This window comes from Pseudozobellia thermophila (genome assembly GCF_900141855.1).
GTDB classification, from domain to species: Bacteria; Bacteroidota; Bacteroidia; order Flavobacteriales; family Flavobacteriaceae; genus Pseudozobellia; species Pseudozobellia thermophila.
Map to the genome: position 1 here is coordinate 230,687 of NZ_FQYU01000001.1, position 115,343 is coordinate 346,029.

Below are 115,343 nucleotides of genomic sequence, written 5' to 3' on the forward strand. Positions count from 1 at the left end.
TAGGCCTCCCCGGAAAGGCTTCCTTAAAATAATACATATGCTCGTAGAACACTACCGGACCGAGCTGTTTTTGGGCGAGTGTCTTTTGGTTGACACCGAGTTCGATCAAATAGGCCATTCGCGTATGGCTCATATAATTAAGGTATGCCGAATTGGCCAAGTGCCTATTGGCATCCAAATCGCTCCAACGAATTTCAAATTCTTTAAAGTACATGAAAAATTATTTTATTATGCGTGCATAAGAAAGACAAAAATACCATAAGTTTGACGTAACAACCATGGGCGTGTTAAAAAAGTTTCCCGATGGGGACCGTTTTTGCCAATTTATCAATGGGCCCCCTTCAAAATAGGCAACTTTTATCAAGTGGCCCTTATCCGATGCGGATTATTGGCCACAGTTCAACGTACCGTAATTGGTAATGAGCAAAATACGCTGTAGTTTTATCAACAAGTCAAGTAAACGTGAAACGAATTTCATTATGTCAAACAAACCCTCTTTTATAAGCGACCTATCACTGCCCGCCATTGCGGCCCCCATGTTCTTGATATCCGGACCTAAACTGGTCATCGAATGCTGCAAAAACGGCATTGTGGGTACATTTCCCGCCTTAAACCAGCGTACGAGCGAAGGTTTTGAGGAATGGCTGATAGAAATCAAATCCGCCCTCGAAGCCTTTGAAAGGGAAACCGGTAAAAAACCCGCTCCTTTCGGTGTCAACCTTATCGTGCACCAAACCAACCCCAGGCTAGAGGCCGATATCAAACTCTGTATCAAACACAAGGTGCCGATTGTCATCACCTCCCTCGGTGCCGTATCAATGGTGGTCGATGCCATTCACAGTTACGGAGGGCTTGTCTTTCACGACATCATCAAAAAGAGGCATGCCGAAAAAGCCCAAGAAGCTGGTGTGGACGGCCTTATTTTGGTGGCGGCGGGAGCCGGTGGCCATGCCGGAACCCTCAACCCCATGGCCTTGGTCGCCGAAATCAAGAAATTTTTTGACAAGACCCTTATTCTCAGCGGATGTATAAGTACCGGACGCGATATCGCGTCGGCCCTGCAAATGGGAGCCGACCTGGCCTATATGGGAACCCGGTTTATAAATACCGAAGAGAGCCAGGCCCCCGAGGAATATCGGGAAATGATCATCGAGGCCGGTGCCACCGATGTGGTCTATACGGCAAGCATATCGGGCGTACATGCCAACTTCCTCGCCGCCAGCTTAAAAGCTGCAGGACTTACCGAAGAAGACCTGAAAAAAGATACCAAGATCGATTTTGGAAAAGAATTGAATACCGAGGCCAAGGCTTGGAAAACCATATGGTCGGCGGGCCAAGGTTCAACATCGATCGAAAACTCGCTTCCCGTAAACCAACTTGTGGCCAACCTGAAGACCGAGTTCAAGGAGGCTGTCGAACAGCAGGCTAAACTATTGGAAACCTACCCCAAATAATGGGCGTAAGGTTGTTCGACGTAGAATGCACTTGATCTTCCAAAACAAAAAAATCGTCCGATGCCCCTAGTTTCATCCGATTATCACCCGCCCCTCCATTTTCGGCACGGCCATATTTCTACCATTTATTCCGGATTGGTAAGAAAGGTCAGCGATGTCGTCCAAAGGCGCGAGCGGATCGAATTACCCGATGGCGATTTTATCGATCTCGATTGGAGTTTTTCCCGGACACCTACGCGAAAGGCTGCCATACTGTTGCACGGTTTGGAAGGCAATGGGCAACGCCCCTACATTACCGGTAGCGCCAAGTCTTTTAACGAAAACAACATCGATGCATGCGCCGTTAATTTTAGGGGATGCAGCGGAACGACCAATCGCCTTTTCCGTTCGTACCATTCGGGCGCGACCGACGACCTCGACGAAGTGGTAGCACACCTACTCCGTCTTGAAAAATATGACGAAATCTATATCAACGGGGTCAGTTTGGGCGGCAACCTGGCCCTCAAATATGCCGGTGAAGACCGTCAAGTACCCAAGGAGGTAAAGGCCGTTATCGGCGTATCGGTTCCCTGCGACCTGCACAGTTCGTTGAAAGAACTCTTAAAGCCAAAGAATTTTGCCTATGCCGCCCGGTTCAAGAAGCATCTCGTGGGCAAGCTCCTTTTGAAGCTCCCCTTGTTTCCCGATAGGATATCGATGCGGGATATCAAGAACATCAAAAATTTGAAGGACTTCGATGACATTTATACCAGCCGGGCCCACGGCTTCAAGGACGCCCTTGATTATTACGAAAAATGCAGCTGCCTTCAATTCCTTCCCAACATACAAATACCCACTCTGATCATCAATGCCACCAATGATTCATTTCTAGGCCCGGAGTGCTACCCTTTTACCGAAGCCGACAAAAACAACCGGCTTTTTTTGGAAACCCCAAGGTATGGTGGCCACGTGGGATTTTTTGATCATGGCAACGTATATTACAACGAAAAAAGAACAATAAAGTTTTTGGAAGATGCGCTTTAAATAGGGGTAATTCTTATATTAGTACCCATAAATTTTGTTACCATGAAAAAATTATTTGTTGTGCTTGCTTTGGGCGGATTAATGGTCGGCTGCGGAGAAAAAAAGAAAGAAGAAAAGAAGGGTTTTGAAATGAACAGAACCAAAACCGAAGAGAAAGCTGTGGAGGCGAAATCGGAAGGTGTGCCCGTCGATATGGACAATGAAGGTGTCGGCCCCTTTAAGGACATTACCTTCGACGGTGAAATAGACGCCGAGTTGGCCGCTGCCGGCGAAGCCAAATTCAATACCATCTGTACCGCTTGCCATATGGCAGAGCAAAGGATGATCGGGCCTGCCTTAAAAGGCGTTTATGAAAGAAGAAACCCGGCCTGGGTAATGAACATGATCATAAATCCCGACAAAATGCTTAAGGAAGATCCCATTGCCAAGGCATTGATGAAGGAATACAACAACGCTATCATGTTAAACCAAAATCTTTCCGAAGAAGAAACCCGTGCAGTTGCGGAGTATCTAAGAACGTTATAGTTTCTAAAAATTACAAAAAAGCCGGCCTTCGTTTGAAGGCCGGCTTTTTTTTGTCGCCTTGCCCCAAAACAAAATACGACCACCATAAAAGCGTATGGCCTATCGAAAATTTAGCAATTTTAACAAAACTTTATCAATCAAAACAGAGGTTTCTTCGTCTATAGTACCAAATACCCTATTCATCAATTAAATCAAATCGGTCATGAAAGACGACACAATCTACCTCAACGACAAAAATTTATCCCGCCTATTGCGCAGGCAACGCAAGGATATTTCCTTAAAATATTGGCTGGGCTGGGCCGGTGGGTATGCATCCACCAAAAAGGAGGAAAACGAGGACAAATAAACCCACGTGGCCGGCAAGGCAATGCCCTGACGTGGTGTTAATCTTCGATCTTATCGACCACTACCTTGTAAGTAGGATCTTCAAGAACGTTTACATCGATAATTTCCTCTGCGTTCTTTAAAAGTTTTATACAGTCCCTGCTCAAGTGCCGAAGATGTATCTTTTTGCCTACTTTGGCGTAACGTTCGGTAATCTTGTTCAAAGCCTCGATACCCGACATATCGGCCACGCGGCTTTCCTTAAAGTCGATGATTACCTCGTCGGGGTCGTTCAAAACATCGAATTTTTCGGCGAAAAGGGTTGTTGAGCCGAAAAAGAGAGGGCCATAGATCTCGTAGTGTTTCACCCCATTTTCGTCTACATACTTTCTCGCCCGGATACGTTTGGCATTTTCCCAGGAATAGGCCAAGGCGGAGATAATAACGCCTAACAGAACGGCTACGGCCAAATTGTGGGTAATGGCGGTTATCAAGGTAACCAGTACCATAACCACGACATCCGATTTGGGCATTTTACCAAAAGTTTTGAAACTGGCCCACTCGAAAGTTCCTATGGCCACCATAAACATCAGACCGACCAAGGCCGCCATGGGCAACTGCTCGATAAGGCTCGAACCGAACATGATAAACACCAACAACATCACGGCCGCGGTTATACCCGAAAGTCGGGCCCTTGCCCCCGACGAAGTATTGATCAAACTTTGACCTATCATGGCGCAGCCTCCCATACCCGACAGGAAGCCCGAGAAAATATTGGCCGTACCTTGGGCCACGCACTCCCGGTTGCCCCTACCCCGGGTCTCGGTAATCTCATCGATGATGTTCAGGGTCAAAAGACTTTCGATCAGCCCTACCCCGGCAACAATGGCCGCATAGGGAAAAATAATCTTAAAGGTCTCGAAGGTCAAGGGAATCTGCGGAATGGACAAGGGCGGAAAGCCCCCCTTAATACTTTGCCCTTCGACCATGGTATCGGCAACGGTCTTGGTATCTATTCCAAAGCCGATCACAATGGCCGAAACTACCACGATCGCCAACAGCGAAGAGGGGACGGCCTTGGTCAGCTTGGGAAAACCCCAGATGATCAGCATGGTCAACAAGGTAAGTCCGAGCATGATAAACATGGACGAACCGCCAAGAAGTTGATCCGTACCCTTCTCATAAAAATTCGGGAACTGTGCCATAAAAATAATAATGGCCAGTCCGTTGACAAAGCCGAACATGACAGGATGGGGCACCAGCCGGATAAACTTACCCAAGCGCAACACCCCTGCCAAAATTTGCAATACCCCGGCAATGATTACCGTGGCAAACACATAATGGAGGATCGTATCGGGTTCGATTCCGGGAAAATTGCGCTTCAACTCCAAGATCAGACCGATAAAAATGACCGCTACGGCCCCTGTTGCACCCGAAATCATGCCTGGCCTACCCCCTAAGATTGAAGTGATTAAACACAGAATAAATGCGGCGTAAAGTCCCGTTAGCGGAGAAAAACCTGGAATCAAGGCAAAGGCGATCGCCTCGGGCACCAAGGCAAGGGCAACCGTTAAGCCCGAAAGAATTTCCGTCTTATAGTCTACCTTCTGCTTAAAATCGAATAGATTGAGATATTTCTTCATGGTCGGTTTTTGAGCCGGCAAAAATAGCCCAAATTACCCTATTAGCCTAGCCATGAAGGTTAAATACGTATTTATTAAGGCGGTTTTGGCGAATTACCATGGCCTGCTGCCCAATAGTCTTTGGCCCAATTCGCTAAGTTCTGCCCTTTTATACTTGGTTTGTTCCCAGTTTCTCGGATCCCCCGGAAAGGCGTAGCCTTGTGGGGCAATACGGTTTTTCCAAGACTTGACCCGCCAATTGCGCAGCCCTTCATTGTCTTCCTCTGCCGGCATCATCGAAATGTACTGGGCTATCCTCACCTTGTCCTTTGATCGGTTCGGTCGTATGCCATGGGGTTGGGTGCTATTGAAAATGAGAAGGTCTCCGGCTTCCATGCCCACCTTTACGATCTTATCTTCGAGTCCGGAAATATCGGGGTGAAACCGATTTCGGTCGAAGGGCTGGCCCTGTTTCCAGGTATCGTAGTTTCTGTACAACCAAGGTATGCATTGAAACCCGCCCATATTCCCGTCGACCTGGTCGTTCAGGGCCAACACCCCTTGTACATTTTGGGGCCGGGACTCCGGGTCGTAGTCCCAATGAATGAATCCCTTTTTGTCGCTTCCGGGAGGCAAGGGAAAATTGAGGTTGGCCCGATCGATGGTCACCCAAAGCTTATCGGTGCCCCATACATCGACAAAGGCATCGTAGACCCTTTGTGTTTGCCTGTTGTCCCAAAGCAATTGATGGTTATAGACCTCGACCATACCCGTTCCGGTAAGTTCCTTCATTTTCATCTCGGCCCGTGGCGGAGCATACCACGTTTTGGGGTCATCGGGGTCTTTCTCATCGAATTCCCAAAGAAAATCCGCCGTCTTTTGGGCCTGTTTCCTTGAGATGGCATTTTTAATAACAATGTAGCCGTTGTGCCTCCAAAAATCCCAATCCGCCTCACTTAAGACCCTCAAGGGTTCCCCGTTCGAACGGTCGTTCAAGTCCTTTGCGCCCCTAGCGGGCGTAGATGGGTTTCCGGATATGTCCTTATGCGCCGTATCGACCATATCGCCTTTTGTATTCTCCATGATAAAAGGAATCTTGATTATTAAACCTTCACGTAAAACTATCGCGCCCACGTCGCCTATTCTACCTTAATATTGACCTTTATTTGAACAATATTGATATATTCATACAAATTTTGTAATTATAAGTGTAATTTTGTTAAAAACAACATCGGCCCTTCACCTCCAAAACAAACCCATGGTCGGGGTCAAAGCCCATGAAAGTTCAGCTCGAAACCATTAGCCCTGAAACCAAGAGTCCGTTCCGGCTTCTGCACGACCCCAAGCTGAACCATTTGTTTTATTGGCACTTTCATCCGGAATACGAGCTGGTGTACATCGAGGGGGCCAGTGCCACGCGCCATGTAGGAAACCATATCTCTACCTATACCGATAGCGACCTTGTCTTGATCGGATCGAACATTCCCCATCTCAACTTCGACTATCGGGTCGGCACTTCGTACCGTCAGGAAGTACTGCACATAAAACCCTCGTTTAAAGACGGTTTTGTGGGCCCACTTCCAGAATTAAGGAACATTGACCGGCTTATGGACCTGGCTAAGTACGGAATAGCCTTTACGGGCCGTACCAAAACGGAGGTCGGGGCCCTTATGAAGCAACTGCACCTTCTGCCCCCCTTCGATTTTTTTATGGAAGTAATACGCATATTAAAGACCTTATCGGGCAGTCGCGATTTTGAGCTCTTGCACAAAACCCCTTTCATCAACTCGTACAGCACCAAGGAGCAACGGCGCATTCGCGAAATCTACGCCTTGATAGACGCCCGTTACCATGAAAAAATTTCGGTCGACGAGGTGGCCTCCCTTTGCAATTTGAGCAAAGCCGCCTTTTGCAGGTATTTTAAGAAGGCCACAAACAGTACTTTTATAAATTTTCTCAACCAATACCGCATCAGCCAGGCCAAAAGGTTGCTCCTGAAAGGCAAGAACGTAAGCGAAACCTGCTTTGAATGTGGGTTTGAAAGCCTTTCATATTTTAATCGTACGTTTAAAAAGGTAACCGGCGAGAACCCATCCGATTTTAAAAAAAGGCTTTTTGGAAGGTACTGATATCTTTTTAGGGCATTAATAGTATCGCAACCGTTCATTTGGAGCATATATCGGGTTTAACTTATGGGAATAAACCTAAACCACATCAAATATGTTCTCGATAAGCCTTGCCACCATACTAAAAATCACTTTTGCCGGACTTGCCATCTACGCCTACATTATCCTGATTACGCGAATGGCAGGAAAAAGAACCTTTGCAAAAATGGGCAGCTTCGATTTTGCCATAACCATTGCCATGGGATCCATTTTGGCCGATGCCGTCAACAAACCGTCCGGCAGTTTTATGCCCGCCTTAATATCTTTGGGCCTGTTGGCCTTGCTACAGGTGGTATTTGCCAAGCTAAGGACAAAATCAAGCGTTTTTGAACATACGGTAACCAACACCCCCGTGCTTTTGATGAGAGACGGTCAGATCTACGAAGAGAACCTAAAAAAATGCTTGGTCACCAAATCCGATTTAATGGCCAAGTTACGTGAAGCCAACGTACTGCAGTTTTCAGAGGTCAAAGCCGTCGTCTTCGAGACCACGGGAGACATCTCGGTATTGCATGGCCGGGAAGCCCTTACAATCGACAAAGCCCTATTGGACGGTGTAGAAGACTAGCCCGTTCATCTTATGACAAAACAAAACCGCTCCTGCTCTAACGAACAGAAGCGGCCTCTAACTAAATAACCAACCAAAAAAAATCGTATTATATTTTTCTACTCCGCTCTACCTTCATGGTAGGGTTGGAAGTCTTTTCCCTTTTTTTGCCCGTCGAGCCGTCGTTTGATTTTAGATACTGTTGGTATCCCCTTCCGCGAAATTTGTAAACCGTTCCGCTTGCCGGATGGTACAACTCGATGGTACTGTCATTAATAACGTACAATTCGAAATAATCATTGCTCGATGAATGGTAAGCCAGTGTTAAAGTTTTGAGCATTTCATCGTATTGAACGTCATACACCCGATAATCGCCTTCAAAATCCCATTGTATTTGGGAAACGGGGGTTCCTGGCGCATCAATGGACGAACGGAAATACCCGGGCTGGAATTGAAGAAAGTTTTCGCTATCAAAATAGTTCAAGGCTCCCACCTCGCTTGTATAGACCTTTTCCCATACCACGTACTCCTGAAGAAAGTAATGGATGTTGTCGTAAAACACGTAATCAAAGTCGAAGCTGTTCAGCCGATAGCCGTTCAGGTAGTATGAGGTATCGGTAAGGCTGTCGTACAACTCTATTGTATTGCTGTTCACGGTAAAAACATCAAGCACGTAACGCCCATAGTAATCGTGGTCTACTTCGAGGGTTCCGCGCCCAGTATAATAGTAGCCTACATCGATACCCAGCCCGTCACCCGTCTTTCCGATACCTACAATATTGTTATTGGCAAAAAGGGTTCCGTTGACGAACGACACGGTAAAGGCCCGTTGCAAAAAGGGCACCTCGCCCGAGCCTTTCGTCGCATTGATATCGACATACCAGAGGTCGTAGGACCGCAAGACCTCTTCGGTACTGAAGGCAGGCTCTTCAATCAACTCATCCTCTAAAATTACCTCTGTATAACAAGAGGACATTAAGATTCCCGTAAGTGCTAAAGTGAGTAGTTTTGCTTTCATAGTATCCGTATTAAATTCCCCCTGTTAAAAACAAGCACCGTGCCAATATTGTTAATGTTTTGATAATCAACACTTAAGGTTTCGGTTTTTAATTTGTTTAGTTTTGCTGTGGAATTATAAAGACCTACAAAAACTGTAGATAGTATGGACAACCCTTTAAAATTTGCGGTTCTGGGAGGTGGCAGTTGGGCCACGGCCATTGTAAAGATGCTTTGTAACAACCAAGGGAAAGTGGGCTGGTACATGCGCAACAGCGATGCCATCGGATTCATTAAAATACAGCGGCACAATCCGAATTACCTGACCTCCGTTACCTTCGACACCTCAAAACTGGAACTGACCGACGATATAAACGAGGTGGTTTCTCGGGCCGATATATTGATCTTTGCCATTCCCTCGGCCTTCCTTTACGGCGAATTGCAAAAACTAACGGTTCCTATCAAGGACAAAACCATTTTTTCGGCCATCAAGGGAATCGTGCCGGAGACGGGACTTATTGTAGGCGAACATTTTCACCAAGAGTACGGCATCCCTTTTAAGAACATTGGGGTAATAACGGGGCCCTGCCACGCCGAAGAAGTGGCCTTGGAGCGTTTGTCGTACCTCACTATAGCCTGTGAAGATACCAAGAAGGCCAAATTTGTGGCCAAAAACCTAAGCAGCAGCTATATCAAGACCAAAGTTACCAAAGACATCATCGGGGCCGAGTATGCGGCGATGCTCAAGAACATTTATGCCATTGCGGCCGGTATTGCACACGGTCTGGGCTACGGCGACAATTTTCAAAGCGTGCTTATGAGCAATGCCATTCGCGAAATGAAGCGCTTTACCAAGCGCATTCACAACATCGACCGAAATATCAACAATTCGGCCTACTTGGGCGATCTACTGGTGACGGGCTACTCCACTTTTAGCCGTAACCGGATGTTCGGCAATATGATCGGCAAAGGGTATACCGTTAAAAGTGCACAGATGGAAATGAACATGGTAGCGGAAGGCTATTATGCCGCCAAAAGCGCCTACGAAATCAAATCAAAATTCGATAAAAAGGTAAAAACGCCCATTATCAATGCCGTGTACAAGGTGCTGTACGAGGGCAAAAACGCCAAGAAGGTATTTTCGGAGCTGACCGACAAGCTCGATTAGCGCGGACTACGACCCGACGCCATCGACGGCTTTTATAAAACACGTGTATACCTTTGCCCCTTTTTGACCGGACTACCTACTTTATCGAGAAAGGGGATCAACTTAAAGGGCAAGCCGCTTTTTACACGGCGTTGTTACCTTCTGTCCAACGAAAAGTCGGAATGCTCTTTCAGTTCGGCCTTGAGGGTAGCGCGCCAAGCGTCAATTTGGGCATCGTCGACCTTATAGATAGCCTTAAATTCCTCTAGAACAGGCTCCATCAAGCTTCGTACACTGTCAATATTGAAATACAGCCTACCCGTCCTACGGATGAAGAAATCCATTGGGTTAAGTACCATTTCGAACTCGACACCAAAGTGCAACTCGGCCTTGGCCATACGCACATACTTATCGGTATCTTTTAACGAAGCGTATTTTTCAAGTATTATTTCGGTCTGCTTACCGTAATTGGTAACCAAGAACCAGGCGTCGTATTCGTCAAAACCATCCCCCTTGATCCTATCGTATACTTTGTCGATATACCTCTCAACATGTTTGAACTTCTTAAAGTCTACATTACCGCAAAGGGCGATCTTTTCGGTAAAGCACTCCTTCAACTTGGTATCGTGTTCCTCTTCCATTTTTTTGGCGATTCGGTCGACGACGCGTTCGGCCATTTTCCGGTATCCGGTAAGTTTGCCCCCCGCTATACTGACTAGTCCGGTATCCGAGGTAAAGATCTCATCTTTTCGCGACAGTTCGGAGGCCGATTTTCCTTCCTCATGGATCAAAGGCCGAAGGCCCGCCCAGGAGGAAACGATGTCTTCCATCTCCAAATTGATTTTCGGGAACATGTTGTTTACCGCGGAAATCAAGTAAATGGCGTCCGCCAAATCGGTTCGCACATGGTCTTTGTCTTTGTCAAAATTGGTATCCGTAGTACCGATGTAGGTCACCTTTCCCCTGGGAATGGCGAACATCATGCGCCCGTCGGGTATATCGAAATACACCGATTGCTTGACCGGAAGCTTTTCTTTCGGAAACACCAGGTGGACCCCTTTGGTCAAATGCAGCTGTTTGCCCTTTTTAGAGTTGTTCTTGCTCCGCAGTTCGTCTACCCAAGGTCCTGCGGCACTAATAACGTATTTGGATTTGATGTCGAAATGTTCTCCGCTGGGCAGGTCTTTTACCTTAACGCCCGCCACGCGTCCATTGGTATAAATGAAGTCCTCTACCGCCGCGTAGTTCAAGGCATGGGCCCCAAAAAGCAGGCTGGTCTTGATGTTTTCGATCGTAAGGCGTGCATCGTCGGTACGGTATTCGGCGTAATACCCTGCCCCCTTCAGTATTTTCTTGGGCAGTAGGGGCTCCAATTTCAAAGCCTCCTTCTTCTCCAGCATTTGACGTTTGTCGTCGCCCGAGACCTGGGCCAGGATATCGTACACCTTAAGACCGATCGATGTAAGCCATTTGCCATAGGAACCGTTCTCGATCAAGGGCAGCAACATCTTCTCGGGTATGACCAAGTGCGGGGCCAACTTGTGAACGATGGCCCGTTCCGAGCCTACTTCCTTGACCAACCAAAAATCGAATTGCTTCAAATAGCGCAAGCCGCCGTGGATCAGCTTGGTCGATTTGCTACTGGTGCCCGAGGCAAAATCGCCCTTTTCGACCAAGGCCACCTTTAATCCGCGCGAAGCGGCGTCGAGGGCAATGCCCCCACCGGTAATACCTCCACCTATGACGACCAGGTCGAAGGAGTCTGACGAAAGTTTTTTGAGGGTCTTTGACCTATCTAGATTTGAGAATCTTATATTTTCCATACGGTTTTTAAAATGCCTATTGTTCTTCCCACCCTTTGGTGCGTTCAACGGCCTTTTTCCATTTTTTGTAAAGGCGTTTTCGTTTTACCCGGTCAAATTTCGGTTTAAAAATTCGATTCATGGGCCTATTTTCATCAACATCTTCCTGTTTCCACAATCCGATCTGGATACCGGCCAAGAAAGCGGCCCCCATGGCCGTTGACTCAATGACCTCGGGCCTATGGACCTCCGAGTCCAATATATCGGCCTGAAATTGCATCAAGTGGTTGTTGGCGCAGGCCCCGCCATCTACCCGAAGGTTTTTTAGCTGAATGCCCGAATCGTCTTCCATGGCCTTTAGAATGTCCTTGGTCTGGTAGGCCAAGGATTCCAAGGTCGCCTTTGCCAAATGGGCCTTTCCGGTATCGCGGGTAAGTCCGAAAATAGCCCCTCTTGCATACATATCCCAATAGGGGGCGCCCAAACCGGCAAATGCGGGAACCACATAAACTGGGTTTTCGCCTTCAACGGAATCTGCCAAGGCCTCGGTTTCCTTGGCCTCTTCGATCAATTCAAGACCATCCCTAAGCCATTGAATGGCCGCACCGGCAATAAAAATACTGCCCTCCAGGGCATAGTTCACCTTTCCGTCCAGCCCATAGGCAATCGTGGTCAATAGTCCGTTTTTTGAAAATTGCGGTCGTTCGCCCGTATTCATCAACATAAAGCATCCGGTACCGTAGGTGTTTTTGGCGGTGCCCTTTTTAAAACAGGCCTGGCCGAACAGGGCCGCCTGCTGGTCGCCCGCTATGCCCGCAATGGGAATTTGGCTTCCGTCCAGCTCATAATCCCCGAAATGAAAGGCCGACGGCCTTACCTCGGGCAACATCGACTTGGGTATGCCCAAGGCCTCTAGCAAGGTATCGTCCCATTTTAAATTGACAATATCGTAGACCATGGTCCGGGAGGCATTGGTGTAATCGGTCAGATGATTTTTTTTGCCGGTCATATTCCATACCAACCAAGTGTCTACGGTGCCCATCAAAAGTTCCCCTTTTTCGGCCTTTTCCCTTGCCCCTTTGACATGGTCCAAGATCCATTTGACCTTGGTGCCCGAAAAATACGAATCGATTACCAGACCGGTCGTTGTCTTTACGTGTTCGGTGAGGCCTGTTTTTTTTAGGTGCTCGCATATTTCGGCCGTACGCTTATCTTGCCAAACGATGGCGTTATATACGGGTTTTCCGGTCGTTTTGTCCCAAACGATCGTGGTCTCCCTTTGGTTGGTAATGCCAATGCCCACAATATCGGAAGCAGCGACGTTTTCTTTCCGGACCAACTCATGGAAGACCTCCAATTGCGATTCGAGAATTTCCATCGGATCGTGCTCTACCCAGCCCGAGTGCGGAAAAATCTGTTTGAACTCTTTCTGGACCATGCCCTTTATCCGGCCGGCTTCGTCGACCAGCAATGCCCGGGAACTGGTCGTACCTTGGTCAAGGGAAACTATGTATTTCATAAGATTTTAGAATTATTGGGTTAAAGGCCCGACAATCGACCCATACATCTCCTTAAGGAAACAAGGCGGTACAAGAAATGTTTTGGATGTCATCAATTTAGCCCATTGATAAATATAGAATTTAATGGGCCCATTTCAAAACGGCAAGGGACTTGGAGGAAGCCTGCGGGCCAAATAACTTCCAAGGGAGGAGGCGGTAGCCGGCATGTCGCCCCCTAGTTATCCACATTGCCCTTATCAAAACCATATTCCCGTTCTACCCTACAAATGCGCACCTTATACGATTCGTACCAGTCTTCCTGTCCTTTTTTCTGTGCAAAAAGATGATCGGCATTGGCCTTCCATTGGGCAATGGCCCCCAGGTTTTTCCAATAACTTACGGTGATACCCACCTCTTCGCGGGCGCTCTCCATACCTAGAAAGCCCGGTTGCTCCTTGGCCAAATCGGCCATACGTACGGCCATTTCGGCGTAGCCTTGGTCACCGGAGGTGCGCTTGGAGGTAAAGATGACGGCGTAATAGGGCTCGGGTCCGAACATAGCTTCACTTCAAGATTAAAAATTAGTGCTCATCGACTCATGCAAATCGCTTACCGTATATACTCCTTTTCAACAAAATAATCGACCAGGGCCTCTTTCATCAATACGGCCTGTTCACCGGCCTTTAAGGGGGGCAGTTCTTCCTTTACCTTGTAATGGGGCCATCCCTCTTCGTCGAAATAATCGAATTCATAATAGCCATAGGGTTCCAATAACCTGCAAATGGCGATATGCATCAGGTTCAGCTTCTCGTCTTTCTTATACTTTCTATGGTATTGGCCCAATTCCTGGACCCCGACCAGATATATAATGGCATCGAGTTCCAACGGGTCGCCATCCGAAAATTGGGCAGAGAGTTTTTCGACCAACACATCCCATCTTTCCTTTAACTTTATATCTCTTGACATAGTATTTTACCGGGTGGTGATTAATCCATAATAATATGGACATCGTTTATAGCACCCAAAGGTACAAATCAAAATACTACTTTTGTGAAAATACGACCGCTATGGGCTTTCTTGATATTATTTTGGGATTATTGTTATTGTACGGCCTCTATAAAGGGATACGGAACGGACTTTTTATAGAACTGGCCTCGATAATAGCCCTTGTCGCCGGTATTTACGGTGCCATTCATTTTTCGTACTATGCCGGCGATTATCTTTCCCAGAACATGAACTGGGAAGAGCGCTATATCAATACCGCCGCCTTTGTGATTACCTTTATAGCCATAGTTATCGCAGTACATTTTGCCGCCAAACTACTGACCAAGGTAGCCAGTATGGCCATGTTGGGCCTGTTAAATAGAATTGCCGGAGGTATTTTCGGGGTGGTCAAGGTTGCGGTAATTCTGGGGGCACTTTTGATTTTCTTTGAACGGGTGAACCAATCTACCGGTCTGGTAGAAAAGGACAGGATGGAGGATTCGGTTCTGTACGAACCCATCAAGAAAATCGGCGAGTTTGTCTTTTCGAAGGTCTTAAGGCCCCACAACGACGCAGACGACAAAAATCGGCAACATGAGGGGAAAATCGTGGTCGAAGCGATCAAGCCCGACCGGTCGGGCAAACTGGGCAATCTTCGTTACAAGGCAATCGATACGCATGTCTTACTCCGACTATAATAAGCTGCCTTAAACAGTTGTACGTTTTGACCTACAACAACTTAGACCCTATGTGCATTTCATCGAAAAGAAAAAATAATTTACCGTGGCAAAGGGTTATTTTTAGATATTCGCTTATCGATTAATTCCCCAATCGTTTTTACCAGAACACGAGAAGCCCCATTTCTCAATCCTACTTTTCGAGAACACACCTACTTACAAATAGAACACTATATGAAAATGATAAGGGAATTCCTTGTCCTTGTGTCGTTTGTATGTACCATGGCCTCTTGTTCCAAAGAGTCAACGGGCACAGCAAATGTCGCCGAGGCCGAGAATGTGCACGAAATTGAGAACGAATTATTGGATGTCGTGAACCAACACCGGCTTTCCATAGGCCAAAATAGTTTAACCTTCAGTTCCGTGGCCTATGAGTACGCCAACCAACACACTGATTACATGTTGGCCCGAGGCTCCATCAACCATGACAATTTTAGCAAAAGGGCCTCAAACATTTCGGCCAAGGAAGATGCAAAGTATGTGGCGGAAAATGTGGCCAAAGACTACAGCTCGGCCACTGAGGCCTTTAACGGTTGGCTCAAGAGCAGCAACCACAGAAAAACGATGGAAGACGATTTTACCCATACCGCCGTTAGCGTAAAGGAAAGCAACGACGGAACCCTCTACTTTACCCAGATATTTTTCAGATAGAAGCGTTTTAAAAGTCACATATCGATTAAAGCGCCTATCAAGTGCCATACTTTTTATAACTTTGGTTTGCATAGCGGCATAAGCACCTACCCCGGCAACCATGCCCTATGCACGTATAGTTTAACCAAAGTAAAATTTCACTATGGCCATCAAAGCTCCTTTCAACCTCAATAAGTGGATCGATGAAAACCGCCACCTACTCAAGCCCCCCGTTGGCAACAAAAACCTATACAAAGAATCGGGGGATTACATTGTAATGATAGTGGCCGGGCCCAATGCGAGAAAAGACTACCACTACAACGAGACCGAAGAACTCTTTTATCAATTGGAAGGCCATATAGAGGTACACATCCAGGAAGACGGCAAAAAAAAGACCATGAAGCTAGGGCCCGGCGACATGTACCTGCATCCTGCAAAGATACCGCACTCCCCGGTTCGCCATGAAAACAGTATCGGCCTCGTTATCGAGCGCAAAAGGGCCGACTTGGATATAAAGGACGGACTATTGTGGTTCTGCGACAACTGCAACCACAAACTTTACGAAGCCTATTTCAAGCTCAATGACATCGAAAAGGATTTTTTGGGGCATTTCGAGCATTTTTACGGTTCGGAAGAGCTTCGTACCTGTGACAACTGCGGAACCGTTATGCCGCTGGACAAGCGCTTTGTGGCTGACAATTAGTTCAAATTCGGTTTTGATTGAGAAATTGACGATCTTTGGTAGTATCGGAGCCCAATCAAACTTGCTTCGTTCGTCCCCAATTCGTAATTTATGACGAGGTTCCAACTTTTTAAATACCTGTCAGTGCTTCTAATTGGAGCCTTGATTTCGTTTTTTATCTTTTACACCATCAATGCCCGATATTTGTCGGAAAACCGTACCACGGTCGAAAACATGGTGGCCAAATCGCTCCTTAAGATCAACGATGAATTGAACAAGATATCCTTGGTCATCGAATCTATGGGCTTCTTTTTTGAAAACCACGAAGAAGTATCCCAAGAACTTTTTGAACGATTTACCGACCCCTATCTAAAACAACTCAAGAGCATCGAGGGCCTAAGATGGGCACCAAGGGTCGACGAATATAGCCAAAAGGCCAGCGGTGACGATCTGGCGATTACCCAAATCGATTCTTCGGGCCACTTCGTTCCGGCGAAAATCACAAAAATCCATTACCCAATTTCCCTTTCCAACCCATTGGGCCCCTTTAAAGCCCTTATAGGCTTCGACAGCTACTCCGAACAGACAAGGAAAGAAGCGATCGACAGAGCAACAAAGACCCGTAAAATCGTCTTCAGCGCACCTATAAAACTAGTATCGGAAGACGAAGAGGTATTCGGGTTTCTGGCCATCAAAGCGGTATCGGAGCCCAAATCGGACAGCATAAAAGGCATTGTGGCCGGTATTTACCGAATGGACAGGTTCATCAATAAGACCTTAAAACAGGAACTTCCATTTTTGAATATCGGAATAATCGATTCCGCCGCCAACACATACCCCCTGATTTCAGGTCCGGAAGCGAATAGCCAAAAAAAGGAAACCGACATTGTCAAAAAAATAAAGGCGGCGAACAGAACCTGGCTGGTTCGCTTTACGCCCAATTCCGAATACACCGATTTCCCCCATGTAATCGAGTCGTACATCGTTCTGTTCCTCGGCCTGTTGACCACGGTACTTCTCGTGTACGTGATAAAGAAAAACGATGAATACAACGATCGCCTTGAGGCGCGGGTCTTACTTCGCACCAAAGAGCTGGAAGCCTCCAACAAAATGAAGGAAAACCTTTTGCGCGAAATTCACCATAGGGTAAAAAACAACCTGCAGATCACATCGAGCCTTATGAACATGCAGAAGCGCAAGCTGGTCAGCAAGGAGGCCATCACCGCACTCTCCGACAGTCAGGCCCGAATATCGGCCATCGCATTGACCCATCAGAAGATTTACCAAGACAAAGACTCCAAGGCCGTAAACCTGAACGATTACCTCATCGATTTGATGGAACATCAAAAGAAAATATCGGCTTCCTTTACCTATAAGATCAATTGCCCCTATATATCGATAGACCTCGACCGTGCCGTGCCCCTGGCCCTGATCATTTCCGAACTGGTCACCAACGCCGTAAAGCACGCCTATCCGGACACAACAAAATACAACGAACTATTGATAGACGTGTCGCGCCTAAGTGGCGAAAATGTGCTTCTATCCATACGCGATAACGGTAAAGGACTACCTGAAGATTTCGACCTCGACCAAGCCGAAGGAATCGGTTTTGAGATCATTAAAGCCCTTTGTAGGCAGATTTCGGCGAAACTTACCTACGAATCGAACGATTACGGCACCCAGTTCGACCTGGTTTTCCGCAACAAACCACAAACGTAGGCGGGGCCATGCCCAACAAGCGTGCTTTTTAACTATATTCGAAAATGATAAAAGCCATCTTAATCGGCCTAGTGGCCCTCTTGCACCTTTACTTTATGTGGTTCGAAATGTTCGCCTGGACAACCAAGGGAAGGAAAATTTTCAAAAAATTCCCACCTGAGGTGTTCGAACCGACCAAGCCCATGGCGGCCAACCAAGGGCTTTACAACGGCTTCTTGGCGGCGGGCCTAATCTGGACCTACTTCATCACCGATCCCGTATGGAAAACCAACATTGCGATATTCTTTTTGGCCTGCGTAAGTGTTGCCGGTATCTATGGAGCGCTTACGGCCGACAAGAAAATACTTTTCGTACAGGCATTTCCGGCCCTTATCGCCTTGGTTTTCGTCCTTTTTTGATCGGAGGCCCCATGGTTTGGACAAGCGGGGCAAAAATTCCCCGTTGGAATACAAAATTTCATTCCTTTTTCTTCCGTTAAAAAAGTATATTTGACATATATATAACAATAATTGTCGTAAAAGTTATAAAATGTCGAAAATAGCCCAAACATTCGGTATCGCAGAAGTACTTGAAACCCTTCATATAAAAGAAATTAACGACGGCACTTCCACCGGTAGCCACTGGACGGGCAACGGTGAAGAGCTGAACTCCTACTCCCCAGTTGACGGGGCTTTGATCGCAAAGGTAAAGACCACCTCGAAGTCCGATTATGGGAACGCCATCGCTACCGCCCAAAAAGCGTTCAGGCAATGGCGACTTGTACCCGCCCCCCGGCGCGGGGAAATCGTTCGGCAATTCGGCGAAAAACTGCGCGAATTAAAACAACCCTTAGGCAAGTTGGTTTCCTATGAAATGGGCAAGAGCTATCAAGAAGGCCTGGGCGAGGTACAGGAGATGATAGACATTTGCGATTTCGCCGTCGGACTCTCCCGTCAACTCCACGGACTTACCATGCACTCCGAAAGACCGGGGCACCGTATGTACGAACAATATCATCCGCTTGGCGTGGTCGGCATCATATCGGCTTTCAACTTTCCGGTCGCGGTTTGGGCATGGAATACGGCCCTGGCCTGGGTTTGTGGCGATGTCTGTATATGGAAACCTTCCGAAAAAACACCCCTATGCGGTATCGCCTGCCAAAAGATCATTGCCGATATACTAAAGAAAAACGGGCTGCCCGAGGGCATTTCATGTTTAATAAACGGCGATTACAGAGTTGGTGAAATGATGACCAAAGACAATCGGGTACCCCTGGTTTCGGCAACGGGTTCGATAAGAATGGGCAAGATTGTGGCCCAGGCCGTAGCGGCCCGCCTGGGCAAATCGCTTCTTGAGCTTGGGGGAAACAACGCCATAATCGTTACTCCCGACGCCGATATCAAGATGACCGTGATCGGCTCTGTTTTCGGGGCGGTCGGTACGGCAGGACAACGTTGTACCTCGACCCGAAGGCTCATTATACACGAATCGGTCTATGAAAAGGTCAAAAAGGCCATCGTCGACGCCTATGGCCAACTCCGGATCGGCAACCCCCTGAACGAGAACAACCATGTAGGCCCCCTAATCGATAAAGACGCGGTGGACAAATATCGGGAAGCCCTGAAAAAGGTAGTCGCCGAAGGCGGCCGGCTTCTTGTGGAGGGAGGTGTTCTGGACGGTGAGGGCTACGAAAGCGGTTGCTATGTGCAACCGGCCATTGCCGAGGCCCGACCCGATTTTGAGATCGTACAACAAGAAACCTTTGCACCGATACTCTACCTGTTGAAATATTCGGGGGATGTGGAAAACGCCATCGATATACAGAACAACGTGGCCCAAGGACTCTCTTCGGCCATTATGACCAATAATCTACGCGAAGCGGAACGCTTTCTGTCGGTAGCCGGAAGCGATTGTGGTATTGCCAATGTGAACATAGGAACTTCGGGTGCCGAGATCGGTGGTGCATTTGGGGGCGAAAAAGAGACCGGTGGAGGTCGGGAGAGTGGCTCGGACGCTTGGAAGATATACATGCGAAGGCAAACCAACACCATAAACTATACCACCGAACTGCCCTTGGCACAGGGTATAAAGTTCGACCTATAACAAGAAAAACCCGCCTACTCGTTTCCTTGCCCTTCCCCCGAACAGACAAGAAAAAAACACGACGGGTTTTTTAAGCTAAACTAACTCAAACAACTATACTGTATTTTAAATACAGAAAAGAAACCTTAATCTATAATTTGTTTCCTTTATTTCTATGATCAACACTTTCGGTCTGGGGCATCCTCCAACTTCCACGAAGTAGCTCTTGCAGACCAAGAACCACCACCATACAGACCAAAGTCGCCAACTTTATAATCTCGGATTTCATCTTCCCACAGGTTCTAAATTCGGAATAAATATAGTCTAGGAAGAGGCTCAAAACTATAACTTTTGTATAGATGGTACCTATTTATGTATCAATATGCCCAAAAATGCACTAAGTGTCATTTTTATATCGTAAAACCCTCCCCCTTTTTAAAAACACCAAGGGCCTACCCGTGTCGGCCAGGCCAGACCGGCATCGGATTTACGAGTTCAAATCGCCGGGACAACTCTAAGATTGTAGTACATACCTGACTGTATATGAGCAATTAATCAACGGTTTTTAACACATTTTTTAGCTTTTTTTAATACATTGTGGTCTAAACACTAAACATTTACCACCTATGACTAAAACAATGACAAACCTTTTGGGAATTGTCATTACCATTTTGGCGGGCATTTATTTCTATATCACTTGCTGCAGTAGTTGCGGTATCGGGGTAGCCGAAGAACCCGCCAAACTGGTAATGGTCCAACCCGAGGAACCCGAAATCACTTCGTATCCTTTTTCCGTTGGCGATGGGACCTTTTCCTATGAGACCGAGGACAATTTTAATTTTAACACCTCGTCTTCCGAGTTTTTAAAACCCCTTTCGCCCCAGGTACAGGAAGGCATAGTTTCGGAGTTAAAGGGCTATTTGACCGAAAATGCCAACAAGGTGGTAAACATCACCGGATATTACAAAGAAGGGGAAACCAACAATACCGCCTTCCCCAACTTGGGCCTTGCCAGGGCCAATGCCGTTAAAAACCACTTTGTGGCACACGAAATCCCATCATCGCAGATCAATATCATCGGGGAGGCAAAGAACGAAATGGTACCCGACAACGAGGTATTGATGGGGCCCGTTGCCTTTCAGCTGCAAGAGGTCGCCGCCAATGCGGAAGAGGAGCTAAAAGCCTTGTACGACAAAATTAAGGCCGACCCCCTAATTCTCTATTTCGATACCGCCGAAGCCTCGATCAACCTATCGGCCGCGCAACGACAAAAGGTAGCCGAAATTGCGAGGTACTTGGACAAGGTGCCCGATGCCCAAGCCGAAATCATCGGCTATACGGATAGCGAAGGCAAGGCCAGTACCAATTTGCGATTGGGCCAGGAAAGAGCCGATTTTGCCAAGGCCTACTTGGTGCAAAACGGTATTTCAGCCGATAGGATAGGCACCGATTCGAAAGGGAAACAAGACCCAATTGCCAGCAATGCCACCGAAGAAGGAAGGGCCAAGAACCGCCGAACGGTAATCTCGATCAAGTAAATAATAACCATTAAATATAGAGTAAGATGAATTTTGAAAATATGAACATCTGGTGTTGGTTGATTCCACTACTTGTGGGCCTACTGTGTGCCCTTTTTGGCTACCTATTGGGCAAGGGCAGTGCCAAAACGATCGACAATACTGCCGAGCTAAAGCTTTGTCAGGACAAAAACGCCAAATTACAGGCCGATCTTGACGCCTGCACCCAAGAACTAAGTGCAGTGCCCCCGCCCCAATCCAGCGTCAGCTCCTCTTTGGGGGCCATTGAAACCGCCGTTCCTACGGTATTGCCTTTCGATGCCGCCGCGGCAAAGGCCGTATTCGGAAAAAACATCAAGCAAGACGACCTGAAGGTCATCGAGGGCATCGGCCCAAAGATCGAGGGACTCTTCAAAGGCGCCGGAATTAGTACATGGAAAGCCCTGTCGGAAACCTCAGTGGCAAGTTGCAAGGAGGTCTTGGCCACCGGTGGCGACCGCTACAAGGTTCATGACCCGGCATCATGGCCCATGCAGGCCAAAATGTGTTATGAGGGCAAATGGGCCGAACTGGCCAAATGGCAGGACGAGCACGACCACGGCAGACTTTAACACTCCTCCATACAAAAAGCAAGGCCCCGGCTCCTACAGGAACCGGGGCTTTATGTTGGGAAATAAAACCTTGGTCTTAGATCATTCCGTTGGCCTCTACCCATTTAAAACGGTATTGGTCTTCCGGAAATTTCATCCGTTCGGAAATGCGTTCCAAGCGCGCGGGCAGTTTTACCAGATAATCGCGGGCTTTTTCGGCTTCCTCGCTCAGGCTTCTCAGGTTCTCCACATCCCAATACGCATTGAGCTTGCGCAGAATATCGATATAATCCTGTGCCGTATAGACCCCGAGCCTTTGGGCGCAGTTCGAAAAATTCTCGAAGGCCGCACCGATAACCCCTCCGGATTCCCTTAAAAAATGCGCCGGCATAACGATTTTCTTTTTCATCATATCGGCAAAGGCCAAAATCATTCCCGAAGGGTCTTCCCCGAGAATGGTCTTTACAAACTCCCTATACGCCAGATGATGCCGCATTTCGTCGCCGGCGATGATGGTACACATCTTGCCCAAAAGGGCGTTTCCCTTCTTCTTGGCCATAAGGCCTACCCGTTTGTGCGATATATTGGTGGCCAGTTCTTGAAACGAGGTATATACAAAATTCTTGTAGGGATCTCTATCGGTACCGATATCGAAACCGTCGGATATCAGGTGTTGTGTCGTGATCTCTATCTCACGCATGTTCACCCGACCGGAAAGATATAGGTATTTGTTGAGCACGTCGCCATGACGGTTTTCCTCGGCCGTCCAGGCCCTTACCCATTTGGCCCATCCGTTTCTTTTGTTCTCCCCGTGCTGGTCGATTCCCTCAACGTCCATCAACCAAGACTCATAGGTAGGCAAGGCTTCTTCCGTAATCGTATCGGCTACCATGGTCACCCAAAAGTCGTAACCCAATTCTTTCGATTCTCCCCTAAGTTCCTTTACCTCTTCCAAAAAGTTGTCCTTTTCCGAATCGGGCAAAAAATCACTGGGCTGCCATATATCCTCAACCGGAAGCAAAAAGGAATCCATAAATCCTTCTACCTGCGGCTCAATGGCCTTCATTACTTCCAATCTAATATTTTTTTCAGGCATGATTATATTTTTTACAAAGTTCGTTAATAAAATACTGAATTTGAAGAATTAACAAGGCTATTTTTAATTTCTTCCTTGCTCATCGGGGTAAAGATCCGTTACGGGATCGCTTTGCCATACCTGTTTGGTATCGACATCCAGCATGGACAAAGGTCCTTTGAACGCGGCACCGGTATCGACGTTCCACACATTGGCCGCCGACCTTGGTAGCGCAACCCCGACCTTTGTTATGGGCGTGTGCCCGATAAAGATTTCCTTGTAGTGGGTCAAACGCTTGGGGTAATGGACATCATTGGGAGCCAAGACGGGATTCAATGAACAGGCCAGTTCCCATAGGGTCCGGTCCCAATAGAAAGTCTGCTCAAAATACTCGTGATCTACCCCTTTAAGGTTCGTAAAACCTGCATGTAAAAATAACCTATTTTCGCTATCGAGGTAATAATTTTCCAAACTTTCCAAAAAACGGATGTGCTCCGAAATGGTCTTTTCGTCCGCCCGATCATAGGAAGCCTTTGTCGCCGTGCCCCCATGTTGGAGCCATAAGGGGTTGTGTTTGCGATGAAGCAGCCATTCCAAGCACAGTGCATCGTGGTTTCCCCTAATAAAAACACAATCATGGGTCTTCTTCAATTGAATTAGAAAGTCGACCGTTTCGACGGCCTGGCTCCATCCGTCGACGTAGTCCCCCAAAAAAATAAGCCTGTCCCGGGTTGTGACCCCTGCCCTGTCCAATAATTGCTGCAGACCTTTCAACCCCGAATGTATATCTCCTATGGCAAGTGTTCTCATTTGGCAAAAATCGCAATTATAGCGATTATGGCAAGGATAAACAGCACCAAAAAGAATATTTTCCAGAATGAGTACGGGCGGATTCCGCTTAACTGCCCCGTTTGACCATTGATATAAAACCGGTATTCCTTTCCGTTGTAGCGGTACGAACTAATGTATACGGGCAAAAGGACATGCTTGAAGGTCTCATTCGACAGTTCGATATCCACTTGGTGGATGCGTTGTGTATCTCCCCCTATATCGCGTTTGATCCAAGTGTTTGCGATTTCCTTGGCTTTTTGAAACGACCATTGGTGCCCCTCTTTTAAGGAAACGGTATACTTTTCGGTCACAAAGCCCGAAAGGTACTTAGAATTGAAGGGCGCCAGTGCCTTCATGTCCCAAAATGCAATTTTTTTCGGAATTTCCCTTCGCTTCCTTTCGGAGGCATTGATAAGGATATCGTCGATAAAGCCTTTGACCGAACCTGCGGCATACGACCATCGGGTCTTTCGGACCTGCTGGGTCCGGGTTCCGTTTTTGGTCCGTACCCTTCTGGTTTCGTAGTAATAGTCGCCCCTTTGGCCTTGGTAGCGCGCGAATAAATCGGCATCGAAGGTCCAATAGGGCAGGTAGAGTCCGTGCAGGCCTTCCGGGTCAAGTGCGGCCCGTTTTAGATTGTCCGGGGCGAACCAAAGGCCGTTTACCCACTTTTTGAAAATGCCCTTGGCCTTGGCGGCATCGATTTGAAACGGCACAATAGCGCCGGGCAGGATCCATCCTTCCTTTTCTACGTCCTCCCTAATCAGGGGTTCGCCGCAATATACGCAGTTGAGCGATTTAAAATTTTCCTCGACGTGTTGGTTGGCCCCACAGTTCTTGCAGTGCAAAAGTTCAATGGTATCGGTATGGGCATTTTCACCGACGGTCTTTAGATAATGTCGTAGTTCAAGTTCCTCGAAACTACTCTTGGCCTGTTCGATAAATTCTTCATAGCCACAATATTCGCATTTGAGTTGCTGCGAACCGGGCTTGTATTTTAACTCTGCCCCACAATTGGCACAGGCTTTCTTTTGTTCCGACTTTTGGGGTTTTTCCATAGACCGAAGGGGCCGCTTTCAATTCAAAGGTTAATGATTAAGGTGACGGGGCATTTTATTATGCCGTTGGCAAGGGCGGTGGGGTATTTCTGCCCAAAAACGGCTTTAGTTCATCGACATCCTTTAGGGCCGCCCAGTTATCCATGCCCTGTTTCCACACCAAGGAATCCTTATTGATGGTACGACTTGCAAAAAGCTCCTTTAACCTATCGATGGAAACCGGCCCGTTCTGTTGTCCGTTCAGCGCATAATAGTATAGAACCGGCGATGGCATCGGCGGAGGTACGGCCCCTTGGGGCGAATGGCCCGCCATGTTGGGCTGGGTGTTTTGCGGGTTCATCATACCGCCCATTTGTTGGGCCAGCACAAAGCCCATGCCCATACCCATACCCGCACCCGCGGTACCGCCTTCGTTCTTGGCCGCGGCCTCCATGGCCTTGGCCGCCTTGAACTGCGAAAGCTTGGCCATATCCAATTTGTCCAAGCGGCTGTATTCAAAGATTTCCTTTTTCAGCTCTTCGGGCATCGATACGTTTTCGATATAGAATTTTTCCAATTCTATGCCCACCCTGGCAAATTCGGGTTTCATAACTTCCTGACAGGTGTCGGAAAGCTCCGTGGTATTGGCCGCATAGAGTTCTATCGGCAGATTGGCCTCGCCCACCGTATCGGTAAAACGGGTAACGATCAAACTCTTTAGGTGTTCGTTGATCTCGTAATTGGTAAAATTGCCGTCGGTACCCACTACATCGATCACAAACTTTCCGGCATCCTCGATCCGGAAGCTATACGTACCATAGGCCCGGATCTCGACCAGGCCAAAGCGCTCATCACTTAGCATGAACGGGTTTTTCGTACCCCATTTCTCGTCAGTGAACAATCGGGTGTTCACAAAGTATACCTCCGCTTTAAACGGACTGTCAAAACCGTACTTCCATCCCTTTAGGGTAGTCAGAATAGGCAGGTTTTTGGTATTTAAGGTGTAAGTACCCGGACCAAACACATCGGCCAATTGGCCCTCATTGACGAAAACGGCCTTTTGCCCCTCGCGGACCACCAATTGGGCATTGTTCTTTATTTCGTTTTGATAACGCTCGAATCGGTAGACTATGGTATCGTTGGTGGCATCCAACCACTCGATGATATCGATGAACTCGTGGCTCAACTTCTTTTTTATTTCATTGAATATATCCATGCTGCAAGACTTTACTTTTTTTTAAAAAGGTAGGCATTTCTAGAAAGCCAACAAAGTACCCCGTGATTTTAGCGCTCTTTCCATCAAGACCGGCGAGCCGCCATTTGTTCTTCCCAAGTATTCGGGTGCCATTTTAAAACCGAACTAGCCGTCGGCATATAGCGTTTTTTACTTTGGCCCAGAATCCAATAAAAATATCAAATCGCGACCATTAATTGTGATTTTTTATTTCAACCGCAATTATATCCGTTAAAATTTTCCCAATTCGTAATATTTTAACTACGTTTACCCCTGTTAATTGATTCAACCAACAACGTAAACTTAGACTCTGTCAGTATGAAAAACAAACATCAACCAACACTTCTTGGGGTTCAATTCTTATTGAATAACCTAAGGTGGTCTTTGGCCGTTTTGCTTTGCATTTTTGGTCTGCAAACCACAAAGGCGAAAACCACCGCAGCTTTCCAACAATCAACAATTTCCGGAACCGTATTCGACGATACCGGCCAACCCCTGCCCGGGGCAAGCATCATTCTCAAGGGAACTACTTTGGGGACAACTTCCGATTTCGACGGCAATTTTGAACTGTCGCTAAGGGACAACAGCACGATCTTGGTAATTTCCTATATCGGCTTTAAGACGCAGGAAGTGGACGTCGCGGGCCAAACCTCTGTTCAAATCACCATGGTAACCGATGCCGCGTCTCTTGACGAAATCGTTGTAGTTGGTTACAGTAGCCAGAAAAAAGGGACGCTTACGGGCTCGATCAGTACCATGAAGGGCGAAGACATCGCCCAAGTTCCCGCCGGCAACATTACACAATCTCTGGCCGGCCGAATGGCGGGGGTAAGCATGCGGCCCAATGGCGGTACACCCGGTGATGACGACCCCGACATACACGTCAGGGGAATCGTGACCACGGGCAACAACAAGCCCCTGGTAGTAATCGACGGTATCAGAAGGGACAATATCGGGCAAATCGACCCCAATTCGATAGAGACCATTACCGTTTTAAAGGACGCCGCGGCCGTGGCCCCTTTCGGTATCGGGGGTGCCAACGGTGTAATCCTCATCACCACCAAAAAAGGGAAATCGGGAAAACCCGTAGTCAGCCTAAGCACCTCGTACGCCTTTCAAAAACCCACCTATCTTCCCGATATGCTGAACGCACAGGATTATATGGCCCTGCAAAACGAAGGGTACTACAACCTAAACCCGGATGGCACGACACCTCCGAACGACCCTGACCTGATCGCCAATTACCCGAGCCTGCACCAACAGGACCCCTATAGGTATCCCGATGCCGATTTTGTGGAACTGTTCCAAAAAAATTCGGGTATACAAATAACCAATGCCGAAATAAGCGGGGGAACCGAAAACCTTCAATATCATGCAGGCCTAGGTTATTTTGACCAAGGCGGTATTTTCGAGCCCTTGGGTTACAAGAGGTACAACTACAACCTGAACCTCGATGTCAATCTCAGTGCAAACACCAAAGTCGGGATGTCTTTGTACGGGTCGATCGAAAATACCGATGGAATCGATGCCAACGAAAACCCTACCCATTTAATGCGCAGTTTTTACAAGTTCGTACCGACGCAGTCCTTAATCTACCCCGGAGGGGACAAGTGGGGGGAATCTTCGGCCAACACCCCCGTGGGCGTGCTCGAGTCGGACGGATACCGTAAGGATGAGGACAATACCCTGCTCAGCTCGGTATACCTCGAACAACAGCTTCCCTTTATTGAAGGGCTAAGCGTAAAGGGAGTGTTCAGCTTCGACAATTCACAGGAAAACGACAAGCTCTGGCACGTTCCCTTTATCTATCACAACATCGACCTTTCACAACAGCCCTATACGTTTACCGAAGCCATTTCAAAACAAGAAGGGAACGGCGAACCCTATACTTGGTTGCAGCTGAACAATGCACGGGAAAAAAAGTTCACCTACCAAGGGTACATCAATTACAACAGGGCTTTTGGAGACCATAATGTTTCGGCCCTCTTCGTGGCCGAGGCCAGGGAAACAAAAAGCGATTGGTTCAATACGCGAAGAAACAACTTTGCCATTGAAATCGACGAACTTAGCCTGGGCAGTTCGGACAAACTCGATTATAACAATGCGGGATCATCGAGTACGGCCTCCGAACTCGGCTATGTATACCGTGTGGGCTACACCTATAAAGACAAGTATATCGTTGAAGCCTCGGGTAGGTACGACGGCCATTATTCCTTCGCCCCGGGAGAACGCTGGGGGTATTTCCCGGCATTTTCGGCCGCATGGCGTATATCGGAAGAAAATTTTATGAAGAACGTATCAAAGGTGAACAACCTTAAACTGAGGGGTTCGTGGGGTAAATCGGGCAACCTGCCATACATAAACGGCAACCTGGCCGCATTCCAATATTTAGCGGGCTATGACCTTCGGGGCAATGCCTACGCCTATGGCAACGGGGTTTTGGTACAGGGCTCAAGTATTACGAGCGAGCCCAACCCGAACATTACCTGGGAGATTTCGACAAAACTTGACCTAGGTTTCGACCTTACCATGTACAACGGCCTTTTGAACGTGGAATTCGATTATTTTCACGAAGATCGAACCGGCATGCTCTTGACACCCCAGGTAACCTTGCCCGTCGAATACGGCTTGGCCTTATCACAGGAGAACAAGGGGGAAATGAACAACGACGGTTTTGAACTTAGCATCGGAACCCAAAAAGTATGGGATAGCGGCCTGCAGCTTTCCATCAATGCCAACATGAGCTACGCCGAGAACAATATGATAGAGGTATTTCAGAGCGATGCGGAACGCGACAACCCCAACCGGACCAGGGTAGGAAGACCTTTCGGCACCCCCTACGGATACAAGTCGTTAGGCCTTTTTACCACGGCAGAAGACATCAATAACGACGGAATAATCAATAGTACCGACGGTTACAATATCGAACAGTTCGGAGAACTTCATCCCGGTGATGTAAAGTATGCCGACCTAAGCGGCCCGGATGGGGTGCCCGACGGCAAAATCGATTCGAACGACCAAACGGTAATCGGAAAGCCCGTCTATCCCTCTACCACCTATGGGCTAAATACCGCGGTGAGCTATAAGGGCTTCGACCTGTCTTTGTTTTTTCAGGGCACCGCCAATTCCGATATCAATATCCAAACTTTTCTGACCTCCCCGTTCGCCAATAACGGAAGTAATACTTCCTACGAGTACTTTAACAACAGGTGGACGCCGGAGAACCAGAATGCCAAATACCCAAGGGCAACCCCGTCTCCCTATGCGAACAACACCCAAGCCTCAGATTTTTGGATGGTAGATACCAGTTACCTCCGTCTAAAAACGGCATCCCTGGGCTATACCCTGCCCGATAGCGTAAGCGAGAAATTAAATGTTTCTTCCATTGGTTTTACCCTTACCGGGCAAAACCTGTTGACCTTCAGCAAGCTTGATTTCATCGATCCCGAACTAGGATACGATGATCGTGAAAATTCCTATCCGATAATGAAGTCCTTATCATTTGGAATGAATGTTTCCTTCTAATCAGAAAAAAAATACTATGAAATCCACAATAACTAAATTCTACCGTACAGCCATAGGCATCGTTCCGATACTGCTATTCCTTTCATGTAGCACGGAAGATTTTTTGGAAAATGAGAACAAATCGAAACTCACCGACCAGACCCAGTGGCAATCCGAGGGCAATGCCGATATTTTCGTCAACGACGTCTACAGCGAAATACCGAGGATCTGCACGTTGGCCGAACAACTCGATTACTATACCGATGACTATAACATAAGCCATTATTATACCGCGTCTAACTGGAGGCAGGGCATATGCCAAGCCCCGGCAACGAGTACTACCGGTGTATGGGGAGGAACACACGGACCTACCAACGGCTATTCTTGGGAAACCTTCTTCCAAAAAGTTAGAAAGTGCAACACCGGTATTAAGGAACTCGAGGCCAACAAGGACAATTTTTCGGAGGAATATTACAACCAACGGATAGACGAACTGCGATTTCTGAGGGCTTATTTCTACAGCGAATTTTTTATGCATGTAGGAGGGTTGCCCATTCTGACCGAACCCTTGGACAGGAACACGATGACGGAAGAAGAATTGCTCACCCCCAGGGCCACGTTCGAGGAGACCTTCAATTTTATTACCGGTGAACTGGGAAGCATTGTAGATAACGGACACCTAGAGATCAAGTACAATTCCGGCGACCCCGATGCCGGCAGGGCCACCTTGGGGGCCGCCCTTGCATTAAAGGGTTGGATCGAGCTTTTTGCTGCGAGTCCCCTGTTCAATAGTGGCTCCCCATATTTGCCCGATCCCGGCAACTTCGTCCACTTTGCCACTCCCGATGTCGGCCGTTGGGCCACCGCTGCGGCCACCAACAAAAAATTCATTGATGAATACGAAGGTATCTACGAATTGTTCGACGACCTCCCCAACCTATGGAGGGCCTCGAACGAGTATAATTCAGAAGTAATCTGGGACCGTCAAATTGTGGCCAATGTAGGCGGTATGGGATCCAACTACGAAAGACGCGGCGGACCCACCTATGTTTTGGGCGAATACCTTACCTGGGGAAATTACAACCCCACCCAAGAAATCGTAGACCAATTTGCCATGGCCAACGGAAAACCCATTACCGACCCCACTTCGGGCTACGACCCCCAAAACCCTTACGCCAACAGAGAGAAGAGGTTCTATGACTTTATCGTTTACGACGGAGCTCCGTACAAACTGGACTGGATGCCCGAACAGGACACCATCTATACCCGGATTGACGAGACCTACGCCAATCCCGACAAAACCAACCAGATCGATTTGGCGGGCTCTTCCGATGTAGGGGACTCGGGGTATTACCAAAAGAAACGGCTCAACCCCGATGCCGCACCCGGCAACGATGCCAGTGGCCAGAACGATTTGCTATATCGGTATGCCGAAGTGCTGTTGAACTACGCCGAGGCCCAGAACGAAGCGGTCGGCCCCGACCAGACGGTCTACGATGCCATCAACAAGATCAGGAACCGCTCCGACCTGCCCGACCTACCGGCCGGCCTGTCCCAAGATGAAATGCGGAAAGCCATCCATACCGAAAGAAGGGTCGAGCTATGTTTCGAGAACAAAAGGTATTACGACAACAAGCGATTGATGCAGCAGGAAGAAACCATGGGAGTCGCCAGACACAACATGGTAATCAGAAACACGGTGCCTTCCGACAACTCCGGTGTGTGGACCTACAGTGTTGAACCCGAGGTCAAGTACACGGCAAAGTTCGAGCCACGGCAGTACATGAGCCCTATTCCGCAGAATGTAATCGACCAAAACCCGAATATACCACAGAATCCTGGTTATTGACCCTTGGACCTGGTTTGAGTAAAGCGGCCCGTTTATCGACTGATAAACGGGCCGCTGTTTTGTAACCTATCCCCTAGACAGCTTAAACGGCATGTAGCCAAACCGTATTGAGTTCTCCCCACATCGTACGACCGCCATTGCTCCCCGGAAAAAGATGAAATTAGAAACCCCGCTTAATTTTTGGTACGAAACAACATTTGTCTGTACTTTACGCCCCTAAAACATCGGGTCTATGAAAACTATTTATTGCATCGGGGAACTACTGATAGATTTTGTTGCCGAAAAACAGGGCAGCGACCTTTCAAAAGCCAATGAATTCACCAAAAAACCTGGCGGGGCCCCCGCAAACGTGGCCTGCGCCATTGCCAAATTGGGAGGGTCCAGCAAATTTATCGGTTGTGTGGGCGACGACCCTTTTGGCACTTTTCTGCTCGATGTCTTAAAGGCCAACCATGTCGATATTTCCCTTGCCCAACGCTCAAAATACTTTACCACTTTGGCCTTTGTTTCACTTGCCGAAAACGGGGAACGCGATTTTGTGTTCAGTAGGGGCGCCGACAAAAAATTAAAATACCTGCCCGAGGTAAAAAAAGGCTTTAATGGCCAGATGGTCCATTTGGGCGCGGCAACGGCCCTATTGGGCGGAAATTTAGAGGAAGCCTACGGGCGCTATTTTTTCGATGCCCTTACCCAAAATGCATTTATAAGTTTCGACCCCAACTTTCGGGGCGACCTATGGAAAAACAACGAAGAGGTTTTCATTAAAAAATGTAAACCCTTTGTAGAAAAGGCACACTTGTGCAAATTTAGCCTAGAGGAAGCCCAATTGCTTTCAGGGGAAACGGATTTGGAAAAGGCCTGCGGCCATCTACATAAAATAGGCACCCAAATTATAACCATAACCCTTGGGGGAGAAGGTACTTTTGTAAGTACCCCGACAATGAAAACGACCATACCGAGCATTGAGGTAGACCCCGTTGACACCACAGGGGCGGGCGATGCCTTTATCGGCTGCCTGCTCTATCAAATTTCTACCTTGGGCAAGGCCGAAGAGATCTTAAACGACCATGAGCTGCTCCATAAAATGGTCAAAAAAGCGAACATAGCCGGGGCCCTGACAACGACCGGCTACGGGGCCATACCGTCGTTGCCAAACCTCGAAGCGCTACAGGCATACGAGGTATAGCCCTAACTGTATTTGACCTTTCTCAGAATGCGCAATGCCTCTTTTAAAGACAGGTAAATACCCGTATCATACCTTTTCAACAGGGGCCTGGCCTTTTCCATCTGGTCCTTTGCGTCTTCAAATCCATTTAAATAACAGATCAGGTAGGTGTCGGGCAAATGCCGCAGATCATCCCTTTCCGGATTGTTGAGGGGGATCTGGCCCTCAAGTTTTCCCAACAGGGCATTATTGGTGTTATAGATGTGGTGCAAGGTTTTTCGGTCGTATTGGGGAGGTTCGAAAAGCAGGTCGCTTGTAATGTGATAGGTGCCGTTATCTTGAAACGTAATCACCATTTTTTCCAAGGGGTAGTGGTTTTGCCTCCTGCCTAGGCCCAGCTGCACATATTCAACGGTGGTAAAAGAGTTATCGTCATAGGAAATGGTGATTTCGTCCAATGCCGAATAGAACAGCTTTACCTGCTCGTTGATCAGTTCGATATCGACCCTCGAATAATAGGTTTGGTCACCTACCTTCTTTTTATGTCCCCCCCAGCAGACAACAAATTGCTCCTTGAACACCTTGTAATCGCTGTCGAGATCTTTGTGGCGGTTATTTATAAAATCGATAACCCCATCGAGGGTAAGCTCGATATTATTGCGTGCATGCAACTCGATTTCGGCTACTTTCCCCGAATTGATATCCTTCAACTCAACCCCATAGGCCTTGGGCATACTGATGCTTCCTTCACGAAAAAAGACCATCCCACCGTAATATTTCCAAATGTTCTTCCGTAGGGCACAGACCCTGCCATTGGATTTTATGGTCACGAGGCCTACCACCTTTCCTTCCGGAAGGTGGGGAAAAGGTATGTTCTCATAGGATATCAAGGGAGGATTGTCCAGATAGGCGTTGACGAGGTTCTGTATCTTACTGTCGTCAAAGAAGTCGACCCCGACGATTTTATTGTCTTCGTCCTCCACCCCGACAACGATATACGAATTGCTTGTCGGATTGCTGTTGGCCAAGGCACATACATGCTTCAAAAACTTGGCCTTCCCCTCCTTCTGCCCAATGTTGACAAAACGTTTTTTATCGTAAAAACTATTCTCGTCGTTGTGTGCAAGCAAATTCTTTACGAGAAGGCGTTTATTGATCATTTGATCGGGTATGGCTTTTTAAAGTTCTTGGATAAAACATCTGTTTTTCTGAAGCCCAAACCAATGCCTGTGGCTTCACCCGTTATGAATTTATAAACGAGGAAGCGAACAACCTCGGATTTTGGACAATTTTTGACAAATTTTCAAGAATCATCAAGGTAAGGGGGCCTTGCATCCATTTTATGGAATTCTACCCCTCTCTATTAAATATTGTCGCCGATGCCTGGGCCGTTGGCGTAATCACCAGGTCGGCAATATTCACATGGGCGGGCCTGGTAACGATAAAAAGCAAGGTTTCGGCAATATCTTCCGCGACCAGGGGGTCGAAGCCCTCGTATACCGAATCTGCCCGCGCATCATCTCCCTTGAACCTTACATTGCTGAACTCCGTTTTTACCGCCCCGGGATTTACGGCTCCTACCTTAATCCCGTAAGGGTTGAGGTCGATGCGCATACCGGTCGTAAGGGCATCTACCGCGTGCTTGCTCGCACAGTAAACATTTCCCTTGGGGTACACTTCCTTTCCGGCCGTCGATCCAATATTGATGATATGGCCCGACCTCCTCTCGATCATACGCGGTACGACGGCCTTTGAAACATAGAGCAACCCTTTGACGTTGATGTCGATCATAGCATCCCAATCATCGGGATCGCCCGACTCAATGGGGTCAAGACCATGGGCATTGCCCGCATTGTTGATCAAAACATCGATTTCGGAAAACGGTCCGGGCAAGGAAGCGATCGCGGAAAAGGCCGCCTCCCTATCCCTTACATCAAAATTGAGCACATGTACCTCGGTTTTTTTTCCAAGCTCGCTTCTCAAGGCCTCCAAGCGTTCTTCACGCCTACCGCACAAGACCAAGCGATACCCTTTTACCGCAAAAAGAATGGCGGTCGCCCTTCCTATCCCGCTTGTCGCCCCTGTAATCAATACTGTTTTATCCATAACCACTAATTGTTTAGTTTATCAAGCTTGTTCAGGCCCGCTTATGGCCCGATTGGTATAATCGCTGCCTAGGCGTATTCAGAAAAATCACCAGACTTACTTTTTTCTTTGTCGCGGTTGTCCCGATTATTTTTTGAATGTTATTTTTTCTTTTCGAAAGAGCCGTTAAATTATAAATAAATACCTTAAATACTTCACAAAAATAGGGGCTTACGCTTTTTTTTAACCAATCGTTAACAGCACAGCAATGAATAAATTTTCAATTTGCACTCTATTCCAAAAACAACCGACCCAAACCGAAATTTGTAGAGATATATGGAGGAAAATACTACTATTGATATTAGTGCGGTAAACGAAAAAATAGCTCAGGAAAGTGCGTTTATCGATTTACTTATATTGGAAATGAACAAGGTCATCGTAGGCCAGAAACACATGGTGGAAAGGCTTTTGATCGGCCTTCTCGGACAGGGGCACATTTTGCTGGAAGGTGTTCCCGGCCTGGCAAAAACACTGGCTATCAACACCTTGTCAAAAGCGGTAAAAGGGAGTTTTAGCCGAATACAGTTTACCCCCGACCTATTGCCGGCCGATGTAGTAGGTACCTTGATCTACAACATGAAGGAAAACGATTTTTCGATCAAGAAAGGGCCCATTTTTGCCAATTTTGTCCTAGCGGACGAGATCAACAGGGCTCCCGCCAAGGTACAATCCGCCTTATTGGAAGCCATGCAGGAAAAACAGGTGACCATAGGTGACGAGACCTTCGTACTCGACAAGCCTTTTTTGGTTATGGCCACCCAAAACCCCGTAGAGCAAGAGGGAACCTACCCTCTGCCCGAGGCCCAGGTAGACCGTTTTATGCTCAAGACCGTTATCGACTACCCGAAAATGAACGAGGAGCAATTGATTATGCGCCAAAACCTCTTGGGGGCCTATGAGACCGTTAAGCCCGTAGTTACCCTAAAACAGATATTGAGCGCCCAGCAAGCGGTCAAAGAGGTGTATATGGATGAAAAAATCGAGAAATACATCCTCGACCTGATCTTCGCCACCCGATATCCCGAAAAATACAATCTTGAGAACCTAAAGCCATTGATCAGCTTCGGGGCCTCGCCAAGGGGGAGCATCAACTTGGGCAACGCCGCCAAATGCTTCGCTTTTATCAAACGTCGCGGTTATGTGGTGCCGGAGGATGTCCGGGCCGTCGTACACGATGTGCTCCGCCATAGGATCGGTATTACCTATGAGGCCGAGGCCGAAAATATTACTTCAGAGGAAATCATCAACAGGATTGTTAACGAGATCGAAGTACCCTAAACAACCGACCGTTGACCGATTATAGTATCCGCTCAGGGACCCAACGTGGCCGAACCCGGGCAAAGACCTGTTTGCTAAGCGCATTTTACTGAAACATGAATACCAAAGAGCTTCTTAAGAAAGTACGAAAGATCGAGATTAAGACACGCCGTCTTTCCGATCATGTTTTTGGAGGGGAATACCACTCTACTTTCAAGGGGCGTGGCATGACTTTTAGTGAGGTGCGGCAATACCAGTTCGGCGACGACGTTAGAAATATCGACTGGAACGTTACCGCACGGTACAACGAACCCTTCGTCAAGGTTTTCGAAGAAGAGCGCGAACTGACCATGATGCTAATGGTCGATGTCAGCGGTTCGGAAATGTTCGGAACCACCAACCAATTCAAAAAGGAGGTCATCACCGAAATTTCGGCCACTCTGGCCTTTTCCGCCTTGCAGAACAACGACAAGGCTGGACTTATCCTCTTTTCCGACGAGGTCGAACTGTACATTCCCCCGAAAAAAGGAAAAAGCCACGTACTTCGTATTATTCGAGAGCTACTGGAATTCAGGCCAAAGAGCAACCGGACCGATTTGGCCGAAGCGCTCAAGTTTTTGAGCAGCGTCATGAAAAAACGCGCCATTGTTTTTGTATTGTCCGATTTTATTACCGAAAATTATGAAAAGACGCTTAAAATTTCGGGAAACAAGCATGATCTTACCGGTATAAGGGTCTACGACGAAAGGGAGGAAGTCATCCCCAATTTGGGAATGGTGCAAGTGATGGACGCGGAGACCGGCACCGTGCGCCTGGTGAACACACAGTCAAAAAGCGTTCGAAGAAACTACGGAAAATACTACCGCCGACATGTGGATTATTTTATGGAAACATTTAAAAAATCGGGGTGCGGGGTTATCAGTTGCCGTGTCGACGAAAGTTATGTGAAAAAATTATTGGGTTATTTTAAGCGTAGAGGTTGATGCAGGATCCAAGACTAAAAATACGGTGCCCCCGAAAGGCTTTGCAATGGCGAGTATATTTTGTACTGTGTATTTTGATGCTGACTGCCGGGTCATACGCACAAACACAGCCCAAGATAAGTTCAAGTGTAGACACGACCACGATCAAGATCGGAGAACAAATCAACTTTACGGTAACCGTTGAGACCGATACCTTGGCCCAGGTAATCTTTCCCGAGGGACAGACCTTCTCTCCCTTGGAAACCGTGGAAGCCTTTGAAACCGATACGGCCATCAAGGCCGACCGAATGACCCTTCGAAAAATCTATGCCCTTACCCAGTTCGATTCGGGCCTGTACAAGCTTCCGGCGCAACGCATCGAAATCAACGGGAAAGGTTATTTTACGGATTCTACCCAAATTAAAGTGGCCGATGTGCCCGTCGACACCTTGGCCCAAAAGATGTACGACATAAAACCGCTTATCGAGGTAGAAAAAGGCAATTCCGGGCTCTGGAAATGGCTTTTGGGCATTTTATTGGCCCTCGTGGTGGCGGGTGGGCTCGCGTGGTGGTTCTTTTTAAGGAAAAAACCCTTGTCAGAAGAAGAAAAGGTCGCCCTGTTACCGCCCTATGACAGGGCCCTGATGGAGTTGAAAAAACTGGAAAACTCCAAATACCTTATTCAAGACGAATACAAGGAGTACTACTCCGAGCTTACCAACATTGTCCGATCGTACCTAGAGGAAGATGTCAATATAACAGCCTTGGAGAGCACGACCGACGAGCTCATTACCAAACTAGAAATGCTGCGCGATGCGGGCGAACTGCAAATAGACAACGGTACCTTGCAGCAATTCAAGCGCATTCTGCAAACGGCCGACCTGGTGAAGTTCGCCAAATCAAAACCTGACACCACGGTCGCCGAACACGACCGCAAGGCCATTGAGGAAATTGTGACCAAAACCCACGAGGCCCTTCCCGAGCCTACGGAGGAGGAACTTATGGAACAGGCCGAATACCAAGAAGAGCTCGCCCTGAAAAAACAGCGAAAGAAATGGAGAATGGCAGGCCTCGCGGCCTTGGCCCTCTTGGTGCTTACCACGGGCGCATCCATTGCCTATTACGGCTTCGACTATGTAAAGGACACCGTTTTGGGGCACCCTACCAAAAAACTGTTGGAAGGGGAATGGGTGGCCAGCACCTACGGATACCCGCCCATAAGTATGGAAACGCCCGAGGTGCTTATACGGCAGGACGTAAAGCTGACCCCGGACATGAAGGCGAACATCCAAGACCTGCAGATCTTCATGTACCGCAACAGCAAGGCCCTGTTCACCGTGGGCACGACCTCGACCACCCTCACCCAGCAAGTAGAGCCCAACTTTGAACAATCGGTGGAAATGTTTATCGAAGACCTGGAAAGGAAGGGTGCCAAGAACATCATCACCAAACAGGAAGAGTTTACCACCGTAAGCGGGGTAAAGGGGATAAAGGTCTACGGAAGCGGCCAATTTGCCGTACCCGAATCCGACGAGCTCGTAAGGGGGAAATACAGCATATTGCTGTTCGGCGGAAAAGGGTTTCAACAACAGGTGATCCTCACTTGGTTGGAAGGTGACGAATACGCCGAAAAAATAGTCGAACGAATTCAACGAACACTGGAAGTAAAAACCGACGTATAGGATGCTAGAGAATATATCATTTGCCAACCCCGAGTTCTTTTGGTTGCTATTGCTGCTTCCTTTGGCCGTGCTGTGGTATTTCTACAAAAGGCACGAGCAGTCGGCATCGTTAAAGCTTCCGACCATTGAAGGTTTCGGAAAGCCGGGCATCCTACCCCGGTTGAGGCCCGCCTTGTTCGCTATGCGCCTTTTGGCCCTTGCCGCGATAATTACGGCCATGGCGCGCCCACAGACCGAAGACATCTCGACACGTACGAAAACCACCAAGGGCATCGATATTGTCATGGCCATCGATGTGTCGTCGAGTATGTTGGCCCGCGACCTAAGGCCCAACCGCCTTTCGGCGCTTAAGGAAGTGGCCGCCAATTTTATAAAAGAGAGGCCCAACGACCGCATAGGCCTTGTCGCCTATGCAGGCGAGGCATTTACAAAAACGCCCATTACCAGCGACAAGTCGATCGTACTGCGATCGCTTCGCGAAATCACCTACGGCCAATTGAACGATGGTACGGCCATAGGCATGGGCCTGGCCACCTCGGTCAACCGGTTAAAGGAAAGCAAGGCCTCCAGTAAGGTAATCATCCTGCTTACCGACGGGGTGAACAACTCCGGCTTTATCGAACCCCAAACGGCGGCCGATCTAGCCATAGAATTCGGAATAAAGACCTATACCATTGGCTTGGGCACCAATGGAAATGCCTTATCGCCGATCGCCTACAACGCCGATGGATCGTTCCGGTACGGAATGCGCCAGGTCGAAATCGACGAAGACCTTTTAAAGGATATCGCAAAAGTGACCGGGGGCAAATATTTCAGGGCCACCGATAACGACAAACTGGAAGCCATCTACGAAGAGATCAACAAACTGGAGAAAACCGAAATAGAGGAGTTTAAATATTATAAATACGAGGAAAAATTTAGGCCTTGGGTTCTTTTGGCAGGAGCACTGCTCTTGTTGGAATGGTTGCTAAGAAACACCCTTTTCCGAAGTTTTATTTAGTTGTATAGACCAACATGATACAGTTCGACGAAAAAATATACTTTTACTTCTTGGCGGTTATACCGGTAATCGTGGTGCTGTTCATATTATTGCAGATCTGGAAGAAAAGAACACAGCGCAAATTCTCCGATCTGTCTTTGTTGAGGAGAATTACACCCAACAGGTCGCGGTTCAAGTCGAGCTTAAAATTGATTTTCTTTCTGTTGGGCCTTAGCTTTTTGATTCTGGGGCTGGTCAACCCCAAGATAGGCACCAAGCTCGAAACCGTCAAACGCGAAGGCGTGGATATCGTTTTTGCCGTAGACGTCTCGAAAAGTATGTTGGCCGAGGATATCGCCCCCAACCGTCTCGAGAAGGCAAAACGGCTGGTCTCGGAAATCATCAACCAGCTGGCCAGCGATCGAATAGGCATTATCGCCTATGCCGGACAGGCCTTTCCGCAGTTGCCCATTACCACCGATTACGGAGCCGCAAAAATGTTCTTGCAGAGCATGAACACCGATATGCTTACCTCCCAGGGCACCGCCATTAATGAAGCCATTGAATTGGCCACCACTTTTTATAACGACGACGAGCAGACCAATCGCGTACTTTTTATCATTTCCGACGGGGAAGACCATTCGGAAGGGGCGGCCCTGGATGCCGTGGAAAACGCGGTGGAAGAAGGCATTCGAATTTACACCATCGGCGTGGGCCAAGCCAAGGGAGCGCCCATCCCGATCAAACGCAACGGCGTGGTGGAAAGCCTGAAAAAGGACGCTCAAGGCGAAGTGGTCATTACCCGCTTGAACAAAGACGTACTGGTAGACATTGCCGATGAGGGCAATGGCCATTATATCGACGGGGCCAATACCGAAAAGGCCGTTGAAACGATAAAGGAGGAACTGCTTCAAATGGACAAAAAGGAATTCGAGTCCAAGCAATTCGCCGAGTTCAAAGATCAGTTCCAATGGTTTTTGGGCATAGCCCTATTATTCCTATTTTTAGACATATTCGTTTTGGACAAAAAAACGACTTGGTTGAAAAAGCTGAACCTGTTTAACGAAAAGCTCGAAGAATAAATGAAAAACCTGGTTCTTATACTGTTTTTTATTGCCTCCTTTTCTTTTGCCCAAGAGGATGATAAGGAAAGGGCAGAAGCGCTTTCCGAGTCTAAAGACCTTACATGGCGGGCCAACAAGCAGCTTTCCGAAGATAATTTCGTTGCGGCCGAGGCCGATTATCGCCGGGCCATAGCCAAAAGCAGTGACAATGCGGCGGCCCCCTACAACCTGGGCAATGCGTACTACAACAAAGAAACGTACAGTGAGGCCTTCGGCCGGTTCAAACAGGCCGGAGAGCTGGCAACGAGCAAGGCCGACAAGCACAGGGCCTACCACAATATGGGCAACGTGTTCATGAAAAGAAAGGAGTACCAGAAAGCGGTAGACGCTTATAAGGAAGCCCTTAGAAACAACCCAAAAGACGATGAAACACGTTACAATTTAGCCTTGGCCAAGGAAATGCTCAAAAAGGAACAGGAGCAAAACGACCAAAACCAAGACAACCAAGATAACCAAGACCAACAGGACCAAAAAGACCAGAACGAGGATAAGAAAGAAGGGGACAACGAAGACGAGAACAAGGACCAGGACAAGCAGGACGAGGGCGACCAAGGTGAGGACGGCGATCAAAACGACCAGGAAAAGGACGAAAACAAGGAGGGCGACGGCGATGAGAAAAAAGAACAGGAGAAAAAACCTGAACAAGGCGACCAAGACGAGCAAGAACAGCCCCAACAGCCCCGTCCAAATCAGCTGAGCAAGCAACAGATCCAGAATTTGTTGGAAGCCATGCAAAACGAAGAGAAAAAAGTTCAGGAAAAAATCGATGCCCAAAAAGTGAAAGGGGTAAAGGTTAAAAATGAAAAAGATTGGTAATGACCCTGATGTTTAAAAATATCTTGACCTTTTTTATGGTGGCAATCGCCGCTTTGGGCACTTATGCCCAAGACGATGACGCCATTACATTTGAGATGAAGCTCAGTAAGGACAAGCTGGGCATCAACGAGCGGCTGCGCGTAGATTTTACGATGAACAAGGACGGGGACAATTTCACCCCTCCCGATTTTGAAGGTTTTCGCGTGTTAATGGGGCCTTCGCAGTCTATAAGCTCTTCGTGGATCAACGGGGTACGCAGTTACTCCAAGACCTATTCGTACACCCTGGCACCTACGGCAAGGGGAGAGTTTACCATTAAGCAGGCGACCATCGTTATCGATGGAAAGGTCTACAAGTCCCTGCCCCGAAAGGTAGAAGTTACCGCAGCGGTCGATAAGCCCAGCGATCAAATGACCATAGACGATGTGGCCGACGAAGGCCTGCACCTCGTCGCCGAGGTCTCGAAGACCAACCCCTACCTGAACGAGGCCATTAGCGTGGTCTACAAATTATACGTTGCACCTTCCATCAGTGTTTCGAATTACCAGCCCTTGGACAATCCGAAGTACAACAACTTCTGGAGCCAAGACATTCCCGTACGCCGTTTATCGGCTGAAAACGGGACCTACAAGGGCAAGCCCTATCGCTACGTCGTATTGAAGCGCGTGGTACTTTATCCGCAGAAATCGGGCAAATTGGAAATAGAACCTTTATCCTTGGACGTGACGGTAGACGTACCTACGACAAAACGGGATTTTTTTGGAGGCCGGATCTATTCACAAACCAACAAAACGGTGTCGGCAGGAAGACGTACGATCAACGTGAAGCCACTTCCGGAAAAAAACAAACCGGCGAACTATGGCGGTGCCGTAGGAAACTTTGATTTTTCGGTAAGCACCAGCAAGACCACCTTGAACGCCTCCGAATCCTTGCAGGCGATCGTAGAGGTCAGCGGCAAGGGCAATTTAAAGCTCTTTCAACTACCGGAACCCGACCTGCCCGGTTCATTGGAGGTATACGACCCCGAATTCAGCGAAAACGTGCGTACCACACTTTCCGGATCACAGGGCAAGGTGAGCAACAGCTACACCATCGTACCCTCGTTCAAGGGCAAGTACCCCATACCCAGTATCACATTTTCCTACTTCGACCCTTCTTCGGAAACCTATAAGACCTTGAGTTCCGATGAAATCATTATCAATGTAAAAGAAGGCCCGGTAAATTCGGCCGTGGCCAACCTGCCCGGCAACGCAGGCGCCAAAAGGGTGGTGACCACGGGCGACCAGTTTAACTTTATCAAGCTCAAGCCCGACCTAAGGGCCATAGGCACCAATTATTTCTTTGGGTCGACGAGGTTCTATCTATGGCTGTTATTGCCCCTGCTCTTGATTCCCGTGGCCATCGCCCTTGGCAAAAAACGCGAAGCGATCGCCAGTGATGTCGTAGGCAACCGTGTTCGCCGGGCCAACAAATTGGCGCGAAAATACCTTTCAAAGGCGAAAAAAGAACTGGGCGACAAAGAAGGGTTCTATATCGCCCTCGAGAAGGCCTTGCACAACTATCTGAAGGCGAAGTTGAAAATAGAAACGTCGGAGTTCAGCAAAGACAAGATAGCCTCGCTTCTCGCCGAGAAGCAAGTTGACCAAGGTACATCGGACGGATTTATAGCCTTATTAAAAAATTGCGAGATGGCACGTTACAGCCCGTTTTCAGACGTTCAAATGCAGCAAGATTACGATAAGGCCAGTGAAGTGATTTCGCAATTGGACAAGCAGTTGTAAAAAGATATAAACCATAATTTAAGGTACAGCCCTGTGAAAAATTTGATCTACATAGTACTTTTTCTTTTTGGGTTCACTGTTTCCGCACAGAACGAAGCCCTGTTTGACCAGGCCACGGAGGCCTACAATGTAGGCGAGTACCAAAATGCCATAGACGCCTATCTCGAAATACTCGACAATGGCGAGCATTCCGCGGCATTATACTATAACCTCGGCAACGCCTACTACAAACTCAATCAAATAGCGCCCAGTATCTATTACTACGAAAAGGCCCTGTTGTTAAAACCCAATGATCCCGAAATTGAGAACAACCTGGCCTACGCCCGGAACATGACCTTGGACGCCATAGAAACGATGCCCGAAACCGGGTTGTCGAAAATTTACGAAAGCGTAGTGGGCCGTTTTTCCTTTGACCAATGGGGTTACACCGCCGTTGTCTTTATGATTCTGTTTGTGCTCCTTTACATCGCCTTCTACTTCTTTCAATATTCGTTCAGAAAACGTTTGGCCTTTATAACCAGTATGGTCGCCCTGTTCATCTCGGCGATTTCAATGGTCTTTGCTTTTCTACAGTACAACAAGTTCAAGGCCGACCAGCCCGCGATAGTTTTTGCCAGCGAGAGCAGTGTTAAATCGGAGCCCAACCTTAGAAGCCAAGAAGCTTTTTCCCTTCACGAGGGAACCAAGGTCAACGTAATCGAAGGGCTCAATGAGTGGAAAAAAATAAGAATTGCCGACGGTACCACGGGGTGGATTCCTGCCGAGGATATTAAACTAGTTAAAGATTTTTAGAACTTCCTTAACAAAGAATCGGGCCTTATGCCGTTATATTTGTAACTTATTACCCATTATGAAAGGCATTTACCGAGTAACATTATTGCTTCTATGGCTGTTTGCGATTACCGCACCTAGCCTTATTACGCTATATGATACGGACAATGCCATAGTGGTCAACAACCTGAACGAAGAGGAACAGCAAGAATCGGGGAAAAAATCACAAGCAGAAGAAAAATTCGTAGACCACCATATCTTGGATTTTGCACTGACGAACTTTTCCCTAAGGCCTGAAATCGGGGATTACCACCGTTTTTCAAGTCTTGACCACACCTTGGAAGTACTTTCCCCTCCTCCCGAGTACAACTTATAGCCCTTTCCTTTTTCCGGTTTCATACTATTGCCGAGCTTTGAACTTTGGTTAGGCCGGTACGCCTTGGGTTTTACATCCCTAATCCCCTATTTTTCATAAAAAAAGGCGTAATTTATTCAATAGTAGCAATCTTGGAAAAATATCCGAACAACAAATTCGGCAAGATCGATAGTAAACAGCAATTTGGCAGAACAAGACTCGGGGCACCCCTGTGCCTATCGAGGGCCATTAAATCTACAACCCATAAAGAAGTACATAAGAAGTTATGAAAGCACATACAAAAGAAACACAAGCGACAATGACACCCCAAAAGGCCCTGGACTTTCTAAAAGAAGGAAACAAGCGCTTTCTTCAGAACCTGAGGGCCAATCGCAACCTGCTCGAACAGGTAAACGACACCCGCGAAGGGCAATTTCCCTTTGCCACCATTTTGAGCTGTATTGATTCACGGGTGTCCGCAGAACTGGTCTTCGACCAAGGGCTAGGAGATATTTTCAGTGTCCGGATCGCAGGCAATTTTGTCAATGAGGACATTCTCGGCAGTATGGAATTTGCCTGCAAACTGGCAGGCACCAAACTTGTGGTCGTTTTGGGCCATACCAGTTGCGGAGCCATCAAAGGAGCCTGCGACCACGCGCGCATGGGCAACCTCACCGCCTTGATCAACAAACTGGAACCGGCCGTAGAGGGCGTGAAGGAACCCGCGGACGAAAATCTAAGAAACTCCCAAAACCTCGAGTTTGTCGACAAGGTTTCCGAAAAAAATGTTATGTTGACCATGGAACGTATCCGCAAAGAAAGTCCCTTACTTGCCGAAATGGAAAAAAATGGCGAGATCCTTATCATAGGTGGTATGTACGATATAAGCAATGGCGAGGTAACTTTCTTCGAATAAATGGAAGCGTCCCAACACCTATTTGTGCCACTAGTACCCCGAATGGTAAAAAAGGGGTTGGGTCGTGCAATCACATACATGTCAAAATTCAACCCTGAAGGGGTAGAAATCAAATTCAACTCTAAAAACACACATATACAGAAACCGTACATCGTGTTTGCCCGCATCGGGCACCAATATTTACGTTCTGCATACCTTACTTAAAAACTTAACTTGACTATTATGAAAAATTTATTTTCAAACCTTAAAGGAGACCTATTTGGAGGCATTACCGCAGGTATCGTAGCCCTACCCTTGGCCCTGGCCTTTGGTGTAAGTTCAGGAATGGGCCCAAGTGCAGGACTCTACGGCGCCATCTTCATTAGTTTTTTTGCCGCCCTTTTTGGTGGTACGAGCACCCAAATTTCCGGGCCCACCGCCCCGATGACCGCTGTGAGTATGGTGGTTATTGCCGGTATAGTGGCCTTGTACGACGGTAGTCTCGAAAAGGCCCTGCCCGCGATTCTCCTTATTTTCCTTTTGGCAGGACTCATGCAAATCGGACTCGGTCTTCTCGGCATAGGTAAATACATAAGATATATACCTTATCCGGTGGTCTCGGGCTTTATGACGGCCATTGGGGTCATCATCCTCGTTACGCAAATCTTGCCCGCCCTCGGTTACTACCCAAAGGAAGATGAGGAATTCGTCAACCAATTCAAGCCCATGGCCGAAGAAATTATCTTGGAAAATATTTTAAAGGAAGAAGCCGGTGAAGGCATCTTGGTTCTCGAAGACTTTGAAGAAACCATAAGTCGCGCGGGGGCCATCACCGAGGAAGATATGATGAAAGAGGCCCGAACCCTTGCCCAGACCGAAGCTTCGGGGGTAATCGGTTCCATTAAGGTCTTGCCCAGGGCCTTGCAGAACATCAACTGGCTCGAACTCATCCTTGCCTTATCGACCATTGTCATTATTTATGGCTTTAAACGCATTACCACGGCCATTCCCAGCGCCCTTGTGGCCTTAATCGTCGTTTCGGGGGTCGCTTATGGCTTCGGATTGGACTACAGACCCATAGAACAGATCCCCAGTGGCTTTCCCGTACCGAACCTCAACATCTTTACCGAATTCGAGTTAGGTGCCATCTCACCCTATGTGTTTACGGCGCTGACCTTGGCCCTGCTCGGTGCCATAGATTCCCTTTTGACATCGGTAGTGGCCGACAATATGACGAAGACCAAGCACAAACCCAATAAGGAATTGATAGGGCAGGGTATCGGTAACAGTATAGGGGCAATCTTTGGCGGAATTCCAGGCGCCGGTGCCACAATACGAACCGTAGTAAATATAAATGCCGGTGGCAAAACCAAACTTTCGGGTATGGTGGCCGGGGTACTTTTGCTCATTATTCTCTTGGCCCTGGGGCCCGTGGCCTCGCAGATTCCCGCCGCCGTACTCGCCGGGATCTTGGTCACCGTAGGTATCGGTGTAATGGACTATAAAGGACTTAAGGCCATACCCAGTTTGCCAAAGGATATCAGCCTGGGGCCCATCAAGCTCAGCTCCGAAGTTGTGATAATGCTAATTGTATTGGTACTATCCTCTATATGGAATTTGGTATATGCCGTGGGGGTCGGCCTGGTCATCGCATCGCTCATGTTCATGAAAAAAATGGGCGACCTTACCGCCGAACGCTCTGATGTAAAACCCCTCGAAAAAGAAGAAGGTTGGGCCGATGAGGCCAATTTTCCCCAAAATCTAAAGGAAGAGGTGTTTATAAAGCACCTGAAAGGGCCGCTTTTCTTTGGATCGACAAGCGAATTCCAACAATTGGCCGATCAAATACCGCGAACGGCATCCACGGTAATTATACGAATGGGACGTATGCAGTATATGGATCAATCGGGCCTCTATACCCTCGAAGATGTTTTGATCGATTTAAAAAAGTCGGGCATGAACATATTATTGGTAAACGTGCTTCCGCAGCCAAGGTATATGATGGAGCGGGTAAACGTTATTCCCAAATTGATTCCCGAAGAGCACATCTTTACCGATTTTGACCAGTGCCTTGCCTGGGTAAAGGAAAACGTGAAGGACAGACATAAGGCAATCGAATCGGCCCCCGTAATCGAGTAGGCCATTAAAACGCCCCTGAAGTTACAAGGCCCCGAAATTATCGGGGCCTTTTTTACTTGAAATGTACGGTGTAAAGCAAAATCAGGTTCGGTAAAATGTCTTAAATTTGCGCCATTAGCCAAAACCATGATCGAAACGTTAAAAAAGCATATCGCCGAAGTTGAAAAGTTTACTGCCGACAACAAGGAAGCAGTTGAGGCTTTTAGAATCAAATATTTGGGAAAAAAGGGATTGTTGAACGAGTTTTTTGCCGAGTTCAAGAACGTTCCCAATGAACTCAAAAAAGAATTCGGCCAAACCATAAACCAATTAAAATCGGCGGCTACCGAAAAGGTGAACGCATTAAAGGCCGAGTTGGAGAACACCAGTGAAGAAGCCGGCGTCTACGGAGACCTTACCCGCCCGGGCGAGGCACTTGAACTCGGTGCCCGCCATCCGATTTCCATTGTCAAGAACCAAATCATCGAAATCTTTTCAAGAATTGGGTTCAATGTATCGGAAGGGCCGGAAATAGAGGATGATTGGCACAATTTTACGGCCCTCAACCTGCCTGAATACCACCCCGCGCGGGATATGCAGGATACTTTTTTCATACAGACCGACCCCGATATATTGCTGCGCACCCACACTTCGTCGGTGCAAGTGCGCTACATGGAAAACAACCAACCCCCGATCCGTACCATCTCCCCGGGCCGCGTGTATCGAAACGAGGCCATTTCGGCACGGTCGCACTGCTTCTTTCACCAGGTCGAAGGCCTGTATATCGACGAAGATGTCTCGTTTGCCGATCTAAAACAGACCTTGCAGTTCTTCACCCAAGAGCTCTTTGGCAAATCGAAGATCAGGCTGCGTCCGTCGTATTTCCCGTTTACCGAACCCAGTGCCGAAGTCGATGTGTATTGGGGACTTGAAACCGAAACCGACTATAAGATGACCAAGGGTACCGGCTGGTTGGAAATCATGGGTTGCGGCATGGTCGACCCCAACGTTCTCGACAACTGTGGCATCGATTCCAAAAAATACTCCGGTTTTGCCTTCGGAATGGGCATCGACCGTATCGCCCTACTGTTGCACCAAATATCGGATATTCGCTTGTTGAGTGAGAACGATGTTCGCTTTTTAGAACAGTTCAAGAGTGCGCTTTAACCGCTGTAGAAGTGAAAAAAGACATAGAGATACCAATTGCCAAAGACGTTCATGTCGCCATTATACGGGAATGGAACGATGAATTCCTTTCCAAAGACTGGAACGCCTACATCTTGAACAACCGTAGGGATCCGATAGAAATGACCATCGTGGTATCGAAAGGCTTCGATTCAGATCGCAAGACCTCTACCATGCGCCACGGCCTGGGCGACATTGCGGCCAAGTCTTTTGTAAAGATCGAACTCTTGACCGAAGAGGTCCTAGCCCTTGACAATGAGTTTTTCGTTACCTTTTTTGCCGATGGAAAACTATATGAAAAACGGTTTCTGTTTCCCAAATACAGTATTTCCGAACAAGCCTTAGCGCCTATACCCCTGATCGATAAGGAGGGTATCCTACCCAATTGAGCCCGTTCTTTAACAAAAAATTAGCACTTATTATCGAATTTTAAGTTCTTTTGGTTTGTTTCTTTCCGAACTAACTGTACCTTTGTCCCTTCAATTTTTATAGGTATGAACAAAGAAGAAGCTAAACAGCAATTAATAGAAGAGCTAGGGGTTCATTTTGAATCGGAATATTCCCTGCCTCCGTTGGCTGCAAGAATTTTCGCGAATTTGGTCATTACAGAGGAGGACGGACTTACTTTTGAAGATTGCCTAACAAAACAATGTGCCAGTAAAAGCTCGGTTTCCACATCGCTTAACTTACTGTTGCAAATGGATTTTATTAAATATTTTACCAAGTCGGGAGACAGAAAAAGATATTTCAAGATTGCCAATAAAGACGCTTTTTTTATCGGAAAACTGAATGCAGTGCTCAAAAAACTGGAAAAAGAGTCGGAAATGATAAAGAAAGTTGAAAGCTATAACATAGTCCATAACCCTAAAAAACACGAAGCCAACAAAGAAAAGAAGAAGATATACATGAAATGCGTAGAAGATACAAAAGCAATATATAGAAAGGCTATTGAAGATTTAAAGAATATACAGGAATAATTTTTTTGTCTTTATAGTTCGTTTATTTCCGAACATTCAGAATTAACAAAACCTTAACACGTTCATATTATTAACCACATACAAACATCCACCTACAAAATGAAGAAATTATCAATCATAGGACTATTAAGTGCAGGTCTTCTTTTAAGTTCCTGTTTTGGAACCACCCCCGAAAAGCAGGCAGGCGCCGCTGCACCCCCGCCACCAAGTTTAAAGGTCGGTGAACTGCAAAAGAAAGACATCACTATATATAATGAATTTGCCACGACCCTAGAAGGTAAGCAGAATGTTGAAATATGGCCAAAAGTAAGCGGCTTTATACAAGAAGTATATGTTGAGGAAGGGCAGAAAATTAAAAAAGGACAATTGCTTTTTAAATTGGAGACCCAAACCCTTAACCAAGATGCCAACGCTGCCAAAGCAGCGGTAAACGTCGCCCAAGTAGAGGTAGATAAACTTAAGCCCCTCGTTGAAAAAAACATCATCAGTGAGGTACAACTGGAAACGGCGAAAGCACAACTCGCCCAGGCCAAGGCCAATTATGAGAGTATTGTATCCAACATTGGCTATTCGCGAATTACCAGTCCGGTAGACGGTTACATTGGCGAGATTCCCTATAAAACAGGAGCTTTGGTAAGCTCAAATATGACCCAACCATTAACTACGGTATCGGATGTGAGCGAGGTACGTGCCTATTTTTCATTGAACGAAAAAGAGCTTCTGGCCCTAAAGGAATCCTTGCCAAAAAACGAGAACAACGGTATTGACCTTAAAAATGCCCCCGAGGTAACCCTGGTTATGATCAATGGCCAAGAATATCCCGAACCCGGAAAAATAGCCATGATCAACTCCATAATCAACGGCACTACAGGAAGTGTAACGGCGAGGGCCGATTTTAAGAACAAAAACAATTTGCTAAGCAGTGGTAGTACCGGTAAGATCAAGATGCCGGTTGTTTATGGAGGTGCCTATGAAATTCCACAGGAGGCCACCATAGACCTTCAAGGCAAAAAACTGGTCTATGTACTAAAAGACGACAATACCATTACTACAATGCCCATAAACATAGTGGCGAACACCCAAAAAGGGTTTATCGTGGAAAAGGGAATTGAGGAAGGAACCAAAATCGTTCTTGAGGGAGTGACCAAATTAAGGGACGGAATGACCATAAACCCTGTCCAATAACAACCACTACATACATTCCATAATCCATAAATAGAGAACAATGTTTCAAAAATTTATAGATCGTCCCGTACTATCTACGGTGATATCGATCATTATTGCCATTCTGGGTATTTTAGGACTGACCTCCCTGCCCGTTGAACAGTATCCTGAAATTGCACCGCCTACGGTACAGGTTTCAGCTACCTATACCGGTGCAAACGCCGAAACGGTGCTCAATAGTGTTGTTACCCCGTTGGAGGAGCAGATCAATGGTGTCGAAGGCATGTTGTACATGACTTCTACCGCCAGTAATGACGGATCAGCCAATATAAACGTATTCTTCAAACTGGGTACCGACCCCGATATTGCCGCCGTAAACGTTCAGAACAGGGTGGCCCGCGCCAATAGCGTACTGCCAGAGGCCGTAATAAACACCGGGGTAACTACCCAAAAGGCACAGACAAGTGCCCTAATGTTCTTCTCCCTATTTTCGGAGAACGAAAACTACGACGCCACCTTTGTCGAAAACTATGCCCGAATCAATTTGGTGCCCAAGTTGCAACGTATCGAAGGGGTAGGAAACGTTACCGTGTTCGGTGCCAAGGATTACTCGATGCGTATTTGGTTGAACCCCGAAAAAATGGCGGCCTATAAACTGATGCCATCCGATATTCAAGCGGCATTGCGCGAGCAAAACCTTGAGGCGGCCACAGGTAAGATCGGTGAAAATGCCGATGGTATTTACGAATACGTACTTAAATACAAGGGCCGTCTTTCCGAAGAGGCCGAATATGGGAACATCATCATCAAAGCACAGGATAACGGACAATATTTACGTCTTGGTGATGTGGCCGAAATTGAAATGGGCGCCTACAGTTACAGTACCCTGAACGAAGGTATGGGAAAACCCGGTACCGCCGTGGGTATCTTTCAGACCTCGGGTTCGAACGCCAACCAGATCATCGACGCCATCCAAGATATCCTACAAGAAAGTAAGAAGGATTTTCCAAAGGGAATCGATTATGTAATCCCGTACAACACCAAAGACTTCTTGGATGCCTCTATCGATCATGTGGTACAGACCCTTATCGAGGCCTTCTTGCTGGTATTTGTCGTCGTGTTCCTGTTCCTACAGGATTTTAGGTCTACCCTGATACCTGCGATTGCCGTGCCGGTGGCCATTATCGGTACCTTCTTCTTCCTCTCGCTATTTGGGTACTCCATCAACATGTTGACCCTTTTTGCCATGATCTTGGCCATTGGTATTGTGGTAGATGATGCCATTGTGGTGGTAGAAGCGGTACATGCCAAAATGGAAGAAGGTGCGGAAAACGCCAAAACGGCCACCAAGTCGGCCATGTCGGAAATATCCGGAGCCATTATATCCATTACCTTGGTTATGTCGGCGGTATTTATCCCCGTATCCTTTATCAGTGGTTCTTCGGGTGTGTTCTACCAACAATTCGGTATTACCCTGGCCATTGCCATTCTTATTTCCGCGGTAAACGCCTTAACCCTGAGTCCTGCCTTGGCAGCACTTTTCCTTAAACCCCACAACCCGTCGGAAGAACATAAGAAAAAGGGACTTTCGAAACGTTTCTTCACCGCATTCAATACGGCATTTGATGCGATGACGGATAAATATATCGGTTCGGTAAAGTTCTTTTCAAACAAAAAATGGTTGACGGTTTTATCCTTGGTTGTCTTTTCTGCCATCGCCGTAGCCCTTTTTAGGTCTACACCAACCGGTTTTATACCGAACGAAGATCAAGGTATTATCTTTACCGACGTATCATTGGCTCCGGGTACCACTTTGGAAAAAACCCAGGAAACGGTTAAGAAATTGGATTCGATCTACCAATCCATGGATGTTATCAAATCTAGGATGAACATTGCCGGTAGAAGTTTCTTGAACGGGGTAAACGGTGGCTCATACGCCTTTTCGGTAATCAAACTACAGGACTTTGATGATCGCAAAGCCGATTCCCTTTCGGTAGGTGCGACCATTAAAACCCTATTTGCCAAGGCATCGGCCATTAAAGAGGCCAATATTATCTTTATCGCCCCGCCCAGTGTTCGAGGTTTCGGAAACTCTGCAGGTTTTGAACTTAACCTACAGAGTAAGGATGCCGACGATTGGCTGACCATAGGCCAAACCACAAACGAATTCTTGGCCGCATTGAACGCAAGACCAGAGGTGCAATACGCCATCACGTCGTTCAATCCGAATTTCCCGCAATACGAATTGCAGGTCGATATCGAAAAAATAAAATCGGCCGGATTGGCCGTTACCGATATTTTCAACGCCATGCAAGGATATTATGGTGGATTGTACACAACCGACTTTAACAAGTTCGGTAAGCAATACCGTGTCATGATCCAAGCCAAACCCGAAGACAGGGCCGACGAAAATTCGTTGAACCATATTTTTGTAACCAACGGCAATGGCGAATCGGTAGCCGTATCGCAATTCGTATCCTTAAAGAAAATTTACGGTCCGGAGGTGGTAAGTAGGTTCAACCTGTTGAGCTCGGTAAAGATCAACGGTGCCATGAACCCCGGTTATTCTACAGGTGATGCCATTAAGGCCATCGAAGAAGTTGCCGCCCAGGTATTGCCCACCAATTACACCTATGAATATTCCGGGCTTACCAAAGAGGAAAACAGTGCAGGTAGCCAAACCGTACTCATCTTCCTGTTGAGTTTGATATTCGTTTATTTCTTGCTAAGCGCCCAGTACGAATCGTACATATTGCCCTTGTCGATCATACTGTCGCTACCCATTGGTATTGCCGGGGCTATCGGATTTATCAACCTGGCAGGACTTGAAAACAACATTTACTTCCAGATCGCCTTGATCATGTTGATCGGTCTGCTTTCCAAAAACGCCATTCTTATCGTAGAATTTGCCTTGCAGCGTAGAAAACACGGCATGTCTATCATCGACTCGGCCATTGACGGTGCAAAAGCGCGACTTAGACCTATATTAATGACGTCTTTCGCCTTTATCCTCGGTCTATTGCCATTGGCCCTATCATCGGGTATCGGTGCCGTTGGTAACCGATCTATAGGTATGAGTGCCGTTGGGGGCATGTTGATCGGTACCGTGTTCGGTGTCTTCGTTATACCGGCATTGTACGTTATTTTCCAATCCATTCAAGAAAAGGTGAGCGGTGCTCCCCAAGAAACAATCGAAGAAATAAAGAACTAGAGAAATCATGAAGAAATCAGCTATAAATAAATTCTTGTTGGTGGCCATGCTTCCGCTCTTGTTGGAATCTTGCTTTACGGCCAAGACCTATGAGCGGCCCCAGGTCGAGACCGAAAACCTGTACCGTACCGACCAACTGCCCCAAGACAGTATCTCTTTTGCCTCGGTGTCATACAAAGACCTTTTTACCGATCCCTATCTGAAAGGTTATATCGAAAAAGGATTGGAAAACAACCTCGACATCCGTATTGCCCTGCAGAACATCGCAGCGGCAGAGGCCTATGTAAAACAGGGGAAAGCAGGTTACCTGCCTACCATTAACGGTGCGGCAAGTGCTACCAGAACCGCAAGAACCAGTGAAAACGGTCAGTTCGGTAGTATCTTCTCTCAACCCTATAACCAATTCGAGACCTCGGGAACCCTTTCTTGGGAGGCCGATATCTGGGGGAAGATAAGAAGTACCAAACGGGCAAGCGACGCCAGTTACCTGCAGACCGTTGCGGCCCACAAAGCCGTTAAAACCAGTTTGGTGGCACAAATAGCTACCACATACTATCAGTTGTTGGCCCTGGACAAGCAAATTGCCGTAACCGAGGAGACCATTGAAAACCGTATGAGGAGCTTGGAGACCATTACCGCCCTGAAAGAGGCAGGGCAGGCGAACCAAGTCGGTGTAGACCAAACGGCCGCACAGTTGTACAGTGCCCAAAGCCAGTTGTTAGACCTTAAAAACTCGCTTTTTAAGACAGAGACGACCTTGAGTATTCTTTTGGGAGAGCAACCACAGACCTATACCCGTGGTTCCCTTGACGACCAAGAGCTGGCCAGCGATATGCAACTTGGGGTACCTGCCTTATTGTTGCGCAACCGACCCGATATTATGCAGGCCGAATTCGGATTGGTAAACAGTTTTGAACTCACCAATGTGGCAAGAAGCAACTTCTATCCGTCCATTACCCTTTCGGCCCAAGGCGGTTTTCAAAGTCTGGAGATCGATAATTGGATCGACAGCAGTTCTATTTTCGCCAACCTCGTCGGCGGCCTTACGCAGCCCATTTTGAACGGCCGAAAGGTCAGAACCGCTTACGAAGTGGCAAAGGCCCAGCAAGAGCAGGCGCTCCTTACCTTTAAAAAGACCCTGCTTACCGCAGGAAAAGAGGTTTCGGATGCTTTGAACGAATATAATACGGCCGTTGAAAAAGAAGCTTATGTGACCAAACAAGTGGTCGCCCTAAAAAGGGCCGAATCGAACTCGGAAGAACTATTAAACAGTGGATACTTAACCTATTTGGACCTGTTGACCGCAAGGGAAAACTCATTGAACGCAGAACTTAACCTGGTCAGCAACAAGCTTGCCCAATTGTCTGCTACAGTAGAGTTATACCGTTCCCTAGGTGGTGGATGGCACTAATATAACGACCTATGTTCAACAAGGACCGCTTTTTGGAATTTGCCCTTTCGAAGTTTGCAATATTTGGAAGCAAGCGCTTTACGCTGGACGACCTGGCCCAAGAGCTCGGTATATCAAAAAAAACGATATACGAGAACTTTAAGGGCAAGGAAGAGATTATTCAGGAAAGTTTGGCGGCTCTTATGAACAAGTTAAGGTCTGAAATAAACGACTGTGTAGAAAAGGAAAAATCTGACCCTATCCGAGCTGTAATAGGTATTTACAGGATAGGGTTGGATACCTTTAAATCTTTCAGTCCCAATTTTTTGCGAAGCCTAAAAAAATACTATCCCAATGTCTACCGTGTGTTCAATGATTTTCGCGAAAAAGAGGTTTCCGTTCTTGTGAAGGACCTGCTTTTAAGTGGGCAGGAGAAAGGCCAGATCAGAAAAGACGTCAATATTGACCTTACCTATGAACTTTATTACAATCGTATGGAATACATTGTGCACGCCGAAAACAAGAACTTCTACGAAAAATTTACTCCCGAAGAGCTCTTGAACCACATCATAATCAATAATTTAAGGGGTATATCCACCAAAAGCTATCTAGACCAAAACGACTCGGCCTTTCAATTGTAGGCTACCACGATTTAAACGGTTTTTTACCCAATTGCGAATTGTAGTATCTTACTTCGCCCGTTACCTCTTTCCCCAACCATTCCGGTTTTTTAAAATTTTCTTCCTCTTCCCGTAGTTCCACTTCGGCCACGACCAAGCCTTCATTGTCGCCATAAAACTCGTCTACTTCAAAAATATGTTGCCCCACGGGTACATTATAGCGCACCTTATCGATAACGCCTGGTTCACAAATAAGCAATAACTGTTCGGCATCGAATATTGGAATCTCCTTTTCCCATTCAAACCGTATGGTTCCGGCATCGTTCGATTTTCCCTTTACGGTTAAAAAACCAGAATCTGCCTTGATCCTGACCCTAACCGTTCGCTCCGGATGCGTATTCAAAAAGCCTTGAACTATTCGCTCTTTCGAAGTGGCCTGTTCTTGATACGCTGGGGAGGTAACCAAAAATTTACGTTCAATCTCTATCACCTGATGCTATTTGATGTATTTTATCCGATTCAATTATAGACCTGGAATACCCTCTATTCGCTACAATCACCATAGCCTTTGCTATGGTCTCCGGGTCTATGGAGCGATATTTCTCCAAGGGGCCGGCCAAGACCAAATTTACACCTTTCATGAGTTGTTTGAACACCCATTCGCCCAAACGTTTTTCTTCACGTTTGCCCCCTATCAACGAAGGTCTAAAGATATAGGTGTTCTTTAGGTCTTCACGGAGTACCGCTTCTTCCATTTCACCCTTTAAACGATTGTAAAAAACGCGGCTCTTGGCATTGGCACCCATTGAAGATATCACCAAGAAACCCGAAATACCATTTTGGGCACAGAGCTTGGCTGCCGCTACGGGAATACCGTAATCAATCTTGCGGTACATTTCTTTTTGTGGTGTTTTCGACTTGGTGGTACCGATGCAACAGAACACCTCATCACCGGTAAAATCGGCTTCAAATTGTTCCAATTGCATCAAATTGCCCAAATGCTCCTCTATCTTTTTATCTACAAGGCCCGTGCTTGAACGGGAGAACAATTTTATCTTTTCATAGCGATCGTCCTGTAACAAAAGCCGTAATAAAATACCCCCTGTCAACCCGGTCGCCCCAAGCACTATCGCCGTTTTTCTTTGTGTTTCCATCCAACTAAATATACCTTAATTTTACAGCATGTCCAACGATTTTCCAAGACGAAAGATCATTCATGTAGACATGGATGCCTTCTACGCATCGGTTGAGCAGCTAGACCATCCGGAACTGCGCGGAAAGCCCATTGCCGTTGGAGGAAGCTCAAAGCGCGGCGTGGTGGCCGCCGCCAGTTACGAAGCACGAAAATTTGGGGTCAGGAGTGCCATGAGCAGTGTTATCGCCCAACGCAATTGCCCCGAACTCATTTTCGTAAAACCCCGTTTTGATCGTTACCGAGAAATATCACATCAAATCAGAAACATATTCTACGAGTATACCGATCTGGTAGAGCCCCTATCACTGGACGAGGCCTATCTAGATGTAACGGTGAACAAAAAGGGGAACCCCTCGGCCACTTTGATCGCCCAAGAAATACGCCAAAGGATTTTCGATACCACGGGCCTGAATGCCTCGGCAGGTATCAGCATCAACAAATTTATCGCCAAAGTGGCCAGCGACGTGAACAAGCCCAACGGACAAAAGACCGTAAACCCAGAGGAGGTTCTGCAATTTCTGGAGGACTTGGAAATCAGAAAATTTTATGGCGTGGGAAAGGTGACCGCTGAAAAAATGTACAAACTGGGCATTTTTACGGGCAAGGACCTAAAACAAAAAACAGAACAGTTTTTAGAAGAACACTTTGGCAAAAGTGGCCGTTACTATTACCATGTGGTCAGGGGCATACACACCAGTCCCGTAAAACCGCACCGCATTCCCAAATCGGTAGGGGCCGAGCGCACCTTCAGCGAAAACCTGAGCAGCGAAATCTTTATGCTGGAACGGCTGGACCACATTGCATCGGAATTGGAACGACGCCTAAAAAAATCGAAGACTGCCGGAAAAACGGTAACCCTTAAAATAAAGTACAGCGACTTTACCCTGAATACACGAAGCAAGACCCTGCCCTACTATATTGCCGAAAAAGAATTGATCCTCGAAACCGCAAAGGAGCTTCTATACCAAGAAAAACTGCAAAATTCGGTGCGCTTGCTGGGCATTTCCCTGGCCAACCTCAACACCGAAAAAGACACAAAAACCCAAAAAAAGGAGACCGTTTCGGTACAGTTGAAATTTGATTTTTAGGATGTGGGGCTATTGGGCGAAGATTTAAAGGTATTTTAGATGTTTACCGGAAAGTGCTACAATTTAAGTACTTTGTGTCAGTATTTTTAGCCATTCGAAGCTTGTTCGAGTCCCGAATTTGCCCTTCGATCCACTATCTTTATTCTATCCTAAAGCATAATACATTGGAAACGTCCCTCGGTTATCCCTTTGGGCGCGGCCAAGTTAAAACCCGAACGATTGCTACGAAACAAAATCAAGACCTATTCCAAAATATCCGCCCTGGCCGATATCAAGATCGAAGCCTTTGATGTCAACAAGCGCTATACCAAGCCGCACCGGCACAACAAGTATATGGAGCTCGTATACTTTAGCGCAGGAAGCGGCATGCACTACATGGACGAAACGGCCTACCCCATAACACCTCCCGTAGTTTTTATCATAAATAGGGACGAAGTGCACCACTGGGAAATAGATACCCTTCCGGAAGGCTTTGTCATCATTATTAAGGAAGGGTTCTTGGAAAAAACGCTGGACAAGCATATCAACCTCCAACTAAAACAGCTGGCGAACATACGGGTGCTTCATCCGGACAAGGACCCCACGGTACAAGCCCTTCTCGAAATTGCTTCGAAGGAGATAAAGGAAAACTGCACGAGCAGGGACATATTGGTGGAAGGTGTATTAAAAGCCCTATTCTCAAAAATATTGAGCTACGTTACCATCGATGAAACCCTGACCGCCAACGACCTCGAACAGCGCTTCGATGAACTCTTGGGGAACAAATTGAAAAACGACGTGGCCTATTACGCCGAAAGGTTGAACACCACCTCGCAGAACCTGAATGCCCTTTGCAAAAGAAAACACGATAAGACGGCTTCTACCGTCATTGCCGAACATATCATAAAAGAAGCCAAGCGGTTACTGCTCTATACCGACCTTTCGGTTACGGAAATTGCCTATGCCTTTGACTTTACCGATGTGTCGCACTTCGTAAAATATTTTAAGCGGCACGGAGGACAAACGCCACTTCAGTTCAAAAAAGCAGCGATCGTACCTTAACTTTTTCAAACAGACCATAATTCAATAGGGGTACGGGGTAATTTCGACACCTCTTTAATACCAAACCTATTGATTATGAAGCTGTACCCTTTTTTATTTTTCCTAATTACCCTACTTCCTTTATCTGTATCCGCCCAAATTACTGGTAAAATAACGGACGGAGAGAACGATTATCCCCTGGAATATGCCACAGCGGCCCTCTTCGACCAAGAAAACGGCGAACTGGTTACCGGGGTCATTACCGACCTGAACGGTTTATTTGCCATTGAAAACGTCAAGAACGGCACCTACTACCTCGAAGCTTCTTTTATCGGCTTCGAAACCAAGACCGTCAAAGATATAGTAGTCCAAAACAGAAACGGGGTCGACCTGGGCACCATAGCCTTGACCATGGGTGGAACCCAACTCGAAGAGGTAGTGGTAAAGGGCGAACGTGCCACGGTCATCAACAAGATAGACCGACAGGTCTTCGATACCAAAAAATTTCAAAACAGCCTTGGGGGCAGCGCCACCGACATTATCAAGAACATACCTTCGGTTAGCGTTGACGGACAAGGCGAGATCAGTGTTCGCGGCAGCAAGGGATTTGTGGTACTGCTCAACGGAAACCCGGTGCAGGGCAATGCGTCGAACCTTTTGAACCAGCTTCCGGCCAATGCCATAGAGCGGGTGGAGGTGATTACCGCACCCTCGGCCAAATACGATCCCGAGGGCAAAGCGGGCATTATGAACATCATTACCCAAAAAGGTGCCGCCGACGGTACCTTTGCCCAAGTGAACCTAAAAGGAGGCCTTCCCTCCCTTGAAACCTACGGTAACGATAAGGTACACCAGCGCTATGGGGCGGATGCCACCTATAATATCCGCAAGGGGGACTGGAACATTTCGATGGGGGCCAGTTACCAACGCAACGACCTCGGCGGACGGCGTGAGGGCGATGTGTATACCATCATAAACGATACCTTGACACAATTCCCCTCCACCGGCGAACGCAGCTTCGACGAAATCAATTACAGCGGCCGGTTTACCGTAGATTACGCCCCTAACGACAAGAACTCCTATTCCCTGGGCTTTTACGGAGGCAAAAGAAAGAAAGACCGCTTGGCGGATATCGTTTACTACGATAACCACGGAATAAGCCCGTCAGTGGGAGGGGAACGCTTTTATACCTTTCAGTATTACAATCATAACCTCAGGACACGAAAGAGCGATTTTGTACTGGGAAGCTTTGACTATGCCCATACATTCGACAACACCTCAAAGCTATCGACCTCCTTTTTATACGAATATACCTTATTGGGCGGACCAACGGAAAGTGACAACTTGGGCGAACCCGATAGAAGTATCGTTTACCAACAAGAGTACAATACCAACGACAACCCGCTTAACGGTATTCGCCTGTCTATCGACTATGCCTGGAAACCCTTTGCCTTCGGCCAGCTCGAAACCGGCTACCAATATCGAAATCTCGACCATACGGGCGATTTCGTATACGAACGAAAAGACGATACCACAGGGGGCGTTTTTGAGCTTGTCCCCGAATTTTCAAGTGAAGTAGACCTGCAGAGAAGCATTCATTCGGGCTATGCCCAACTTACCGGATCCAAGGACAAGTGGGAATACGCGGCCGGCCTTCGCTTAGAGGCCATGGACCGCGAGCTTGATCTTCGCGATAAGCAGGGCCTTATCGATACCACCTATGCCTACGACTATGTCAAGCCCTTTCCTTCGGCATCTGTCCAATACACCTTCGAGAACAACACAAAACTCAAGGCCGCCTATAGTAAAAGGGTAGAACGCACCACGACCTTTAAAATGAACCCTTTTCCCGAACGCGAGCACTCCGAGACCCTGGAACAGGGAGACCCCACCCTAAAACCCGAGTTCATCGACTTGTTGGAAGTGGGTATCAGTAAAAACTTCGACGGTGGAAATTCGATTTTTGCAACGGCCTATTACCGCGACACCAAAAATTTGGTGAACCGGGTAAACACCATCTACAACGATACCATTTTAAACCGGATCTACTCCAATGTAGGCAAGGCCCGATCGATCGGACTCGAAATAGGAACCCAATTGAAGCCCACCAAAAACTGGTCGAACTTTATCGGGGCCAACCTGTACAACTATTCCATCGATGGTGAATTTGACGGCCGGCCGGTCGATAGCGATGCCATTATGTATTCGGTCAATGCCAACAGCACCTACGATTTTAGTGAAACCGCTTCCTTGCAGTTTACCTTTAACTATCTATCGGAGCGCATTACGGCACAAGGGGAAGATTCGCGCTTCTATTCGCCCAATCTTACCTTTAAAAAATCCTTCCTCGACAACCGTCTAACGGCCACCTTGCAATGGCAGAACATAGATATGGGCTTGTTCGACACGAACGAACAGCGCATTACCACCTATCGCGAGGGCGAGTTCTACACCACCACGAATTATGTGTACGAAGTGGATATGGTATTGTTGAACCTATCCTACAATTTCAATAAGAACAAAAACAGGTCAAAATTCATCGACAGTGAGTTCGGTAAGCAGGAGTTCTGATAAAGAGAGTTGATGTTGCGCTACGGTATTCCCGTGGCGAAGGGCCCCGGAGCGTTTCAATCGATTCGGGGCTTTCCCCTGTTCGCCTTTTTCAGGGCTTGGTTTTTCTTAGACTTTAGCCGTTTTTCGATAGACGACCTGGAAGGTTTCGTCTTTCTGCGTTTCTTTTTTCTTTTTAGGGCCTTTTCAAGGAGTTCGAGAAACCTTTCGATGGCCAAGGCCTTGTTTTTCGATTGGCTCCGGCTATCATCGCATTGCAGTTGCAATACATGATCTTTGTTGATCCTGTTGGCCAATTTGTCGAAAATCCGTTCTTTTTCCGCTTCGGAAAGCGCAGCCGATTCGGCCACATCAAACGCCAGTTCCACCTTGGTAGCGACCTTATTGACATGCTGACCACCTGCCCCGCTGCTCCGAACGGCCTTGAACTGTAGTTCCTGTATGACGTGGTCCCTATCCATCGATCAAGGCGTTGCCAAACGTTGGTTGATGGTATCTATGGAAATATTGAGAAAAACCACCTTGCCCACCTCCAAAGGCTGATGGTGATGAAAATAAATGTCGTGGCCTTCGTAGATTCCCCCGATCATAAAATACCCGCCCATATAGTAAGAGCCCTTTACGACCACCTCTAATCCGGATTTCTGGGAAACCTTGAATTCGTGGGCATAAACAATGATCCTTCTTTTGGTATCGGCGTACGATTTAAGAATGTTAATGGGAATCCGGTTGGCCTCTCCGAACAAGGAAGCGATATAAAGGTCCTGCGGCCGCTCATAAAGGTTCTTGGGGGTGTCTTTGGCGATAATGAACTTGTCTTTGAGTACCACCACCCGGTCGGCGAACGGAAGCATGTCCATAGGGTCGTGGGTAGCCGTTATCACGGTAACCTTTTGCCTTCTCAGATATCCGAAGATATTTCGGCGCAGGTTGTTCTTTCTAAAATTGTCGATATGGCTAAAAGGTTCGTCCAACAACAACACTTTGGGTTCTTGTGCCAAGGCCCGGGCCAAAGCGACCCGCTGTTGTTGCCCCCCGCTAAGATAGCGCACCTTGGTATCGGCTTGATCGGTCATTTCGATCAGTTCGAGAAGTTCGTCGATTCTTTCCTCGGAACGTTCGCGTTCAAAGACGGACAAAAATTCCGAAATGTTCTCCCTTACCGTCGTATAGGGCATCAAATCGAGGTCTTGGGCCAGGTATTTCATGTACGATTCGCCCGGCACCAAATTGTAAAGCGGGCCCAAAACTTGTGTATCGTCCCAATAGACCTCTCCCACTTCAATATCGAGAAGCCCGTATATGATCTTCAACAGGGTGCTCTTACCACAACCACTTTCACCAATAATGGATATATGTTCGCCCTTGGCGATCCGTAGGTTGATATTCTCCAAAACGGTCACTCCGTCTTCATAGGAGAAAGATACATGGTCTACTTGTAACATACGTAAATTGTTAGGGGCAAATGGAAAACCCCGTCTTAAAACAAAAACGGAGTTTATGGTATTATAATGAATCTTTAGGGCGCAATCGCATCAATCTTTGAACTTCTTTACGACCGCTTGGTTGGGCAGTCGGTCAAACCCCATATTGTAAAGCGTAAAACCAAAGATATCGGCATATTGATCGATGGTCTTGCTCACAGGGGTGCCCGCGCCATGCCCTGCATTGGTTTCGATACGGATCAGTACGGGGTTGTCGCCCGCCTGTTTTGACTGCAGTTCGGCGGCAAACTTAAAACTGTGTGCGGGAACCACGCGGTCGTCGTGGTCGCCCGTGGTTATCAAGGTGGCCGGGTAATTTACGCCTTCCCTTACATTGTGCAGGGGTGAGTAGCCCTTGAGGTACTCGAACATTTCTTTGCTGTCTTCGGATGTACCATAATCGTAGGCCCAGCCCGCACCTGCGGTAAAGGTATGGTACCTAAGCATATCCAACACCCCTACGGCGGGCAAGGCCACCTTCATCAAATCGGGACGCTGGGTCATGGTGGCTCCCACGAGAAGGCCTCCATTGCTCCCCCCCCTGATTGCCAGATAGTCCGACGAAGTATACCCTTCGTCTATCAAAAATTCGGCGGCCGCGATAAAATCGTCGAATACGTTCTGCTTTTTGGTCTTTATGCCCGCCTTATGCCATTCCTTGCCGTATTCCCCGCCCCCCCTTAGGTTGGGAACCGCGTAGACGCCCCCCTGCTCGAGCCAAACCGCGTTGACGATACTGAACGATGGGGTAAGGCTGATGTTGAAGCCCCCGTAACCGTATAAGATCGTGGGGTTCTTCCCGGTTCGTTGCAGCCCTTTTTTATGGGTAATGATCATGGGGATCTTGGTGCCGTCCTTCGATGTAAAAAACACTTGGTTGCTCTCGTAATCCCCGGGATTAAAGTCGATATCGGGGGTCCAGTAGGGCTCGTACGCCCCTGTCTCGACATCGTACTTGAACGATGAGCCGGGCACAATGTAATTGGTGAAGGAAAAATAGAATTCCTTTTCCTCCTTTTTGCCTCCAAACCCACCGGCGCTTCCCACCCCCGGTAGTTTCACCTCCCGTACCAAGTTGCCTTCATAATCGTACTGAAAGACCTTGCTAATGGCATCGACCATATAGTTGGCAAAAAAGTATCCGCCCCCGGTACTGGGGGAAAGTACGTTTTCCTTTTCCGGAATAAGATCTTCCCAGTTTTCAGGGGAAGGATCGGACACATCTACCGTAACGACCTTTTTGTTCGGAGCATTTCTATTGGTAACGATATAAAGTCTTGTGCCTACATTTTCGATAATGTAATTGTCCGATTCGGTGTCGTTTACAATAGGAACCAACATTCCATTGGGATCTTCCAAATCTTGAATAAAGAGTTTGTTTCCCGAAGTGGAAACCGAGGCCGACAGTACCAAGTAGCGTTGGTCTTCGGTAACCGAAGCGCCCACATAGCGGTGTTTTTCCCCGGGCCGCCCCCCATATACCAATCGGTCTTCTTTTTGGGGCGTACCCAGTCGGTGAAAATAGACCTTGTGTTGGTCGGTCTTGGCCGAAAGTTCGCTGCCCTCAGGCTTGTCGTAGCTCGAATAATAGAAGCCTTCGTTTCCCTTCCACGATATTCCGCTGAACTTGATATCGGTCAGGGTGTCTTCAACCACTTGCTTGGTCTCGGTATCGATGACGATGGCTTTTCGCCAGTCGCTGCCCCCTTCCGAAATCAAGTAAGCCGCCAGCGAGCCGTCTTTGGTAAAGCTCAATCCGGCCAAGGAGGTGGTACCGTCTTCCGAAAAGGTATTCGGGTCCAAGAACACCTCGGCTTCGCCTTCGTCCTTTTTCCGGTAGACCACATACTGGTCTTGTAGGCCATCGTTCTTATAAAAATAGGTGTAGCCCCCCTCTTTGAACGGGGCGCCCAGTTTCTCATAGTTCCAAAGGTCTTCCAAGCGTTGCTTAAGGTCGTTGCGAAACGGTATTGTGTTCAAATAATCGAAAGTAACCCGGTTCTGGGCCTCGACCCAGGCCTCCGTTTCCTTGCTTCGGTCATCTTCCAACCAACGGTAGGGATCTTTGACCTCTGTTCCAAAATAGTTATCTACGGTATCTACTCTGGCGGTAGTGGGGTATGTCACTTCAATCTTATTTTTTCGGGTTTCGCTTTTACAAGAGAACAACAAACTTAGAAATGCGGTAATCAAGACCGTTTTTTTCATGCCGATTTCATTCTAACCGACCAAAAATACCATAAAAAAACCTGTACAATAGGGGCAATGCACAGGTTTTAACTAAATTTTAGAACGGCAGTCGCCTTACACCAACTTATTGGCTACCAAATACTCGGCAATTTGCACCGCATTCGTAGCTGCCCCTTTTCGAAGGTTGTCGGCAACGATCCACATGTTCAGGGTATTTCTTTGGGTCTCGTCCCTACGGATCCGACCGACAAAGACCTCATCCTTATTATGGGCGTAGATGGGCATGGGATAGGTATTGGTATCCGGGTTGTCCTGCACCGTGACGCCAGGGGTGTCGTTAAGTATTCTTCGGACATCGCCCAATTCAAAATCGTTCTCGAACTCCACGTTCACCGATTCGGAATGACCGCCCGCGGTAGGAATGCGCACGGCGGTGGCACTGACGGAAAACGACCTATCGTCCAATATTTTTTGGGGTTCACGCGCCAATTTCATCTCTTCCTTGGTATAGCCGTTTTCTAAAAACACATCGCAATGGGGCAAGGCGTTTCTATTGATGGGATAGGGGTAGGCCATTTCTCCATCGATACCCGCCATCTCGTTCTCCAATTGCCTGACCGCTTTGACTCCCGTCCCCGATACCGATTGGTATGTGGAAACCAGCACCCTTTTCATCTTATATTTTCTATGCAAGGGGGCCAATGCCATGACCAGTTGAATGGTCGAACAATTCGGATTGGCTATGATCTTGTCTTCGCGGGTAAGCACATCGGCGTTTATCTCGGGAACGACCAGTTTTTTGGTCGGGTCCATCCGCCATGCAGAGGAGTTGTCCACGACCGTCGTACCCGCCTCGGCAAACTTGGGGGCCCATTCCAATGAGGTATCGCCTCCCGCCGAAAAAATGGCAATATGGGGCTTTTTTGCGACGGCTTCGGCCAGACTTATAACCGAATATTCCTGTCCCTTGTACTCCAGTTTTTTACCAACAGATCGCTCCGATGCTACCAAAAGCAGCTCTGTAATCGGGAAATTGCGCTCTGCCAACACCTTTAACATAACCTCGCCGACCATTCCGGTGGCTCCTACAACCGCTACTATCATGTTTTATAAATTTTGTGCCGCAAATGTACAGCAACCTTTAAGAGTGGACAAGCAAATTCGTACGGGATAATTAAAATATAACAAATTGTTATAAAAATAACATATTGTAAAAAAAGAACCGCCAATGAAATTGAGCTATTCCATTGGCGGCTTTATTAATTTTTTGTTGTGTAGCGGTAGCCCTTCTTCAACCGAAGGGGCAATTCCGTTTAGTTTTTCTTCTTTAATTCATCGCGAATTTCAGCAAGAAGTTCCTCGGCAGTAGGACCTGCAGGGGCCGGTTCTGCCTCTGGCTCAGGCTTACGTACCTTGTTGTATGCCCTAACGATCATAAACAATACGAAACCAACAATGATCAAGTTGATGATCGAATTGATCCAAGCACCGTAACGAATGGCACTTTCGGGTGTTTCGACCGTGCCGTCAGCGGCCACCACGGCTTCTGAAAGTACTACCTTCATATCGGCAAAATCCATTCCACCGGCAAAATACCCAACAATAGGCATCATAATATCGTTGACGAAACCGCTAACGACAAGGCCTACGGCGCCAGCCAAAATAACCGCGACCGCCAAATCGATCACGTTACCGGTCATAATAAAATTCTTAAATTCTTTCCACATGGTTTTGTGTTTTTAGGTGATTAATATTTATAGCTGGCGCAATGTAGTAAAAAAAACGGTTGCCAAGAAAATGTTAAATAACTTTATTCGTCCAGTACGACCCTCTTTACGCGTTGCGAGATGCCCGTTAGCAGCTCATAGGAAATGGTTCCCGCATGATTTGCCAAGGTTTCGGCACTGGACTCGCCGCCGAAGACGATTACTTCGTCACCGGCCTTGCAATCGATGTCGGTTACATCTACCATGATCATATCCATACATACGTTGCCCAATATGTAGGCCCTTTTTTCATTGATGACCACATAGCCCTTTCCTTTGCCATAAGGTCTACCAATACCATCGGCATGCCCGACGGGCAGGGTGGCCGAAACTATAGGACCCTGCGAGGTAAACTTCCTGTTGTACCCCACGGTTTCGCCCGCCGGTATCCTGTTGATCTGTGAAATGATGGTTTTGAGCCTGGCTACCGGCCGAAGTTCCTTATCGATGGCGGCCTCGTTTCCGTAACCATACAGTCCAATTCCACTGCGTACCATATCGTACTGGGCCATGGGATAATTGATGATTCCGGAGGTATTCAACAGATGTCGCAGGGGCTTGGACCCCAGACCCTTATCGAGCATCCCCGTAATTCGTTCATAGGCCGCGATCTGTGACTTAGTAAAAAAAGCTTCGTTCAAGTCTTCCGATGCCGCCAGATGGGAGAACACCGATTCGACCCGAATTTCCTTTCGGCCTTTTACCAAGTTACAGACGTGTTCTACCTCGTCTTCCCTAAAGCCCAATCGATTTAGGCCCGTATTGAACTTAAGGTGTACCGGGTAGTTGCCCAGGCCCTGTTCTTCGGCCGCACGCAAAAAATCGAGGAGTATTTTTTCAGAATAGATACTGGGTTCCAAATCGTGCTTTATCAGCTTTTTGAAGCTGGCCGGTAGGGGGTGTAAAACCAAAATAGGCACGGTAATGCCCGCTTTTCTCAGTACAACGCCTTCCTTTACATAGGCAACCGCCAAATAATCGACGCCCAGGTCTTGCAGCTTTTTGGCTATTGCCACGGAATCGCTTCCGTAGGCGAATGCCTTTACCACCCCCATAAATTTGGTATCCGGTTTTAATTTTGCCTTCAAATAGGCATAATTGTGGGCGAGCGCCCCTAGGTCTATTTCTAGAACGGTCTCTTTAGCCTTTGACATCCGAATCTTTCCCTTTAGCCTTTAATTCTTCCCCCTCCACTTCGATATGCCTTACCCGTTCCTTGAGCATGGCCTTGTAAAATGCCGCCCTGCTCAACGGCTCGTATTCTTCCGTTTCACCTAAAAGCACCAAGTTGTCGTTGCTCGATTTCCGGTAGCTGTAATGGGCCAAATTGCCCGTTCGGGTACATATGGCATGGACCTTGGTCACGTATTCGGCCGTGGCCATCAGGGCAGGCATCGGCCCGAAGGGATTGCCCTTAAAATCCATGTCAAGTCCGGCAACCACCACTCGAACCCCTTTGTTGGCCAAATCGTTGCAGACCGTAACAATTTCATCGTCAAAAAACTGGGCCTCGTCAATACCGACCACATCACAGGTATCGCCCAAAATCCGGATATTGGCCGCTGCCGGTACCGGGGTGGAGGGTATTTCGTTGGCATCGTGCGATACGACCATATCCTCATCGTACCTGATATCGACCGTTGGCTTGAAGATCTCTACCTTTTGCTTGGCAAATTGGGCCCGCTTCAAGCGCCTGATAAGTTCTTCGGTCTTACCTGAGAACATGGATCCGCAGATGACCTCGATCCAGCCGAATTGTTCTTTATGATTAACAGTGTTTTCGAGAAACATTTTGTAATTTTAGACGAAAATACACGCTTTTTCGTTCCTATTAATACTGTTTAATACAGCACTTGCTCAAGTACCTTATTGCCGTTGCAAATTTAGGGTGAAAAATGTGTGGGACAAGTCCAAACCTTAAAGTTAGCAACTTTGGCAATATTGACCGCCCAAAGTGCAGCATAAAAAAATTGACCGATGAAGAAAAAACTGAAGGAAGACCTCATACGATTGTCCACGGATATCATTACATCGCGTGACATGAACGACCTGGACGAGTTGTACAATGCCGCCAAAGACCTTTATGAAAAATTGGCCGTGCTCAAGTTTATTGAAGAAAAGTTGCACGATATAGAGATCGATGTCTCAAAAAACCTGTTTGCCGAAAAGTTTGAAAAAATGGCCACGGCCGTGTTGAGCGCAAACGCCTCCGTACCCGAGAGCAACCCGCATGAGGAAGACATCATTATTCCCGGGATAGACACCATCAAGGACATGGTCTCCGAAATGCCGAACACTCCCGAGGCCCCGGTAGACGAGGTATTGGCCGATTTTTTGGCCAAGCCCGACTATATAAAAAACGACAAGGAGCTATTTATGCCCCAAAAGGAGACGCCCCCCGCAAAGGAAACCACGCCCAAATCGTTGAACGACCGGCTTTCGGCCAAGGAAATCAAGGTAGACCTCAACAACCGTTTGGCCTTTGTAAAACACCTGTTTAACAATAGTACCGAAGATTACAACCGGGTACTATCACAATTAAACACCATTGACAGTTACGAGCGTTCCGTTGCCTTTATCGAAAACATGGTCAAACCCGATTACAACAATTGGTCGGGAAAAGAGGAATACGTGGAGCGCTTTATGCAGCTGATAGAGCGAAGGTTTTCATAGGCCCGCAAAAAAACAGGATTAAGACCGCGCCTCCCCTATGGGAAGCCGGTCTTTTTCGTTAATATTGCCAAAAAACGCAAGCGCATGGGAAAATTATATTTGGTGCCTACCCCAATAGGCAATTTAGAGGACATGACCTTGCGCGCCATTCGTGTTTTAAGGGAAGTCGACCTGATATTGGCCGAAGATACCCGTACCAGCGGCAAGCTTTTACAGCATTTCGATATTTCTACCCCCATGCAAAGCCACCATATGCACAACGAGCACAAAACGGTAGATGCCTTGGCAAAGCGGATGATGGGAGGGGAGACAATGGCGCTTATTTCCGATGCGGGCACGCCGGCCATATCGGACCCCGGCTTTTTGTTGACCCGGGCCTGTGTCGAAAAAAACGTGGCCGTCGAATGCCTTCCCGGTGCCACGGCCTTTGTTCCGGCCCTGGTAAACAGCGCCCTACCCAACGACAGGTTTGTTTTCGAAGGTTTTCTCCCTCCTAAAAAAGGACGACAGACCCGCCTTAAGCTGTTGGCCGGGGAACCCCGCACCATGATCTTTTACGAGTCGCCCTACAAACTGCTCAAAACCTTGGCCCAATTCGCGGAGTATTTTGGAAGCGACAGACAGGCTTCGGTTTCCAGGGAGTTGACCAAGCTTTACGAAGAAACCGTAAGGGGAACCCTGGAACAAATAATCGGCCACTATACCAAAAAACCGCCCAAAGGCGAAATAGTCTTGATTGTAGAAGGAAAGAAATAAGAGCCATGGAATTGAATGCCTTTTTAAGGAGGTTAAGGGAAGCGCCCACCTCCATCGAATTTAAGGAAACCCTATCGGTCATTGATAACAATTACGATTTTCGACCTACGGCATTTACCAACGGGAAGCTCAAAAACGCGGCCGGGGAAAATTCAGGTTCGTGCCAACTTTTCGCCTTTGCGAAAGACCAAGGCCTGAACAAGGAGGAGACCTTGGCCTGCTTCGGAAGCCATTACTTTGAAGACGTACTGAAAGACCCTCACGGCAAAGGGCACCAAAACATCCGGAACTTTATGGCCTCGGGGTTTGAAGGCCTTAGCTTTGAGCGGCCCCCTTTGACCAAAAAATAAGGCCCAGTGCAAAAACTGCTTTCCGAAATACGAGCCTGTGAAGTTTGTGCCCAGCATTTGCCCTTGGGCCCTCGACCCATCGTAGCCGCCCACCGCGATTCTAAAATTGCGATCATAGGCCAGGCCCCGGGCACCAAGGTGCACGAGACGGGAATACCGTGGGACGACCCCAGCGGCAGGCAATTGCGAAAATGGCTGGGCGTTACCGACGAGGAATTTTACGATGAAACGAAATTCGCCCTGATCCCGATGGGATTCTGCTATCCGGGAAAGGGAAAATCGGGCGATCTGCCCCCAAGGCCCGAATGCGCTCCCCTTTGGCACGAGGCCCTTTTTGAACAAATGCCGAACCTAGGGCTGGTCATCGTCATCGGTATCTATGCCCAAGGGCATTATTTAAGGAAGAAGGAAAAAAACCTGACGGAAACCGTCAAGGCCTACAAGCACTATCTACCCGCACACTTCCCCTTGCCCCACCCATCGCCCCGTAACCGGTTTTGGCTAAAAAAGAACCCTTGGTTCGAGCTAGAAGTAGTGCCCCAGTTGCGGAAACAGGTGCAGAAGGCCTTGGGGAGGTAGTCTTTGGACAACCCTCCTCCCCGCCTAATAAACCCCGCCCCCGTGCTTTCCTTTTTCCCAACCGTATTTGCCCAGGTACCGTTCCCCGCTTTCAACGGCGCCCTCTTCGATGGTGGTGCCCATAGAATCGTTCCAACGGTTGAGGTAGCCAAAGAGGGAAATAACCCCCAGCATCTCCACGATCTCACCTTCGTCCCAATAACGGTGTAAGCGTTCCTTTATCTCCGCATTCACCGTATTGGGCACCTGCGAAGCCGCCAATGAAAAATCCAGGGCGGCACGTTCGGCCTCGGAAAACGCCGAGTGGGTGCGAAACTCCCAAATATTGTCCAACTGCTCCTGTTTGGCGCCGTAGCGCTCGGCGGCCCGAATGGCATGGGCCTGACAGTAACGGCAGCCCGTAGCGTTGCTGCTTACCCAGGCGATCATTCGTTTTAGGGCCGAGGTCACCCGTCCCTCATTGGCCATTACCGCCTTGTTGAGGTTAATAAAGGCCTTAGATATCGCCGGTCGATGCTGCATGGTGAGTACGGAGTTGGGGCAAAAGCCCAAGGTTTCGTTGAAGAATTCGGCCAATTTCTTGGTTTCGGGGTCGTGTTCCGGATCTAGGGGTTGAACAAGTGGCATATTTTTATTAGTTTAAGTTACTTTTGCAGGTAGACAATAAACAAAAAAATTATGCCCACTACAAATCATATTACGACCAAATGGTTAGGAAAAATGGCGTTCGAAAGCACGAACCCCTCTGGTTTGAATTTAACCATCGATGCCGGCCCCGACGTGGGTGGCGAGGGAAAGGGATATAGGCCCAAGGCACTGATGTTGTCAAGCCTGGCCGGTTGTTCAGGTCTCGACGTCGCTTCGCTGATCAAAAAAATGAAGTTGGAAGTAGACGACTTTCAAATAGATACCATTGCCAACCTGACCGACGAACACCCGAAATTCTACGATGCCGTTACCGTTGAATACCACTTTCATGGCTCGAACCTGGACGAAAAAAAATTGCAGCGTGCGGTAGACCTGTCGGTAGAACGTTATTGTGGCGTTATGGAAATGTTCCGCCAGTTTGCCAAAATAGAAATTAAGACCATTTTTCACCATAAGTAAGATAGCGGTTCAAAATTACCCTCGACAAATGCGTTGGACCCTAAAGCCCAAACCTGAGCAAGAAAAAATCGACGCCTTGGCAAAAGCCTTGAACGTAGGGGGGTTGGTGGCCCAATTGCTCATCCAACGCGGCGTACATACCTTCGAAGAGGCCAAAAAGTTCTTTCGGCCCCAACTTTCGGACCTGCACGACCCCTTTTTGATGAAGGACATGGACGTGGCGGTCGCCAGGATCGAGGCGGCCATTGCGAAGAAGGAAAACATTTTGGTCTATGGTGATTACGATGTCGATGGTACTACGGCCGTCGCCTTGGTATCGTCTTATTTGAACTCCTACTACCCGAACATAGCGACCTACATTCCCGACAGGTATACCGAAGGATATGGGGTTTCCTTTAAGGGAATCGATTTTGCCGAAGACAACGGCTTTTCGCTTATCATTGCCCTCGATTGCGGCGTAAAGGCCGTTGAAAAGGTAGCCTATGCCCAAAAAAAGGGCATAGATTTTATCATTTGCGACCACCACAGGCCCGGAAAAGGCCTTCCCGATGCCGTGGCCGTGCTCGACCCGAAACGCGATGACTGTACCTACCCCTACGACGAACTTTGCGGCTGTGGCGTGGGCTTTAAGCTGGTACAGGCCTTGGGTGCGCGGCAAGGGCATACCATTGAAGACCTTTTGCCCTACCTCGACCTGGTCGCAACGGCCATCGGGGCCGACATCGTGCCCATTACCGGGGAAAACCGGGTCTTGGCCTATTATGGACTGCAAGTGATCAACACCTGCCCAAGGGCAGGTTTCAAGGCCATCATCAACCAGATTAAGAAGTCGGTGCTCACCATTACCGATGTGGTATTCGTCATCGCCCCTCGGATAAATGCCGCAGGTCGTATGGAACACGGGCAGCACGCCGTCAACCTGCTCAAGGAAACCGATATGGACCAGGCGGAAACCTATGCGGCACAAATCGAGAAATACAATGCCGACCGGCGGGGACTCGACCAAGAAATCACCCTGGAAGCCCTACAACAAATAAAGGAGAACGGCGAAGAAGAACGTTTTACCTCGGTGGTTTTCAAGGAAACCTGGCACAAAGGCGTTATCGGTATCGTGGCCTCCCGACTAACGGAGACCTATTACCGGCCCACCCTGGTTTTTACCAAAAGCGGCGATAAGCTCGCCGCCTCGGCAAGATCGGTAAAGGGCTTTGATGTCTACAACGCCCTACAGGGCTGTGCCGATTGCATCGAACAGTTCGGGGGACACAAATATGCTGCAGGACTCACATTGCACGTAGATCAGTACGAGACGTTCAAATCGCGTTTTGAAAAGGTCGTCTCGGAAACCATAGACCGAAACCTGCTGACCCCCGAAATAGGGGTAGACGCCCAAATTGATTTTGATGAAATCTCCCCAAAACTCATGCGCATTCTCAAACAGTTCGCCCCCTTTGGCCCGGGCAATATGACCCCGGTCTTTATGTCCGAAAACCTAAAGGACACCGGATATGCCAGGGGAGTGGGCGAAAACGAGGCCCATTTAAAACTGTCGGTGACCCAAAACGGCATCGGGCCCATAGGGGGCATCGGTTTTAATCTGGGAGACAAACTGGCCCTGGTGGCGAACCGACGACCCTTCGACGCCGTTTTTTCCCTGGACGAAAACGAGTGGCAGGGCAACATAAGCCTCCAGCTTAAGATCAAAGACATCAAATAAGCGCCCGGAAAACAAAACACCCAAGCAGGTCTGCCTGGGTGTTTCACAGCATAGCGGAGGTTAAATCAGACTTAAGGGTTATTGTAGCTTTTCGTAGATAAATTGCGGGTACCCCCTTTCGCCATTGGCGCTCAGTACCGCTGTAAACTTGATCTTGTAGTAATTTCCATCGGCATCCTTAAGAATGTAGAACCGGTCGTCCCTTACCGTCGGCGCCCCGGAAAATCCGGATACCCTCCAATCGCTTCCTATGATCGCCCTATTGTCGTAAACCAAGGACCCTTCGTCAACATCGGCCATACTGTACTCCGCATAGGAAGGCACATCAAAATCGGTCCGGGTACCCTCGTCATCCTCCTCGTAGGTCAATACCTCGTACAGGCCTACATTGCCCAGGGTATTATGCACTACGTAGTCGGAATAGGTAAGTCCCGCCCCGGAGAAACCGCCAAAGGCACCGTAGTAACTGAATACGGAAGGAAATTGAAGGTCCCAGGCCTCGGTTTCCGGTTCAACATCGACGGTTTCCCCCGAGGTTAAACTAAAGGCCGTCCTTAATGTCGAAGGGTCCTTATCGATGGTAACCTCATCGTAGGTGGTCGCATCCAGTTCGGCGTATTGAACGGTATAGCTATCCCCGTCGGAGAGAATCCGAACCTTCATAAAACCTCGATGGTCGCCCGTAGTGGCAATACTTCCGGCATCGGGCACATTGTCCGGAATCGCGGTACCGAGTCCCACGATATATACATTGTTTTCCTCGGGGACGGTAGAGACCTCGGCAAACGCAGTACCTTCAAGGCTTCCTTCCTTATCGTCGGTAAAACGTATACCCTCACCCAGGTTCCCATATTGGGCATAACCCACCGGAAGGCCGACAAGCAATTCCCCTACCGTGGCAACCTCCACTTCCTCGGGTTGAAAAGTAGCCATATTCAAGGTATACAGAGCCATAGGCTCCCCTAGTACGGTGGATGTGCTTACGGCATTGATGTCGGTCTCTCCGGAAAGCTCGGCCGCGGACACCAAAAGTGAGGAATTCAGGAAAACCCGGTTCTCCGTACCGTTGTAGAACGCCAATTCCCACGTATCGCGCCTTACCGAGCTTTGCTGTACCGAACTGAGGTCGACAAACACCATGTTGGGCTCGTTGGGGCCGCTCACATCGGGATCGATTGTACCACTCGTAGCGGCAACGGGGGTAAAACTTACAACGGTGGATACCGGACTGCCGATGACCCAATCGGCATTGCTCGACCCCGACAAGGTAAAGGTAACCGAAGCGCTCGTACCCTCAATAAGGTCGACCAACTTGTTCAGCTCAAAGGAAACACTGGTTTCCCCTTCCGCCACGGAAAGGGAAAGCCTTCCCGACTGCCCTTCGGGCGTAGTGGTGAAATCAGTCCCGTACTCGGCGTTGTCACCGCTATAATCGATGGTCAGTGTGCCGGCTTCGGTCGCGGCCCGCGAAAAGCCGACGGTAATGGTCTTTGTGCTTTCTTCCCCGGAAAGACTTGTGGACTCGTTGGCAAAGGAAGCGGAGAAATCAATTAGGGAAGTACCGCCATCATCACTGTCACACGATGCCAAGACCAGCGCTCCCGCCATTAAGATATAAAAAACCGTTTTTTTCATAATTCTAGTTTTAATTAAAGGTTAATAGGTATGATAGTTTTAAAAAATAGGATCTTCCGTTGCCGAAAAGCCGGGAATCCGTGCCTGTTGTCCCATGGGTACCCGATGACACATCCGAGGCCTTGACCGTTACCACATCGAGAACATTACGGGCGCCCATGGTGAGGTCGATATTCGGGGTCAAATCAAAATGCACGGAAGTGTCGAGCCAGGTGAAGGGGTCGGTTCGGTCGAGTACCACGCCATCGTCGTCACTGGTGGCAATGGTCTGCGATACTCCGGTATATTTTAGCTGGGCCGAAAGGGAGGCCTTTAATTTTGGCAGGTCGTAAGAAATATTGGAGTTGAGGCCCAAACTCCACACATAGTCGGAATTGCCCGTATTTTGCGAAGCGTCGAGGGTTATGGCCTCTCCCAAATAGGTCGCCCCCAAACCGAAGGCCAATTGTTTGAGACGGATGCCGTTGTTTATCGAAAAGCCCAAAATCTTTTGTTGATCCACATTCTTGTAGGTAAAGAGGGGCGTGTCTCCACTGTCGTCGGCCACAAAGGCGATTTTATCGTCAATGTTGAAGTGGTAGGCCTTTAGCGCCGTAGAGAATAGTCCGTTTCCCTGACCTATGGCCCATTTTTTGTCCAGATCGACGAAAATCGATATTCCGTCCTCGGGTAGTAGGTCTTGGTTTCCTTGAACATTGTGGTTGCTGTCAACGAAATAATAGAAAAGTTCCTCAAAATTCGGAGCCCGAAATGCCGAGCCTAGGATGGCCTTTAATTTTAGCCTGTTCCCAAGATCATAGGTAGACGAAAGCGACCATATAAGGCGGTTGCCGAACTGCGAATTGTTGGTCAGGCGCACCCCGGGATAGAAGGAAATAGTTTTGCCCAATAAAAGGTCGGCCGAGGCAAATAGGTCGTAGTTCTCCAATGTATTCTCGACCAGGTTCTCTGAATACGCACCCGAAGCGATCGCATCGAAGCCCTTTTGGTGGGCAAATTCGTAGCCCAATAATAGGTTGAACCATTCCGACCGTTCGAAAATATTGCTGATCGTAGCCTTTGAGTAGAGAATTTTACTCGATTGGTTCAATCGGTCGGCCGTAACCGCCTCGATCCCTTTTTGCAGGATATTATAGGAATAGGCCTTGTAGTATCTTTTTTGGTCTTGGTAAGACAGGGCCAAATTATACGTGGCACTAGAGCCAAGCGTACCGAATAGGCTCAGGTTGTTCACCCAGCGATGGGTATCGAACTGCTGATCCGTGGCCGTTGGGTTGGGTTCCCCGTTCGCGTTCAGGCGACCGATGACATCATGGTCGTAAATGGCAAGGTCTTCGTCGAAATATTGGCTTTTAAAATAAAGATTGTGCTTTTTGATCTTTTGCCTAAAATCGACAAAAGCCGTTAATTGGAGCTTGGGACTCCATTCCATACCCCTTAGGCCATCGTTTACCACCGTACCGTCTTGGATATTCACATAATCTTGCCCTTTATAGTCATTGTAAAAGCCCCCGTAGTCATTTCTGGAGGCCCCGAATGACACTTGGCCGTCCTGTCCGAGCCTGCGGTCCAACCTAAGGTTTTGGATGTGCCGCCCTTGATCGAACCAACTGTATTCGGAACCAACGCTCTCCTCTTGAAGCGAGGTACGTATAGACCATTTGGTATCGTTCACTCCCCTTTTTGAAACTATATTGATCACCCCTGCGACGGCATTGTCCCCGTACAGAACGCCCATGGAGCCTTCCACGATCTCTATTCGCTCTACGTCCTCGAGGTTGATTTGGGTAATATCTATGTCATTTCCCAACCCGTTATCACTGGCCAGGGGAATCCCGTCCAATAAAATTTTTACGTATTGACCATCCAACCCGAACATGCTAATCGTACTTCTACCCGTCGAGGCATCGGGCATTACGGTAATATTCAAGTTTTGATTGAGCACATCGGCCAAAGTGTTTCCGGCCAGTTGTCGAATTTGTTCACGACCGATGACCTCTACACGAAACAATTTTTTACTAAGGGACATCACCTTGCTTTCACCCACCAGCACGACCTCGTCGAGCTTTGTAACCCCGGTCGAATCCTTCTGGCTTTCCGCACTTTGAGCAAAAACCGATAGCGGCAGGAGCAAAAAAAGAAGAATGGAAAATCGAAAACAAGCCATCTATTTGGAATAAATCTTAATAAAAATAATGCTGCAAATATATTTCTTATTTTTAATCAATCTAAATAAATTTAATAATTTTACACCCGACAAAACCTTAACACCCTTTGATTATGACAACCCGATATCGATTGATGGCATTAGTTGCCCTGTTAACATTGAGCCTTAATGCCCAGGAAGCCAAGAAGCAACAAGACATACAGGCCATAAAGGCCATGTGCGGCTGTTTTGATATAACCTTCAAGTACACCGAAACCTTTGCCCCCCAATCCGATTACGAAAAGCACCCCGACTATACCGCCCACGGAAGGGAACTGGCCCTTTTAATAGAGGACAGGCCCGATAAGCTCTCCATACAACACCTTCTTGTCATCAACGACACCATGGTCATCAAACACTGGCGACAAGATTGGATCTATGAAAACCAAAAGGTCTTTCACTACGACAAGGACGACACCTGGGTTTTCTCCTCCCTGCCAAAAGACGACGTCAGGGGGCAATGGACCCAAAAGGTATATCAAGTGGACGACAGCCCCCGCTATTCGGGATCTTCGACCTGGGTCCATGTCGACGGAAAACACTACTGGGAAAACAGGAGCGATTCTCCCTTGCCCCGGCGGGAATACAGCAAACGCAGCGATTATAACGTCATGAGCCGGGGCAACCGCCACGTTATTACCGACTATGGCTGGGTGCACGAACAGGACAACGACAAGATCATAAGGAAAGAGGGACAGGATGACGTCCTACTCGCCCAAGAGAAAGGCTATAACATTTATACCAAAATTGACGACAGCGCATGCAATGCGGCCAAGGAATGGTGGACCGAACATCGGAAGTTTTGGTCAAAGGCAAGGGCATCATGGGAAAAGACCTATGACCGCGTTGGCAGTCTAAGTCTCAAAAAGAGGGCCAACGGCCTGCCAATGTTCAAGAAATTCCATCAACTCGAAAAAGACCACGCCAGCCGAAAAGAGATTGAACAATCGATAAACGAGTTTATCGCCGAAAAGCAATGACGGCGAAGTTCCACCCCCCTAACCAAGCCTGTCCCGACCGCGGCCGGCAGTAACCCTAGCCCATGGAAAAAGGGAACATGACCACAAGATCGTCTTCGATAAAAGTCCTGGTATAAAAAACCGACCGACCGTACGGTCGGTCGTCTCCTTCGCTTTTGGATTCCAAGAATGAAAAAAGGCCATTTGCGGAAATGCGCGGACACTTAATCGATGCCCCCCTTGTCAAACGGGCTCTGGCCCATATACATAAACCGACCCAAGGGTCGGTTTCGACCAATTTGGGCCCCGCGTCAAATTTTGGGCTCGAAGCTACCGTTCTAGCCATATATTGATACCTTTGCCGATTACTTGTATTGGCAAATCGCATTTATGGATCCTTACGCCGCCCTTCGCTTTAGGGAATTCAACGTTTTTTTATTGGTACGTTTTGCCATGGTATTTGCCTGGTCAATGCAGTTTATCGTAATCGAATGGCAGGTATATTCCATGACCAAGGACCCCCTTTCCTTGGGCCTAATCGGCCTTATGGAAGTCATCCCCGCCGTATCTACCGCCCTGTTTGCCGGGCATTTTGTCGACCAGAACGAAAAGCGCAATCTTTTGGTCAAATGCATATTCGGCTTTTCGACCATAAGCTTGGGGCTCTTTATCTTGAGCCTCCCTTCCTTGGCACAGCACACCGACGCAAAGACCATTCTGTACGCCATTTATACCTTGGTATTCTTCGGGGGCATAGTAAGGGCCTTTATCGGCCCCACCATTTTTTCATTGATCGCCTTGATCGTGCCTAAGAACATCTATCCGAACGCCGCTACCTGGAGCAGTACCACTTGGCAATTGGGAGCCGTCTTGGGCCCGGCCTTGGCCGGATTTTCCATTAGCTGGATCGGTGTACACTGGTCGATGTGCCTTATTTTCGGGTTTTCCCTAATGGCCTTGCTGTTGCTTTTTCAAATCGAGCGCAAGCCCATCCTAAATCCCAAAATCGGCGAACCCGTTTTTCAAAGCCTTCGCGAAGGTTTGCGCTTTGTTTTCGGCACCAAGGCCATTTTAGGCGCCCTGAGCCTCGATATGATCGCAGTTCTCTTTGGGGGTGCGATTGCCCTTTTGCCCATCTATGCCCAAGACATCCTTCACGTAGGCTCGGAAGGTTTTGGTGTGCTTCGAGCGGCACCGGCCGTGGGGGCCGCTGTTACCATGTTAGGGTCTACCCGCTTTCCCCTTCACAAAAATGCAGGTAAAAAACTGTTGCTGGCCGTATTCGGTTTTGGCCTTTGCATGATCGTATTCGGACTATCGACCTCGTTCTGGCTATCGGTGGCGGCCCTGTTCCTCAGTGGTGCCGTCGACGGCATATCGATGATCATCAGACAAACCATTCTACAACTAAAAACGCCCGACAACATGCGGGGCCGCGTGGCCTCGGTTAACTCTATGTTCGTAGGGTCTTCAAACGAACTGGGAGCCTTTGAAAGCGGACTTACGGCCAAACTCATGGGTACGGTCACGGCCGTGGTCTTCGGCGGGACGATGACCCTGCTGACCGTGGGCTTTACCGCCTTGATCTCGCCTACTTTTAGAAAACTCGACCTCCAAAGGGATATCGACGAGCACGAGGTAGGCTAAGCCTCGAATTTTTTTAACTGAAGTTCGCGGCCATCAAAGACGGCATAGGTATAGTAGTTGATCCAATCCCCGAGATTGGTGTATTTGGAGTTTTCGCCCAAATCGATTTCCAAGGGGAGGTGGCGGTGCCCGAAGATAAAATGGTCGTAGTGCCGTTCCTCGAGTTTCCTCTTGGCATATTGAACCAACCACTCCTTGTCGTCGCCAAGGTATTTGGCGTCGTCGTCTCCGGAAATAAGCTTGTTCTTAACCGAAAAATACTGTGCCAAGCGCACGCCAATGTCAGGGTGAAGCCATCGGAAAAGCCATTTTGCAAAAGGGTTGGTAAACACCTTTTTCATACGCTTGAACCCCTTGTCATGGGGACCTAGGCCATCGCCATGGCCAATAAAGAAAGTCGTGTCGTTTATTTTATACTGCTGGGGCCTATGAAAAACGGGAATATTGAGTTCTTCCTCAAAATAACCGTTCATCCACAAATCGTGGTTGCCCACAAAAAAGTAAATGGGAATGCCCCTATCCGAAAGTTCGGCCAGCTTGCCCAAGGTTCTGGTAAACCCCTTGGGTACCACGGTCTTGTATTCCATCCAGAAATCGAACAGGTCGCCCATCAAAAAAATGGCACCCGCATCGGCCTTGATCGAATCGAGCCAGTCTACAAAGCGCTTTTCACGCGGTCGGCTTGCCTTCATGGTCGGGGCGCCCAAATGGTTGTCGCTGGCAAAATAGACTTTTTTGCCTGGAGAAAGGGTAAGGGTTTTCATGATCGATCAAAGATAAAGAATACCATCGGTTCGGTTCGGCTATTCGTTCTCACTGGCAAACCACTCGGCGTACGACGTGTCTGTTTCTTGGAGCCGTAACGAGTGTAACTTAACGTTCTCGGGCAACCGGGCCTTGATCTTTTTGGCAAAATCGATGACCATGTTCTCGCTGGTGGGCTGGTAATCGGCCAAAATAACATTGTGCCCCCTGTCGATGAGCTCCTTGGCCAACTCGATATGGGGCGTATTCTTGTTGAAGACCGTGGCATGGTCGAACTTGTCTACGATCTCTTCCTTCACTATCTTCTTCAAATCACCAAAATCGATGACCATACCGAGCTTTACGTGGCCCACATCCGTTATGGGCCTCCCGATCACGGTTACCGATAATTTATAACTATGGCCGTGAACGTTTCGGCATTTACCATCATAACCGTAAAGGGCATGACCTGCCTCAAAATTGAACTGTTTGGTGATCCTGATGTTTCCCATACCTTACATTTATTGGACAAAGGTATTCAATTTGAAAAACCAATCCGTTTTTCAGTTACATTTGTCCGCTTTTTAAATTCTTTGATATGGCTGAATTGTTCGAACAATTGGGTTTTGAGACCAATCCGCTTTACGAAAGGATTATTGCCGATATATTGGGCAAGGGCTATAGTATTGTCGATGGGTTTATACCCGCCCAAGCGGTCGAAATACTACGAACCGACCTCCTGGAAAAATACGAGGAGGACCATTTCAAAAAAGCCGCCATCGGAAACCGCACCAACGAAATCGTAGAAGCCGGCATTCGGGGGGATTTTATTCTATGGATGGATGAAAATTTAGAAGACCAGTCCCAAAAACCGTTTTTTGAACGTATTAACGATTTGGTCGACTACCTGAACAAAACCTGCTTTTTGGGTATCATTAGAAAGGAATTCCACTATGCCGTGTACCCTATAGGTAAGTTTTACAAAAGACACCTCGATACCTTTCAAAACGACGACCGCCGAAAACTCTCGGTGGTCTGCTATTTAAACGAAGATGATTGGAAACCCGAGGACGGCGGGGAATTGGTACTCTATCTCAAGCCCGACAACAAAGAAGTTCCGAAGACCATTTACCCCTTACCGGGCAGGACCGTTATTTTTGAAAGCCAGTTGTTGGAACATGAGGTAAAACCGGCAAAGCGCGAACGCTTAAGCATTACCGGTTGGTTAAAAACCCGATAATGCCCCTGCCTAGGGGGTGTTGGGTACCACCGGTTGGGTCAGGGCCATTTCGTATACAAAATCTTCAATGGGGTTGTTCTGCAACTTTGATGAAGTAACCTTGCTCCGCACAAAAAGAAAATCGTCGGACAGCTTAAACGTACCCTTTGTACCCTTCACTTCCTTTACAACCTCCGTTTCGGTTTCCCCGGTTTTACAGCCAATAAAGGCAATCGTGTACTCGATGCCCGCTTCGGGCTCGACTTCTACCGACAAGGTATTGTCGCTATATTCCACTGCTTTTAGGGTAAGCCCCGTACTGGCATAGAAATCCCCGGCCTCCAAGGCGCCTATCAACGAGGTTGCGCTAAGTGTGTCGGCCTTTACCATTACCCAGCCCCTGCCGGCATTGCTCCACCTCTTACCTATCCTATGGTAGCGGTGGGAGTCGTCGGTGGCCAGACCGTACATCAAGGGTTTTCCGGCTTCGAGGTAGGCAATATTGATGAGGTCCCACATTTTTTCCGTCGAAATATGGGTCGAATCGCCCATATTGTGTACCGAGGGGTGGCCGTTGTAGACTTCGAAAAAGCGCTCTCCCTTAAGGGCGATCATATCGTCCAAGCCAATACTGTAATGAAAGTTGGGATGGTTGATATGGGGAATTATGGCAACCCCCGTCGATTCGCGCTGCCGCAGTACTTGGTCGAGGTTGTTCTGCATCACCTCCAAAACACTACCGCCCCCCATAGGTTGGATCTCGGCCTGGATATTGGTGGCGTTCATGTGGATATGTTTGTTCTCGTAGCGGTCGGTAATCTCTTCGGAAGGAATCACCAAAAACTTCCCCTCTTCCTGGGCATGGGCTTGGTACTCGGCAAAGGTCTTCAGTTTGACCAAGGTCTTTCCCGAATCGACCTTGTGGGTCACCCAGTCCTCCCCGTATTTGGCCAGGTAGGTTTGAAAGCCTTTTTGGAGCAAGGAATCATCGGACAAGGTGATCCACTTCTCGCCGGCCGCCATGGTATTGTGGTCGGAAAGTGCCAAAAAGTGATAGCCATTGGCCTTGTACCAATCAAGTATTACTTCTGGAAACTCGTCGCCATCGCTCCAATACGAATGGGTGTGAAGGTTTCCCTTGAACCATTTCGGCTCCTTTTGATTTTTTTTGGTCCCTTTTTTTTCGGCACAACTTAGGGCCAGAGCCAAAAGGGCTAAGAGGAAAAGGCTCTTGAGTATTGAACTTCGCATGTTATAAAGGTTTGGTCGAACCCAAATATAACACTAACCGTCGGATTTTCATCGTCTTGGACTTTAAGTCCGGATTATTTTAAGCTTATAAAATTGGGAGCCCCCCTAAAAAGCAAAAAACCAGGCGAAAGCTCCTATTTAGGATCAACGCCTGAACCTTCTTCGGGCACGGACCCGGTTGATCAGGTAGATGGCGACTACGACCAAGGCCAGAAGAGGAAATACAAGGTCTCCGTTTAAAAATTTCAAAACATCCATTAACGTAATTTTAGAAGAAGAACGCAGCGATACCCTTGTTATTATTTTTTGTACCGCTTATTGCCCCGTATGCGGTTAACGACATATACAACGACGACGATTATCGCCAGCAAGGGAAAGATTGCGTTTCCGCTCAAATATCCGGACATATTTTATTTTTTAAATTTTGAAAGGGCCTCCTTGGTGAAATCGGACAAGGCGAGCTTTCCGGTAATCGACGCCCGTGCCACCAAGAGTTCGTCCCAATGGTCGGTACCGGACCAAAGTACTTTCTTCCATTCGGCAAGGGCCTCGGGATGGTAACCCGACAATTTTTCCACATAGAACCCAAGTTCCTTGTCCAGTTCCCTGACCGAATCAAAAACCCGGGCGTAGAGTCCCTTTTCCTGTGCCCAATAGGCATTTTTCCAATCGGTGGGTGCCAACGAAAGTTCGGCCAAGGCGGCCTTTCCCATTTTTCGCTCGACCGCCGGGGCAATGACCAAGGGCGCAATGCCGATCGTCAGTTCCGATAGACGGATGGCGGCATTTACGGAAGCAAATACATAGTCGCAGGCAGCGGCCAAGCCAACGCCCCCACCTACGGTCTTGCCCTGTACCCGTCCGACGATTACCTTTTTACAGGTTCGCATGGCATTGATGACATGGGCAAAGCCACTAAAAAACCGTTTCCCTTCCTCGAGGTTCGAAACCGCCAGCAGTTCATCGAAGGAAGCCCCCGCACAAAAAGCACGGTCGCCCTCCGATCTGAGAACGATAACGGAAATGGAATCGTCATCGGAGAGTCGCCTGAACTCGTTGGCCAAACGGTCCAATAGTTCGCCCACAAAGGAATTGCTGGCCGGGTGGCCAAATTCGACGGTCGCCACCCGACCATCGATTTTTGTATAAAGGCTTCCGTTTTGTCTTTGGGTTTCCATTTCCGTAGAATTAGCAATTTTATCGAGGTGTGCTTTACGCACGCCTAGCCCAAAATTAGCCATTTTGCAATAGGGGGCGAAATTTTCTTATGAACTTCCATACCAAGGCTCCCCCACGGATGGCCATCCAAACGGTAAAGGCCGCCCAAATGCCGTAAAGCCCCCAATTGAACCACTTGCCCAAGAAAAGTACCGGGACAAAACCGATAAACGTAGCCGCCAGCAAGGTGTTTCTCAAATACCTCATCTCGCCCAAACCCTTAAAAAGGCCGTCAAAAACAAAGGCTATGGTATTCATGGGCAAAGCCAGGACAACGATAAAGAATATCGAATAAAAGGTATTCAGTACAAGGTCTTCCTTGGAAAAAAGATAGCCTATGGGCTTATAAAAGAGAAAGCCCGCCACAACGAGGCCCAAACTGATCGCAAGTCCATATTTGACCACTTTCCTTGCCAATCGCCAGAGTCCGTCGTAATCCCTGGCCCCCAGCAGCCTACCTCCCATGATATTACCGGCAGCCGCATAGCCATCGATAAAAAAGGCCGAAAAGAGCCATATATTGATGGCGATGGTATGGGCGCCTATGTATTGCGGGCCCAGGGCGGTGGCCTCCCTTACCGCCAAGATCAGGGCCGTGTTCAAGGCCAAGGCACGGACAAAGAGGTTCAAACTCATCACCACCAATCGGCCGAGTTCGGAATGAACGGGAAGGCGCAGGCGCAGACTGATATCGGTCTTGGCCAGCAGCAGGACAAAGGCCATTACGGCCATTACGGCCTGTGCCATAAGGCTGGCCCATGCCGCTCCCTCAAGGTACATGGGTTCGATAAAGCCTTCGATGCCATAGACCAGGGCAAAATCGAGGCCAATATTGAGACAGGCCCCTACCATGGCGATAAGCATCGGATAATAGGTGTTTTGAAGTCCGCGAAAAATGCCCATCACGGCAAAGACGAAGAGGGTCAACGGAAAGCCCCAGACCCTGATCGAATAGTAGGCGATACAATATTCGAGTATTTTGCCCGAGGCGTTGAGCAGTTCAAAAATTTCGCGAACCACAAAAATGGTAGACAAAAGCACGAATATGCTCATCGCAATATTTAGAAATATGGCCTGTGCCGGAAGCGTTTTTACCTCTTCTATCTTTCCGGCCCCCAAGTATTGCGATATAATGGCCGAAATGGCACTGCGGGTCTGCCCCAAGATCCAAATCAACATGGAAAGGAAGGAGCCTACGATCCCCGCCGCCGCCAAGGATTCGAGGCCGTCGACGGGAATGTTGCCCACAATGGCCGTATCGGTAATGGACAATAGGGGTTCAGCTATACCCGCTATTGTGGCGGGAACAGCCAATCTATTGATCGATTTAAAAGTAATCGCCGCTTTCAAGTCGCGCAAGTTACAGCACTAATTCGTAACAATGAAAGGGATGCCCGCTCTGTTTCGGAAAAAAGATGTCACCCAATCTTTTATAGCCCCGTTTTTCGTAAAACCTCTGGTTTCGCTTGTTCCGGCTAAAGGTGTCGAGGCGTACCGAAACCAGGCCCTTGCCCCTGGCCAATTGCTCGGCAAAGGCCATCATCCGCCCGGCATGGCCCCGGCCCTGATGATCCGGGTGCACGCACAGGCGATGGATATAGCTATTGGCTCCGTTTTGCGTTAACCAGCGAACCGCTTTGTACTCTTCGTCCATCAGGCTAGAAATGACAATGGCACCGACAATTTCGCTATCGGCCTCGAGCACGAAGAGTTCCTTCCTTTCGAGGTCATTTTCAAAGGCTTGCCTGGAAGGGTATAAATCGTTCCACTGGTAGATATCCCGACCGATCATTTCCCGGGTACAGGCCTTTACCACAGTCATTATTTGTGGAATATCGGATAGTTTTGCGTGTCGAATCATCGAATAAACCTAATTATTTGTAAATTTAAATTTAAAATCCTAGACTTCATGAAACACATTCTTGTACCTATCGGTATTTCTCCCGATGCACACCACACCTTACAATATGCCATAGACTTTGCCACCGAATTCTCTTCGAAAATTTTCTTGATGGAGGTTTTCAATGTTTCGGTGGGGGCGGGAAAAAGCTTGGCCAACGTAACCCAAAAGGTTGCCGATAGCGGCAAGGAGCGGCTGAAAGAAGTACTCGAAAAGGTCGATTCAAAAGGGGTCGAGATCAAAATAGCGTCCTATAACGGGGATATGGTGAACGGGCTAAAGGAAATCGACAGGGAACTAGGTATCGACCTGATCATTTTGGCACCGCGGAGTAACGATGTCAGTGAAGAGCGGTATTTGGGCAATACCTCGGGAAGCATCATCAAAAAGACCAACATTCCCACCCTGATCGTACCCAAGGGTACGTCGGTACGACCTGTCAACACCATTCTTACCGCCTTTAAATCAGGTGTACTAAAAAGAAAGCGCATTCTCAACCCCTTGTTGGACATCAAGAACAAATTCGGGGCCCAGGTCAACCTTCTGCTTGTAAAGACACCCGGCTATACCGACGAAGACCTACAGGTGAACACCGCCTTGATGGATATCAGTTCGCAATTGACCCTTGCCGAAGCACCTACCACGTATTTGGGCGTTTTGGAGCATCTGCAATCGCAACACCCCGATATGCTATGCGTTTTTAGGCGAAAAAGGGGATTTTTTAAAAAGCTCTGGGAAAAAAACACCATTCCAAAGGCGGAATTTTCGGCCCGGATACCGGTTTTGGTGCTTAGCGTTAAAAAGGATTAGCGGAAAAACACAATTACTTTATCAAGTGCTTTGATACTTTGTCAAAAAGTATTTTCTTTGCCTTTCCAAAAACGGGGGATTAGCTCAGCTGGCTAGAGCGCTTGCCTGGCAGGCAAGAGGTCACCGGTTCGACTCCGGTATTCTCCACAAAAACCACCGCACATGCGGTGGTTTTTCTGTTTATTGCATTCGGTCGCCGATAAATGATCCGCCAAATGTGGGGCCCAAAACCGGATCTTTGGAAACCCGAATGGGAAAACAGCCTTAAGGAATTTGGATGGATTCGGACAATTTTTACAAAACGCCAAAAAATCAAGTATTCAACAAGTGACTACCCTATGCATTTCATCGATTATTTCATATCTTAGTAACTTGTTATATATACGTTTTTGGCGCTATTCAAAAAATATTCCTTGTTCAACCCTCCCCCACGCGACTATAAAAATTTCAAGTGAAACCTATACCCTAACTAAAAGACAAATATCATGAGCAAAGCTGATAAGGTGGTATCGATGAACGCATCACAGGATGAGGAAGCCTCTTCAAAAATTGAGATCATCAAAAATCTAATTTTTGGTGAGAACATAAAAACCTACGAATCGGAGTTCGAAACCTTAAAGAAAGACATTCTCGATAAAAAAAAGGTGCTCGAGGATTTGATCGAGGAGGTAAGGCAAGACCTTAAGACGGCCATAGACAACGTGTCTACCGATGTGAATATCAGAATTACGGAACTGGAGGATAAAATTGAAGACAAAATAGAGCACCTTGAGACTGAAAAAGTCGACAAGAAAATGCTCGGCAAACTGCTCGTTGACCTGGGCGAAAAGGTGGGCGGCAAATAAAAATTCAGGACAACGGAGCCAACTACCGCCACCAATAATAAAAAACGGGACATATTATCGGGCGAACTCGATTGTTCGAACATCGAAACATCTTGAATTGCCGCAATCACCCGAACTACGGTATTGAAATTATGCGCCAATGAACGAAAACGATAAAATTCAGATCTTAAAGGATATTCTTTTCGCGGAAGACAGCGTATATATTGAAAAGATTGCGAACAGGCTGGAAACCCTTGAAACCACCCTCAACGATAAGAAAAAACTCTCCTCTAAAGTAGACCCGATAGTACTTGAGCAACTCGAGGAATTCAAGGAAAGCATACCGGCAACCCTGGGACCGACCATTACGGCCACCCTAAAGGTCGAGATCCAAAAGAACAAGGACGAGGTGGTAGAGGCAATCTATCCCATTTTGGGAAAAATGATCAAGAAGTACATTGCCCACGAAATCAAACTGCTTTCCGAAAAGATCAACCGCCAACTCAGCTTTAAGGACAAGGTAAAGGCTTGGTACAAGGGTTCTTCCAAAAAACGGGAAATCATCGAGAATTTGGCCTCATGCCATATCGAACAGGTCCTTTTGGTCGAAAAGGATTCCGGCCTCCTGAAGGCCAGTTATTCCAATACCCAAACCATCGACGAAGAAATGATTTCGGGCATGTTGACGGCCATCAAACATTTTGTGGAAGACGCCTTTGTAACCAAGGACCAAAACCTTGAGCTTATCGATTACGAACTATACCACATTCATCTTCAGAGCTTTAAAAATTATTATATTGCAGTAGTGCTTTCAGGGACTTACACTACACGGGCCAAGGACAAGGTACAGAACCTGATTTTTGACTTTTTTGAAAAGTTTACCCGACTGGAGGGCTACCGGACCCTTGACATGGAAAACATTAATCAACAATTGGCACTTAATTTTGGGAATGAACATCTCTAAGAAAATAGTCGTACTCGGATACTTTGGGGTCGGAAAAACCTCTTTGATCCGTCGATTTGTGGAAAACAGCTTTTCGAACGACTATAAAGTCTCCATAGGAGTGCATATAGTCAAAAAGACCGTACAGGTATCTACCGACGATACCGTATCACTTATTCTATGGGACCTGGAAGGAACCGACGATATCGCAAGTGTCAGGGAATCGTATCTTTTGGGCACGCATGGCATCATCTACGTTTTTGATGTTTCCAGGCCCTCCACCTTCCAATCCATTGAAAAAGACCTCGAAGCCCTCGCCAAAAAAGTGCCCGGGGTACCTACCCAGGTGGTCGGCAATAAAATAGACCTCGTCGCAAGTGAGGAGGTAGACGCCACCTTAACGGAAAAAGGGATTTCATTTGACTACCTGACCAGTGCCAAAACAGGTGAAAAAGTCAATGAACTGTTTGAACATTTGGCAAAAATACTAGCTCTGGATGCTGAAAGAATTAAGGGAAAACTACAATAGGGACAAATTTCAGTTTATTCTAACGGATCTAACGGGCAGGGTGGTCCAAAGCGACCAAACCCTGTTGTCCGTAGAAGAAAATGTCGCTATTGGCGAAGCCCACCCCTTTTTTTTAAGCATTCCCGAAATTATGGATGCCGGCCGCGAAACCGCCACCTTTCATTGTGTACAGCTTGGCACCCCAATGGCACGGCTTACCGCCGATATTGAAATCCATCGCAAAAAAGACGGCTTTCTAATCGTAATAGAAGACCTTACCCAGCATTACCGGTCGTACCAAAAAATGGCCCAAACCCGCAACGAGTCCATTATCGATTCTGAGCTTATTGTCTTAAAGAACCACGAACTACAAGAACGCGAACGGTTCAAGAACGAGTTCATACAAAACTTCAGCCACGAACTTCGCAATCCCCTGACCAACATAATCGCCCTAACCAATATTCTACAACGCACAGACCTTTCGGAAGAACAATTGGGCATCTTGGCCGTATTGAAAGATTCGACCTCCAACCTAAAACTCATGTTGGAGGATATATTGAGCATAGCCATGATCGCCAAGGGCAAATTGGCCCTCAACCCCAGTGTGTTCAACTTCCCCCATTTTATCGAGTTCCTCAAATTGACCTATACCACCCGGGCCAAGGAAAAAGGACTGGCCTTTTCGGTTACCACCGACGAAAAAATACCCGAATATCTGGAGGGCGACCGCATCCGTCTGCTTCAGGTACTGACCAACCTTTGTGACAATGCCGTAAAGTATACCAAAGAAGGAACTATTTCACTGCATGTGGCACTTAACCAAAAACGGGCCAATACGGCAAGTCTTCGTTTTTCCGTAAAGGATACCGGTCCCGGTATCCCCCCTGAAAGCTTGGGCACCATACTCGAAAGTTTTGAGCAATTGGGGCAAACAGAAGGGGTCGGACTCGGTCTGGCGATAGTAAAGGGGCTTTTGGACCTGATGGGAAGCACCATTAAGATCGAATCGGAAGTAGGCAGGGGCTCACACTTCTATTTCGACCTAAAATTACAGTTTCCCTTGCGCGAACCCATAAGGCCCGCGGCCCGAAAACATCTGCCCCCGACAAAGGCAAAGGCCCCTGCAAAGGATACCCAAAAATACAGGGTACTGCTCGTAGAGGATAACGAACAGGTACAAACCAGCCTCTTTAAATCACTTATAGAACCCGGCAACTTTTTTATCGATGTCGTAAGCGACGGGGCCTTGGTCATGCAAGAGGTAGTAAACTCCAAATACGACATCATTCTTATGGATGTCAACCTTCCCAATATTACGGGAGACCAATTGACCAAGGCCATCAGGGCCTTTCCGTTCAAAGATGTCAAAAAAATCCCGATTATCGGCATTACGGCCAATTCGTACAAAGCACAGATCAAGGCCTACAAAAAGGCCGGTATGAACGCCGTTATAACAAAACCCTTCGAGCAAAACGAACTTCTTAAAACCATGCAGCGTCTATTAAAATAGCTTGCGGACGTTCTGAGTGGATTGAACAATTTGTAAGAATTTTACTACTAAATAGGTATTTCATCGAATAAATACCCTTTTTCGTCGATAAATCTAAATCCCTAGGTTTGGATTCGTCGAATTGCCCCTTCCATCCTACTTTTACAGAGCTTTAAAAAATATAGCACTCCGCTGTACTAAACACTAACCATGTTATAAAGCAAAAAAAATGAAAAAACGGTTCCCCTAGACCGAAACAGTACAAGATAGCTCGATTCAAGTCAAGTTCCCCCTTTAGTTGACCGGGCCTATCAAAAGTTTGTAGTAGAGGTTGTAGTTATACCGAGGTTTCACGAACAATTATAGACTATGGTATAGGGTTAGGAAAATAGTCTATAGTAATGTTCCCCCAGGGATGTTCAAGTTAATTCTTGAATGTCCCTTTTTTTTTGTTCCGGCAAACTTCCATCCTGTTTGCACGGCCATCCCCAGCTCCCTTGCCCCTTTAGGGCCGACCCTCATTTAAGGAATACATAAATTCATCATAATTTAATTACTGCATAAGTATTTCTTAACCTCTAAAAAATTACAAATAGTAAAATTTTACCGATTATTGTAAATAATAATTTACTATTTGTAAAATTGCATTAGTGAAACTTTCTAAAAAAGATATTCAATTCATCGGTTACGGGGCATTGGCTTCCTTTGGCACATACTTTTGTATGTATGCCTTTAGAAAGCCCTTTACCGTAGCTACCTACGAAAATCTATCTTTTATTGGGGTCGACTACAAGATTGTTCTGATCATCGCCCAGGTCATTGGTTACATGCTGTCGAAGTTTATCGGTATAAAGTTGATTTCCGAATTAAGGCCAAAGAGGCGCCTTCCGTACCTACTGGCCATGGTGATCTTGGCCGAGTTGACCCTAATTCTCTTCGGTTTTGCCCCGGCACCTTACAATATCGTGTTCATTTTTCTGAACGGGCTGTCCCTTGGTATGATCTGGGGGGTCGTTTTTTCATATTTGGAAGGGCGAAAATTCACCGAGATCCTCGGAGTAATTCTTTGTTCGAGCTTCATTCTTTCGAGTGGAGTGGTAAAATCGGCCGGGTTATTGGTCATGAAATACTTCAATGTTGGCGAATTCTTGATGCCGGCCGTCACGGGGGCCTTGTTTCTCGTTCCCTTTGCGGCTTTTGCGTTTATGTTGGACAAACTAGCCCCTCCTACCCCTGAGGACAAGGCTTTACGTGAGGAAAGACTGCCGATGAACGGCAAGGACCGTCAGAAATTGGTTGTCCGGTTTGCCTTCCCCTTGGTCATCTTGGTCTTCTTTTACATTTGCTTGACGGCCATGAGGGATTTTCGCGACAACTTCTCGAGGGAAATATGGGACGAAGTGGGTTATGTGGGCAATGCCTCGATATACACCCTTTCCGAAGTACCGGTAGCCATTATTGTACTGCTCTCCATAGGCATGTTCGGCTTTATAAAAAACAACTACAAGGCCTTCGTTTCGTATCACTACCTCTTAATGATAGGCTCCCTGATGGTCGGGATAAGTACCTTACTGTTTCAGGCCTCCCTGATTGGGCCCGCCTTGTGGATGATATCCGTCGGCTTGGGCCTTTATGTCTGCTACGTGCCTTTTAATTGTCTTTTTTTCGATCGTATGATCGCCACGTTTCACATCAAGGGAAACGCTGGCTTTTTGATCTATATTGCCGATGCCTTCGGGTACCTTGGCAGTATGGCCGTACTTCTCTACAAGAATTTCGGCCAAGGCAGTATCTCGTCACTGGCCTTTTTTATTAAGGGCTCTTACCTTATTTCGGGTATCGGTTTGATCGTCGCCATTCTGTCACTCTTCTATTTTAAGAACCGCTACACGCAAACCGCCCCTGTTATAGACGAACCTAATCTAACAACGGCCCATGAACCACTCTTATGACCTTATTGTAATCGGAGGCGGGGTACTCGGCACATTTCATGCCTACCACGCCCTAACCCGGGGGCTGAGGGTAGCCCTGCTTGAAAAGGACGGAAAACCCCAGGGTGCCACCGTTCGCAATTTCGGCCAGGTAGTGCCCTCCGGAATGAACAGCAAGTGGCAGGATTTCGGTCGGGAAAGCCTGTCGATATACAAAAAAATCCAGGCCGATTTCGATATATCGGTACGACAGGAGGGCAGTATTTATCTGGCTTCCAACGAAGAGGAAGTTCAATTGCTCGAAGAACTGGCAAACATCAACCGGTCCAATGCCTACCCTTCCGAACTGTTGACACAGGGGCAATGCCTGGAGCGATATCCGAATTTACGGCAAGACTACGTAAAGGCCGGACTCTTCTTCCCCGAAGAAGTAAAGGTCGAACCTCGGACCATGATCAACAGACTGCACCGCTACCTTAAACAAAAAGGGCTTGACATCTATACCGGTGAAACCGCATTGGAATGCGATGCCCTGAGAAGCGGCGTTCAGTTGTACACCTCGGGCAATCGCCATTTTTCGGCCACCAAGGTGATTATCTGCAACGGTAGCGAGTTCAAGACCCTCTACCCCAAACTCTTTCAGGAAAGCGACCTGGTGATTTCCAAACTTCAAATGATGCAGACCAAACCCCAACCGAACTATTTACTGCCCAGTTCGGTACTGACAGGCCTATCGATCAGACGGTACGAAGCGTTTTCCGAATGTCCTTCCTACCGAGAAATCAAAGCCAGGGAAGACCCCGATTCATTTGAAAAAAAATGGGGGGTGCACATTCTATTCAAACAAGCGGAAGACGGAACAATAATACTTGGCGATTCGCACGAATATGCTCCGGTCAGCCAAATAAGCGACTTGGGCTTTGACCTAAAAATGGAAATTGACGATTTTATTGTAAAGGAGGCAAAAAAGATATTCGCACTTCCCACTTACGAAATACAGAATCGATGGTTTGGCATGTATTCCCAATGCCAAACCACCGATATCTTTCAACATACAATAGACGAAGACATTCACATCGTGACCGGGATTGGCGGAAAGGGCATGACCGGAAGCGCCGGATTTGCAAAACATAATATAAACTCAATCTTTAATCTTAACTATGTATAATATCGAACTTGCTGTTTTCGATATGGCCGGAACGGTCGTAAACGAAGACAATGTAGTCTACAAAACCCTGCAAAAGGCGATCAATCAAAAAGGGTACGAGCTAACCCTCGATTTTGTACTCGAGCATGGGGCCGGAAAAGAAAAACACCAGGCCATAAAGGACATCCTGGCCCAAGTAGGGGCAGACCCTGCCGAAGAACCTTCCGAACCAATTTTTGAAAATTTCAAAACCTTGTTGGACAAGGCCTACGAAGAGCTTAGGGTAACCTCCTTTGACGGTGTTGCCGATACTTTGGCACAATTAAAATCCCAAGGTATCAAAGTTGCCCTGAACACGGGATACAGTAGAAACATTGCAGAGCTCCTGCTTAAAAAAATGGATTGGAAACAGGGTAAGCAATACGATGCCCTGGTTACCGCCGATGACGTTAGCATGGGACGGCCCCACCCGGCCATGATCCATGAAGCCATGAAAGTACTTGGGGTACAGGATTCGGAAAAAGTAGTAAAAACCGGCGACTCCATAATAGACATCGAGGAAGGTAAAAATGCCCATTGCGGACTGACCATCGGTGTGACCACGGGAGCCCATACCAAGGCCCAATTACTTACGGCCGATCCGACCTACGTGCTTGACTCCTTGACCGGGATCCTCGATCATGTTACGGCATAAGACCAAGAATGTCCAAATAAAGGAAAGGGGGCTTTTTGAGCCCCTTTTCTTATATAAAGAAATACATGACCAACATTTTCGAGGCGACCGAAGCCCTGTTTACGGGCACATGGGGAATTCGCCCATCAAAAAATATGGAATCCCCTTCCCTTAGCAATACCTCATCATCGCCAATACGGTAATAACATTCGCCCGACAAGATATATTTAAACTCGAAGGCATCGGTAGTAACCTTTTCCCTTTGGGAGTTGGGGGCCACTTCGAGCAACACCGTTTCAAAACCCAAAGACGTCAATTGCCGGCCAAAGATATAGGTGTATGAGAACCCCACCGCCTCGGCCTCCTTTTCAATAGCCGTATGGTCTTCTTTGCGCGATACGATAAAATTGGCTCCGTTGACCAAGGGCATACCGTTAAAAAAATCGGTCACCTCGATTTCCAATGAACTTATTATTTTAAGCAGAACAGGCAACGACGGTATGGTTCGCCCATTTTCAATCCTTGATATCAATCCTCCGGTAACCCCTGCCCGGCCGGCAATTTCATTTATGGTTTTCCCTCCTTCCTTTCGAATTTCCTTGATTCGCTTTCCTATTCCTATAAGATAATCTTCCATATAAAAGCTCAAAGTGCAAACATAACACTTAATCAAATTAATAGAAATGGCACAGGGCAAATATTAAAAACACATAAAGCACCTTCGATATGAGCTAAAACCATAAAAACATCAATTTTTGACTATTTGTAAACAAATAATTCATAACTTTTACATAACACCCCCTCGCAAAAAGTTTCAATTATTTAATACTAATCAGCATTTTACCTAACCTTAAGCCTAGATATTTGCCTTTCAGAAATAACCAATAGTTTACAAATACGAAAATAAAATGAAAAAACCACTACTTCTGACAATCTTTGCTGTTCTGGCAAGTATTGTCGCTCGTTCACAAACCACCTTTCAAGGTTCGGTTCTTGACGAGAGCAATGTTCCACTACCCGGTGCTTCGGTAGTTATCAAAGGAAGCGCAACAGGTGTAGCCACCGATTTCGACGGTAACTTCGAGATTACCCTCCCCACCGGCAACGAAGTACTTTTAGTGTCATATATTGGCTATCTTCCGTCGGAATTTGATACCACAGGAAAAACTACGGGCATCATTACCCTACAACCCGACTCGCAACAATTGGATGAGGTTGTGGTAACCGCCCTAGGTATCGAACGCCAGAAAAAATCATTGGGTTACGCCTCCCAGGAGCTCGGTACTGACGAGGTTACCCAGGCCAGGGAACCCAATTTGCTCAACAGTATTTCGGGCAAGGTGGCCGGCCTTCAGGTAACCAATAGTCCAACAGGTCTGGGCGGATCGGCAAGGGTCTCCATTCGCGGCGATGCCTCCTTGAACATCAATGGCAACTCTCCCCTCTTTATCATCGACGGAACGCCCATTAGCAATGAAATTGTGGGATCAAGTGGCTCAGGTACCCAAAGTGTTGACTACGGAAACGGTGCTTCGGAAATCAATCCCCAGGACATCGAATCGATGAACGTATTAAAAGGTCCTGCCGCCGCAGCCCTATACGGGTCACGTGCAGCCAACGGGGCAATCATCATAACCACGAAAAAAGGGAAATTGCAAAGTTCAAAGCTCGGGATTACCATCAATTCAGGGGTGACCATAGAAAACATCCTAATGTTGCCCGACTGGCAGAACGAGTATGGCCAAGGAAACAACCAGCAATTCGAATTTGTCGATGGAAGCGGATCGGGTATCGCCGATGGGGTCGATGAAAGTTGGGGGCCCCGTTTGGATACCGGACTTATGATCCCCCAATTCGATTCGCCCAGGGCTGACGGCACAAGGGGGGGCGACACCTTTGTCAGCGACGCTCCCATTACTCCTACGCCCTGGGTCTCGAACCCCGACAACACAAAGGACTTTTTCGAGACCGGTATAACCAAGACCAATAGCATTGCCTTTTCCAAATCGGGTGAAATGGGAAATATGCGCCTATCTTACCAAAACCTCGACCAAGAAGGCACTTTGCCCAATACCGATTTAAAACGAAATAGTTTAAGCTTCACCGGAAGCCTCAACCTGAGCGACAAATTAAAGGTAAACGCGAATTTGAACTACGTGAAAACCGATAGCGACAACAGGCCTGCCGTCGGTTACGGCACAGAAAGTATCATGTACCTATTTATCTGGTACGGAAGACAGCTGAACACCAAAAACCTGAGGGATTACTGGCAACCTGGCCTAGAGGGCATCCAACAGTTCAACTACAATTACAATTATCACGACAACCCTTACTTTACCATGTACGAAAACACAAATGCCCAAGACAAGGATCGTGTGTTCGGCAATGTAAGCTTAACCTATGACATTAACGATAACTTCAGTTTCCTGTTAAGGAGCGGCCGGGATTTCTACCGCGACTTCAGGATCAGGAAAAGGGCCTTTAGCACCCAGCGATTCCCCTTTGGAACCTATCAGGAAGACGATGTGTTCTTTGAGGAGAGCAATACCGATTTTTTATTGACCTACGACAATACCTTCGATGAAAAATGGAACGTTAACCTCTCCGTCGGGGGCAACCAACTGCGCCAAAGACAGGATTTCAAAAAAAGTGTGGCCCCACAGCTCATCAACCCTGGGGTATATTCGTTCAACAACAGTAGGCAAGCGGTGCAAATTAATTCGGACAACTACTCCAAGCGAATAAACAGCCTTTACGGCTATGCGCGTTTTGCCTACGACAACTTGTTGTTTTTAGACGTCACCGGTAGAAACGACTGGTCTAGCACCCTGCCCTCTGACAACAATTCCTATTTCTATCCCTCGGCCACTTTAAGCGCCGTGATTAGCGATACGTTCGAAAGCCCGGATTGGCTGACCTTCCTCAAGTTAAGGGCCGCCTATGCCGAAGTGGGCAACGATACCGACCCCTATCGCTTGAGAAGCTTTTACCAGAACGAAACCTCCTTTGACGACTCAACGCCCATTTTGACGGAGTCGGCCTTGATTCCCAACGCCGACCTAAAACCCGAAATTACCGGATCGTATGAGTTCGGATTGGATCTACGCCTCTTCCAGAACAGGGCCAACTTTGACCTGACCTATTACGACAGCTCTACCAGAAACCAGATAATCAATATCAGCACCGATATAGCCAGTGGCTATTCCAGCCAGTTGATCAACGCCGGAGAGGTACGTAATTACGGCTTTGAGGCCATCGCCAATTTTATTCCCATAGTAAACGATAACTTCAAATGGAGCACCACATTCAATTTCGCGACCAATAAAAGTGAGGTTAAGGACTTGGGCGGTGTAGACTTTACCTTAACGGAGGCCAACGGAGCTTACATTCAAGCCAGGGAAGGCGGCTCGATCAGTGCGATTTACGGAAGGGGCTTTCAAAGGGTAACCGATGAAGACAGTCCGTATTTCGGTCAAATGATAGTCAACAATCAAGGTATACCGGTCCGCACCGACGATTTGGTCTACCAGGGCGATTATGCCCCAGATTTTACGCTGGGCATACAGAACTCCTTTAAGTACAAAAATATCGACCTTGGGTTTTTGGTCGATACCAGGCAGGGCGGTATCGTGGTCTCCAGGACAAAGACCATTGGCAGCACTTCGGGGCAGTTAAAGGAAACCTTGGAAGGGAGGGAAACAGGTATCGTTGCCGAGGGTGTCATCAATACGGGTAGCGATGAAAACCCTGTCTACGTTGAAAACACCATCAATGTCGACGCGCGTACCTACAACAACCGATATTACGAAAGGGACAATGTCGAAGCCGCAAAATACGATGCCTCCTATACCAAGTTGAGGGAAGCGACCTTAGGCTATTCCTTCCCCCGGAAAATAACCGACAGGTTGTCCCTTTCCTCCTTGCGTCTCTCCCTAACGGGCCGAAACCTGTTGCTATGGACGGACAACCCACATTTCGACCCTGAAACGGTAGGTGTTTCCGGCGGAACGCTGCAACCCGGTATAGAGAACATGTCTTACCCAAGCACCCGTTCGTTTACGTTCAACCTACAATTAAGCTTCTAAAGTAGTATACCAAAATAATTAAAGCACTATGAAAAATATCGTATTAGTACTCGCCTCCTTGATGATGGCCGTAAGCTGTACAGAAGATTTTGAAGAGTTAAACATCAATCCCAACTATCCCGCATCGGCGCAACCCGAACTACTGCTGCCCGGGGTGCAAAGGGAAATGGCCTACAATTGGGGCGATCAAGGTTGGGAAGAGGGTTTTACCGTGGTTCAATACGGTGCCCGATTGCAATTTACCAGTGGCGACACATACAACTGGTCTCCCTCGGGCGACCCCTATGACGATGCCTACGCATCGCTCAGGGATGTAGAGAACATCCTCAGGGACACCAAAGAAGTGCCCGAGGCACAGAACTACTATGGGGTCGGTCTCATAATGAAATCGTGGATCTATTCCTACCTGACCGATGCCTATGGCGATGTGCCCTACTCCGAAGCCACACAGGGCATCAGTGACGGAAACATTACCCCGGTTTTTGACAGACAGGAAGACATCTACGATGGAATGCTCACCGACCTTGAGACCGCGAATACCATTTTGGCCGGGCAAAGCAATATTTCAGGTGATATCTTTTATGATGGCGATATCCAAAAATGGCAAAAATTCGCAAACTCTTTACGATTACGCCTTTTAATGCGCATAAGCAACGTGGCCAATGCCAAAGCGGTTGCGGGCATGCAACAAATTATCGGCGACCCCTCCAAATATCCGATCTTCGAAAGTAACGACGACATGGCCTTCGTTCAGTGGAACGCCCTTAACCCCCAGCCCAAATACGACACAAGGTCGGGAAGTTTTGACGAGGTTCGTTTGAGCCAAACCTTGGAAAGAAGACTAAAGGAATTGAACGATACCCGCTTGGTGGTTTTTGCGCAGCCCACCACCGATTCCGGCAAGGGGATCTACTCCGACAATTTTGACGATTATGTCGGGATGCCCAACGGTTTGGACGATGAGGCGGCCCTTGGGTACAGCCCCAGTGGCAACCCCGAGGAATCGGGATCAAATTATATTTCAAGATTGGGGATATTGTTGGCTTGCAGGGCCTGCGACCCCGAACAAGCGTCGGCTACGGCCTCACAGACCATAATCATGGGTTATTCCGAACTTCAGTTCATTCTTGCCGAAGCAAGGGAAAAAGGTTGGATAACTGTGGGCGATGCCGCAACCTACTACGAAAATGGCATCAAGGCCTCCTTTGAATACTACACCCAGCGCGTAATGGCCGGAGGGTGGTCGGAAATTGCCACTGCCATGCAAGAAACCGATCTTGATGCCTACCTTGCCCAAGAAAAAGTGGCCTACGCCGGAACTACCGATGATAAATTGGCAAAAATAGCCCTGCAAAAATGGATTTCCCTATTCTATACCGGATTTGAAGGGTGGTCCGATTGGCGCAGGACCGGAATGCCCGAGGTGGTTCCTGGTCCCGATTCCGCAAATGATATGATGGTGCCCGTACGTTTTCAATATCCGAACTCCGTAAAGTCTACCAACAACGCCAATTACGAGGCGGCCGTACAACAGATGGGACCCGATAATATCAATACAAAACTTTGGTGGGATGTTGACTAGACCAACTTCGATCAAGTTTGCAACTATGGCCATAGCATTTTTAATGCTATGGTCAATCTGTATCAGTGCCCAAAAGGTTCCAACGGAGGAAATAGAACATGTGGTCGTGATAGGTTTTGACGGACTAAGCCCTGACGGGCTCCAACATGCCAGAACCCCTACCTTTGACAAAATCATAGCCGAAGGGGCATCGACCATGCACGCAAGGGCTGTATTGCCCACCAGTTCAAGCACGAATTGGGCCTCTATGATCATGGGGGCCGGCCCCGAACAACACGGGATCACGTCGAATGCCTGGCAACGCGATAACTTTACCCTGCCTGCCGTAACCCAGAGTGAAGACTTTCTTTTTCCTACTATTTTTAAGTTGGTCGACCAGAAATTTCCAAAGGCCGCGATAGGAGCCATTTACCATTGGGGCGGGTTTGGCCGCTTGTTCGAGAAAAGCGCGGTAGACTATGACGTTAACCCCGAAAGCGAAGACGAAACGGCCAAGGTCGCCAGCGATTACATCCGATCCAAGAGGGCCATGCTCACCTTTATCCATTTTGACCATGTGGATCACGCAGGTCATGAATACGGCCATGGCACACCCCGGTATTACGAGTCGGTGGAAAAGGCGGACAGCCTTCTAAAAGAAATTTTCACGGCCATTGAAGCGGCCGATATTTCCGGGAAGACCCTCGTTATCATCAGTGCCGACCACGGCGGCCTCGGCACGGGACACGGGGGCGAATCACTTCAGGAAGCCGAGATACCATTTATCGTTTGGGGGCCTTCGGTCAAAAAGGGCTATACCATTGCGCATCCGGTATATCAGTACGACAATGCCGCAACGGTTGCCTTCGCCCTGGGAATTAAACCGCCCCACGCCTGGATCGGCAAACCTGTCAAGTCTGTTTTTAACGGGTTTGAATACCACGACGGGTATCCTACCTTAATCCAGTTAAAGGCCCCGACCATTTATCCCAGTGCCGAAGGTTACAGAAAGGCCGGTGGTCTGTTCAACGACAAATGCGAGGTAAGGATGGAGAACCCCAACGAAGAAGGCGAAATTCGCTATACCCTTGACGGCCACTTTCCGACCGGAGCATCCAACCTCTATCAAAAACCGTTTCATTTAACTGAAAATACCGTAGTAAAAAGCGCTATTTTTAAAAACGGCAAAATCAGAAGCCAAGTGGGCGAGGCTTACTTTAGGGTCAAGGCCGTAAACGCACCAAAACCGGTACGATATGAAATTTTTTATTTGAACGGCTTAAAATTTATTCCTGAATTGAACAATAAGAAAGCGAACATCACCGGTCATTGTTTCGAGATCACCTCTGACGAAATAAGAGACCGGATCAAGGCAAATACGGCCGTTCGATTCACCTCCCTGCTTGAAATCAAGAAGGAAGGCACCTACAAACTCTATACCCGGTCAGATGACGGCAGTAAGCTATTCATAGATGGTAAGCCCGTGGTCGATAATGATGGTGACCACGCCGTAAAGGAAATCGGCGGGCAGGTAAAGTTAGACCCCGGACTACATCAACTTGAGGTACTCTGGTTCAATGGGGAGGGAGATGGCTGGCTGGATGTTTTTATGGAGTCGACCACGTTGACAAAGCAAATATTGCCAAGTTCGATGCTAAAAAACCAAGTCAATGGCAATTAGGTCGTCCTTACTTTTAAGCTTGCTCTTTCAAGCGTGTATCCTATGGGCCCAAAACGGGCGACAGTTGCCTTCATGGGAAAAGGGAATGCTCGACATTCACCATATCAATACCGGTCGGGGCGATGCCGCATTTGCCATTTTACCGGACGGAACGACCCTTTTGATCGATGCCGGCGATATGTCGGAAACCCGTAAGAGAACCCTTTCGGCACGTAACGCCAAATTGGTTCCCGACCGTTCAAAAACGGCTATGGAATGGCTTGTTGACTACATCTGGCAATTTCACCCAAAAAGAGAAAAGGCCCATTTAGACTATGCAATGATCACCCATTACCACGACGACCATTTCGGCGAAATGGATTCGGTACGAAAAACCGTTCTACCGGGCAACTATGCATTAACCGGATTGGTCGAAGTGGGCCACTACCTCCCGATCAAAACCGTTATAGACCGGGGAAGCTCGTTTCCCATTGATTTGAAAGACCCCATCATACAGGAAAAACTCGCAAAAAATGACAAGTATGGAATGATTGCGACCTTGACCAATTATTGGAAATTTATCGACTACCATTCAAAAACCAACGGTATGGTACACGAGAGACTGCTTGCAGGAAGGCGAAATCAAATACGGTTGAAAAAGGAGCCCGAAGATTTTCCCGGCTTCAGCATAAGGAACATTGCGGTAAACGGTTCCATTTGGTCAGGTGAAAAAGATCGAACCTATTCGCTCTTTTCTCCCGGGGAATATCCAGGCGAGAACCCCCTGAGCACCTGCATCAAAATCTCATACGGCGACTTTGACTACTTTACGGGTGGGGACATAAGCGGCATCGGCCCTTTTGGCAACTCCGACCCCAATTCGGTAGAGTCGCATGTCGCCCCGGTTGTAGGCCCCGTGGATGTGGCCACCCTGAACCATCACGGCAATCGCGACTCGCAGAACATCGAATATGTCCGTACCCTACGGCCCAGGGTCTGGATCCAGCAAAACTGGTCTTCCGACCATCCGGGCGAGGAAGTCTTGCGTAGGATCACCTCCAAGGAACTATACCCCGGAAATCGGGATATTTTTTCAACGGTAATGCTCCAACCCCTAAAAGAGGTCATCGGCGAACGGTTGGACGAGTATAAAAGTCAGAACGGCCACATCGTCGTTCGCGTTTTAAGGGGTGGAAAGAGCTATAAAATCTTTATCTTGGACGATAAGAGCCCCGACAGGGAAATAATTGCCAATTACGGACCGTACAATGCACGATAGATCTCAAAAAATAGGCCTGAACAAACGTACCGAGGGCGACATCAACTTTTCGCCCGCCAGGGACAAGTGGCTAAACGAAGAAGTGCCCCCCGCCTCCCGGGAGCTCTTGGAAAAGGATGCCCGTTTTTTTCTGCACCAATCGCTTTCTACCCCTTGTTTGGACGTGCTAAAAGATTGCGAAGGCCCCTCTATCGAAAGCCTGTCGGGAAAGAAGTACCTCGACTTTCACGGCAACAACGTACATCAAATCGGGTTTTCACACCCCAAACTGGTTGAAAGACTCACCGGGCAACTGCAGTCGCTCACCTTCTCTACCCGAAGGTATACCAATGAAAATGCCATTCAGTTTGCCGAAAAACTGGCCTCATTGCTCCCCTCCGACCTCAACCGAACCTTAATGACCCCAAATGGCAGTTCTGCCATTGGTATTGCCCTTAAACTGGCAAGGGCGGTAACCGGAAAATTTAAGGTGGTTTCTTTTTGGGACTCCTTTCACGGGGCCTCCTTAGATGCCATAAGCGTCGGGGGCGAAGCCGTTTTCAGGGAGTACATGGGGCCGCTCATGCCGGGGGTGGAGCGCATTCCGCCTCCCGTTTCGTACCGCGGTATATTCGAGGGCGACGAAGGCAAGTGCCTTGAACACCTCGAGTATGTTTTCGCCAAGGAGGGGGACATCGGTGCATTTCTGGCAGAGACCATTAGAAACACCGATGTTCAAATTCCCTCGAAAAATTTCTGGCAAGAGGCCCGGGCCCTATGCGATAAGTACGGGGTGCTGTTGATCCTCGATGAGATACCGATCGCCCTCGGAAGAACCGGAAAAATGTTCGCCTTCGAACACTTCGATATCGAACCCGATATTCTTTGTCTGGGAAAGGGCCTCGGAGGAGGCATCTTTCCGCAAGCGGCCATGGTCACCCGGGACGCCTACAACCGTTTCGGCGATATTTCACTGGGCCACTATACGCACGAAAAGAGCCCGATGGGCGCACTTGCCGCCCTTACCACCATTGAAATTATCGAGGAAGAAAAATTAGTGGAAAAATCAATTGAAGATGCCCAATTTATGAAAGCGGAGCTGGGCAGGCTTCAAGACAGGTACGACATTATCGGCGACGTCCGAGGTGCCGGGCTCCTATGGGGCCTAGAGCTCGTAAAGGACCGACGCAGCAAAGAGAAAGCCATTCTCGAGGCCGAAAAGGTAATGTACCACTGCCTAAGGGAAGGACTTAGCTTTAAGGTATCGGCCGGAAACGTGCTTCAACTGGCCCCTGCCTTGACCGTCACCCGAAACGAATTGCACCGAGCATTGACGATAATAGAAAACGCCATAAACCAATTGTAAACCAAAACCCACCAAAAATGAAAACCAAAGGTCTAACCCTTTTTGTATTCCTAGCGGTACACCTAGGAATTCAAGCACAAGGAAAACAACCTGAAATTTTAATCCAACCCTATTTGCAGGATGCCACCCCAAACTCCATCAAAGTATTATGGGAGACCTCGTCCGGTGAGGAAAGCATCGTCGAATGGGGAACAAGCCCCAAATTGGGAAAAAGGTCAAAGGGCATTTCCTTCGATGTCAATTTCAGTGAATCGCGTATTCACGAAGTAAAGATCGAGGGCCTGAAACGATTTACCACGTACTACTACCGGGTACGCACCGGCAAGGCGGTTTCCGACATCCACCAATTCAAGACCCCTCCGTTCGGAAGCGACGACCGATCCTTCAACATGCTGGCCATGAGCGACATGCAGATCGACGGCCAGCATCCTGACAAATTCCGTGAAATAGTGAACGAAGGTATTCTTCCCTACCTGAAAAAGGAATACGGCGATAAGGTGCCCGATAATCTGGCCCTGGTGATGGTACCGGGAGACCTGGTCTCCGATGGGGCCAAGTACGACCAATGGAAAAACCACTTTTTCAACCCGGCCGAAAAATTGTTCGCCGAGGTACCCGTCTATCCGGTCTTGGGAAACCACGAGCGAAACTCGACCTTTTACTTTAAGTACTTCAGCCTTCCCCAAAACGGTACCCCGGCCTATGCCGAACACTGGTGGTACAAAGACTACGGCAACACCCGTATCATTGGCCTTAACTCGAACGATGGCTATCGCGATATCGACTCGCAGTACACTTGGTTGAAACAGGTGCTCGACGATGCCGAAAAAAACGAGGACATCGATTTTGTCTTCGCCCAACTTCACCATCCGCATAAATCGGAACTCTGGATACCCGGCGAGGAAGAATCTACCGGAAAGGTGGTCAAAATGTTGGAAGAGTTCACCACCAAAACGGGCAAGCCCAGCCTTCACTTCTTCGGTCATACCCACGGCTACTCGCGCGGACAATCAAAAGACCACAAGCACCTTTGGGTAAACGTGGCCAGTGCTGGTGGCGCCATCGACAATTGGGGCGAGTTTGAAGGCCGGGATTACGACGAATTTACCGTGACCCAAGACGAATACGGTTTTGTGATGGCCGAGGTCGACGCTTCGCCCGACCAACCCAAATTTACATTAAAGCGAATAAGTAGGGGCAACGCCAAGGTGTTTCGGGACAACGAAAAAACCGACGAAATTACGATCTATGCCAAAAGCCGCAAACCCGATAGGCCCGTTGCCATGTCGATGGAAGGAGAAAGCGTACCCGTAACCGGTACCATGTTAAAGGCAAGGGAATTTAGCAGTCCCCACGAAGGGGCCTATCACGCCGCATCGAATTGGCAGGTATCGACCGATAAGCAGTTTTCAAAATTGGTTCTCGACAGCTGGAAGCAATCGGAAAACTGGTACTACCTCGAAAACCGACAAAAGGACGACGACCTTACCGATGAGCCTACCCGGCGACTTTCGCCCAACACCACCTATTATTGGAGGGTTCGCTATCGCGACCAGAACCTGAACTGGAGCGATTGGTCGGAGCCCCAAACCTTTAAAACCGCATCAAAATGAAAAAGATACTAGTGCCCCTATTCCTGGCCCTCACCCTTAACCTATCTACGGCCCAAGAGGATACCAAGGTCGTTTTGATCACTTTGGACGGACTTCGATGGCAGGAGCTCTTTTCGGGGGCCGACCCCTTGTTGGTGGCCCACCCCGAATTTGTCCATGATACGACGGAACTGAAGGAAAAATTTTGGAGGGCGACCGCCAAGGAGCGGCGCGAAACCCTCATGCCCTTTCTGTGGAAGGAAGTCTCGAAAATCGGCCAATTGCACGGAAACCGTTCCCTCGGAAGCCAAGTAGACCTGACCAATAAAATGTGGTTCTCCTACCCGGGCTACAACGAAATTCTGACCGGAAGTCCCGACGACGCAAGAATCGACAGCAACAAGAAAATCGATAACCCGAACACCACGATTTTGGAAACGGCCAACAGCGACGCAAGGTACAAGGGCAAGGTGGCCGCCTTTGGCAGTTGGGACGTTTTTCCCTACATCATCAACGAGGGTCGCTCAGGCGTACCCGTAAACGCAGGCTTCGAAATAGCCCAGGGCAAAGACCTGACTGAAAGGGAAAGGTTCTTAAACGAGCTCCAGCCCAAAATACCCAGTCCTTGGGGCACGGTGCGCCTAGATGCCTTTACCCACCACTATGCCTTGGAGCATATGAAAAAAGCCCACCCCCGATTGGTATACATCGCCTATGGTGAAACCGACGACTTTGCCCATGACGGCGAATACGACGCCTACCTAAAATCGGCGCACAACACCGACGCGATGATCAAGGAACTTTGGACCTATACCCAACAAGATCCCTTTTACAAAGGCAATACCCTGTTCATTATCACCACCGATCACGGCCGAGGTACAAATCCCTTGGAAACCTGGAAAAGCCACGGCGACGAAATCGAGGGAGCAGGTAGCGTATGGCTGGTATGTTTTGGAAAAGGGGTCGCCCCCACGGGCGAGGCCAAACAAAGGGAACAATTGTTCAGCAACCAGATCGCCCCTACCATACTAAAGGCACTCGACCTGCCGGTAGACACCACAAAACTTAAGGGCCAACCCCTGAACATCAACATGCAATAGGCTCCGCCCCAGCTCGGTTTGCCCAATATTTTTGTTCGGTAAGATCCGGATTCGCACCGAACCCGAGGCCAAAGATTTTTGAGTTTATGTAATTTAAATCGCGAAGCCGGTGCCATGCATCGGCTTTTCTTTGGGCATATGCCCTATTTGCCCCCTTTCAAGACAATAAGATAATGATTAACTAACTTTATATTAATCAATAGTTTACCGCTAAGTTAAATTCGTTTTGCAAAATTTGGAACATCGTGTTTTCCAAATATGAAACCAATCGCAGTTTGCATTTCCACCCTGTTGGTCAACTTCTTCATTTCGAGACTAAGAAGCTACTTTTCGCCCCTAAAATTCAAAAAAATAAAAACCCCTAGACCGCATTCCGCCACATGAAAAAAAGACCCGTTGACATTGTGGTCATTTCCGATGTGCACTTGGGCACATACGGCTGCCATGCCAAAGAACTGACTAAATATTTAAAGTCCATTAAACCCAAACAGGTGGTGCTCAATGGCGATATTATAGACATCTGGCAGTTTAGCAAGAGGTACTGGCCCAAAACCCATATGAAGGTGATCAAAATTATCATGGAATGGATAGCCAAGGGGGTAAAAGTACATTACATAACAGGAAACCATGACGAAATGTTGCGGAAATTCGTTGGTTTTCAACTGGGCTCGTTCAGCATCGTGAACAAACTCGTACTCCACGTTCACGGAAAAAAGGCCTGGATTTTCCATGGCGATGTTTTCGACGTAACCATGCAACATTCAAAGTGGTTGGCCAAACTGGGCGCCATTGGCTACGATACCTTGATCATACTCAACAGGGCCGTAAATTTCCTGTATAAAAAATGGGGGCGCGGACCGGTATCCATGTCCAAAAAAATAAAGAACAGTGTAAAATCGGCGGTAAAGTTCATCAACAATTTCGAACATACGGCGGCCGATATCGCCATAGAAAACGAGTTCGATTACGTCATCTGTGGCCATATTCACCAACCTGAAATAAAGACCATACGAACCGACAAGGGTTCCGTCAAATACCTAAACTCGGGAGACTGGATAGAGAACCTTTCCGCCCTCGAGTACCACAAAGGCCAATGGAAGCTCTACCTTTTCGAAGAAGATTCCCATTTGCCCCATAACGATTCCGAAGCCAACGATTCGATGGAGGTGCTCGAACAAAAAGCGCTTTTTGCAAGTCTTCTGGCCGAGTTCAACAACATGTCGGCCTCGAAGACCCCAAAATAAAAGAACCCCAAAATTGCTTTGAAATGAAAGTGCTGTACGCCATACAAGGAACGGGCAATGGTCATCTAAGTCGCGCTAAAGACGTAATCCCCGTCCTTCAAAAAAAGAACATTGAGCTTGACCTGTTGGTCAGTGGAACCCAAGCCGACCTTCAACTGCCCTATCCCATAAAATATCAGTTGAAAGGATGGAGCTTTATTTTTGGAAAAAAAGGAGGGGTAGATATGTGGCGTACCTATGTACGCACCAATTCGGCGCGACTTCAAAAGGAGATAAGAAGTATTCCGGTACAAAACTACGACCTTGTGATCAACGATTTCGAGCCGGTCTCGGCATGGGCCTGCAAATTGCGCCAAGTGCCCTGTGTTGCGTTGAGCCATCAAGCGGCGGTCTTGTCGCCCATGGCACCGAAACCCAAAAAAAACGACCCTTTGGGCAAATTGATACTGACCAAATACGCCCCTACCTCGGTTCAATACGGTTTTCATTTTAAACCATATGACGATAGGATCTACACCCCGATTATCCGTCAAGAGATCAGGGGCACTACCCGAACCAATGGCCAGCACTATACGGTGTACCTACCTTCCTACAGTGATGAAAAAATCCTGCGTGTGCTTTCGGGTATAAAAAATTGCCAGTGGGAAGTATTTTCAAAACACAACCAAACCCAATTTTTCTGGAAAAACATCAGTATAAGGCCCATCGACAACGACGCTTTTATCCAAAGCATGGCCAACAGCAAGGGGGTGTTATGCGGTGCCGGTTTTGAAACCCCGGCAGAGGCCCTTCACATGCAGAAAAAACTGATGGTCATCCCCATGAAGGGCCAGTACGAGCAACAATGCAATGCCGCGGCCCTCAAGGAAATGGGCGTACCGGTAGTCAAATCGTTAAAAATGAAGCATTTGGACAAGATAAAGGACTGGATCGAAAGCGAAAAACGATTGGACATCCACTATCCCGACATTACCGAGCAGATCATTGACCGCGTGCTACAAGAAGCGGGCATCGACCAAGTAAGGGAGCTCCTATAGATGGCAAGGGAAGTCCGACCTGGCCATATCGACCTTAAAGCCCTCGATTTTTCAAAAGATTTTGTCTGGGGCGTCTCTACGGCGGCCTACCAAACCGAAGGAGGCTATTCCGAAGACGACAAGGGGCCTTCCATTTGGGACGAATTTGTCTCCTTAAAGGGGAAGGTATACCAAGGGCACCACGGCAAACAGGCCTGTGATTTCTACAATCGATACCGCGAAGATATTCTTCTTATGAAATCGATGAACATCAAAAACTTTAGGTTTTCATTGGCTTGGACCCGAATTTTGCCCCATGGCACCGGACGCGTAAACCCCAAAGGACTGGAATTTTACGACCGCGTAATAGACTTCTGCCTCGAATGTGGTATAACGCCCTGGGTAACCCTATACCACTGGGACCTTCCCCAATCATTGGAAAATCAAGGCGGATGGGCCAACAGGAACATACTGGAGTGGTTCGAAAACTATGCGGCTGTCTGCGCCAAACACTTTGGCGACCGGGTAAGGAACTGGATGGTGCTCAACGAGCCAATGGTATTTACCGGAGCGGGCTACTTTTTAGGGGTGCACGCCCCGGGGCGGAAGGGGCTGAAAAACTTTCTGCCCGCCGCACACCATGCGGCCATGTGCCAAGCCATCGGCGGCAGGGTGCTTCGCACGCTGGTCCCGAATGCGCACGTCGGCACTACCTTTTCGTGCTCCCAGATCACTCCCCTGTCCCAAAGACGAAAAGACCTAAAAGCCGCCGCCGTGGCCGATGCCCTTCTCAACCGACTGTTTATCGAACCGAGCCTGGGCATGGGCTACCCCACCGAAAGCGCCCCGGTGCTAAAGCGCATCGAAAAATACGTGCATCCCGGAGATATCGAAACCTGTACTTTCGATTTTGACTTTATCGGCATCCAAAACTACACGCGAGAGGTCGTAAAGCACAGTTTTACCGTACCCTATTTGCGTGCCAAAATCGTAAAGGCGACACGGAGAAAGGTACGGACCACCTTAATGGATTGGGAGGTGTACCCCCCAAGTATCTATAACATGATTCTAAAATTTGCCTCGTACAAGGGCGTAAAAAAGGTCATCGTTACCGAGAACGGGGCTGCCTTTGAAGACCACATCGACCAGGGAGAGGTGGTCGATAGCGAACGCACGCGCTTTTTGCAGGAATATCTACAGCAAGTTCTCAAGGCCAAAAGGGAAGGCCACAATGTTGCCGGCTATTTTGTATGGACCTTTACCGATAACTTCGAATGGGCCGAGGGCTACTACCCAAGATTTGGCCTGGTCCATGTCGACTTTGCGACCCAGAAGAGAACCTTAAAGGCCTCGGGGAAGTGGTATGCCCGGTTTTTGGCCCCGACCAAGGCAGCAGGCACCCCATAAGAACGATTGGACGAACCAACCAATGCCTCCATCGGCCTTGGCAATTGTTCGCCCGACAACAAAACTCCTTTTACGCAACAAATATCGGTATCGGCCATTTTAATTTTAATAATGTTTCAATGACCTTTAGTTAATGTTTGGACAACTATTTGTCCCGACTTTTGTCCCATCATAATTTGAGTTAGCAAAGTTTGAGTTAGTTTATGAAACCGGTGTCGATTTCGTCACCGGTTTTTTGATTCGATCTATTGTTTTTAACTTACAGCCTACACAAAAACCACCGCATGAAAAAATCAGTGCTTTTCGTTTCCGTTTTGTTTTGTTTTCAATTGCTCCTTGCCCAAAACCTATCGGGTTATAAAGTACACTCGCATAACGATTACCTACAGAGTGTCCCGTTCTGGAAAGCCTTTGGGGCCGGGGCAAACTCGGTCGAGGCCGACCTGTTTTTAGAGGATGGTTCCCTGTTCGTGGCGCATACCCGGGCCGAAATAAGCAAGACCCGCGATTTTGAAAGCCTGTATCTCGAACCCATTCAAAAAAGCATAGCGCTTGATCTGGGCTTCGACCAGCCGTTTCAGCTACTGGTCGATATCAAATCAGAGGCGTATTCAACTTTGGACACCTTGGTCAACACCTTAAAGAAATACCCTTCGATTATTGGCAACCCGCATATTTCCATCGTAATTTCGGGAAACCGGCCCAAGCCTTCCGACTATACGAAATATCCTTCCTATATTCTTTTTGATTATCAAAGCTTGGACCCCGTTGAAGACCCCGAAGTACTTAACAAAATTGCACTTGTAAGCCTCAGTTTTAAAGGTGTTTCAGCTTGGAACGGAAAGGGCAGGTTAACGGCCGAAGACCTCGAAAAGGTAAAGGCGACCATTGGAAAAGCGCATGCCCTGGGGAAGCCTTTCCGCTTTTGGGCCACCCCCGATTCAAAAACCGCTTGGAAGGCCCTTGCCCATTTAGGGGTCGACTACATCAACACCGATATGCCCTTCGAATGCAAGGCCTATTTGTCGAAACTGCCTGCCCGCGAGTACCGAAACACCGTCTTTTCAGAAGTATATAGGCCCACCTTTGAACCGGACAAAAAGAAAAAACCCGTAGAGAACCTTATCCTGATGATCGGAGATGGCAATGGGCTTACCCAAATTTCGGCCACGGTATTGGCCAACAAGGGCGAAACGACGCTGACACAGTTAAAGAGCATCGGCTTTCTTAAAACGCAGTCAGCGGATGATTTCACCACAGATTCGGCAGCGGCCGGAACGGCATTGGCGACCGGAAAGAAAGCACCCAATAGGGCGATTGGCATGACCATGGACGGGAAAAACGCGGAGAACATGACAGAACTTCTTTCGAAAAAAGGCTATGTATCGGCCATCATCACTACCGACGAAATTTCAGGTGCCACCCCGTCTTCCTTCTACGCCCATCAAAAAGACCGCTCCCTTTCCGGTCCCATACGCAAAGACCTTGAAAAAAGCAAGGTATCGCTGATTGCAAGTACCGACCAACCCGGGGCCCTAAAAAACTCGCGATACACCTTGCTGGGCACCCCCCAAGAACTTCAAGAAAGCAAGTCCGATCATATCGGGTTCCTTATGGGACAGACCGATGACCCGAACAAGGAGGAACTGGCAATTACCACCGAAAATGCCCTAGCCTATCTAAACAACAAAAAACAACCCTTTTTCTTGATGGTCGAAGGGGCTAAAATCGATTCGTACGGCCATAGCAACCAAATAGACGGGGTTATCAAAGAAGGTATTGGCTTTGACAAGGCCGTTGCCAAGGCACTGCAATTTGCCGATACCCACAAAAACACCTTGGTCGTAATTACCGCCGACCATGAAACCGGGGGGCTTACCCTTCCCCAGGGTAATCTGGCGAAAAATGAAATAGAAGGAGACTTTACTACCGATGACCATACGGCCACCATGGTACCTATCTTCGCCTACGGCCCCCGTTCCGACTTATTTCAAGGGGTTTACGAAAACAATGAGGTTTTTCATAAGATCATGGAGGCAATGGACATAAAAAACTAGTACCTCTATCCGGTATCGGGTCCGTTTCCCGACTTCCCATAAAGCAACTTTCGGTTTTCAAAACAAATTTGGGTGCAAAACAGGGCCAAAACCTTGGGACACTTAACCCCAGTGCTTTACAAAAAGACACCTAACGATAAAATAATATTCGAGCCGTCTTTTGCGCTTTTTTTAAAGCAAGTATGATGTTTAGGTAACGTTTCCACTTTTCCCACAAACTACATTTGGTCCCTTTAAAAGGGCAATCTCGCTACATATTTTTACATAAACACGACTTTGTTAATATTTTCATAACTTAAACAGCAATTATTTAACAATACGTAATCTAAACCAATACAACTATATGAAATACTCAAAACTACTCTTTCTCTTGTGCAGTCTTATTTTTGCTTCGGCAACCTGGGCACAAACGATCGTGACCGGTACGGTCACCGATGAACAGAACGTACCCTTGGCGGGTTCGACCATTCTCGAAAAAGGAACTTCAAATGGCACCTCAACGGATTTTGATGGAAATTTTACCATTGAAGTCTCGAACAACAATGCCGTATTGGAGATATCCTATCTGGGTTTTACGACCCTGGAGGTTCCCCTTAATGGGCAAACAAGTATTACCGTAAAACTAAGCGAAGATGCCACCCAACTTGAAGACGTGGTCGTAGTAGGGTATGGTACACAACGAAAATCGGATGTAACCGGTTCCATCGCATCGGTCAAAAGCGAAGACTTTAACCAAGGGGTGGTGGCCAACCCGGGGCAATTGCTACAAGGAAAAGTATCCGGCGTCAACATCACCAATGTCAGCGGGGAGCCGGGGGCATCACAAAATGTCATTATACGTGGTGTAGGAAGCCTTAGGTCGGGTACGGCGCCCCTGTATGTAATCGACGGATTCGTAATCAGCAATAATGATATAGGTATGGGATCGAGTCCCCTGAACTTTATCAACCCGCAAGACATTGCATCGATGGATGTACTAAAGGATGCCTCTGCCACGGCCATCTACGGTGCACGTGCGGCAAACGGGGTAATCATGATCACCACCAAAAAAGGGCAGGCCGGAAAATCGGAAATAGACCTATCGATATCTACCGCCATGTCTTCGATCGCCAAAAAAATAGACGTGTTCAGCGCCGATGACTTCAGGCAGCAAGTGGTAGCCGCAGGAGGAACCTTGGACGACCAAGGGGGCAATACCGATTGGCAAGACGAGCTGACCCGTACCGGAATAACAAAGAACGTTAAC

Annotated in this window: 101 protein-coding genes and 1 tRNA gene (2 of these 102 running past the window's edge); 69 read left to right on the forward strand and 33 right to left on the reverse strand. The window is 47.9% G+C overall.

The window, feature by feature from the left end; all coding sequences use genetic code 11:
* Positions 1–214 carry the 5' end (the start) of an acyl-CoA thioesterase gene (locus BUB37_RS01000; RefSeq protein WP_072987045.1) on the reverse strand. Its footprint begins 266 nt before the window's first position, so 214 of the gene's 480 nt are visible here — the first part of the coding sequence; its start codon is at positions 212–214; its stop codon lies off the left edge, out of view.
* A 265-nt stretch (positions 215–479) separates the two neighbouring features.
* Here BUB37_RS01000 and BUB37_RS01005 point away from each other — a divergent pair, with 265 nt between their 5' ends.
* The 4 genes from BUB37_RS01005 (at position 480) to BUB37_RS21545 (ending at position 3,348) form a co-directional block, all read left to right on the forward strand.
* Positions 480–1,454, forward strand: a complete 975-nt coding sequence (locus BUB37_RS01005; RefSeq protein WP_072987048.1) for an NAD(P)H-dependent flavin oxidoreductase — start codon at positions 480–482, stop codon at positions 1,452–1,454.
* 60 nt (positions 1,455–1,514) lie between these two features.
* A complete protein-coding gene (locus tag BUB37_RS01010; RefSeq protein ID WP_072987051.1) occupies positions 1,515–2,477 on the forward strand; it encodes a YheT family hydrolase in 963 nt (320 codons plus the stop codon).
* A 42-nt stretch (positions 2,478–2,519) separates the two neighbouring features.
* A complete protein-coding gene (locus BUB37_RS01015) occupies positions 2,520–3,002 on the forward strand; it encodes a c-type cytochrome (protein ID WP_072987054.1) in 483 nt (160 codons plus the stop codon).
* A 202-nt stretch (positions 3,003–3,204) separates the two neighbouring features.
* Entirely contained in the window at positions 3,205–3,348 is a 144-nt protein-coding gene (locus BUB37_RS21545; RefSeq protein WP_170863097.1) for a hypothetical protein, read from the forward strand.
* A 37-nt stretch (positions 3,349–3,385) separates the two neighbouring features.
* Here BUB37_RS21545 and BUB37_RS01020 read toward each other — a convergent pair whose 3' ends face one another.
* A complete protein-coding gene (locus tag BUB37_RS01020; protein ID WP_072987057.1) occupies positions 3,386–4,969 on the reverse strand; it encodes a SulP family inorganic anion transporter in 1,584 nt (527 codons plus the stop codon).
* 93 nt (positions 4,970–5,062) lie between these two features.
* Entirely contained in the window at positions 5,063–6,031 is a 969-nt protein-coding gene (locus tag BUB37_RS01025; RefSeq protein ID WP_072987060.1) for a phytanoyl-CoA dioxygenase family protein, read from the reverse strand.
* 194 nt (positions 6,032–6,225) lie between these two features.
* On the opposite strand from BUB37_RS01025, the gene BUB37_RS01030 reads away from it, so the two are divergent.
* Together BUB37_RS01030 and BUB37_RS01035 are read left to right on the forward strand one after the other, a co-directional pair.
* Positions 6,226–7,077, forward strand: a complete 852-nt coding sequence (locus BUB37_RS01030) for a helix-turn-helix domain-containing protein (protein ID WP_072987063.1) — start codon at positions 6,226–6,228, stop codon at positions 7,075–7,077.
* A gap of 91 nt (positions 7,078–7,168) precedes the next feature.
* The gene (locus BUB37_RS01035; RefSeq protein WP_072987066.1) at positions 7,169–7,681 is read left to right on the forward strand and encodes a DUF421 domain-containing protein; all 513 of its coding nucleotides are present in this window, start codon (positions 7,169–7,171) and stop codon (positions 7,679–7,681) included.
* A gap of 88 nt (positions 7,682–7,769) precedes the next feature.
* On the opposite strand, the gene BUB37_RS01040 is transcribed toward BUB37_RS01035, so the two are convergent.
* Entirely contained in the window at positions 7,770–8,678 is a 909-nt protein-coding gene (locus BUB37_RS01040) for a nicotinic acid mononucleotide adenyltransferase (protein WP_072987069.1), read from the reverse strand.
* 144 nt (positions 8,679–8,822) lie between these two features.
* On the opposite strand from BUB37_RS01040, the gene BUB37_RS01045 reads away from it, so the two are divergent.
* Positions 8,823–9,824 carry an NAD(P)H-dependent glycerol-3-phosphate dehydrogenase gene (locus tag BUB37_RS01045; protein WP_072987072.1) on the forward strand — a complete coding sequence of 334 codons (1,002 nt, stop codon included), beginning with the start codon at positions 8,823–8,825 and terminating at the stop codon, positions 9,822–9,824.
* Between the two features lie 134 nt (positions 9,825–9,958).
* On the opposite strand, the gene BUB37_RS01050 is transcribed toward BUB37_RS01045, so the two are convergent.
* From BUB37_RS01050 to BUB37_RS01065, 4 genes are all read right to left on the reverse strand, one after another.
* Positions 9,959–11,626: a glycerol-3-phosphate dehydrogenase/oxidase gene (locus tag BUB37_RS01050; RefSeq protein ID WP_072987076.1), complete on the reverse strand. Its 1,668-nt coding sequence runs from the start codon at positions 11,624–11,626 to the stop codon at positions 9,959–9,961.
* A gap of 16 nt (positions 11,627–11,642) precedes the next feature.
* Positions 11,643–13,124 (reverse strand): glycerol kinase GlpK, encoded by a 1,482-nt coding sequence (glpK, locus tag BUB37_RS01055; RefSeq protein WP_072987081.1) that lies wholly within the window; start codon positions 13,122–13,124, stop codon positions 11,643–11,645.
* A 215-nt stretch (positions 13,125–13,339) separates the two neighbouring features.
* Positions 13,340–13,663, reverse strand: a complete 324-nt coding sequence (locus BUB37_RS01060; protein ID WP_072987083.1) for an antibiotic biosynthesis monooxygenase family protein — start codon at positions 13,661–13,663, stop codon at positions 13,340–13,342.
* Positions 13,664–13,713: 50 nt separating this feature from the next.
* Positions 13,714–14,070: a hypothetical protein gene (locus BUB37_RS01065; RefSeq protein WP_072987086.1), complete on the reverse strand. Its 357-nt coding sequence runs from the start codon at positions 14,068–14,070 to the stop codon at positions 13,714–13,716.
* A 35-nt stretch (positions 14,071–14,105) separates the two neighbouring features.
* Here BUB37_RS01065 and BUB37_RS01070 point away from each other — a divergent pair, with 35 nt between their 5' ends.
* The 8 genes from BUB37_RS01070 to BUB37_RS01105 all read left to right on the forward strand — a co-directional run bounded on the left by BUB37_RS01070 (position 14,106) and on the right by BUB37_RS01105 (position 22,045).
* Entirely contained in the window at positions 14,106–14,786 is a 681-nt protein-coding gene (locus BUB37_RS01070) for a CvpA family protein (protein ID WP_072987090.1), read from the forward strand.
* Between the two features lie 213 nt (positions 14,787–14,999).
* Positions 15,000–15,476 (forward strand): CAP domain-containing protein, encoded by a 477-nt coding sequence (locus BUB37_RS01075; protein ID WP_072987093.1) that lies wholly within the window; start codon positions 15,000–15,002, stop codon positions 15,474–15,476.
* A 142-nt stretch (positions 15,477–15,618) separates the two neighbouring features.
* Positions 15,619–16,158, forward strand: a complete 540-nt coding sequence (locus BUB37_RS01080; protein ID WP_072987096.1) for a 3-hydroxyanthranilate 3,4-dioxygenase — start codon at positions 15,619–15,621, stop codon at positions 16,156–16,158.
* 123 nt (positions 16,159–16,281) lie between these two features.
* Positions 16,282–17,856, forward strand: a complete 1,575-nt coding sequence (locus BUB37_RS01085) for a CHASE domain-containing protein (RefSeq protein WP_170863098.1) — start codon at positions 16,282–16,284, stop codon at positions 17,854–17,856.
* Between the two features lie 44 nt (positions 17,857–17,900).
* A complete protein-coding gene (locus BUB37_RS01090) occupies positions 17,901–18,254 on the forward strand; it encodes a DUF1304 domain-containing protein (RefSeq protein WP_072987102.1) in 354 nt (117 codons plus the stop codon).
* Between the two features lie 130 nt (positions 18,255–18,384).
* Positions 18,385–19,938: an L-piperidine-6-carboxylate dehydrogenase gene (gene amaB / locus BUB37_RS01095; RefSeq protein ID WP_072987104.1), complete on the forward strand. Its 1,554-nt coding sequence runs from the start codon at positions 18,385–18,387 to the stop codon at positions 19,936–19,938.
* Between the two features lie 617 nt (positions 19,939–20,555).
* Positions 20,556–21,455, forward strand: coding sequence for an OmpA family protein (locus BUB37_RS01100; protein WP_244526689.1), 900 nt, complete (start codon positions 20,556–20,558; stop codon positions 21,453–21,455).
* A 26-nt stretch (positions 21,456–21,481) separates the two neighbouring features.
* Positions 21,482–22,045, forward strand: a complete 564-nt coding sequence (locus BUB37_RS01105) for a hypothetical protein (RefSeq protein WP_072987108.1) — start codon at positions 21,482–21,484, stop codon at positions 22,043–22,045.
* A 76-nt stretch (positions 22,046–22,121) separates the two neighbouring features.
* Here the strand turns inward: BUB37_RS01105 and BUB37_RS01110 are convergent, their stop codons facing one another.
* From BUB37_RS01110 to BUB37_RS01125, 4 genes are all read right to left on the reverse strand, one after another.
* A complete protein-coding gene (locus tag BUB37_RS01110; RefSeq protein WP_072987110.1) occupies positions 22,122–23,120 on the reverse strand; it encodes an acyl-ACP desaturase in 999 nt (332 codons plus the stop codon).
* Positions 23,121–23,183: 63 nt separating this feature from the next.
* A complete protein-coding gene (locus tag BUB37_RS01115) occupies positions 23,184–23,909 on the reverse strand; it encodes a metallophosphoesterase (protein WP_072987112.1) in 726 nt (241 codons plus the stop codon).
* A complete protein-coding gene (locus tag BUB37_RS01120; RefSeq protein WP_072987114.1) occupies positions 23,906–24,988 on the reverse strand; it encodes a TFIIB-type zinc ribbon-containing protein in 1,083 nt (360 codons plus the stop codon). The genes BUB37_RS01115 and BUB37_RS01120 overlap by 4 nt, the downstream gene beginning before the upstream one ends.
* A 58-nt stretch (positions 24,989–25,046) precedes the next feature.
* Complete coding sequence (locus tag BUB37_RS01125; protein WP_072987116.1) at positions 25,047–26,183, reverse strand: SPFH domain-containing protein; 1,137 nt, start codon at positions 26,181–26,183, stop codon at positions 25,047–25,049.
* 336 nt (positions 26,184–26,519) lie between these two features.
* On the opposite strand from BUB37_RS01125, the gene BUB37_RS01130 reads away from it, so the two are divergent.
* The 3 genes from BUB37_RS01130 to BUB37_RS01140 all read left to right on the forward strand — a co-directional run bounded on the left by BUB37_RS01130 (position 26,520) and on the right by BUB37_RS01140 (position 32,740).
* Positions 26,520–29,726, forward strand: a complete 3,207-nt coding sequence (locus BUB37_RS01130; RefSeq protein ID WP_094766491.1) for a SusC/RagA family TonB-linked outer membrane protein — start codon at positions 26,520–26,522, stop codon at positions 29,724–29,726.
* A 16-nt stretch (positions 29,727–29,742) separates the two neighbouring features.
* On the forward strand, positions 29,743–31,554 hold the full coding sequence (locus tag BUB37_RS01135; protein ID WP_072989625.1) for a RagB/SusD family nutrient uptake outer membrane protein: 1,812 nt from the start codon (positions 29,743–29,745) through the stop codon (positions 31,552–31,554).
* 232 nt (positions 31,555–31,786) lie between these two features.
* Complete coding sequence (locus BUB37_RS01140; protein WP_072987119.1) at positions 31,787–32,740, forward strand: carbohydrate kinase family protein; 954 nt, start codon at positions 31,787–31,789, stop codon at positions 32,738–32,740.
* 2 nt (positions 32,741–32,742) lie between these two features.
* On the opposite strand, the gene BUB37_RS01145 is transcribed toward BUB37_RS01140, so the two are convergent.
* On the reverse strand, positions 32,743–33,879 hold the full coding sequence (locus BUB37_RS01145) for an ATP-binding protein (protein WP_072987122.1): 1,137 nt from the start codon (positions 33,877–33,879) through the stop codon (positions 32,743–32,745).
* A gap of 190 nt (positions 33,880–34,069) precedes the next feature.
* Positions 34,070–34,825 (reverse strand): SDR family NAD(P)-dependent oxidoreductase, encoded by a 756-nt coding sequence (locus BUB37_RS01150; RefSeq protein ID WP_072987125.1) that lies wholly within the window; start codon positions 34,823–34,825, stop codon positions 34,070–34,072.
* Between the two features lie 315 nt (positions 34,826–35,140).
* Between BUB37_RS01150 and BUB37_RS01155 the strand changes: the two genes are divergently transcribed.
* The 18 genes from BUB37_RS01155 (at position 35,141) to BUB37_RS01250 (ending at position 56,172) form a co-directional block, all read left to right on the forward strand.
* Complete coding sequence (locus BUB37_RS01155; protein ID WP_072987146.1) at positions 35,141–36,142, forward strand: AAA family ATPase; 1,002 nt, start codon at positions 35,141–35,143, stop codon at positions 36,140–36,142.
* A gap of 95 nt (positions 36,143–36,237) precedes the next feature.
* Positions 36,238–37,104, forward strand: coding sequence for a DUF58 domain-containing protein (locus BUB37_RS01160; protein ID WP_072987149.1), 867 nt, complete (start codon positions 36,238–36,240; stop codon positions 37,102–37,104).
* Positions 37,105–37,181: 77 nt separating this feature from the next.
* Positions 37,182–38,765, forward strand: a complete 1,584-nt coding sequence (locus BUB37_RS01165; protein ID WP_094766492.1) for a BatD family protein — start codon at positions 37,182–37,184, stop codon at positions 38,763–38,765.
* A gap of 1 nt (position 38,766) precedes the next feature.
* The gene (locus BUB37_RS01170) at positions 38,767–39,765 is read left to right on the forward strand and encodes a vWA domain-containing protein (protein WP_072987156.1); all 999 of its coding nucleotides are present in this window, start codon (positions 38,767–38,769) and stop codon (positions 39,763–39,765) included.
* 14 nt (positions 39,766–39,779) lie between these two features.
* Positions 39,780–40,826 carry a VWA domain-containing protein gene (locus tag BUB37_RS01175; protein ID WP_072987159.1) on the forward strand — a complete coding sequence of 349 codons (1,047 nt, stop codon included), beginning with the start codon at positions 39,780–39,782 and terminating at the stop codon, positions 40,824–40,826.
* Complete coding sequence (locus tag BUB37_RS01180) at positions 40,827–41,684, forward strand: tetratricopeptide repeat protein (protein WP_072987162.1); 858 nt, start codon at positions 40,827–40,829, stop codon at positions 41,682–41,684.
* A complete protein-coding gene (locus BUB37_RS01185; protein ID WP_072987165.1) occupies positions 41,684–43,465 on the forward strand; it encodes a BatD family protein in 1,782 nt (593 codons plus the stop codon). Before BUB37_RS01180 ends, BUB37_RS01185 begins: the two co-directional genes overlap by 1 nt.
* A gap of 33 nt (positions 43,466–43,498) precedes the next feature.
* Complete coding sequence (locus BUB37_RS01190) at positions 43,499–44,257, forward strand: SH3 domain-containing protein (protein WP_072987168.1); 759 nt, start codon at positions 43,499–43,501, stop codon at positions 44,255–44,257.
* 58 nt (positions 44,258–44,315) lie between these two features.
* Positions 44,316–44,612, forward strand: coding sequence for a hypothetical protein (locus BUB37_RS01195; protein WP_072987171.1), 297 nt, complete (start codon positions 44,316–44,318; stop codon positions 44,610–44,612).
* Positions 44,613–44,877: 265 nt separating this feature from the next.
* Positions 44,878–45,507: a carbonic anhydrase family protein gene (locus tag BUB37_RS01205; protein WP_072987179.1), complete on the forward strand. Its 630-nt coding sequence runs from the start codon at positions 44,878–44,880 to the stop codon at positions 45,505–45,507.
* A 222-nt stretch (positions 45,508–45,729) separates the two neighbouring features.
* Positions 45,730–47,625, forward strand: coding sequence for a SulP family inorganic anion transporter (locus tag BUB37_RS01215; protein WP_072987184.1), 1,896 nt, complete (start codon positions 45,730–45,732; stop codon positions 47,623–47,625).
* A gap of 126 nt (positions 47,626–47,751) precedes the next feature.
* Positions 47,752–48,771, forward strand: coding sequence for a phenylalanine--tRNA ligase subunit alpha (pheS, locus tag BUB37_RS01220; protein WP_072987187.1), 1,020 nt, complete (start codon positions 47,752–47,754; stop codon positions 48,769–48,771).
* An 11-nt stretch (positions 48,772–48,782) separates the two neighbouring features.
* Positions 48,783–49,178, forward strand: coding sequence for a hypothetical protein (locus tag BUB37_RS01225; RefSeq protein WP_072987190.1), 396 nt, complete (start codon positions 48,783–48,785; stop codon positions 49,176–49,178).
* Between the two features lie 105 nt (positions 49,179–49,283).
* Positions 49,284–49,766: a GbsR/MarR family transcriptional regulator gene (locus BUB37_RS01230; RefSeq protein ID WP_072987193.1), complete on the forward strand. Its 483-nt coding sequence runs from the start codon at positions 49,284–49,286 to the stop codon at positions 49,764–49,766.
* A gap of 99 nt (positions 49,767–49,865) precedes the next feature.
* Positions 49,866–50,951, forward strand: a complete 1,086-nt coding sequence (locus BUB37_RS01235; protein WP_072987196.1) for an efflux RND transporter periplasmic adaptor subunit — start codon at positions 49,866–49,868, stop codon at positions 50,949–50,951.
* Positions 50,952–50,991: 40 nt separating this feature from the next.
* On the forward strand, positions 50,992–54,141 hold the full coding sequence (locus tag BUB37_RS01240; protein WP_072987199.1) for an efflux RND transporter permease subunit: 3,150 nt from the start codon (positions 50,992–50,994) through the stop codon (positions 54,139–54,141).
* Between the two features lie 7 nt (positions 54,142–54,148).
* Positions 54,149–55,552: a TolC family protein gene (locus BUB37_RS01245; RefSeq protein WP_072987202.1), complete on the forward strand. Its 1,404-nt coding sequence runs from the start codon at positions 54,149–54,151 to the stop codon at positions 55,550–55,552.
* An 11-nt stretch (positions 55,553–55,563) separates the two neighbouring features.
* Positions 55,564–56,172, forward strand: coding sequence for a TetR/AcrR family transcriptional regulator (locus BUB37_RS01250; protein WP_047247036.1), 609 nt, complete (start codon positions 55,564–55,566; stop codon positions 56,170–56,172).
* 1 nt (position 56,173) lies between these two features.
* Here the strand turns inward: BUB37_RS01250 and BUB37_RS01255 are convergent, their stop codons facing one another.
* Both BUB37_RS01255 and BUB37_RS01260 read right to left on the reverse strand, forming a co-directional pair.
* Positions 56,174–56,641, reverse strand: a complete 468-nt coding sequence (locus BUB37_RS01255; protein ID WP_072987205.1) for a CYTH domain-containing protein — start codon at positions 56,639–56,641, stop codon at positions 56,174–56,176.
* Positions 56,628–57,305, reverse strand: a complete 678-nt coding sequence (locus BUB37_RS01260) for an NAD(P)H-binding protein (RefSeq protein WP_072987208.1) — start codon at positions 57,303–57,305, stop codon at positions 56,628–56,630. Before BUB37_RS01260 ends, BUB37_RS01255 begins: the two co-directional genes overlap by 14 nt.
* Before the next feature lie 28 nt (positions 57,306–57,333).
* Between BUB37_RS01260 and dinB the strand changes: the two genes are divergently transcribed.
* From dinB to BUB37_RS01275, 3 genes are all read left to right on the forward strand, one after another.
* Positions 57,334–58,434 (forward strand): DNA polymerase IV, encoded by a 1,101-nt coding sequence (gene dinB / locus BUB37_RS01265; protein WP_072987211.1) that lies wholly within the window; start codon positions 57,334–57,336, stop codon positions 58,432–58,434.
* A gap of 219 nt (positions 58,435–58,653) precedes the next feature.
* Entirely contained in the window at positions 58,654–59,475 is an 822-nt protein-coding gene (locus tag BUB37_RS01270; RefSeq protein WP_094766542.1) for an AraC family transcriptional regulator, read from the forward strand.
* A 75-nt stretch (positions 59,476–59,550) separates the two neighbouring features.
* Positions 59,551–62,025, forward strand: coding sequence for a TonB-dependent receptor (locus tag BUB37_RS01275; RefSeq protein WP_072987213.1), 2,475 nt, complete (start codon positions 59,551–59,553; stop codon positions 62,023–62,025).
* A gap of 56 nt (positions 62,026–62,081) precedes the next feature.
* Here BUB37_RS01275 and arfB read toward each other — a convergent pair whose 3' ends face one another.
* The 7 genes from arfB to BUB37_RS01310 all read right to left on the reverse strand — a co-directional run bounded on the left by arfB (position 62,082) and on the right by BUB37_RS01310 (position 69,256).
* Positions 62,082–62,486 (reverse strand): alternative ribosome rescue aminoacyl-tRNA hydrolase ArfB, encoded by a 405-nt coding sequence (gene arfB, locus BUB37_RS01280; protein WP_072987217.1) that lies wholly within the window; start codon positions 62,484–62,486, stop codon positions 62,082–62,084.
* Positions 62,487–62,489: 3 nt separating this feature from the next.
* On the reverse strand, positions 62,490–63,470 hold the full coding sequence (locus BUB37_RS01285) for an ABC transporter ATP-binding protein (protein ID WP_072987221.1): 981 nt from the start codon (positions 63,468–63,470) through the stop codon (positions 62,490–62,492).
* A gap of 90 nt (positions 63,471–63,560) precedes the next feature.
* Entirely contained in the window at positions 63,561–65,717 is a 2,157-nt protein-coding gene (locus BUB37_RS01290; protein WP_072987224.1) for a prolyl oligopeptidase family serine peptidase, read from the reverse strand.
* A gap of 96 nt (positions 65,718–65,813) precedes the next feature.
* Entirely contained in the window at positions 65,814–66,803 is a 990-nt protein-coding gene (locus BUB37_RS01295) for an aspartate-semialdehyde dehydrogenase (RefSeq protein WP_072987226.1), read from the reverse strand.
* A 209-nt stretch (positions 66,804–67,012) separates the two neighbouring features.
* A complete protein-coding gene (gene mscL / locus BUB37_RS01300; RefSeq protein WP_072987229.1) occupies positions 67,013–67,426 on the reverse strand; it encodes a large conductance mechanosensitive channel protein MscL in 414 nt (137 codons plus the stop codon).
* A gap of 83 nt (positions 67,427–67,509) precedes the next feature.
* Complete coding sequence (alr, locus tag BUB37_RS01305; protein WP_072987232.1) at positions 67,510–68,619, reverse strand: alanine racemase; 1,110 nt, start codon at positions 68,617–68,619, stop codon at positions 67,510–67,512.
* A complete protein-coding gene (locus tag BUB37_RS01310; RefSeq protein WP_072987235.1) occupies positions 68,606–69,256 on the reverse strand; it encodes a thymidine kinase in 651 nt (216 codons plus the stop codon). The genes alr and BUB37_RS01310 overlap by 14 nt, the downstream gene beginning before the upstream one ends.
* Positions 69,257–69,442: 186 nt before the next feature.
* Between BUB37_RS01310 and BUB37_RS01315 the strand changes: the two genes are divergently transcribed.
* The 4 genes from BUB37_RS01315 (at position 69,443) to BUB37_RS01330 (ending at position 71,823) form a co-directional block, all read left to right on the forward strand.
* Complete coding sequence (locus BUB37_RS01315; RefSeq protein ID WP_072987238.1) at positions 69,443–70,138, forward strand: hypothetical protein; 696 nt, start codon at positions 69,443–69,445, stop codon at positions 70,136–70,138.
* Between the two features lie 84 nt (positions 70,139–70,222).
* Complete coding sequence (rsmI, locus tag BUB37_RS01320) at positions 70,223–70,894, forward strand: 16S rRNA (cytidine(1402)-2'-O)-methyltransferase (protein ID WP_072987241.1); 672 nt, start codon at positions 70,223–70,225, stop codon at positions 70,892–70,894.
* A gap of 5 nt (positions 70,895–70,899) precedes the next feature.
* Positions 70,900–71,244, forward strand: coding sequence for a HopJ type III effector protein (locus tag BUB37_RS01325; protein WP_072987244.1), 345 nt, complete (start codon positions 70,900–70,902; stop codon positions 71,242–71,244).
* 6 nt (positions 71,245–71,250) lie between these two features.
* Positions 71,251–71,823, forward strand: coding sequence for a uracil-DNA glycosylase family protein (locus BUB37_RS01330; RefSeq protein ID WP_072987247.1), 573 nt, complete (start codon positions 71,251–71,253; stop codon positions 71,821–71,823).
* A 24-nt stretch (positions 71,824–71,847) separates the two neighbouring features.
* On the opposite strand, the gene BUB37_RS01335 is transcribed toward BUB37_RS01330, so the two are convergent.
* Positions 71,848–72,450, reverse strand: a complete 603-nt coding sequence (locus tag BUB37_RS01335; protein WP_072987249.1) for a carboxymuconolactone decarboxylase family protein — start codon at positions 72,448–72,450, stop codon at positions 71,848–71,850.
* A 51-nt stretch (positions 72,451–72,501) separates the two neighbouring features.
* Between BUB37_RS01335 and BUB37_RS01340 the strand changes: the two genes are divergently transcribed.
* Together BUB37_RS01340 and recJ are read left to right on the forward strand one after the other, a co-directional pair.
* Positions 72,502–72,930 carry an OsmC family protein gene (locus tag BUB37_RS01340; RefSeq protein WP_072987252.1) on the forward strand — a complete coding sequence of 143 codons (429 nt, stop codon included), beginning with the start codon at positions 72,502–72,504 and terminating at the stop codon, positions 72,928–72,930.
* 28 nt (positions 72,931–72,958) lie between these two features.
* On the forward strand, positions 72,959–74,647 hold the full coding sequence (recJ, locus tag BUB37_RS01345; protein ID WP_072987255.1) for a single-stranded-DNA-specific exonuclease RecJ: 1,689 nt from the start codon (positions 72,959–72,961) through the stop codon (positions 74,645–74,647).
* 78 nt (positions 74,648–74,725) lie between these two features.
* Here the strand turns inward: recJ and BUB37_RS01350 are convergent, their stop codons facing one another.
* Both BUB37_RS01350 and BUB37_RS01355 read right to left on the reverse strand, forming a co-directional pair.
* Complete coding sequence (locus tag BUB37_RS01350; RefSeq protein ID WP_072987258.1) at positions 74,726–76,282, reverse strand: HmuY family protein; 1,557 nt, start codon at positions 76,280–76,282, stop codon at positions 74,726–74,728.
* 10 nt (positions 76,283–76,292) lie between these two features.
* Positions 76,293–78,449 carry a TonB-dependent receptor plug domain-containing protein gene (locus tag BUB37_RS01355; RefSeq protein ID WP_072987261.1) on the reverse strand — a complete coding sequence of 719 codons (2,157 nt, stop codon included), beginning with the start codon at positions 78,447–78,449 and terminating at the stop codon, positions 76,293–76,295.
* 113 nt (positions 78,450–78,562) lie between these two features.
* Here BUB37_RS01355 and BUB37_RS01360 point away from each other — a divergent pair, with 113 nt between their 5' ends.
* Both BUB37_RS01360 and BUB37_RS01370 read left to right on the forward strand, forming a co-directional pair.
* Positions 78,563–79,468 carry a DUF6607 family protein gene (locus tag BUB37_RS01360; RefSeq protein WP_094766493.1) on the forward strand — a complete coding sequence of 302 codons (906 nt, stop codon included), beginning with the start codon at positions 78,563–78,565 and terminating at the stop codon, positions 79,466–79,468.
* A gap of 369 nt (positions 79,469–79,837) precedes the next feature.
* Positions 79,838–81,094: an MFS transporter gene (locus BUB37_RS01370; protein ID WP_072987267.1), complete on the forward strand. Its 1,257-nt coding sequence runs from the start codon at positions 79,838–79,840 to the stop codon at positions 81,092–81,094.
* On the opposite strand, the gene BUB37_RS01375 is transcribed toward BUB37_RS01370, so the two are convergent.
* Both BUB37_RS01375 and BUB37_RS01380 read right to left on the reverse strand, forming a co-directional pair.
* On the reverse strand, positions 81,091–81,858 hold the full coding sequence (locus BUB37_RS01375; RefSeq protein WP_072987270.1) for a UDP-2,3-diacylglucosamine diphosphatase: 768 nt from the start codon (positions 81,856–81,858) through the stop codon (positions 81,091–81,093). The genes BUB37_RS01370 and BUB37_RS01375 overlap by 4 nt on opposite strands.
* Positions 81,859–81,897: 39 nt before the next feature.
* Entirely contained in the window at positions 81,898–82,350 is a 453-nt protein-coding gene (locus BUB37_RS01380; protein WP_072987273.1) for a 6-pyruvoyl trahydropterin synthase family protein, read from the reverse strand.
* 86 nt (positions 82,351–82,436) lie between these two features.
* Between BUB37_RS01380 and BUB37_RS01385 the strand changes: the two genes are divergently transcribed.
* Positions 82,437–83,078 carry a 2OG-Fe(II) oxygenase gene (locus BUB37_RS01385; RefSeq protein ID WP_072987275.1) on the forward strand — a complete coding sequence of 214 codons (642 nt, stop codon included), beginning with the start codon at positions 82,437–82,439 and terminating at the stop codon, positions 83,076–83,078.
* Between the two features lie 9 nt (positions 83,079–83,087).
* Here BUB37_RS01385 and BUB37_RS01390 read toward each other — a convergent pair whose 3' ends face one another.
* The 4 genes from BUB37_RS01390 to BUB37_RS01405 form a co-directional block, all read right to left on the reverse strand.
* Positions 83,088–84,308 carry a PHP domain-containing protein gene (locus tag BUB37_RS01390; protein WP_072987278.1) on the reverse strand — a complete coding sequence of 407 codons (1,221 nt, stop codon included), beginning with the start codon at positions 84,306–84,308 and terminating at the stop codon, positions 83,088–83,090.
* 410 nt (positions 84,309–84,718) lie between these two features.
* A complete protein-coding gene (locus BUB37_RS01395) occupies positions 84,719–85,486 on the reverse strand; it encodes an enoyl-CoA hydratase/isomerase family protein (RefSeq protein WP_072989633.1) in 768 nt (255 codons plus the stop codon).
* 55 nt (positions 85,487–85,541) lie between these two features.
* The gene (locus BUB37_RS01400; RefSeq protein ID WP_072989636.1) at positions 85,542–86,876 is read right to left on the reverse strand and encodes an MATE family efflux transporter; all 1,335 of its coding nucleotides are present in this window, start codon (positions 86,874–86,876) and stop codon (positions 85,542–85,544) included.
* Positions 86,877–86,886: 10 nt separating this feature from the next.
* Positions 86,887–87,387, reverse strand: a complete 501-nt coding sequence (locus BUB37_RS01405; RefSeq protein WP_072987282.1) for a GNAT family N-acetyltransferase — start codon at positions 87,385–87,387, stop codon at positions 86,887–86,889.
* A gap of 48 nt (positions 87,388–87,435) precedes the next feature.
* Between BUB37_RS01405 and BUB37_RS01410 the strand changes: the two genes are divergently transcribed.
* From BUB37_RS01410 to BUB37_RS01450, 9 genes are all read left to right on the forward strand, one after another.
* On the forward strand, positions 87,436–88,236 hold the full coding sequence (locus tag BUB37_RS01410) for a universal stress protein (protein ID WP_072987285.1): 801 nt from the start codon (positions 87,436–87,438) through the stop codon (positions 88,234–88,236).
* A 73-nt stretch (positions 88,237–88,309) separates the two neighbouring features.
* A tRNA-Ala gene (locus BUB37_RS01415) sits at positions 88,310–88,383 on the forward strand.
* Positions 88,384–88,721: 338 nt separating this feature from the next.
* A complete protein-coding gene (locus BUB37_RS01420; RefSeq protein WP_072987289.1) occupies positions 88,722–89,081 on the forward strand; it encodes a fructose 1,6-bisphosphatase in 360 nt (119 codons plus the stop codon).
* A gap of 139 nt (positions 89,082–89,220) precedes the next feature.
* Positions 89,221–90,024: a cell envelope biogenesis protein OmpA gene (locus tag BUB37_RS01425; protein WP_072987292.1), complete on the forward strand. Its 804-nt coding sequence runs from the start codon at positions 89,221–89,223 to the stop codon at positions 90,022–90,024.
* Positions 90,011–90,532, forward strand: coding sequence for a Rab family GTPase (locus tag BUB37_RS01430; RefSeq protein ID WP_072987296.1), 522 nt, complete (start codon positions 90,011–90,013; stop codon positions 90,530–90,532). The genes BUB37_RS01425 and BUB37_RS01430 overlap by 14 nt, the downstream gene beginning before the upstream one ends.
* Positions 90,501–92,021 carry an ATP-binding response regulator gene (locus tag BUB37_RS01435; protein ID WP_072987299.1) on the forward strand — a complete coding sequence of 507 codons (1,521 nt, stop codon included), beginning with the start codon at positions 90,501–90,503 and terminating at the stop codon, positions 92,019–92,021. Before BUB37_RS01430 ends, BUB37_RS01435 begins: the two co-directional genes overlap by 32 nt.
* Positions 92,022–92,650: 629 nt before the next feature.
* Positions 92,651–93,952 carry a DUF5690 family protein gene (locus tag BUB37_RS01440; RefSeq protein WP_072987301.1) on the forward strand — a complete coding sequence of 434 codons (1,302 nt, stop codon included), beginning with the start codon at positions 92,651–92,653 and terminating at the stop codon, positions 93,950–93,952.
* Positions 93,936–95,099 carry a TIGR03364 family FAD-dependent oxidoreductase gene (locus BUB37_RS01445; protein ID WP_072987305.1) on the forward strand — a complete coding sequence of 388 codons (1,164 nt, stop codon included), beginning with the start codon at positions 93,936–93,938 and terminating at the stop codon, positions 95,097–95,099. Before BUB37_RS01440 ends, BUB37_RS01445 begins: the two co-directional genes overlap by 17 nt.
* Positions 95,092–95,772 carry a phosphonatase-like hydrolase gene (locus BUB37_RS01450; RefSeq protein WP_072987307.1) on the forward strand — a complete coding sequence of 227 codons (681 nt, stop codon included), beginning with the start codon at positions 95,092–95,094 and terminating at the stop codon, positions 95,770–95,772. Before BUB37_RS01445 ends, BUB37_RS01450 begins: the two co-directional genes overlap by 8 nt.
* 49 nt (positions 95,773–95,821) lie before the next feature.
* Here BUB37_RS01450 and BUB37_RS01455 read toward each other — a convergent pair whose 3' ends face one another.
* Complete coding sequence (locus tag BUB37_RS01455) at positions 95,822–96,388, reverse strand: helix-turn-helix domain-containing protein (protein WP_072987309.1); 567 nt, start codon at positions 96,386–96,388, stop codon at positions 95,822–95,824.
* Positions 96,389–96,659: 271 nt separating this feature from the next.
* Here BUB37_RS01455 and BUB37_RS01460 point away from each other — a divergent pair, with 271 nt between their 5' ends.
* From BUB37_RS01460 to BUB37_RS01515, 12 genes are all read left to right on the forward strand, one after another.
* Positions 96,660–99,836 carry a SusC/RagA family TonB-linked outer membrane protein gene (locus BUB37_RS01460; RefSeq protein WP_072987312.1) on the forward strand — a complete coding sequence of 1,059 codons (3,177 nt, stop codon included), beginning with the start codon at positions 96,660–96,662 and terminating at the stop codon, positions 99,834–99,836.
* 28 nt (positions 99,837–99,864) lie between these two features.
* Positions 99,865–101,418, forward strand: coding sequence for a SusD/RagB family nutrient-binding outer membrane lipoprotein (locus tag BUB37_RS01465; protein ID WP_072987315.1), 1,554 nt, complete (start codon positions 99,865–99,867; stop codon positions 101,416–101,418).
* A complete protein-coding gene (locus BUB37_RS01470; RefSeq protein WP_094766494.1) occupies positions 101,408–103,078 on the forward strand; it encodes an alkaline phosphatase family protein in 1,671 nt (556 codons plus the stop codon). Before BUB37_RS01465 ends, BUB37_RS01470 begins: the two co-directional genes overlap by 11 nt.
* Positions 103,068–104,336: a ComEC/Rec2 family competence protein gene (locus tag BUB37_RS01475; protein WP_072987320.1), complete on the forward strand. Its 1,269-nt coding sequence runs from the start codon at positions 103,068–103,070 to the stop codon at positions 104,334–104,336. Before BUB37_RS01470 ends, BUB37_RS01475 begins: the two co-directional genes overlap by 11 nt.
* Positions 104,326–105,681 carry a (R)-1-hydroxy-2-aminoethylphosphonate ammonia-lyase gene (gene pbfA, locus BUB37_RS01480; protein WP_072987324.1) on the forward strand — a complete coding sequence of 452 codons (1,356 nt, stop codon included), beginning with the start codon at positions 104,326–104,328 and terminating at the stop codon, positions 105,679–105,681. The genes BUB37_RS01475 and pbfA overlap by 11 nt, the downstream gene beginning before the upstream one ends.
* A 17-nt stretch (positions 105,682–105,698) precedes the next feature.
* Complete coding sequence (locus BUB37_RS01485) at positions 105,699–107,294, forward strand: fibronectin type III domain-containing protein (protein ID WP_072987327.1); 1,596 nt, start codon at positions 105,699–105,701, stop codon at positions 107,292–107,294.
* On the forward strand, positions 107,291–108,373 hold the full coding sequence (locus tag BUB37_RS01490) for a sulfatase-like hydrolase/transferase (RefSeq protein ID WP_072987331.1): 1,083 nt from the start codon (positions 107,291–107,293) through the stop codon (positions 108,371–108,373). The genes BUB37_RS01485 and BUB37_RS01490 overlap by 4 nt, the downstream gene beginning before the upstream one ends.
* Positions 108,374–108,753: 380 nt before the next feature.
* Entirely contained in the window at positions 108,754–109,617 is an 864-nt protein-coding gene (locus tag BUB37_RS01495; RefSeq protein ID WP_072987334.1) for a UDP-2,3-diacylglucosamine diphosphatase, read from the forward strand.
* Positions 109,618–109,640: 23 nt separating this feature from the next.
* A complete protein-coding gene (locus BUB37_RS01500; protein ID WP_072987337.1) occupies positions 109,641–110,654 on the forward strand; it encodes a glycosyltransferase family protein in 1,014 nt (337 codons plus the stop codon).
* Positions 110,655–112,040: a GH1 family beta-glucosidase gene (locus BUB37_RS01505; protein WP_072987340.1), complete on the forward strand. Its 1,386-nt coding sequence runs from the start codon at positions 110,655–110,657 to the stop codon at positions 112,038–112,040. It abuts the gene before it with no gap.
* Positions 112,041–112,324: 284 nt separating this feature from the next.
* Positions 112,325–114,097, forward strand: coding sequence for an alkaline phosphatase (locus BUB37_RS01510; protein WP_072987343.1), 1,773 nt, complete (start codon positions 112,325–112,327; stop codon positions 114,095–114,097).
* A gap of 343 nt (positions 114,098–114,440) precedes the next feature.
* Positions 114,441–115,343, forward strand: the start of a protein-coding gene (locus tag BUB37_RS01515; RefSeq protein ID WP_072987346.1) for a SusC/RagA family TonB-linked outer membrane protein. It continues 2,088 nt past the right edge of the window; the window shows 903 of its 2,991 coding nt (coding positions 1–903); its start codon is at positions 114,441–114,443; the stop codon falls past the right edge of the window.

Excerpts from the sequence above, each read along its gene's own strand:
- BUB37_RS01145 (WP_072987122.1), bottom strand. The coding sequence starts at position 33,879 with ATGATCAATAAACGCCTTCTCGTAAAGAATTTGCTTGCACACAACGAC.
- BUB37_RS01105 (WP_072987108.1), top strand. The coding sequence starts at position 21,482 with ATGAATTTTGAAAATATGAACATCTGGTGTTGGTTGATTCCACTACTT.
- BUB37_RS01260 (WP_072987208.1), bottom strand. The coding sequence starts at position 57,305 with ATGGAAACACAAAGAAAAACGGCGATAGTGCTTGGGGCGACCGGGTTG.
- BUB37_RS01410 (WP_072987285.1), top strand. The coding sequence starts at position 87,436 with ATGAAACACATTCTTGTACCTATCGGTATTTCTCCCGATGCACACCAC.
- BUB37_RS01350 (WP_072987258.1), bottom strand. The coding sequence starts at position 76,282 with ATGAAAAAAACGGTTTTTTATATCTTAATGGCGGGAGCGCTGGTCTTG.
- BUB37_RS01130 (WP_094766491.1), top strand. The coding sequence starts at position 26,520 with ATGAAAAACAAACATCAACCAACACTTCTTGGGGTTCAATTCTTATTG.
- amaB (WP_072987104.1), top strand. The coding sequence starts at position 18,385 with ATGTCGAAAATAGCCCAAACATTCGGTATCGCAGAAGTACTTGAAACC.
- BUB37_RS01425 (WP_072987292.1), top strand. The coding sequence starts at position 89,221 with ATGAACGAAAACGATAAAATTCAGATCTTAAAGGATATTCTTTTCGCG.
- BUB37_RS01025 (WP_072987060.1), bottom strand. The coding sequence starts at position 6,031 with ATGGAGAATACAAAAGGCGATATGGTCGATACGGCGCATAAGGACATA.
- BUB37_RS01445 (WP_072987305.1), top strand. The coding sequence starts at position 93,936 with ATGAACCACTCTTATGACCTTATTGTAATCGGAGGCGGGGTACTCGGC.
- BUB37_RS01380 (WP_072987273.1), bottom strand. The coding sequence starts at position 82,350 with ATGGGAAACATCAGGATCACCAAACAGTTCAATTTTGAGGCAGGTCAT.
- BUB37_RS01215 (WP_072987184.1), top strand. The coding sequence starts at position 45,730 with ATGAAAAATTTATTTTCAAACCTTAAAGGAGACCTATTTGGAGGCATT.
- BUB37_RS01325 (WP_072987244.1), top strand. The coding sequence starts at position 70,900 with ATGGAATTGAATGCCTTTTTAAGGAGGTTAAGGGAAGCGCCCACCTCC.
- BUB37_RS01150 (WP_072987125.1), bottom strand. The coding sequence starts at position 34,825 with ATGGATAAAACAGTATTGATTACAGGGGCGACAAGCGGGATAGGAAGG.
- BUB37_RS01010 (WP_072987051.1), top strand. The coding sequence starts at position 1,515 with ATGCCCCTAGTTTCATCCGATTATCACCCGCCCCTCCATTTTCGGCAC.
- BUB37_RS01230 (WP_072987193.1), top strand. The coding sequence starts at position 49,284 with ATGAACAAAGAAGAAGCTAAACAGCAATTAATAGAAGAGCTAGGGGTT.
- BUB37_RS01455 (WP_072987309.1), bottom strand. The coding sequence starts at position 96,388 with ATGGAAGATTATCTTATAGGAATAGGAAAGCGAATCAAGGAAATTCGA.
- BUB37_RS01090 (WP_072987102.1), top strand. The coding sequence starts at position 17,901 with ATGATAAAAGCCATCTTAATCGGCCTAGTGGCCCTCTTGCACCTTTAC.
- BUB37_RS01490 (WP_072987331.1), top strand. The coding sequence starts at position 107,291 with ATGAAAAAGATACTAGTGCCCCTATTCCTGGCCCTCACCCTTAACCTA.
- BUB37_RS01100 (WP_244526689.1), top strand. The coding sequence starts at position 20,556 with ATGACAAACCTTTTGGGAATTGTCATTACCATTTTGGCGGGCATTTAT.
- BUB37_RS01125 (WP_072987116.1), bottom strand. The coding sequence starts at position 26,183 with ATGGATATATTCAATGAAATAAAAAAGAAGTTGAGCCACGAGTTCATC.
- BUB37_RS01185 (WP_072987165.1), top strand. The coding sequence starts at position 41,684 with ATGACCCTGATGTTTAAAAATATCTTGACCTTTTTTATGGTGGCAATC.
- BUB37_RS01405 (WP_072987282.1), bottom strand. The coding sequence starts at position 87,387 with ATGATTCGACACGCAAAACTATCCGATATTCCACAAATAATGACTGTG.
- BUB37_RS01505 (WP_072987340.1), top strand. The coding sequence starts at position 110,655 with ATGGCAAGGGAAGTCCGACCTGGCCATATCGACCTTAAAGCCCTCGAT.
- BUB37_RS01495 (WP_072987334.1), top strand. The coding sequence starts at position 108,754 with ATGAAAAAAAGACCCGTTGACATTGTGGTCATTTCCGATGTGCACTTG.
- BUB37_RS01250 (WP_047247036.1), top strand. The coding sequence starts at position 55,564 with ATGTTCAACAAGGACCGCTTTTTGGAATTTGCCCTTTCGAAGTTTGCA.
- BUB37_RS01500 (WP_072987337.1), top strand. The coding sequence starts at position 109,641 with ATGAAAGTGCTGTACGCCATACAAGGAACGGGCAATGGTCATCTAAGT.
- BUB37_RS01030 (WP_072987063.1), top strand. The coding sequence starts at position 6,226 with ATGAAAGTTCAGCTCGAAACCATTAGCCCTGAAACCAAGAGTCCGTTC.
- dinB (WP_072987211.1), top strand. The coding sequence starts at position 57,334 with ATGTCCAACGATTTTCCAAGACGAAAGATCATTCATGTAGACATGGAT.
- BUB37_RS01355 (WP_072987261.1), bottom strand. The coding sequence starts at position 78,449 with ATGGCTTGTTTTCGATTTTCCATTCTTCTTTTTTTGCTCCTGCCGCTA.
- BUB37_RS01115 (WP_072987112.1), bottom strand. The coding sequence starts at position 23,909 with ATGAGAACACTTGCCATAGGAGATATACATTCGGGGTTGAAAGGTCTG.
- BUB37_RS01335 (WP_072987249.1), bottom strand. The coding sequence starts at position 72,450 with ATGCCACTTGTTCAACCCCTAGATCCGGAACACGACCCCGAAACCAAG.
- BUB37_RS01435 (WP_072987299.1), top strand. The coding sequence starts at position 90,501 with ATGCTGAAAGAATTAAGGGAAAACTACAATAGGGACAAATTTCAGTTT.
- BUB37_RS01120 (WP_072987114.1), bottom strand. The coding sequence starts at position 24,988 with ATGGAAAAACCCCAAAAGTCGGAACAAAAGAAAGCCTGTGCCAATTGT.
- arfB (WP_072987217.1), bottom strand. The coding sequence starts at position 62,486 with ATGGATAGGGACCACGTCATACAGGAACTACAGTTCAAGGCCGTTCGG.
- BUB37_RS01060 (WP_072987083.1), bottom strand. The coding sequence starts at position 13,663 with ATGTTCGGACCCGAGCCCTATTACGCCGTCATCTTTACCTCCAAGCGC.
- BUB37_RS01245 (WP_072987202.1), top strand. The coding sequence starts at position 54,149 with ATGAAGAAATCAGCTATAAATAAATTCTTGTTGGTGGCCATGCTTCCG.
- BUB37_RS01315 (WP_072987238.1), top strand. The coding sequence starts at position 69,443 with ATGAAGAAAAAACTGAAGGAAGACCTCATACGATTGTCCACGGATATC.
- BUB37_RS01240 (WP_072987199.1), top strand. The coding sequence starts at position 50,992 with ATGTTTCAAAAATTTATAGATCGTCCCGTACTATCTACGGTGATATCG.
- BUB37_RS01310 (WP_072987235.1), bottom strand. The coding sequence starts at position 69,256 with ATGTTTCTCGAAAACACTGTTAATCATAAAGAACAATTCGGCTGGATC.
- BUB37_RS01395 (WP_072989633.1), bottom strand. The coding sequence starts at position 85,486 with ATGGAAACCCAAAGACAAAACGGAAGCCTTTATACAAAAATCGATGGT.
- BUB37_RS01045 (WP_072987072.1), top strand. The coding sequence starts at position 8,823 with ATGGACAACCCTTTAAAATTTGCGGTTCTGGGAGGTGGCAGTTGGGCC.
- BUB37_RS01175 (WP_072987159.1), top strand. The coding sequence starts at position 39,780 with ATGATACAGTTCGACGAAAAAATATACTTTTACTTCTTGGCGGTTATA.
- BUB37_RS21545 (WP_170863097.1), top strand. The coding sequence starts at position 3,205 with ATGAAAGACGACACAATCTACCTCAACGACAAAAATTTATCCCGCCTA.
- BUB37_RS01510 (WP_072987343.1), top strand. The coding sequence starts at position 112,325 with ATGAAAAAATCAGTGCTTTTCGTTTCCGTTTTGTTTTGTTTTCAATTG.
- BUB37_RS01110 (WP_072987110.1), bottom strand. The coding sequence starts at position 23,120 with ATGCCTGAAAAAAATATTAGATTGGAAGTAATGAAGGCCATTGAGCCG.
- glpK (WP_072987081.1), bottom strand. The coding sequence starts at position 13,124 with ATGAAATACATAGTTTCCCTTGACCAAGGTACGACCAGTTCCCGGGCA.
- BUB37_RS01275 (WP_072987213.1), top strand. The coding sequence starts at position 59,551 with ATGAAGCTGTACCCTTTTTTATTTTTCCTAATTACCCTACTTCCTTTA.
- BUB37_RS01035 (WP_072987066.1), top strand. The coding sequence starts at position 7,169 with ATGTTCTCGATAAGCCTTGCCACCATACTAAAAATCACTTTTGCCGGA.
- BUB37_RS01460 (WP_072987312.1), top strand. The coding sequence starts at position 96,660 with ATGAAAAAACCACTACTTCTGACAATCTTTGCTGTTCTGGCAAGTATT.
- BUB37_RS01080 (WP_072987096.1), top strand. The coding sequence starts at position 15,619 with ATGGCCATCAAAGCTCCTTTCAACCTCAATAAGTGGATCGATGAAAAC.
- alr (WP_072987232.1), bottom strand. The coding sequence starts at position 68,619 with ATGTCAAAGGCTAAAGAGACCGTTCTAGAAATAGACCTAGGGGCGCTC.
- mscL (WP_072987229.1), bottom strand. The coding sequence starts at position 67,426 with ATGTGGAAAGAATTTAAGAATTTTATTATGACCGGTAACGTGATCGAT.
- BUB37_RS01005 (WP_072987048.1), top strand. The coding sequence starts at position 480 with ATGTCAAACAAACCCTCTTTTATAAGCGACCTATCACTGCCCGCCATT.
- BUB37_RS01170 (WP_072987156.1), top strand. The coding sequence starts at position 38,767 with ATGCTAGAGAATATATCATTTGCCAACCCCGAGTTCTTTTGGTTGCTA.
- BUB37_RS01430 (WP_072987296.1), top strand. The coding sequence starts at position 90,011 with ATGAACATCTCTAAGAAAATAGTCGTACTCGGATACTTTGGGGTCGGA.
- BUB37_RS01450 (WP_072987307.1), top strand. The coding sequence starts at position 95,092 with ATGTATAATATCGAACTTGCTGTTTTCGATATGGCCGGAACGGTCGTA.
- pbfA (WP_072987324.1), top strand. The coding sequence starts at position 104,326 with ATGCACGATAGATCTCAAAAAATAGGCCTGAACAAACGTACCGAGGGC.
- BUB37_RS01385 (WP_072987275.1), top strand. The coding sequence starts at position 82,437 with ATGGCTGAATTGTTCGAACAATTGGGTTTTGAGACCAATCCGCTTTAC.
- BUB37_RS01050 (WP_072987076.1), bottom strand. The coding sequence starts at position 11,626 with ATGGAAAATATAAGATTCTCAAATCTAGATAGGTCAAAGACCCTCAAA.
- BUB37_RS01195 (WP_072987171.1), top strand. The coding sequence starts at position 44,316 with ATGAAAGGCATTTACCGAGTAACATTATTGCTTCTATGGCTGTTTGCG.
- BUB37_RS01235 (WP_072987196.1), top strand. The coding sequence starts at position 49,866 with ATGAAGAAATTATCAATCATAGGACTATTAAGTGCAGGTCTTCTTTTA.
- BUB37_RS01020 (WP_072987057.1), bottom strand. The coding sequence starts at position 4,969 with ATGAAGAAATATCTCAATCTATTCGATTTTAAGCAGAAGGTAGACTAT.
- BUB37_RS01375 (WP_072987270.1), bottom strand. The coding sequence starts at position 81,858 with ATGAAAACCCTTACCCTTTCTCCAGGCAAAAAAGTCTATTTTGCCAGC.
- BUB37_RS01485 (WP_072987327.1), top strand. The coding sequence starts at position 105,699 with ATGAAAACCAAAGGTCTAACCCTTTTTGTATTCCTAGCGGTACACCTA.
- BUB37_RS01135 (WP_072989625.1), top strand. The coding sequence starts at position 29,743 with ATGAAATCCACAATAACTAAATTCTACCGTACAGCCATAGGCATCGTT.
- BUB37_RS01140 (WP_072987119.1), top strand. The coding sequence starts at position 31,787 with ATGAAAACTATTTATTGCATCGGGGAACTACTGATAGATTTTGTTGCC.
- BUB37_RS01160 (WP_072987149.1), top strand. The coding sequence starts at position 36,238 with ATGAATACCAAAGAGCTTCTTAAGAAAGTACGAAAGATCGAGATTAAG.
- BUB37_RS01340 (WP_072987252.1), top strand. The coding sequence starts at position 72,502 with ATGCCCACTACAAATCATATTACGACCAAATGGTTAGGAAAAATGGCG.
- BUB37_RS01470 (WP_094766494.1), top strand. The coding sequence starts at position 101,408 with ATGTTGACTAGACCAACTTCGATCAAGTTTGCAACTATGGCCATAGCA.
- BUB37_RS01370 (WP_072987267.1), top strand. The coding sequence starts at position 79,838 with ATGGATCCTTACGCCGCCCTTCGCTTTAGGGAATTCAACGTTTTTTTA.
- BUB37_RS01295 (WP_072987226.1), bottom strand. The coding sequence starts at position 66,803 with ATGATAGTAGCGGTTGTAGGAGCCACCGGAATGGTCGGCGAGGTTATG.
- rsmI (WP_072987241.1), top strand. The coding sequence starts at position 70,223 with ATGGGAAAATTATATTTGGTGCCTACCCCAATAGGCAATTTAGAGGAC.
- BUB37_RS01015 (WP_072987054.1), top strand. The coding sequence starts at position 2,520 with ATGAAAAAATTATTTGTTGTGCTTGCTTTGGGCGGATTAATGGTCGGC.
- BUB37_RS01070 (WP_072987090.1), top strand. The coding sequence starts at position 14,106 with ATGGACATCGTTTATAGCACCCAAAGGTACAAATCAAAATACTACTTT.
- BUB37_RS01285 (WP_072987221.1), bottom strand. The coding sequence starts at position 63,470 with ATGTTACAAGTAGACCATGTATCTTTCTCCTATGAAGACGGAGTGACC.
- BUB37_RS01165 (WP_094766492.1), top strand. The coding sequence starts at position 37,182 with ATGCTGACTGCCGGGTCATACGCACAAACACAGCCCAAGATAAGTTCA.
- BUB37_RS01475 (WP_072987320.1), top strand. The coding sequence starts at position 103,068 with ATGGCAATTAGGTCGTCCTTACTTTTAAGCTTGCTCTTTCAAGCGTGT.
- BUB37_RS01065 (WP_072987086.1), bottom strand. The coding sequence starts at position 14,070 with ATGTCAAGAGATATAAAGTTAAAGGAAAGATGGGATGTGTTGGTCGAA.
- BUB37_RS01360 (WP_094766493.1), top strand. The coding sequence starts at position 78,563 with ATGACAACCCGATATCGATTGATGGCATTAGTTGCCCTGTTAACATTG.
- BUB37_RS01205 (WP_072987179.1), top strand. The coding sequence starts at position 44,878 with ATGAAAGCACATACAAAAGAAACACAAGCGACAATGACACCCCAAAAG.
- recJ (WP_072987255.1), top strand. The coding sequence starts at position 72,959 with ATGCGTTGGACCCTAAAGCCCAAACCTGAGCAAGAAAAAATCGACGCC.
- BUB37_RS01290 (WP_072987224.1), bottom strand. The coding sequence starts at position 65,717 with ATGAAAAAAACGGTCTTGATTACCGCATTTCTAAGTTTGTTGTTCTCT.
- BUB37_RS01155 (WP_072987146.1), top strand. The coding sequence starts at position 35,141 with ATGGAGGAAAATACTACTATTGATATTAGTGCGGTAAACGAAAAAATA.
- BUB37_RS01180 (WP_072987162.1), top strand. The coding sequence starts at position 40,827 with ATGAAAAACCTGGTTCTTATACTGTTTTTTATTGCCTCCTTTTCTTTT.
- BUB37_RS01075 (WP_072987093.1), top strand. The coding sequence starts at position 15,000 with ATGAAAATGATAAGGGAATTCCTTGTCCTTGTGTCGTTTGTATGTACC.
- BUB37_RS01465 (WP_072987315.1), top strand. The coding sequence starts at position 99,865 with ATGAAAAATATCGTATTAGTACTCGCCTCCTTGATGATGGCCGTAAGC.
- BUB37_RS01420 (WP_072987289.1), top strand. The coding sequence starts at position 88,722 with ATGAGCAAAGCTGATAAGGTGGTATCGATGAACGCATCACAGGATGAG.
- pheS (WP_072987187.1), top strand. The coding sequence starts at position 47,752 with ATGATCGAAACGTTAAAAAAGCATATCGCCGAAGTTGAAAAGTTTACT.
- BUB37_RS01040 (WP_072987069.1), bottom strand. The coding sequence starts at position 8,678 with ATGAAAGCAAAACTACTCACTTTAGCACTTACGGGAATCTTAATGTCC.
- BUB37_RS01390 (WP_072987278.1), bottom strand. The coding sequence starts at position 84,308 with ATGCGAAGTTCAATACTCAAGAGCCTTTTCCTCTTAGCCCTTTTGGCT.